The organism is Brevundimonas sp. UBA7838 (assembly GCF_002500885.1).
GTDB classification, from domain to species: Bacteria; Pseudomonadota; Alphaproteobacteria; order Caulobacterales; family Caulobacteraceae; genus Brevundimonas; species Brevundimonas vesicularis_C.
Map to the genome: position 1 here is coordinate 1 of NZ_DLTK01000127.1, position 112154 is coordinate 112154.

Genomic DNA, 112154 nt, shown 5'->3' on the forward strand with positions numbered 1-112154 from the left:
CGCGCCGCCGGCGTGCGCAGCGGCGCGCCCCAGACCTGTGACGGTGTGGACGCCATCCCGACCCAGGTCCTGGCCCAGCAGGCGACCTCGGCGCTGGTCGACGCCGGCTTCGTCGTCACCCGCGCCACAACCTTCCAGGTCGAAGCCGTGCACGCCGGCGCCTGGTTCGGCTTCGCCACCGACGCCGTCGTTCGCATCCGCCCCGGCCGCACCGACATTCGCGTCGCTGCTCGCAACAGCCGTCCCGACGGCGGCGCCACCTGCCGCCTCGCCGCCAAGATCACCCGAAACCTGGAGGCGGGACGCTAAGTCAGCCGGAACTGCGCCGACAGGCCGGGCGCCTCATCGCTGGTCGCCGCGCCGTCCTCGACCAGCTTGATCAGATGCGCCAGCACCGACAGCGAAGCGGCCGGCCACAGCCGCTGATCGACGGCGGCGTACAGAACCGGGACCATCTGCGCGATCGTGCGATCCCCCGCCTCCAGCCGTTGGAGAACTTGCGCCTCCCGCTTCAGCCGATGCGCGCGATAGGCTTCTAGAAACGGCCGCACCTGCGTCACCGGCGCCCCGTGCGTCGGCCACAACACATCGAAGTCGCGCGCGATCACCGCCTCCAGGCTGGCCATATACTGACGCATGTTCCCATCCGGTGGCGCCACGACCGTCGTCGACCAGCCCATGACATGGTCGCCGCAAAACAGGACGTTCTCCTCGCGCAGGACGAAGGCCATGTGATTTGACGCATGGCCGGGCGTGAACATCGCCTCGATCGTCCAGCCGTCGCCTTCGATGACCTCGCCGCCCGTCAGCACCACATCGGGCGCGAAGTCCGCATCCTCATCCTCGTCAAGCGCACCCGACGCATGCGTTTCCCGCATCGGAGGCCGGGCCGCCCAAATCCGTGCTCCGGTCGCCTCGGCGAACGGCCGGGCCAGAGGCGCATGATCCCGATGCGTATGCGTCACCAGCACATGGCTGACCCGCCGCCCCTCGACCGCCGCTATCAGCGCCGCCAGATGCGCATGATCCAGCGGCCCCGGATCGATCACCGCGATTTCGGCCGCTTGGTCAGGTCGGCCGACGATATAGGTCCCCGTCCCGGTGAAGGTGAAAGGCCCCGGATTGTCTGCAATCACCCGCTGGATCAACGGCGACAACTGATCGCACCGCCCATAGGCGAAATCGAACGTCCTCACGAACGGGATCATCGCGATCCCAGCGTTTGGCGCAGAGCTTGCGTTAACGTCTCGGTAATCATGCCTGGAGCGCCCACAATGGCCCGTTCGATCGCCAACGCTGTATCAAATCGGCTTCCGTTCGTCGCGGCGGCGATCCTATGTCTCGCCGCGGTGCAACTGATCGCCGCCTCCTGCACGCCGGAGCCCGCGCCCTATGCGACGCGGGTGATGATCCAACGCTAGAGGCCTACTCGCGGCGTACACGGAAGGGCGGATCGTTCGCCACCTTCATCATGTAGCTTCCCAACGCCGCCCTGCGCACAGTCACTGGATACTGCCGCTCAGCCGAAAAGAGCACGTCTACGCCGTCGGTCTTTCGCCACACGGAGCCGTCATTCAGCGTGATTGACCATTCCCCCCTGCCAAGGTTTCGGGCTGATGTCATCGTCGCCGAGATGGACTGCAACTCTTCCGACCGCCCTGACCCGCTGAAGGGGTTCAAGCCTGTGACGTTAAAACCGAACAACCGGCGTTGATTCTGCTCCACATCCTGCCGGCTGACGATCGCGACCTCGCCGGCGGCTGCCAATCGAGCTGCGGCGGCGTCGAAACACGCTAGCCGGGCGGCGTTGGCCTCAATCGTCGTGCATTGCGTGACGGCTCCGACCAGCTCGCTCCCCGACGAAGACAAATCTTGCTGCGCCAGAGCATGGTTTGACCAAAAAATAACCGATGCAACCGATAGAACGGTGATTTTCTTGGCGCTTACGACAGCTGAGAGGGTCATAATCTTCTTCATCTCATTAAGTTGGCGGCCAGTATATCACTAGAAATCAAGGTGTGTTCGATGTCGCGGTAGCGACTACGGTGTGTCGTCTTTGCGACAGGCGTGTCGCCAATGTGTTCAAGCGCCACCTTCTCGCTGGACTTGGCGCCTGCGTTGGTATGCTCTCGCGCCCAACCGATCGCATGATCGGCAAATGGCTAATGTATTGAGCAGTTCGTTTCTAACGAACTTGGCTCTTCTGGGAGAACAAGCCTTGAACACCAACAGATATCGTCGCGGCCTTCTGGCAACCACGATTATCGGCGGCGCCGCTTTGGCGATGGCCGCTACGCCCTCGTTCGCACAGTCGGCTGACGACCAAGCGACCGACGTCGGCGAGATCGTCGTCACGGGTTCGCGCATCGCCCGTCAGGACTATCGTTCGACCAGCCCGATCGTCACCGTCACCGCCCAAGACTTCCAGGCGACGGGTTCGGTCACGATCGACACCTTGATCAACGATCTGCCGCAATTCACCCCGTCGATCTCGTCGACCTCGAACAATCCGTCCAATGGCGGCCAGGCCAACATCAACCTGCGTAACCTCGGCTCGAACCGCACGCTGGTTCTGATGAACGGCCGTCGCGTCGTGCCGTCGAACTCGGACGGTTCGGTTGACGTCAACCTGATCCCGACTGCCCTGATCAAGAACATCGAAGTCATCTCGGGCGGCGCTTCGGCGGCCTATGGTTCGGACGCCCTGGCTGGCGTCGCAAACTTCATCCTCGACGAGAACTTCTCGGGCGTTCAGGTCGACGCCCAATACGGTGAAACCGATCGCAGCGACGGCAAGACCGAGAGCTATTCAGTCACCGTCGGCGGCAACTTCGACGATGACCGCGGCAACATGGTGCTGTCGCTCGGCCGTTCGACCCGCGACGTGATCTTCAACGCCGCGCGTGACTTCTCGGCGGTGTCCGGTCCGTCCGGCACTTCGCCCCTGGGTTCGACGATCTTCGATAGCAACAACCTGCCTAGCTTGGCTTTGGTCAGAGCCTATTTCAACAGCCCGGACCTGGTCGAAACGGGCGCGTTCGGTTTCAACGATGACAACACGCTGTTCTCGTACACCGGCAAGTTGAACGTCAAGAATCCGGCTGGAGCCGGCGCGGAGTACACGGCGCCCGGCGCCAACTATACGTTCAACACAGGCCCGCTGAACTATCTGCAACTGCCGCTTGACCGTTACAACGTCTACGGTGGCGGCCGTTACAAGATCAATGACAACGCCGAGGTCTATGCCAATGCGCTGTTCACCCAGTATGTCGCCGACACCGAACTGGCGGCTAGCCCTGCGGCCAGCGGCACCGGCTTCCGCGTCCCGGCGACTAATCCGTTCATCACGGCTGATCTCCGAACGTTTTTGAATTCCCGTGCCAATCCGAACGGCTCCTTCCTGCTGAACAAGCGCTTCACCGCGCTGGGCGGTCGCCACTCGACGGAAGAGTACAACATTTATCAGATCACCACGGGCGTCCGTGGTCAGGTTCCGCAAAGCACCTGGACGTACGACGTTTACGGTTCGTATGGCCGCGTTTCCAATACGACCACTCAAACCGGCAACGTGTCTCGCTCGTCGGTTCAGCGACTGCTGGACGCTGCGGACGGCGGTCGCAGCCTTTGCGCGGGCGGCTTCGATCCGTTTGGCGTGACGGACCTGTCGGCGGAGTGCATCAACTACATCGGTCGTTCGGCGCGTAACTCGACCGTGACCGAACAACGCGTCATTGAAGCGTCGCTGCAAGGCAAGGCGTTCGATCTGCCGGCCGGTGAAGTTCGTGTCGCCCTCGGCGCTCAGTATCGCCAAGACGACTTCGCCTTCGGCGCGGACTCCTCGCTCGCTCAACAAAACGCCGTCACGCCTCACTTGGGCGCAAATGGCCAGCCGGACGGCGGCAACGTCGGTGGTTCGGAAATCGCCGGCTTCAACCCGACGCCTTCCCTGAGCGGTGGTACGAACTCCAAGGAACTGTTCATCGAAGCGCTGGTCCCGCTGCTCTCGGATCTGCCTTTTGTCGAGCAACTGGATCTGAACCTCGGCTATCGTTACGCCGACTACAGCACCGCTGGCGGCACGCAGGCCTATCGTGCGGAGCTAGACTGGACTGTCGCTGGCGGCCTGCGCGCACGTGGCGGTTATAGCCGCTCGGTCCGTGCACCTTCGATCGGCGAACTGTTCGCCACCGCAAGCACGAACTTCCCGAGCATCGGCGCGCCGTCGGCGACGGGCACTGGCGGTGATCCCTGCGACATCCGCAGCAGCTTCCGCCAGGGGTCTAACGCCGCCGCCGTCCGTGCACTGTGCTTGGCGCAAGGCATTTCGGCTCAGGCGATCGATCGCTACACCTTCTCCAACAACCAGGTCGAAAGCCGCACCGGCGGTAACCCGAACCTGTTTGAAGAGACGTCGGACAGCTGGTCGGCCGGTCTGGTGTATCAATCGCAGTTCGCGTCGCCCTGGCTGTCGGGCTTCTCGGCCTCGATCGATTACTACAACATCGAAATCACCGATGCGATCGGATCGATTGCGGCCGACGACTCGCTGGCCGGCTGCTTCAACGTCACGGGCGAAAACCCCACCTTCAGCAACGCCAACAGCTATTGCCAACTGTTTAGCCGCGATCCGCTGTCCGGCAACATTGTCGGCGCGATTGAAAATCAGGCCAACCTTGGCATGATCAGAACGTCCGGCGTTGACTTCCAAGCCGACTGGGCCTTCAACATCGCCGACATCGGTGGCGGCGATTGGGGCCGTCTGAAGTTCAACACGGTCATCAGCTGGCTGGAGAACTACGAAGACAACGTCGTCGAAGGCGGCGCCTTCACGGACCGTACGGGCACGATCGACAGCTCGTTCGGCAATACCTTCCCGGAATGGAAGGCTTTGAGCTCGGTGACTTGGGCGAGCGGTCCGTTCTCGGTCGGCGCACGCTGGCGTCGGGTTGGCGAAATCACGGTGATCAACACCACCGAGGTTCTGCCTTCCATCGACTACTTCGATCTGAACGGTTCGTGGTCCATCAACGACACGGTGTCGCTGCGCGGCGGCGTGAACAACCTGACCGACGAACAGCCGAACGTCTTCGTTCCCGGCGTTCAGGCCAACACCGACCCGTCGACCTATGACGTGCTGGGTCGCCGCTACTACGTCGGTCTGACGGCCAAGTTCTAAGGCCGGTCAACGACACGAGACTGAGGCGGCGGAGCAACGCTCCGCCGCCTTTTTCGTTTAAGCGGCGCCGTAGAAAAACCATTCGGGTGGGCGAGCGTTACGGATCGTCGCCTGTTTGCGGCGCGCCCCTCCAAGGAAGATCATGCTGAAATTTGTCGTTCCCGGACTGTCGGTCCTGTCGCTGCTGGCTGCCGGCGCGGCGGTCGCTCAAACTCAGGATGGACCGATCGTGACGGGTAATCGCTCGGGCGAGACGGCCGATGCGTTGAAGACGCGCGAGGCCATCGCCTATGCACGGCCGTTGCCGCGGGGCGCGCCAAGCGCCGACTATCCGCTGGTGGCGTGGTGCGATGCGCTGGTGACCGGACATGCCGATCTGGGCGAGACGCTGACGTCGCGTGCGCCGGAGGATGTCGAGCTGGTGCGTCTGGGCCGTCTCGAAGCCCAGGATTTCCGTAGCGCCTTGGCTGCGGCCGCGCCGCGCCAATCGGCGGCTTCAAAGGCCGAGGCTGAGCAGGCCGTCGCCGCCGTCAAGGCGCAATGGGCCCCGCTGATGGCCAATCCCGATGCCGAGGCGCGCAGCCAGTCGTTCGGCCTGTTCTTCGGTCTGCCGGGCCGCTGCGAGCACGCCGCGCGCCGCCTGCGCGACAACATCACCACGCCGCCCGCCACGCTGGAGAGCGTTGGCATCAACTGATCGGTTCGGCGGTTACCGGATGACAGACGGCGGCTTGAGCCTGGCTCAAGCCGCCGTTTCGCGTTTGGCGGCGTAGGGATCGTAGTTGAGGATGGGCGCCAGCCAGCGCTCAGCCGTGGCGACCTCCCAGCCTTTGCGGCGGGCGTAGTCTTCGACCTGGTCTAGATCGATCTTGCCGACACCGAAATAGTGGCTGCCCGGATGGCCGAAATAGAGGCCCGAGACCGAGGCCGGCGGCGTCATGGCGAAGCTTTCGGTCAGGGCCATGCCGGCGTGGTCTTCGGCCTGCAGCAGGCGGAAGAGGGTGGCCTTTTCCGTGTGATCAGGCTGGGCCGGATAGCCCGGGGCAGGGCGGATACCCTGGTATTGTTCGGCGATCAGCGCATCGATGTCGGTCGTTTCCTCGGCGGCATAGCCCCACAGGGTGGTGCGAACTTCCTTGTGCAGTCGTTCGGCAAAGGCCTCGGCCAGGCGGTCGGCCAGGGCCGTGGCGAGGATGGCGGAATAGTCGTCGCCGGCGTCCTTGAACCGTTTGGCGATTTCCAGCTCGCCGTGACCGGCGGTAACGGCGAAGGCGCCGATGTAGTCGTCGCCGTCTTCGGCGATGAAGTCGGACAGGGCCAGGTTCGGCTTGCCGTTCGACTTCTTGATCTGCTGGCGCAGGGTGTGGAAGCGGGCGATCTCCGCGTCGCGGCCTTCGTCGGCGAAGACGATGACATCGTCGCCGTCGGCGCGGGCCGGCCAGAAGCCGACGACGCCTTTGGCCGTGAACCATTTCTCGTCGATGATCCGCTTCAGCATGACCTGCGCGTCGGCGAACAGGTCACGCGCGGCCTCGCCGACGATCTCGTCGTCCAAGATCAGCGGATAGCGGCCGATCAACTCCCAACTGGCGAAGAAGGGTGTCCAGTCGATGTGGTCGGCCAGATCCTGCAGATCCCAGGCGTCGAACGCCTTAACGCCGAGGAAAGACGGCTTGCCGGGCATGGGCTGGGCGGGGTCGATGCGGAAGCGATTCTCGCGCGCCTGAGCCAGGGTCGCTCGGGCCTTTACTTCTTGGCCGCGGGCGTATTGCTCGCGGATGCGGATGTATTCGTCGCGGGTGGCGGCCTCGTTCTTCGCGCGCTCGGTCTTGGACAGCAGCCCCGAAACGACGCTGACGGCGCGCGACGCGTCGACGACATAGGTGGTCGAGCCCCGGCGATAGGCGGGCTCGATCTTGACCGCCGTATGGGTGCGGCTGGTGGTAGCGCCCCCGATCAGCAAAGGGATGTCGAAGCCGCGCCGCTCCATCTCGGCGCCGACAAAGACCATTTCGTCCAGCGACGGGGTGATCAGACCGGACAGGCCGATGATGTCGACGTTGTGGGCCTTGGCCTCGTCCAGAATGCGGTCGGCCGGGACCATGACGCCGAGATCGATGACCTCGTAGTTGTTACATTGCAGCACGACGCCGACGATGTTCTTGCCGATGTCGTGGACGTCGCCCTTGACGGTGGCCATCAGGATGCGGCCCGCCTGTTCGCGGGGCTTGCCGGCCTTTTCGGCCTCCATGAAGGGTTCCAGCCAGGCGACGGCCTGTTTCATCACGCGGGCGGACTTCACCACCTGCGGCAGGAACATTTTGCCCGAGCCGAACAGGTCGCCGACCACGTTCATCCCATCCATCAGCGGGCCTTCGATCACGTGCAGCGGGCGCTCTGACGCCAGGCGCGCCTCTTCGGTGTCGGCCTCGATGAACTCGGTGATGCCGTTCACCAGGGCGTGTTCGATCCGCTTGCCGACCGGTTGGTCGCGCCATTTCAAATCGACGACGCGGGCCTGGCCCTTCTCGCCCTTGTAACGGGGCGCCATGTCGACCAGACGCTCGGTATTCGAGACATTGGTCCGCTGCGGCCGGTTCAGGATCACATCCTCGACCGCCTCGCGCAGTTCGGCGTCGATGTCGTCATAGACCGGCAGGTCGCCGGCGTTGACGATTCCCATGTCCATGCCGGCGTTGATGGCGTGGTACAGGAAGACGCTGTGGATCGCCCGGCGCACCGGCTCGTTGCCGCGGAAGCTGAACGAGACGTTCGACACCCCGCCCGAGACGCGGGCGTAGGGGAGGGTGCGTTTGATCGCCCGCGTCGCCTCGATGAAGTCGACGGCGTAGTTGTCGTGCTCCTCGATCCCTGTCGCCACGGCGAAGATGTTGGGGTCGAAGATGATGTCTTCAGGCGGGAAGCCGACCTCGTTGACCAAGATGTCATAGGCGCGGGTGCAAATCTCGATCTTGCGGGCGGCGGTGTCGGCCTGGCCGACCTCGTCGAACGCCATGACCACGACGGCGGCGCCGTAGCGCAGGCATTTGATCGCATGGTCGCGGAAAGCCTGTTCGCCTTCCTTCATGCTGATCGAGTTGACGATGGGCTTGCCCTGGACGCATTTCAGGCCCGCCTCGATCACCTCCCATTTGGAGCTGTCGATCATCACCGGCACGCGGGCGATGTCGGGCTCGGCCGCGATCAGATTCAGGAAGGTCCGCATGGCGACGACGCCGTCCAGCAGCCCTTCATCCATGTTGACGTCGATGATCTGGGCGCCGGCCTCGACCTGCTGGCGGGCGACGTCCAGCGCGGCCGAATAGTCGCCCTCGACCACCAGCTTGCGGAATTTGGCCGAGCCGGTAACGTTGGTCCGCTCGCCGACGTTGATGAAGGTGGGGCGCATCAGGTCGGCCAGTCCTTACTCAGTAGGCGGTGTCGTATTACGTACGCTTCGCGGTTGATCAGGTTTGCGATTAGTGAGACACCACTGGTCACAAATGCTGCCCGGCTCTTTGTCGCGTCCGACTCGTCGCTTTCGCTGATTTTCTCGGCCGCCATCGTTAGCTTTCGGCACAAGGCCATAACCTTGCTCTCTGAAAAGCTGCAATGAACTGTGTGAGCGAACTCGTTTCGGACCTTTCTTAAGGTCTCCATTTCTTCAAACTCTCGGGCGCTGATTAAAGCGAGCGCGCGAGCAGCGTTTGCTCGAGAAGCCATCGTCCCTAGCGGCGCGTTGAAGCCGCCTACTAGTCGCTTTGACTCTGCTCCATCCAACATGAAGGCTAGCAGGATGCGCTCTAGCAATAGATCTACGTGACTGCAGATAACCAGCGTGGCGCCTCTGGCGGATTCTTTGTTCAACGTCGGTAGGAGCTCAAAGAGCTCCGCCAAATGGGGGTGCGTTTCGTGGGGGCTGGTCACGCCACCATCTCGAATGGTTCGAGGCCGGACAGTCGCAAGGCCACCGGCCGTTCCGGGATGGCGCGCGGCTTAAGCGGCGCGACTTCTTCGGCGACGTGCCTGATGTGGTCCGGCGTCGTGCCGCAGCAGCCGCCGACGATGTTGACCAGACCGGATGCGGCCCATTCCTCGATGAAGTGGGCGGTTTCGTGCGGCTCCTCGTCGTACTGGCCCATGGCGTTGGGCAGGCCGGCGTTCGGGTAGGCGGCGACCAGAGTGTCGGCGACGCGGCTCAGCTCGGCGATGAAGGGTCGCATCAGGTCGGCGCCCAGGGCGCAGTTGAAGCCGACGGCGAACGGCTTGGCGTGGCGTACGCTGTTCCAGAAGGCCTCGGCCGTCTGGCCCGACAAGGTGCGGCCCGAGCGGTCGGTGATGGTGCCGCTGATCCAGATGGGCAGGGCGTCTAGCCCCTCGTCTTCCAGATCCTTGATCGCCTTGATCGCGGCCTTGCAGTTCAGCGTGTCGGTGATGGTTTCGATCAGATAGAGATCGACGCCGCCCTCGTTCAGCGCCTTTACCTGATGGCGATAGGCCTCATAGACCTGGTCGAAGGTCACGCTGCGGGCGCCGGGGTCGTTCACGTCGGACGACATCGACAGCATCTTGTTCAGCGGGCCGATGGAGCCGGCGGCGAAGCGCGGCTTGTGCGGCTCTTTCTCCGTCCAGAGGTCGGCCAAGGCGCGGGCCAGTTTCGCTCCTTCCAGATTGATGTCCCACACCGCCTGGGCGTCCAAGGCGTAGTCCTCTTGGGCGATGGTGGTGCCGGAGAAGGTGTTGGTCTCGGAGATGTCGGCGCCGGCGGCGAAATACTGGTCGTGCAGGTCGGCGATGACATCGGGCCGGGTGATGCAGAGGATGTCGTTGTTCCCCTTCATCTGGTGTTTCTCGTCATAGCCGTTGGCGGCGACGAAGCGGTCCGCACGAAAGTCGGCCTCGTCCAAGCCGCGACGCTGGATCATGACACCCCAACTGCCATCGAGGACCAGGATGCGTTCCTTGGCCGCCTGATGCAGGGCGGCGATGCGTTCTGCCCGAGTTAGAGAAGCGGTCATTGGTCTGCCGCCGTCTCGCGCACGCCCAGAACGCGACAGATCGCATAGACCAGGTCGGCGCGGTTCAGGGTGTAGAAGTGGAAATCCGAGAAACCCTCTTCCTGCAGGCGCGCGCAGGTCTCGGCGGCGACCGAGGCGGCCAGCAGTTTGCGGGTTTCGGGATCGTCGTCCAGGCCTTCGAAATGCGCCTTCAGCCAGTCGGGGATACTGGCGCCGCACGCGCCGCACATCCGCTGAAGACCAGCGAAGTTGGACACGGGCATGACGCCGGGGATCAGGGGGATGGTGACGCCCGCCGCCCGCACCCGGTCGCGGAACCGCAGGAAGGCGTCGATGTCGAAGAAGAACTGGCTAACGGCGCGGGTCGCTCCGGCGTCGACCTTGGCCTTCAGCACCTCGATGTCGTGATCGATGGAGGGGCTTTCGGGATGGCGTTCGGGATAGGCGCCGACCGTGACGTCGAAGCCGCCGATGCGGCTGATGGCGGCGGTCAGCTCGGTGGCGTTGGCATAGCCGTCGGCGCGCGGCTGATAGACGCCGCCGATGCCAGCCCCGCCAGGCGGATCGCCACGCAGGGCCACGATGTGGTCGACGCCGATAGTCTTATAGCCTTCGATGACCTCGTCGACTTCTTCCCGGCTGGCCTCGACGCAGGTCAGGTGGGCGGCGGGGCGGAGCGAAGTTTCCGTGATGATGCGCTGAACTGTGCGGTGGGTCCGCTCGCGTGTCGAACCGCCGGCGCCGTAGGTCACGGAGACGAAGGCGGGGTTCAGCGGCTCCAGACGGCGGATCGCCGTCCACAAATTGGCCTCGGCCTCATCGGTCTTGGGTGGAAAGAATTCGAACGAGACGCGCACGGCGTCGCGGTTCGATCCGGCGCGGGCTACGGGGCCGAGCGGCGACAGCAGCAGGGCGCGAGCGTCGGCCAAATTGAGGGAGGCGGAGAAGGCCATCAGGCGGTCTTTCTGTCCTGGACGCGGCGTTCCGCCGTCCAGATGGTCACGGTCAGGCCCTCGGCGTCGTGGGGCAGGGCGATGGGGGCCGATGGCGTCAGGCCGCCGTCAATGAGCCAGCCGTTGATCTCGCTGTCGGCGAAGCCCAGGCGACGATGCTGATGCGCCTCGCGCATATGTTCGAAGTCGTGCGGGGCGAAGTCGATGATAACCAGGCGGCCGCCCGGACTGACCAGGCGGGCGGCCTCGGCGACGGCGGCGGACGGATCGGACAGGTAGTGCAGCACCTGATGCACGATCACCAGATCGGCGCTGGCGGCGGGCAGACGGGTGGCGAAGATATCGCCGTGGCGCAGTTCGACCTGCTCCACACCCGCCTTGGTGACGTTGGTGCGGGCGATGTTCAGCATGTTCTGGCTGAGGTCCAGCCCGACCGACATCTTCGCCTTCTTGCCGAAAAGGGTCAGCATCCGGCCAGAACCCGTGCCCAAATCGACGACGCGTTCGAAGGGGCCGGGCCCCACAGCCTTTTCCAGCGCCGCCTCGACGGCGCTTTCGCTGACGTAGAGCGAACGCAGGCGGTCCCACTGGGGCGCGACCTGTTCAAAATAGCTGGCGGCGGCTTCCTCGCGGTCCTTGCGGACCTCGTCCAGACGGCGATGATCGGCCTCGCCGGCGTCTTCGGCCAGGATGTCCAGCACCGTGTCGATCAACCGGCGCGCCTGGGCGTCATGCGACAGGCGGTAATAGACGCGGGCGCCGTCGGGAAAGCGTTCGATCAGACCGGCGTCGGTCATCAGCTTCAGATGGCGTGATACGCGCGGCTGGCTTTGGTCCAGAATGCGCGACATCTCCATGACCGACAGCTCTTCGCCGGCCAGCAGCGACAGGACGCGCAAACGGGTGGGTTCGCCGGCGGCGCGGAGGGCTTCGACAGTTTGATCGGCGGACAAACTCATATGCTCATATAAAGATATCCTTATATGATTTGGCAAGTGAAATCGCTTTCTCGGAACGGGCCGACGGGAATGGTTCGTGCGTGCGTTAAAGCCCACAGACCCGTCTTGGAGTGATCTTATGCGTAGCCTGTTCATAGCCGCTCTTGCTGTCGCCGCCGCCAGTCCGGCGTTGGCCCAGAGCGACTTTCCCGAGACGCCCATGCCTCAAATGTCTGGACCTGAAATGTCAGGGCGGCCTATGGGCGGACAGATGCGGCCGCCGGAGCGCGAAAACCTGGCCCAGATGCAGGCGCGCATGACCCAGATGTTCAACCGCCTAGACGCCAATGAAGACGGCGTGGTCGACGCTAGCGAACTGGCCAATGCGCGAGGCGGTCGTATGCTGGCGCGCTTCGACGCCGATGCGGACGGACGCATTACTCGCGAAGAGTTCGACGTGGGCCTCGCCGCCGCCTTCAAAGCGATGGACAAGAACGGCGACGGCGTGGTGACGGCGGACGAGCGGCCGCAGCGTCCCCGCTGAAGTCAGACGACGGGCGTCTTCAGCGGCTCGCCTGCGAAATGCGCCTGCAGATTTTCGATGAGCAGCATCAGCATGCCCTGCACCCCGGCGGTCGTGGCCCCGGCGGTGTGGGGCGTCAGAATGACATTGGGCACGTCGGCCCAGCGCGCTGGGTCTGTCGGCTCTTCGATGAAGACATCCAGGGCGGCCTGACCCAACGTCCCTGACTTCAAGGCGGCGATCAGAGCGTCCTCGTCCACGACCTGACCGCGTGAGACGTTGACCAGCAGGCCGTCGGGGCCGAGCGCCTCGAGGATGTCCCGCGAGATCAGGCCGCGATTGGTCTCGTCCGCCTTGCAGGCGACGACGAGGATGTCGCTGGCCTTGGCGAGCGCCAGAAGGCTGTCGGCGCGTGGCCATTCGGCGTCGTGCGGCCGCGGCCCCCACCAACTGACCGCCATTCGGAAGGCCTCGGCGCGGTCGGCGACGGCCTTGCCGATGTGGCCCAAGCCGACGATGCCCAGCTTCTGGCCGGCAAGCGACGTCGTGATGGTGCGCGTCTCGAAGGTCCAGCCGCCGGCGCGGACCTGACGGTCGCCCGATGCGATCTGACGGCGTGCGGCCAGGATCAGACCCATGGCGTGATCGGCGACATCCTCGTGATTGACGCCGGGGGCGTGGGTGACGGGCAGACCGCGCTGGCGGCACCAGTCGATGTCGATCCCGTCATAGCCGGAGGTGAAACAGGCGATCAGGTCGAGATTGGGCAGACGTTCGATCAGCGCCTTGTCCAGGGCCGCCTCGCCGGCGACGACCATGACGCGGATGTCGTGGGCGGCCTCGATCGGCGGACCTTCCCAGAAGCGATAGACGTCGTAGGCGCTCTCCAGAAATCCCGAGAGCGGCGCAAGATGCCGCTGCATGATGAGAACGGCGGGGCGTTGGGTCATGCAGCGGCTCCTCTTGTCAGGTCAGGCGATCAGCGGCCGAACTTCTGGTGCTGGATGCGCTTGGGGATGATGCTGTCGGCGCCCAGGCGGCGCATCTTGTCCTGTTCGTAGGCTTCGAAGTTGCCCTCGAACCACTCCACGTGGCCGTCGCCCTCGAAGGCGAGGATGTGGGTGGCCAGGCGGTCAAGGAACCAGCGGTCGTGGGAGATGACCACGGCGCAGCCGGCGAACTCTTCCAGAGCCTCTTCGAGGTTCTGAAGGGTTTCGATGTCCAGGTCGTTGGTCGGTTCGTCGAGCAGGATCAGATTACCGCCCGAGGCCAGGGTCTTGGCCAGGTGGACGCGGTTGCGCTCACCGCCGGACAGCTGGCCGACCTTCTTCTGCTGGTCGCCGCCCTTGAAGTTGAAGCTGCCGACATAGGCGCGGGTGTTGATCTCGCGCTTGCCGACCATCATCACATCGGTGCCGCCCGAGATGGCCTGCCAGATGGTCTCGTCGGGCTTCAGGTCGTCGCGCGATTGGTCGACATAGGCCAGTTTGACGGTCTCGCCGACCTTGATCGTGCCGCCATCGGGCTGTTCCTGGCCGGTGATCAGCTTGAACATGGTCGACTTGCCGGCGCCGTTCGGGCCGATGACGCCGACGATGCCGTTGGGCGGCAGTTTGAAGGTCAGGTTGTCGAACAGCGTCTTGTCGCCATAGGTCTTTTGCAGACCCTCGACTTCCAGAACGACGTTGCCGAGGCGCGGGCCAGGCGGGATCTGGATGTGAGCGTGCGTCTGGGCGCCGCGCATCGATTCCTGTTCCTCGACCATCCGCTCATAGGCGGCCAGACGGGCCTTGGACTTGGCCTGACGGGCCTTGGCGCCCGAACGGACCCATTCCAGTTCGCGGGTGAGGGCGCGCTGGCGGGCTTCGGATTCCGATTGCTCCTGCACGACACGCTTTGTCTTGGCTTCCAGCCACGAGGAATAGTTGCCCTCGTGCGGGTGGCCCTTGCCGCGATCCAGCTCCAGCGTCCACTTCGTGACGAGGTCCAGGAAGTAGCGGTCGTGGGTCACAAGGATGACGCAGCCGGGGAAATTTTCCAGGTGGTGCTGCAGCCAGGCGACGGATTCGGCGTCCAGGTGGTTGGTCGGTTCGTCGAGCAGCAGCATGTCGGGCTTGGACAGCAGCAGGCGGGCCAAGGCCACGCGGCGCTTTTCACCGCCGGACAGATTGGTGACTTCCCAGTCGTCGGGCGGGCAGCGCAGGGCGCCCATGGCCTGGTCGATGCGGCTGTCGATGTCCCAGACGTCGCCGGCGTCGATCTTCTCCTGAAGGGAGGTCATCTCCTCCATCAGTTCGTCGGTGTAGTTTTCGCCCAGTTCGGCGGCGACTTCGTTGAAGCGGTTGACCCACTGCTTCTCTTCGCACCAGGCCTCGACGTTCTGGCGCACGTTCAGGGCCGGATCGAGCTGGGGCTCCTGTTCCAGATAGCCGCGCTTGATGCCATCGGCGGCGCGGGCCTCGCCGTTGAACTCGTTGTCCAGGCCGGCCATGATCTTCAGCAGGGTGGACTTACCCGAGCCGTTGACGCCGACGACGCCGATCTTGGCGTCGTTGTAGAAGCTGAGCCAGATGTTCTCGAAGATCTTTCGGCCGCCGGGGAAGGTCTTGGTCAGACCCTGCATCTGGAAAATATACTGCTGCGCCATGAGGTGCGTTGCGCCCTTCGGGTTCGTCTGAATGGGGAGTTGCGCCGGATGTAGCGATCCTGCGCGCGAAGGGCAAATATGGCGGGCAGGGGGCCGAACGGAACGGCTGTAAAGCTTGTCCGTTGATGACATCATACGCCTTGATCCAGCCCGAAACCGGGTGCGGAATGGCGTCGCTTTACGCTTGCCAGTCTCGGATGCCCCAGTCTCGGATGCCCATGAAGACCCGATCGATCGTGCTCGCCGCCGCCTTCGCCCTGTCGGCGTGCGGCAATCCCTCGAACTCCAAGGCGCAGGAGGGCGAGTTCGCCCAACCGACGCGCACCGCCCCGGCCGATGCGGCGGGGATGAAATCGAGCTTCGCGCCGGTGGTTCGATCGGCGGCGCCGGCCGTGGTCAATATTTCGGCGCGCAGCGTGCAGCGGGTGCAGGCCGATCCCTTCTTCCAATTCTTCGGCGGCGGCATTCCCCAGGCGCGGGTGGCGGAATCGGTCGGTTCTGGCGTCATCGTCCGCTCTGACGGGATCGTGGTGACCAACAACCACGTCATCGACGGCGCCCAGCAGATCAAGGTCGTGCTGAACGATCGGCGCGAGTTTCCGGCCACCGTCATTCTGGCCGACGAGCGCAGCGACATTGCGGTGCTGAGGTTGGAGAACGTCAGCGACCGCCTGCCGGTGCTGGCCATCGACGATCAGGAAGAGCAGCAGGTCGGCGATCTGGTTCTGGCCATCGGCAATCCGTTCGGCGTGGGGCAGACGGTGACGAACGGCATTATCTCGGCCCTGAACCGGACCGAGACCGGCATTTCCGACAGTGGGTCCTTCATCCAGACCGATGCGGCCATCAACCCCGGCAACTCGGGCGGGGCGCTGGTGGACATGGACGGCGACCTGATCGGCATCAACACCGCCATCTTCTCGCGCTCAGGCTCTTCGGCCGGGGTCGGGTTCGCAGTGCCGGCGGCCATGGTCAAGCGGGTCGTCGACAGCGCGCTGGGCGGCGCGACGGCTGTGGTTCGGCCGTGGCTGGGCGTGAAGGGCGATACGGTCACCGGCGACATCGCCGGCAGCTTGGGCCTGAGCCGACCGCAGGGGCTGGTCGTCACCGACGTCTACGCAAACGGTCCGGCCGCGCGCGCCGGCATTCGTCAGGGCGACGTCATCACCGCCGTCGATGGTCAGGAGATCAACGACCAGAACGGGCTGAACTACCGCGTCGGCTCGCGCAATCCGAACGATCAGGTGCAGGTGTCCATCCTGCGCGACGGTCGGGCGCAGACCCTGACGGCGCGGGTGCAAACTCTGCCGGGCGACGCTGATCCCAAGCAGGGGGTGACGATCCAGTCCGGCCCCTTCGCCGGCGCCGAGGTCGTGGCGCTTAGTCCCGCTCTGGCGGACCGGCTGGGCGGCGATCCGTTCGCGACGGGCGTTATCGTGACCGGCGTGTCCGGCCGCGGCTATGCGGCGCGTGCGGGATTCCGTCAGAACGATCTGATCGTCAGCATCAATGGCCGCGCCATCGGCTCGGCCCGCGATGTCGAGGCCGCCAGTTCCGGTCGCGGCCCGTGGGAGGTCGTGGTCAATCGCGGCGGCCGCCAGATCCGGGGCGTGCTGAGATAGGTCGTCAGGTCTTCGTCGGCCCGCCGATCGACCAGGTGTGGCCGAAGGGGTCGCGCAGGACGCCGTAGCGGTCGCCCCAGAACTGATCGGCCATGTCCAGCACAGGTTCCGCGCCGCCGACGATCATGGCGCGCGTCCACCAGGCGTCGGGATCGGAGACCTGAAGATGCAGGGTCACGCCGGCAGGGCGGACATCCTGCGAGCCGCCGTATTCCGGAAACTCGTCATTCAACATGACGCTGGCGCCGTTGATTCTCAGGTGGGCGTGCATCAGCCGCTCGCCGTCATCGGCGAGACGACGGTCCAACACCTCGGCCCCGAAGGCGATAATGTAGAAATCGATCGCCGCAGAGGCCCCGCGCGACGGGATTGTCAGATGCGGCGTCACGCCAGAAGTCGGACCCTGGTTCGGATTGGCGTCGGTCATGGGGCGGTCTCCGTGGCGGTTCGCCATACTAACGCGTGAAAAGCCTTTGGCGAACGCCTACATAGGTCGCACCCATGAGCGACCTGTTTGAAGCCTCCGGCATTCTGCCCCCCGACGCCCCTCTGGCCGACCGCCTGCGTCCGCGCACGCTGGACGAGGTGGTCGGGCAGGATCATCTGCTGGGGCCAGGCGGGCCGATCCGGCGCATGATTGAGGCCGGGCGGCTGGGCTCGATGATCCTGTGGGGACCGCCGGGGACGGGCAAAACCACGATCGCGCGCCTGCTGGCGCAGGCGGCCGGCTATGAATATCAGGCGATCAGCGCGGTGTTTTCGGGCGTCGCCGACCTGAAGAAGGCGTTCGAGGCGGCGCGGATGCGGCGTGCGGCGGGACAGAGCACCCTGCTGTTCGTCGATGAGATCCACCGCTTCAACCGCGCCCAGCAGGACGGTTTTTTGCCCTTCGTAGAGGCCGGGGTGGTGACCCTGGTCGGGGCCACGACGGAAAACCCCAGCTTCGAGCTGAACGGCGCCTTGCTGTCGCGCAGTCAGGTCTATGTGCTGAAGCGGCTGGACGATGCCGCATTGGATCAGCTGCTGAGCCGGGCCGAGACGCATATGGACCGGACCCTGCCGCTAACGCCGGAGGCCCGGCAGGCGATGCTGGCCCTGGCCGACGGCGACGGGCGCTATCTGCTGACCATGTCGGAGGTGCTGTTCGACCTGCCTGAGGGCGAAAAGCTGGACGTGCAGGGACTGGCGGGCGTGCTGCAACGCCGTGCGCCCGCCTACGACAAGTCGAGAGAAGAACACTATAACCTCATATCCGCCCTACATAAATCGGTTCGGGGCTCCGACCCTGACGCCGCGCTCTATTGGCTGGCGCGGATGCTGAACGGAGGCGAGGATCCGCTCTATCTGGCTCGGCGGATCGTGCGGATGGCGGTCGAGGACATCGGCGAGGCCGATCCGTTGTCGATCCTGGTCGCCAATGCAGCCAAGGACACCTACGACTTCCTGGGCAGTCCCGAGGGCGAACTGGCCCTGGCCCAGGCGGTGGTGCATCTGGCGACAGCGCCCAAGTCGGTGGGTGTCTATGGGGCGTTCAAGGCGGCAAAGAAGGCGGCCTATGAGACAGGGTCGCTTATGCCGCCCGCCCATATCCGCAACGCCCCGACCAAGCTGATGAAGTCGCTGGGGTACGGCAAGGGCTACAAGTATGACCCCGACACGCCCGAGGGCTTTTCGGGCGCGAACTTCTTCCCCGACGAGATGGAACGTCGCACCTTCTACAAGCCCAAAGGCGAAGGGCACGAGGAGAAGGTCAAGGCGCGTTTGGAGCGCTGGGCCGAGATGCGAGCAAGGCTGGCGGTGGACGCGTCCGGCGACTGACTGAACGCTGTTCATTGTTGCCAGTCGATAAGGCGGTTAGCGTTTCGGCCTGACATCCTGGGAGGGGACGATGATCGAGACGGTGAAAACGCCCTGGCATCTGTGGCTGGTGGGCGTGTTGTCTTTGTTGTGGAATGGGTTCGGTGCGTTTGACTTCATCCAGACCACGACGCGGGGCGAGGCCTATATGCGAGCGGCGGGTTTCGACGACGCCATGGTCGCCTATTACGAGGCCATGCCCGGCTGGATGTATGTGCCGTGGACGCTGGGGGTCTGGGGTGCGGTGATCGGTTCGGTGCTGCTGCTTTTGCGCCGGCGTTGGGCGGTTCCGGCCTTCGGTCTGTCGCTGCTGGGCGCGTTGATCAGCCTGATCTATGGCAAGTTGATCGATCCTCCGCCGCCGGCGCCGCCCGAACTGGCGGCCATGAGCTGGATGCCGATCGTCATCCTGCTGATTGCGGTTCTACTGTTTGGTTATGCGTTCAATATGCGCAAACGCGGCTTGCTGCGCTGATGGGCTGACGCAGGGCGCGCCGTCGCGTATGGACGCGCCGTGACCCGCGTTCCTGCCGATCTTTCATCCGATGATATCGCCGCCGTCCGGTCGTGGGTGATCCACGAGGATGCGCACGTCATCGCCTTCTCAAAGCCGCCGGGGCTGTCCAGCCAGGGCGGGCGGATCAAGGCGAATACGCTGGACGACCTGCTTTGGGCGTTCGCGCGGTCAAACGGCAAGCGGCCGGAGTTGGTGCATCGGCTGGATCGCGACACCTCGGGCGTGATCCTGGCGGCCAAGACCAAGCCGGCGGCCAGTTTTCTGGGCAAGGCGTTGCAGATGCGGCGTTTCAGAAAACAGTATCTGGCTCTGCTTTCGGCTGCGCCTGAGCCCAAGGCGGCGACCATCGACGCGCCGTTGCGCCGCGAGGAGATTGGGCGCGAGAGTTATATGCGGGTCGTCACCTTTGACGCGCCGGGCGCGCAAGGGTCGCAGAGCCGCTATCGGACCTTGGCCGCAGGACCTGAAGGGGCCGTGGTCGAGCTGGAGCCGCTGACCGGGCGGATGCACCAGCTGCGTGTCCACATGGCCCATATCGGTCGGCCGTTGATCGGAGACGTGCGCTACGGCGGCGCGCTGACCACGCCGGTCGGGCCGGCGCCGCGCCTGATGCTGCATGCCGCCAAACTGACCTTTCCGCATCCCGAGGGTGGGACGACCACGGTCGAAGCGCCGCCGCCCGAGGATTTCGCGACGCTGAGAACGGCGCTGGGTCTTTAGGGCGCGGGCGCTTCAGGGAACGCCGTGCGCGTTTTGGCGCTATGTCGTTGAAAGGATACCTCTGATGAAGCGTCTCGTCCTCGCCCTGACCGGTCTTTCCGCCTTGGCCCTGACCGCCTGCGCCAGCCTGGCGCCCTATGGCGCGCAGATGGGCCCGAACGGGCAGGGGTATTCCGAGCAGCGGATCGAATCCAACCGCTATCGTGTCACCTACAACGGCGTCGGCGCCGCGGGCCGTGTCGCTGATTGGGCGCTGGTGCGCGCTGCCGACCTGACCACCGAACAAGGCTACGACTGGTTTGAGGTAACGCAGAGCTGGACCGATGGTCGGCCGGGTGGCGCGGGCGGGGTCAGCCCAAGCGTCTCCATCGGCGGCGGCAGCAGCCGGTATGGCGGCTATTCAGCCTCGGGCGTCGGCGTGGGCGTGGGTCTGAACTTCAGCGGACCGCAGCCGACCTCGACGACGCTGGAAGTCGTTTTGGGACGCGGCCAGAAGCCGGATCGTCCGAACGCCTATGACGCGCGCGCGGTCCAGAGCTCCATCCCGCGCTGACCATCGCTTTCGGCGCGGGCGGCGTATATATCGCCGCACGATGACACGTTTTCTTCTCGTTGCGGCAGGTGGCGCCATCGGCTCCATGGCGCGCTATGGCCTTGGCCTCGCTGCCGGGCGGCTAGCACCCAATGCCGGTTGGCCCGTGGGCACCTTCGCCGCCAATGTCGCCGGGGGTCTGCTGATGGGTTTGCTCGTCGGCTGGCTGGCGTTCCGGGGCGGGGCGCAGCAGGAGATGGTGCGCCTGTTCGCCGCCGTCGGCGTGTTGGGCGGGTTCACGACTTTTTCGTCCTATTCGCTTGAAGCGGTGCAGATGATCGAGCGCCGCCAGATCGGCCTGGCCGCGGCCTATGTGATTGGCTCGGTGGTTCTGGCGATCGCGGCCCTGTTCGTCGGCCTGATGGTCGCCCGCCGCGCCTTTGGAGTTCCCGCTTGACCGATCAGCCGCCCGCAGCAGATGCGCCCAAACGCGAAGTCCTGACGATCTATGTCGCCGAGGACGAGGACGGCATCCGGCTGGACCGCTGGTTCCGCCGGCGCTGGCCGCACCTGTCCAACATCCAGGTGCAAAAAATGGCCCGCAGCGGTCAGATCCGGGTGGACGGCGCCCGCATCAAGCCCGAAGGCCGACTGACCGCCGGCGCCGCCGTGCGCGTGCCGCCGATCCCCGATGACACCTCTCGCCAAGCGGGGGACGCCCACACCTTGTCCGAAAGGGACATCGCCTTCGCCAAGTCGCTGGTGCTGTACGAAGACGACATGGTCATCGCCTTGAACAAGCCGCATGGCCTGGCGGTGCAGGGCGGGACCAAGACGAGCCGTCACGTCGATCGTCTGCTGTCGGCCTGGGGCGAGGGATTGGAGCGACCGCGCCTGGTCCACCGGCTGGACCGCGACACCTCGGGCGTCCTGCTGCTGGGCAAGGGGCCGGAGGCGGCCAAGCGACTGGCGGGCGCCTTTGCGCGGCGGCAGGCCAAGAAGACCTATTGGGCCATCGTCATCGGAAATCCGAAACCCTATTCGGGTCAGATCGACATGCCGCTGAAGAAGACCGGCATCAACGACTTCGAAATGATGCGACCGGCCGAGCGCAAGGACCCGCGCGCCGAACCGGCTGAAACGGCGTTCAGCACCATCAGCCGCGCCTCGCATCGGGCGTCATGGATGGCGCTGCGCCCCTTCACCGGCCGGACGCACCAGCTGCGCGCCCATATGGCGGGGATCGGCCACCCGATCCTGGGCGATCCGAAATACGGCGACGAGAAATCGCGCGAACTGTCGGGCCCGCTGAAGCTGCAACTGCACGCTCGCAGCATCGAACTGGATCACCCGCGCGGCGGCGTTCTCAAGGTCACCGCCCCTTTGAGTCCCGAGATGAAAGCCGGCTTCGCCCACTTCGGTTTCTCCGAGGACGAGGCCGAAGACGATCCCTTCCTGGGCGTGAAGCGAATCCGGTGACTGCTGAGGTCCAGGCGAGGGTCGAAGGGGCCAAGGCTCTGGCCGCCGCCGGGCGGATGAACGCGGCCTTGGCTATGCTGGCGCCGATAGCGCAGCAGGCCGATGCGCCGTGGCAGGCGCTGTCGGTCCAGGCCGATCTGATGAAGCGTGTGGGGCGTTTGGAAGAGAGTGCGGCGCTGTCGCAGCGACTCGTCGCAGTTCGGCCCCGCAGCGTGCCAGCGTGGCATAATCTGGCGTCCACCCTCGGCGATCTCGGGCGGGTGCCCGAGGCGGAAGTCGCGTGTCGCGCCGCCATGTCTATCGGCGGCGATGCGCCGGAAACCTGGCTGGTTTTGGCGCGGGCCTTGCAGGCGCAGAGTCGGTTCGACGAGGCCGAGGACGCCTATCGTAAGGCGCTGCTGCGGCGGCCCGGCTACGGCGATGCGCTGCGTGATCTGAGCCAGTTGATCTGGATGCGAGATGCCGATCTGGAAACCGCCTGCGCGCCGCTGGATGCCGCCATAGCCGTATCGCCAGCAACGCCTTTGCTGCGCCAGATCAAAGCGAAGCTGCTGGAATATGCAGGGGAGGGCGAGTGGGCCTATCACACCCTGGTCGCCGGACCGCTGGATGGGCCCGGGGAACTGGCGGCGGCGCAGGCGTGTCTGACGTGGGATCCCCTCGGGGCGCTGGACCATGCGAACCGGGCGGCGGCGCTGGCGGGCGGCGAGGTTCCGGCGATCATGGTGACCCAGGCCGAATGCCTGCTGGCGCTGGGTCAGGCCGAGGCGGCGCTGGTCACGATCGAGACGTTGCGGGGCCGCGAGCCGCTGAACCAGCATGTGCTGGCCTTTCAGGCGACGGCCTGGCGGATGCTCGGCGATGTGCGGTACGGCCGGCTTTACGACTACGACGCCTTCGTGCGGCCATATCGGCTGGAGGCGCCTGACGGGTGGGCGTCATTGGAGGCCTATCTGGTCGATCTGGCGAAGGCGCTGCACGACCTGCATACGCTAAAGAACCATCCGGTGGGCCAGTCGCTGCGCGGGGGATCGCAGACCAGCGCGTCCTTGGCGCAGAGCGAAAATCCGGCCATTCGCGCCTTCTTCCAGGCCATCGACAAGCCGATCCGCGACTATATGGCCGCGTTGGGTCAGGGCGACGATCCGCTGAGGGCCCGGAATACAGATGACTATCGCATCCAAGGCAGTTGGTCGGTGCGGTTGAAGCCGAACGGATTTCACGCCGACCATATCCATTCGAACGGCTGGCTGTCCGCGGCCTGCCATATCGAACTGCCGCCGGCGGTGCAGGGCGAGCGCCGCGAGGGCTGGTTGCGGTTCGGCGCGCCGCCCGGCCTGCCGAGCTTGGCGGCAGAACACTATGTGCAGCCCCGACCCGGCACGTTGGTGCTGTTTCCTTCCTATATGTGGCATGGCACCCAGCCGTTCGGCGGCGAGGCGTCGCGTCTGACGCTGGCGTTCGACGTCGTACCGGACTGATTCCAACGGACCTTCTGATGACCGATCACCCCCCCCCGCATCGCCCACGTTTCGTCGAGCAGTCGCCGGATCGCATCTCGCGCTTCTGGACCGAGGCGGAAGTCGGGCCGCATGCGGACGGGGGCTGGGCCGTACTGTTGGATGGGCGCGCGCCGAAAACACCGGACAAGGCGCCGTTGGTCTTGCCGACCCAGGCTTCGGCGCAGTTGGTCGCGGACGAATGGGCGGCGCAAGGGCAGTTTCTAGATCCGTCGACCATGCCGGCGACGCGCTTGGCCTCGACCGCGATCGACCGGATCGGGCAGGCGCGCGAGCCTGTCGCGGACGAGATTGCCGCCTATGCCGGATCGGACGTGGTCTGCTATCTGGCTGATCATCCGACGCCGCTGGTCGAACGGCAGGCGCGGGAGTGGGGGCCGTGGCGTGACTGGGCTGCGCGCGAGATGGGCGTGGCGCTGGAGCCGGTCGCCGGCATCGTGCATCGGCCGCAGTCGCCGGACGCCATCGCGCGGGTCAAGGCGCACGCCCTGTCGCTGGACGACTTCCGCCTGACGGGGCTGGCGACGGCTGTGCCGCTGCTGGGATCGGCGGTGCTGGCCCTGGCGGTTGAGCAGGGCGCGTTGGGTGGCGGGGCGGCGTTCGACCTGTCGCGAATCGACGAACTGTTCCAGGAAGAGCAGTGGGGCGTGGACGCCGAGGCCGCCGAACGCACCGAGGCGCGCCGTGCGGAGGCCCAACTGCTGGACCGGTGGTTCAGAGCGCTCGATTAAGGCGCTCGATTTAGGGCGCTGGCGGCGTCGTCGAGGCCGCGATCAGCATCGCACGTTCCTGATTGGTCAGGTGACGCCAGCGGCCCTCAGGCAGGTCGCCCAGCTCCAGCGGGCCGATGCGGATGCGATAGAGGTCCACGACCTCCAGACCGACCAGTTCGCACATGCGGCGGATCTGGCGATACTTGCCCTCCGTCAGTACGAAACGCAGGCTTTGCGGACCCGTCTGGGTGACGCGGGCGGGCTTCAGCGGCTTCTCGTTCAGCGACAGGCCGTGGCGCAGCTTGCCCAGCTTGCCTTCAGTGATCTGGCCTTCGACGACGACCAGATATTCCTTGTCAAGTTCGGACGCCGGGCCGATCACCGCCTTGGCGACGACGCCGTCCGACGACAGCAGCAACAGGCCGCGTGAATCCTCGTCCAGCCGGCCGATGGGGGGCAGGGAGGCGTCTCGCGCAGGCGTCTCGCCCTCGCCGATACGATTGGGCGTCTTCAGCAGTCGCACGGCTGGGATCTTGCCCGGATCGGGCTGGCCCGAGACGTAACCGACCGGCTTGTGCAGCACCAGGGTCATGCCCGTCGCCAAGGCCGCCTGGGCGGTGTCGTTCAGCGTCAGGGTTTCGCCGGGTTGTATCTTTCGGCCGGCGTCGCTGATCGTCTCGCCATCGATGGAGACCAGACCGTTGGCGATCAGGGTGTCTGCCTCGCGCCGCGAACAGACGCCGGTCTGGCCCAGCCACTTGTTCACGCGAACGGGTTCGTCGCCGTCATAGGTGCGGGTGAAGGCCATGCGATTCCGTCGTTCAGTCGATGCGGGTGTCTAGAGCCGGGCGGGATCGCGAGCAAGCAGGTCGCCGTTTTCAGGGTCATCAAAGCCAGTCTGTTCGAACTGGCAGGTTGATCCAGATGGGATCGCCACTATATCTGGCTGCAATCCACAAATGATCAAGAGTGCGGGACGACACGCGTCGGACCCGTCGATTTTCTTTTTTCTGGTCATCGGCGTGGGTGGTTCGACAGCGTCGCTTGTCGGATCTGTATCAGTATTGAAACATCTCAAGGAGACGTCTTGTTCGCTCAAAACAAATCTTCCGCAGGCCCCCGTCGCACCGGCTACAACCGTCCTGTTCCCACCCGTCTGCGTATGGGGCTGGTGATGCGGCGTGACATGGCGTTTGGCGAGTTAGGCGACGTGGAGGGCGCGTTGCGGGCCGAGGGCGTGGGCCTGGCCCCGATCTCGACGGGCGACGCCAGCCTGATTGCCGGCGGCGTGACCGTGCTGGCCACCGCAACGGCCAAGGACATCGCTGAAGGGCGTCTGAAGGGTCTGGTCGTGCCAGGGGGTTCGACGGACGAGGCGTCGCTGGCGGCCGTGCGGTCGCTGATCGACCTGGCGCGCGCCAACGGCCTGACGGTCATCGCCTTCGCCGACGGCGTTGCGCTGGTGGCCGAGAGCTTCGGCGTGCCCGCCAATGCCGAGGGCGCGGTGTTCAACGACGGGGGGGTGACCCTGCTGAACGAGCGGGCCGAGTTATCGAAGCTGGTCGGCGCGATCGTCTGATCAGACGGCGCGAAACAGCAGGATCAGGTTGTTCGCCGGCATCTGAACCCGCAGCGTGGCCGCAAGGCCATGCGAGCGGGCCAGGGCCTCGACCGCTTCGCGATCACGCAAGCCCCAGTCCACGTTTCGCGCCTTCAGGCTGGCGTCGAAGGCCGCGTTTGATTCCGCCAGCGGAACCTCGGCCTCACGGTACGGACCATAAAGCGCCAGCAGGCCGCCGGGGCGTCGCAGGACCCGACCGGCCAGATCCATCAGCCCCTCGGTCGCCGACCAGGGGCTGATGTGCGTCATGTTCGCGCAATACAGGGCGGCGAACGTGTCGGTCGGCCAAGTCATAGGATCGCCGGCGTCGAGGACCAACGGCGGGTTCAGGTTCGAAACAGCGAGTTGACGGGCCCAGGCGGCGATGCTTTCGCGGGCTTGGTCGCTGGGATCGCTGGGCGTCCAATCCAGATCCGGCATGGCGGCGGCGAAGGCGGCGGCGTGTTCGCCCGATCCGGACGCGATCTCAAGCACAGATCCACGCGCCGGCAGATGGGTGCGGAGCACGCGAAGAATCGCCTCGGCGTTTCGACGCGCGGCGGGCGAAGTGAGCGCGCCGTCAGGCAGAACAGTGAGCGAATCCAGCGTTTGCACAGGCTCTTCTACCGCTCTAGCGCCGTAACAGCATCTGCGATCTTTTGCCCACGACACCGGTGGACAGCGGCGCTTTCGTGCGCGGTTTGACGCGGCGGCAACGGTGGCGCATTTCGCTTGTAACAGTGCGTGATCGTTACATGTCGGGTCATGGCGGCGTCAGATCGCCGGGCTCTTTTTGCTCAGGAGACGTCCTTGTCCAATCCTTTAACGCCCGGCTTGCGCCCGGCGCCCACCGCCCATGCCGGGCTGATCGCCTGGGTCGAGCAGATCGCCGCCCTGACCAAGCCCGCCAAGGTCCATTGGTGCGACGGCTCAGAGGCCGAGAAAGCAGCCATCACCGGCGACCTGCTGGCCAAGGGCACGCTGAAGGCCCTGGATCAAACCAAACGGCCGGGCTGCTACTACGCCGCCTCCGATCCCCGCGACGTGGCGCGCGTCGAGAGCCGCACCTTCATCTGCTCGGATGACCAGGCTGACGCCGGACCGACTAACAACTGGGCCGATCCGATCGAGATGCGTGAGCGTCTGGATGGTCTGTTCGACGGCTGCATGGCCGGGCGGACGATGTATGTCGTCCCGTTCTGCATGGGCCCGCTAGGATCCGAGATCAGCGCCTTGGGCGTCGAAATCACCGACAGCGGCTATGTCGCCCTGTCCATGGGGGTGATGACCCGCATGGGTAAGCCGGCGCTGGATCAGTTGGGCGATAATGGCGTCTTCGTGCCGGCCGTCCACACGCTGGGCGCGCCGCTGGCCGATGGTCAGGCGGACGTGGCCTGGCCTTGCAACGACGACAAATGGATCGTGCATTTCCCCGAGACGCGGGAAATCTGGTCCTATGGCTCGGGCTATGGCGGCAACGCCCTGTTGGGCAAGAAATGCTACGCCCTGCGCATCGCCTCGATCATGGCTCGCGATGAGGGATGGCTGGCCGAACATATGCTGATCCTGAAGCTGACGGATCCGAAGGGCCGGGCGAAATACGTCGCAGCCGCCTTCCCCAGCGCATGCGGTAAGACCAACCTGGCCATGCTGCAGCCCAGCCTGCTGGGCTGGAAGGCCGAGACCATCGGCGACGACATCGCCTGGATGCGGTTCGGCGACGACGGGCGGCTGTATGCGGTCAATCCCGAGGCCGGATTCTTCGGCGTCGCGCCGGGCACCAGCCGCAACACCAATCATAATGCGCTGGAGACCTTGGCCTCCAACACCATCTTCACCAACACCGCCCTTACCAGCGATGGGGACGTGTGGTGGGAGGGTCTGACCAAGGAGACGCCCGAAGGCCTGATCGACTGGAAGGGACGTCCGCACGATCCCGCGTCCGGCGAACCCGCCGCCCATCCCAACGCCCGTTTCGCGGCGCCCGCCAGCCAATGCCCGGCCATCGCGCCGGAATGGGAAGATCTCAAGGGCGTGCCGATCGACGCGATCCTGTTCGGCGGCCGCCGCGCCAGCGCCGTGCCGCTGGTGACCGAAGCCTTCGATTGGGAGCACGGTGTCTTCATGGGCTCGACAGTAGCGTCCGAAGGCACCGCAGCGGCCGAGAACAAGGTGGGCGAACTGCGCCGCGATCCCTTCGCCATGCTGCCCTTCTGCGGCTACAACATGGGCGACTATTTCGCCCACTGGCTGAAGATGGGGCAAGGGCGAGACGCCTCGAAACTGCCACGCATCTTCTTCGTCAACTGGTTCAGAAAGGATCAGGACGGCCGCTTCGTCTGGCCCGGTTTCGGTGACAATGCGCGCGTGTTGAAGTGGATCAGCGAGCGGATCGACGGCGAGGCCGAGGCGGTCGATACGGCGGTCGGGCGCGTGCCGTCAGTCACGGCCTTGGACTTGTCAGGCCTGGACCTGACGCCGGCGCAATTGGCGACTCTGCTGGACGTCGATGCAGGCGTCTGGGCCGAAGAGGCGGCGCTGATCCCCGACTTCTATCGCCAGTTCGGCGATCGACTGCCGACCGCCCTGTGGGACCAGCACGCGGCCCTGGTCGCGCGTCTGGACGACGCCGGCGCGGCCTCGATGGCGGCGGAATAGGCGAAGGCCATCTTGCAATAGGAGCGTTGCGGGTCGATCAGACGGCCCGTGACGTCTTCCTCTCCTATCGTGATCGTCGGCGCCGGCGTGCTGGGCCTTTGCACGGCGTACGAGTTGCATCGGCGCGGCCGGGCGGTGTTGGTTGTCGATCCGGGCGGGGTGAACGCCTCAGCAGTGGCTGCGGGCATGATCGCCCCAGCGATGGAATCGGCCATCGGCGACGTGTCGGTTGATCGCGCGCGGCTGTTTAGGGCAGGCCGTGATTTGTGGCCCGCGTTCGCGACGGCGGCCGACATCGCTCTGGCGCATCGACCCGCCGAATGGCGAGGCGGCGATGTGCAGGCGATGGAGGCGCGGTTGCGCGCGCTGGGCTTCGACGCGCGGCGCGATGGCGCCGGCGTCACGACCGATGACGATCATCAGGTCGAGCCGACACAGGCTCTGGCGGCGCTGAAGCAGGCGCTAGGCGAGGCTGTCGTGGTGGGAACGGTGACGACGATAGCCCGCATCGATGGCGGCTGGCGACTCGAAGTCGCTGATCGGTGGTTGGATGCAGACGCGGTCGTGCTGGCCACCGGCGCCGGTGACGCCATGGCAGGTCTGCCCGAGACCGCGCGCCGTTTGATCGCAGATATTGAGCCGATCCGCGGACAGATCGGCGTGGCGGCCGGACATCTTGTCGATCATGTCGTGCGCGGGCCGGGCGCCTATGTCGCGCCAATGGCGTCTGGCGCGGTCATCGGAGCGACGATGGAGCCGGGGCGGCGGGATACGGCGCCGGACGCCGAGGCGTCCGAACGCCTGACCCAGGCGGCGTGGGCTGCGCTGGGTCGGTCGCCTGAGCCGCTGTCTATCGAATGGCGCGTCGGCATCCGCGGCGCAACGGCGGATGGTCTGCCGCTCGCGGGCGCGGCGCCTGGTGAAGAGGGTCTGTTTCTGGCCTTGGCTCCGCGTCGAAACGGCTGGCTGCTGGGGCCCTTGGTCGGCGCAGTGGTCGCCGATGCGATCGAGGGGCGGACGGCGTCGCCGCACGCCCGCGCCCTCGACCCTGGTCGGTTCTAGCCCTCCATCGCGAACCGGACGGTGAAGTTGACGGTCGCGCCGTCGACAGGCCGGCCGTCCACGGTGCGCGGGTTCATGCGGAACGACCGTGTCAGGCTCTGTGCGGCGCGGCCGAAGCCCTGGCCGCTCGGTGTCTCACCCACGACCCGGCAGCCGTTCAGGCCGCCGTCCGCATTGACCACGCAACTGAGCGTGGCTGAACCCGGCGTGCCGTTCTCTGCGGCGCGGGTCGGATAGGCGCGCGCCATCTGCGCCGCCGAAGGCCGGCTGGCCCAAGACGGATTGTTGATCACCGACGGCGGACGCGGCGGCGTCTCGACGGTTGCCGTGCCGCCCTCGACGCCGGTGGGGGCGGTGCTGACGATCACTTGTCCGGGCGGTGCCGTGTTGGACGAGTTCTCTGGCGGGGTGAGCGCGATTGTCGGCACATCGACAGGAACGGTCAGCGCTGGCTTGTGGATTGGCGTCGGCGGGGCGGCCGTAACCGTGGGTGGAAGCGGCTTGGGCTCCGGCAGCCTTTGGAAGACGATATCGATGGGATCATCGGGCGTCACTGGTGGCGTTAGCCCGCTCAGCTCGAACCGTTGATTATAAAGCGCCACCCCCGCAGCAACGTGCAGGACGACCGAGACGCCGATGGCGCCCAGCATCCAGCGCGGGATAGGTTTCTTGCGTTCCCCGAAGTCGATCGGGCTGATCAAGCCGGGACCACCGGCAGCACGGATCATCATAACGTCACTCCCTCGTTCACCGCCCCCGCAGCGCCCGTAACTGGAAGTTGAGCGCGCAGGTTATGGCGGCTTTACGGCGAAGTTTTCGTGTTCGACGAAGGTCGAGGCGTTAACGCGGCCGTTGAGAATTAAGAGTTGGTTAACTACGTTCGCCGACCCTTCGCAAATGGGTATCGGAGCGATTCCATCGACAGGCGGAGTGGAGGCGGCCATCCGGCGCGCGTCGAACGCCGTTGGCGTGGACTATGACTTCCTGGTCAAGACCGCGCGGCGCGAGAGCGCGATGAACCCGTCGGCCAAGGCCCCGACCTCGTCGGCCGCCGGCCTGTTTCAATTCATCGAACAAACCTGGCTGGGCACGGTCAAGCAACATGGGGCCCAGCACGGCTATGGCCAGTACGCCGACCTGATCCATCGCGGGTCGGACGGACGTTGGCGCGTCGAGGGTTCGGCGCGCAACGTGGTGCTGGACCTGCGGTTCGATCCCCATGCGGCCTCGACCATGGCCGCTGAGTTGACGGCGTCCAACGCCGCCTATCTGCGCGGACGCACAGGCAAGGAGCCGGGTGCGGGGGATCTGTATGCGGCTCATTTCCTGGGGCCCGCTGGGGCCGCCGGTTTGATGGAGGCGATGGATCGCAATCCGGGCGGCAGCGCCGCAGCACTGTTCCCGGACGCCGCGCGGGCCAATCGCAGCATCTTCTATCGCAATGGACGCGCCGCCACGGTCGCCGAGGTTCACGCCAATCTTCAGCGTACGGCCGGCGAGGGCGCACCCGCCGCCGGAGCCGGCGACACGAAATACGCCGTGCCGAATCTGAGCGACAAGGACCAGATGCTGGCCGCGCGCCTGGATCGGTTGAAGCAGGATCAAGGCCTGCTGGCGCTGCTGCTCGGTCAGGATGGATCATCCAGCAGCGGCTTCGGCGGCGCTTTCTCGCCGAATGGCAAGGAATCGACCTGAGTCGTTGCATTGCAACAGATGGTAAACTGCCCGTTAAGCATGGCAGTCTCATTCTGGGATCAACGTCCGATTCCATCACGAGCCGTCCATGACCGCCTTCCGCGCCCGCCTGACAGAAGTGGACGTTCGACGCCTGATCAAGGCGACGGACGACGATGAGCGGGCCGAGGCGGCGCACAAGCTGTGCCGCAACATGGAGCGCGCGGAACTGAATGAGGACGACCGGACGGCGGCGCAAAAAATCCTGCGTCTGCTGGCCAATGACGCCGCCGAACTGGTGCGACGCGCCATGGCTGTCACGCTGAAGGCGTCCGATCTGATTCCCAATGACGTGGCGCGCAAACTGGCCGGCGATCTGGACAGTATCGCCCTGCCGATCATCGCCTCGTCGCCGGCGTTCAGCGACGAGGATCTGATCGAGATCGTGCGCGCCGGATCGGTCGTGCGTCAGGTCGCCGTGGCGGGGCGGGCGCGGGTTTCGCGCGACGTCGCGACCGTGCTGGCGGCCGAAGGATGCGAGCAGTCGGTTCGCACCTTGGCGGCGAACGACAACGCCGACCTGTCCGAAGCCGCGCTGGCCACCGTTGTCGATCGTTTCGCCGAAGCGCCCGAAGTCCTGACCGCTGTGGCCTATCGCCAGGTCCTGCCGCTGCATGTGACCGAACGATTGATCCAACTGGCCAGCGAGGCGGTGCGCGAACATCTGATCAGCCATCACGCTGTGACGCCGGAAACCGCGATCCGTCTGGCCCAATACTCTCGTGAGCGGATGACGGTCGATCTGGTTGATCAGGCCAGCGTCAGCACCGATCTGGCGGCCTTCATGGCCCAACTGAACGCCCGTCGCGTGCTGACTGCATCGCTGCTGCTGCGCGGACTGGCGCGAGGTCAGATGGCGATGTTCGAATATGGGCTGGCCGAACTAGCCAACACGCCGCATCACCGCGCCTGGCTGATGGTGCATGACGCCGGTCCGTTGGGGCTGAAGGCCATCTATGATCGCGCGGGTTTGCCGCCGCGCCTGTTCCAAGCCTTCCGCGCGGGCGTCGACACCTGGCGTGCGCTGGCGGCGGAGGGGATCGATACGTCGAGCGCCTATTTCCGCGATCAGATGCTGGAGCGGTTCCTGACCCAGCGTCCGGCCGTGCTGCGCGACGATCTAGCCTATCTGATGGAGCGGCTGGATCAGTCGCCGTCGCTCAGCCTGGCCGCCGCCAACGCGGCCTGATCCTGAGAGCCTGATCCACGACATCGACGAGATCGCGAAGCGATCCGTCTCAACCGAGCAGGCTCAAAGAAAAAAGGCCCGCCGGAGACGATGGGCCTTTCGCAAACGGCTGGGGGGACGATCAGCCTGCGAGATGGTCTGCGACGCGCGCTTCCAGTGTCTCGGCCAAGGCGCGGCCGGTCGGATGTTCGTCGGTCTTGATCTGGTCGCGGACGACGGCGCGGATGGCGTCGATATGGGCGTCCAGGATGGCGATGGGCGCAGTCATGCGGCGATCGGCGTCGTCCAGCATCTTGCACAGCGAACCGGCGATGCGCGTCACCAGCGGATATTCATAGGTCGTGCCCAAGCCCTTCAGATCATGAGCCCGAAAATATAAAGCCTCGGCGGTGGCGGGGATGTAGCCCTGCTCACGGATGTCGGCCTGCGCCTTGTCCAGCTTTACGATCTCGTCGTTCAGCCACTGGCCGAACTGGGCCGACATGGCTTTCAGCGCCTCCTCAGCCTTGGCGATGGCGTCGGCGTTGATGCCGAAGCCGCCGCCGACCTTGAGCCGCAGCGAGTTGGTCGGAGGGGTGATCTGCGCCGGATTGCTCATGGCGGGCTCCATAGGACGTTCACACCAAGATACGGTAGCGGGCTTAAGAAGCCGTGACCGATCAGTTCGCGAACTGTTCGGCCATCACCCGCTCGTCGAACGACCGGCCCGCATCGAAAAGCATGGTCAGGGTGACATCACGACGCTCGCGCACCTCGACGCGGGCGACGCGGCGGACCTCGAAGTTGTCGGCGGTCGCCGAGACCGGGCGTTTGTCGGCCTCCAGAACCTCGAACCGCACCTTGGCGCCGTGCGACAACAGGGCGCCGCGCCAGCGACGGGGCCGGAAGGCGCTGATCGGCGTCAGGGCCAGGATACGGGCGTCCAATGGGATGATCGGGCCGTGAGCCGACAGGTTATAGGCGGTCGATCCTGCAGGCGTCGCCACGAGGCAGCCGTCGCAGGACAGTTCTTCCAGCCGCACGCGCTCGTCGACGGTGATCCGCAACTTGGCCGACTGGCGTGTCTGGCGCAGCAGCGACACCTCGTTGATGGCCAGGCCGGTGTGCACCTCGCCGCTTTCGGTCCAGGCGTCCATCTGAAGCGGGTGGATGACCGTCCTTTCAGCCGTCGCGATCCGCTCCAGCAGACCGTTGTCGTCGTAGTCGTTCATCAGAAAGCCGACCGACCCCCGGTTCATCCCGTACACCGGCGTGCGCTGGCGCAGGTTGCCGTGCAGGGTTTCCAGCATCTGCCCGTCGCCGCCCAGGGCCACGATCACATCGGCCTCGTCTTCGGGCACGGCGCCATAGCGGGCGATCAAGGCCTTGCGCGCCGCCTGGGCTTCGGGCCGGTCGCTGGCGACGAAGGCCAATCGGGGCGATGACGGCAGGGGAGGAGAGCTTGACTGAGTCACTTGGCGACGTGGCCCGAGCTTGCGCGCAGAGTCAAACGGTCGCGGGCTTGTGCATCATCTGATGGAAGGCGCGAGAGGCGGCGTGCGCGCTCATCGGCGTCGCCTTCCAGCCGCCGTCGGCAGGCATTCCGCCCGAAAGCTTGCGCACCTCGACCAGAAGGGAGGCGAAAACGGCTTTATCCACGCCCACCGCGATGCAGGCCAGGTAAAGCGGCTCGGCGGTCGGCGCGCGGATGGCGTGATGCACCTGAGCCTCGCTGAAGCCGCCCAGCACCGCCAACGTCTGTTCGAACAGTTCGAAACGCTGTTCTCGTAGCGCGCGGACCAGCAGACCGGGGCGCAGCTGGCCGGCGGCTTGAAGTTTTTCCACCAGTCGTCGTTCCGCGTCGATGCGTACGCGATCCTCGGGCATCCGGGCGGACATGGCGCGCCATTCCGGGCTGCCGGCAGCCTTCGCCGCCGCGTCCTGAACCGCCGCATTCAACTGGGCGTCGTCGATGCGGAAGCGTTCGCCGATCGACTGACGCAGAGCCTGGCCGACCCATTGATAAAGCTGCTGAGCCAGTTGTTCGTTCAGCCTGGGGTGACGCGTCAACGGCGCCCGCAGGCCCGCGATGCGGCGCGAATGATCAACCAGCTTGCGCATGGCGTCTTCGCCAATGTCGGCCGTACGGTTGGACGCCAGCGCCGTCATGGTGACGGGTTCGGCGCGATCGACGATCGTGTCCACGACCGGCCGCGCCAGCTGCGGGCGCCGGGCGACGGCGATCTGATGCTCCAGCGTCGCCTCGATCAGCAGGCGTATCAGGTCGGCGTTCTGAAGAAGCGGGCTGGAGGTGATGACCGGGCGGGCGATCTCGATCTCATCCAACGCCAGCATATTGACCAGCGCAGGCGGCGCCCAGTTGACGCCCGCGATCCGTTCGGACAGGGCCAGTCGAATATCCCGCTCGGCCTGGGCTGTCAGAGCGAGGAAAATGTCGCTGAGCAGCGGCGCGACCTTGGGTGGCGGCGGATTGGATTCACACAGCGAGGTGACCTTCAGCAGCAGGCGCTGACGGTCGTCGGCCGAACGGCTGCTGGCCAGCGCCAGAAGCTCAGACACAGTCCGGTCGTCCCAGGCGTCGCGGGGCGGCTCCAGTTGAACGACAGACAAGGCGGCTCCCCGAACCGGCGACGATGCTTAACCATATGCTTGCGTGATGAAGACCGGGTTAAGCAAGGCCGCCGCAGGGGGTGACGTCACGTCAACGGCGGCCTTGTCGGCTTGACGACGCGACCGCGCGGGGTGACGGTTTGTAAAAGCCCATCCAGAGGCAGGAGGAAATCATGGCGGACGGAACCAGTCCCTCGATCAAGTCGCGCGTGTCCGAAGCCGAATGGCAGGTCCGTGTCGAGCTGGCGGCCCTCTATCGGCTGGTCGCCTTGAACGGTTGGGACGACATGATCTTCACCCATATCTCGGCGCGCGTGCCCGGGCCGGAGCATCATTTCCTGATCAATCCGTACGGCTTCTACTTCGACGAGATTACGGCCTCGTCGCTGGTGAAGGTCGATCTGGAAGGGACCATCGTCCAGGACACGCCCTATTTCATCAATCCGGCGGGCTTCACCATCCACTCCGCCGTCCACGCCGCGCGCGAAGACGCCAAGTTCGTCATCCATCTGCATACAGTGAACGGCGTGGGCGTCGCCGCTCAGGCCGAAGGTTTGCTCCCCGTCAGTCAGAACGCCTGTTTACTACAGCATCAGGTTGCGTATCATGGATACGAGGGGTTGGCTCTGAACCATGACGAACGCGAACGTCTGGTCGCCGACCTGGGGGACAAACCGCTGATGCTGCTGCGAAACCACGGCACGCTGGCGGTCGGGGAAACGGCGGCTCAAGCATGGATCGGCATCTTCTTCCTGGAGAGGGCCTGCGCGCAGCAGGTTGCGGCGTTGTCTGGCGGGCGCGAGCACATCTTATTGGCGCCGGACGAAGCGCAGGCCGAGACCAAGGAGCAGGGGCGCGGCATTGGGTTCATCTCGTCGCTGGCCTGGCCGGGCGCTCTGCGACAGCTGGATCGAAAGTCGCCGGGCTACGACGCCTAGTTCCCGTCGTCGCCGGGGCGCTGGTCCTCGCGGCATTGACGCCGGCTGAAGTCGTCGCCGGCGCCTGGACCCAGCCGAAAGGCAAGGGCCAAGCCATCGTCAAATACGAGCGGCTGAGCGCCGACACAGGTTTCGACGCTGGTGGCGAGGAGCGTGATCTGCGCGGCCAGCGGCGCGACGCGACCTTGGGTCTGTTCGCCGAATACGGCGTGTCGGATCGGCTGACGCTGCAGCTCAAGGCGGACTGGCAGGACGGCGAGGACGCCTTCGTCGACTACAGCGGACGCGGCCCAATCGAAATCGGCGCGACTTGGCAGGTCTGGCGCGACGACCTGAACGCCGTCAGCCTTTACGGCGGCTATACCCAAGCCGGGGAGGGGCGCAACGCCGGCTATGCCGCGCCGGGCGTCGGCGATCACGATTGGGAGGCCCGCGTGTCGGTCGGCCGGTCCCTCGGCGAGATGGGCGAGCGCTGGGGAATGGACGGCGCATTCGTCGAGCTTCAGGCCGCACGCCGTCTGCGGGACGGCTTGCCGGATGAAACCCGCATCGACGCCACGGCGGGCACCCGGATCGGCGAGGATTGGATGATGCTGGGTCAGGCGTTCGGCGGCGCGGCCGACGGCGGCGCGCGCTGGCTTTCCGTGGAAGCCTCGGTGGTGCGTGATTTCGGCGCCTGGAGCTTGCAGGCCGGATGGAGACAAACCGTCGCAGGCCAGGAGATCCCCATCAGCCGCGGGCCCGTTCTTTCGATCTGGAGACGATTTTAGGCAAGATTTCCGCGACGGAAAATGTGATCCGGCACGTTACTGATACGTAACATTGCGCGCACTTCATTACCCGGTAATGCATGCGGCGTCCCCTGACCGAGAGACCCCCGCGTGATCAAACGTCACTTCTTCCTCGTCGCCGCCGCTGTCCTGCTTGCCCTGATGGTCGTTGCCGCCATCGTCAAAGTCTCCGCGGGAGATGAAAAGAAGGCGGCAGGGCCGGGCGGCGGTCGCGGACGCGGGGCGCAGCAGGTGTCCGAGGCCGTCGTGGCGCAGCGACCCTTCTCGGATCAAATTCGCGTCTTGGGCGTGGCGCGCGGCGAGCGGTCGGTGAACGTCACCTCTTCGACCACCGAACTGATCACCCGCGTCCTGTTCGCGGACGGCCAGTACGTCTCGGCCGGCGCGCCACTGGTCGAACTCCAAGCGCGTGAAGAAGACGCGGCCATTATCGAGGCTCGCGCCAACGTCAATCAGGCCCAGCGTGAATACGATCGCTACAAGGCCCTGGCCGACCGGGGCGTTGCGCCCCAGGTCATGCTGGAACAGGCCGAGACCGGGTTGGAAACCGCGCGGGCGTCGTTGCAGGCGGCCCAGGCGCGTCGGGGCGACCGGGTGATCCGGGCGCCATTCTCCGGGCGCGTCGGTCTGACGACGGTGACGCCCGGCACGCTGATCAACCCTGGCGCGGTGATCACGACGCTGGACGACACGTCGACGATCCGCGTCGATTTCCCCCTGCCTGAGCGCTATCTGAACCTGCTGCGTCCCGGCGCCCAGCTGACGGCGACGGCAGACGCCTATGGCGACGAGCCGTTCACTGGGCGGATCGCCCTGATCGACACGCGCGTCAACGAAACGACCCGCGCCGCAACCGCGCGCGCGGAGTTCCCCAACCCCGGCGGTCGCATCCGTCCCGGCATGTTGATGCGCGTGGCGGTCCAGCAGGGCCAGCGTCAGAGCGCCGCCGTGCCCGAGTCGGCCGTGCAATATGAAGGCGCCGGCGCCTTTGTCTATCGCATCGCGCCCGGCCAGAACGGCTCCACCGCGCAGCGGGTCGAGGTCGAGACCGGGGCCGTCGAGAACGGCTTTGTTGAAATCCTGTCCGGCATAGAGGCCGGCGACCGCATCGTCGGATCGGGCCTGAACCGTATTCAGCCGGGCGCACCGGTCAGCGTGGGCGGCCAGGGTCGCAAGTCGGGCGCCGCCAAATGATGCTGTCCGATGTTTCGGTCCGGCGGCCCGTCTTCGCGGCCGTCGCGGCCATCGTGCTGTGCGTCATCGGCGCGGCGGCCTTCTTCTTCCTGCCCGTACGTGAACTGCCCGACGTCGATCCGCCGATCGTCTCGGTCAACACCAGCTACGCCGGCGCCTCGGCCGAGGTGATCGAGAGCCGGATCACCGAGCCGGTGGAGCAGCAGATCGCCGGCATCCAGGGCGTCGAACGCATCAACTCGACCAGCCGCGACGGACGGTCCAACGTGAACATCGAGTTCTCGCTGGACCGCAATATCGACGACGCCGCCAACGATGTGCGCGACCGCGTCAGCCGCGTGGTCGGCCGCTTGCCCGATCAAGCAGACCCGCCCGAAGTGGCCAAGGCCGATTCCGACAGCCAGCCGATCATCATCGTCTTCCTGCGCTCGACTAGCATGAACCGGCTGCAGCTAACCGATTACGCTGACCGCTATCTGATCGACCGGATGGCGACGGTGCCCGGCGTGGCCCAGGTCAACATCTATGGCGAGCAGCGCTATTCGATGCGCATCTGGCTGGATTCCGCCGCCATGGCGGCGCGGGGCCTGACGGTCAACGACGTCGAGACGGCCCTGACGAACCAGAACGTCGAACTGCCCGCCGGCTCGCTGGAATCGACGGACAAGGATTACACCGTCCGCGTGGCGCGCACCTACGCCCTGCCGGAAGACTTCCGCCAACTGCCCATCGGCACGCGAGGCTCGGCCTCGGCCTCAGCGACGGTCGCCACAGGCACGGGCAGCGGATCGTCGGCTATCATCCAAGGGCAGCCGACCTATGTGACGCGCCTTGGCGACATCGCCCGCGTCGAGGAGGCGCCGGAAGAAGACCGGCGTCTGTTCCGCGGCAACGGGATGGATCAGATCGGCCTGGCCGTGACCCGTCAGGCGCAATCCAACGACCTCGCCATCTCGGACGGCGTCCACAAGATGATCGAGGAAATCCGGCCGACATTGCCGCCGGGCGTGACCATCGAGGTCGGATCCGACAACTCGGTCTTCACCTCGCACGCAATCGACGAGGTCTGGATTACCATCGGCATCTCCATGGCCCTGGTGGCCCTGGTGAACTTCATCTTCCTGGGCAGCCTGCGAGCCGCGCTGATCCCGTCCATCGTGGCGCCGATCTGTCTGCTGGCGACCTTCATCGTCCTGGCCCCGCTGGGTTTCTCGCTGAACCTTCTGACGCTGCTGGCCCTGGTGCTGGCCATCGGCCTCGTGGTCGATGACGCCATCGTGGTGGTTGAGAACATTCAGCGTCGTCTGGATCTGGGCGAGCCGCCTCTGGTCGCCGCCGAACGCGGTGCGCGCCAAGTCTTCTTCGCGGTCGTGGCCACCACCATTGTGCTGCTGTCGGTGTTTGCGCCACTGCTGTTCCTGCCGGGCTATGTCGGACGTCTGTTCGTCGAACTGGCTGCGGCGATCGCGGCGGCCGTCGCCTTTTCCGCCTTCCTGGCGCTCAGCCTGTCGCCGATGCTGGCCTCCAAGATCCTGCGACCCGCCCATGGCGGCGGCTGGGTGGCGCGCAAGGTCGACTGGGGTATGGACAGGCTGAAGTCGTCCTATGGCCGGTCGCTGGACATGCTGTTGGGCCGTCGCATCGCGGTGATCGGCGTCGGCGCCCTGATCCTGCTGGTCGCAGCGGGGGCGGGCGGCATCTTCCTGACTCTGCCCAACGAACTGGTGCCGGACGAGGATCGCGGCCGGGTCACGGTGCGCGTCGCCGGCCCCGAGGGCGCGGGCTTCGACTATACCCGCAAGATCATGCTGGGGCTGGAGCCTCTGCTGGCTGAATACAAGACGAGCGGCGAGGCCGACAGCTATCTGGTGTCCGCGCCCGGCTTCGGCGGCGGCAGCTTCAACTCCGGCAACGCCGTCCTCACGCTCGCCGACTGGTCCAAGCGCGACCGCTCGGCGGCCGAGATCGCTCAGGAACTGAACGGCAAGCTGCGAGGCCAGACGGGCGCCCAGGTCAACGCCTCGACCCCCGGCGCCTTCCAGCGGGGCGGCGGCAACTCCAACTCCATCGAGCTGATCGCGACCGGCAGCGACTATCAGCAGATCTACGCCTGGCTTCAGCCCATGCTGGCCGCCGCCCAGGCCAACCCCGGCTTCTCGCGTCCACGCTTGAACTATGAGCCGAACTCCCCGCGTCTGCTGGTCGATGTCGATCCGCAGAAAGCTGCCGCGCTGGGCGTTTCGTCCCAGTCGATCGGCCGCACGCTGGAGACCATGTTCGGCTCTCGCCGCGCCACGACATACATCAAGGGCGGTCAGGAATACGATGTCATCCTGCAGACTGAGCGCGACAATCGTCGTGAGGTCGCCGACCTAGAAGCCCTGTACGTCGCGACCGGGGGCGGCCAACTGGTGCCGCTGTCGGCCGTGGTCACGACCAAGACCAGCGGCGACACGCCGGACCGTCGCCGACTGGACCGACAGCGCGCGATCTCCCTGCAGGCCGACCTCAATCCCGGCACCACGATCGACGACGCGATCCAGTTCCTGAACGCCGAGGCGGCCAAGCAGCCGCAAGGCGCCGTCGTCACCCAGTGGGGCGGGGCGGCGCGCGACCAACAGGAGGCGGGCGGGGCCGTGTTCGCGGCCTTCGGCCTGGCGTTGTTGCTCGTCTTCCTGGTTCTGGCGGCACAGTTCGAAAGCTGGATCACGCCTGCGGTCATCATGCTGACGGTGCCGCTGGCGGCGGCGGGCGGGCTTTTCGGCTTGCTGATGGCGGGCTCCAGCCTGAACATTTACAGCCAGATCGGACTGATCATCCTGATCGGGGTGGCGGCCAAGAACGGCATTCTGATCGTCGAGTTCGCCAATCAGCTGCGCGACCAGGGCCGCTCGATCCGTGAGGCGATCATCGAGTCGTCGTCCTTGCGTCTGCGTCCGATCATCATGACCTCGATCGCAACCGCCTTCGGCGCACTACCGCTAGTGCTGTGGCAAGGCGCAGGCGCCGGCAGCCGTCAGACGATCGGCGTGGTGATCTTCACCGGCGCCATCTTCGCCACCGTCCTGACCCTGTTCGTGGTCCCGGTGATCTATGGCGTTCTGGCTCGCTTCACCAAGTCGCCGGAATGGACCGCCCGCAAGATCGAGGAGTGGGAAGCCCAGGAACTGCGCGAAGGCGGCCCCAAGGAACTGCCCGAGGCCTGACGGATCAGGAGGCGGGCGCCGGCTCTGGCTTGTAGCCCGTCTCCACCTTCAGGAAGGCGATCACGTCGCGGCGATCCGTGGCGTCGGGCAGGCCCGGGAAGGTCATCTTGTTGCCGGGCAGGAAGGTGCGCGGGTTTTCCAACCAGTGATCCAGCTTCTCGGCGTCCCAGGTGAAGGTCGCCGTGCGCATGGCGTTGGAATAGTTGTAGCGCGGACGATCGCCCGCCTTGCGGCCGAACACGCCATACAAATTCGGACCCGCCATGTCCGGGCCGCCTTCGCCGATGGTGTGGCAGGCGCGACAACGCGCAAACGCCCGACGCCCGTTCTCGAGATCGCCCGCATTGTAGGGGGCGGGCAGGGAGGCCAGCAGTGTCGCCTTCTCCGCATCCGTCAGCACGTGAACTGGCGCGGCAGGCGTGGTTGCGGACGGCTCTCCCTGGCCACAGGCGGCCAGGGTCAAAAGCGGGGCCAGAAGAAGTGGGGCGACGAGGGCGTGGCGTGTCATGGCGGCTTCCTGTTTGCCTTGTGATAGCGCAACGCACCGGCGCGGCAATTGGTCAAGCTGTCCTGCTGGACGTAGCCCCCTCGCACCTGATAATCAGTGTCAAAGAAACGCGGAGCCGTGGGGGAGCGGCCTCGCCCGTGCGAGCGTAGAATTGACCAACACCATCAAGTTGAGCCAGGCCCGACGCGGCGATCGCGGCGTCATCGTTCAGGTGGGCGCCCATTGTCACCATCAGGGCGAGGCGGTCGAACTGGAACGCCGTCTGCTGGAACTGGGCTTTGTCGAAGGCGCGCAGATCGAACTGCTGCACGAGGGTCTGTTCGGACGCGACCCCATCGCCATGAAGGTGGACGACATGCGCGTGGCCCTGCGTCGTCACGAGGCGGAAAGCCTGTCGATCCGGCTGGGCGCCGCCTGATGGACATTGCGCTGAAGACGGCTCGTGTCGCGCTGGTCGGCAATCCCAACAGCGGCAAGACCGCTCTGTTCAACGCCCTGACCGGCGCTCATCAGAAGGTCGCCAACTACGCGGGCGTGACGGTCGAACGTAAGGAAGGCCTGATCCGCGCCGCCTCGGGTCGCACGATGTCGGTGCTGGACCTGCCCGGCACCTATTCCCTGCGCGCGCGTAGCCCGGATGAGGAGGTCACGCGCGACGCCGTTCTGGGGCGATTGGTTGGCGAGACGCCGCCCGACGTGGTGGTCTGCGTCGCGGACGCCACCAATCTGCGTTTGGTCCTGCGCCTGATTCTGGAGCTGAAGGCCGTCGGTCGGCCGATGGTTCTGGCGCTGAACATGTATGACATCGCCCAGCGCCAGGGTCTGCGCATCGATCTGGAGCGACTGCGCGCTGAACTGGGCGTGCCGATCATCACCACCGTAGCCACGCGCAAGCGCGGCATCGACGATCTGGTCGCCGCCATCGAGGACCAAGCCGCCGTCGCCGCCGCGACCGAAAGCCAATGGCGCAGTCCGGACGCCGCCGAGCTACGAGCCGCCGCCCGCGAGGCCGAGCGGATCATGAAGGCCTGCGTCCGGCCGCCTGAACGGCCCGACACCCTTACCGGCAAGATCGACTCGGTGCTGCTGCATCCGGTCGGCGGGCTGCTGATCCTGTTCGCCCTGCTGTTCGTGATGTTCCAGGCCGTGTTCAGCTGGGCTGCGCCCTTAATGGACGGGATTGAGGCTGGCATTGCCTGGTTGGGCGGCTTGGTCGCCAACGTCCTGCCTGACGGTCTGCTGCAAAGCCTGATCGTTGACGGGATCATTTCCGGCGTCGGCAGCGTGCTGGTGTTCCTGCCGCAGATTCTGATCCTGTTCCTGTTCATCATCGCGCTGGAAGACTTCGGCTATATGGCCCGCGCGGCCTTCCTGATGGACAAGATCATGGGCGGGGCGGGGCTGCACGGCCGGGCCTTCATCCCGCTGCTGTCCAGTTTCGCCTGCGCCATTCCCGGCGTCATGGCGGCGCGGGTGATCGATTCGCGACGCGACCGCCTGACCACCATCCTGGTCGCCCCGCTGATGACCTGCTCAGCGCGCATCCCGGTCTATACGCTGATCATCGCCGCCTTCATTCCGAATGAGACGGTCTGGGGCTTCGCCAATCTGCAGGGCCTTGTGATGTTCGGCCTCTACGCCGCCGGCATCGTCAGCGCCCTGATCGTCTCCCTGCTGATCCGCAAAGTGTTCTGGCGAGGGGCGGTCGAGCCCTTCATGATGGAGCTTCCGGCCTACAAGACGCCGGACCTGCGCAGCGTCGGCTTCAATCTGTGGCTCCGGGCCAAGATCTTCCTGAACCGCGCGGGCCGCATCATCCTGCCGCTCGTGATCATCTTGTGGGTGCTGGCGACCTTCCCCTATCCGCCCGAGAACGCGACCCTGCCGGCCATCGACTATTCGTTCGCGGGCATGATCGGCCGCGCTCTGGAGCCGATCTTCGCGCCCATCGGCTTCAACTGGCAGATGGTGATCGCCCTGATCCCCGGCATGGCGGCGCGTGAGGTTGCAGTGGCGGCGCTTGGCACGACCTACGCCATCGCTGACGCCGAGAATGCGACGGGCCTTCTGGCCTCGACCCTGGCGTCGCACTGGTCGCTGGCGACAGCCTTGTCCTTCCTGGCCTGGTACATCTTCGCGCCCCAGTGCGTGGCGACATTGGGAGTCGTGCGGCGCGAGACCAACTCGCTGAAATGGACCTGGATCATGATCGGCTACATGTTCGGTCTGGCCTATCTGGCGTCGCTGGTGACCTATCATGTGGCGGTGGCGCTCGGAGGCGGCTAAGCCAGAAGGGTTCGCCGCCTTCGGGACGTCCTGATGAATCCTGTACTCGCCGCCGCCGTCATGGGCGGGCTGGGCCTGATCGTCGGCAGTTTCATCGCCGCCGTCAGCGTTCGCCTGCCGCGCGACGAGGACATCGTCGTCGCCCGCTCGCGATGCCGGGGCTGCGATCAGACACTACGCCCTTGGGAGCTTGTGCCGGTCTTCAGCTGGCTTGCCTTGCGCGGGCGGTGCGCGCGATGCCACACACGGATTTCGCCGCGTTATCCGCTGATCGAGTTAGCGTCGGCCGGCGTCGGCATCTGGGCCGGTGTGTGGGGCGCAACAGGCGCCGCCTCGGCATTCATGATCGCCGCCACGGCCGTTCTGGGTTGGCAGCTGTTGCTGATCGCCATCGTCGATGGTGAACACTTCTGGCTGCCGGACAGTCTGACCCTACCCTTGATCTCGACCGGCGTCACGGTCGCCCTGATTCTGGACTGGGGTCTCGGCTTTTCCCATCTGATTGGCGCGGTGGTGGGTTTTGGCGGACTTTGGCTGGTCGGCTGGCTGTACCAACTCGTCCGCAAGCGCCAGGGGCTCGGGGGAGGCGACCCCTTCCTGTTCGCGGGGGCAGGGGCCTGGGTCGGCTGGATGGGCCTGCCCAGCGTGCTGCTGTGGGCCTGCGCGGTCGGGCTCAGCCTAGTCTTCGGCATTCTGGTGGTCCGGCGCAGCGTCGGCGGATCGGAAAAGCTGCCGTTCGGCGTCTTCCTGGCCGTCGGGATCTGGATGACCTGGCTGTATGGGCCGTTGGGGCTCTAACGTCCGGTCGTCAGCTTCACGATGATGATGGCCGCCGTATCCAGGATGGCTTCGGGCGTATCGGCCCGCCGCAGCAGATCGAAACTGGCCGCCGTCGATTCGGCGATGGAGGCGATCTGATAGGACGCCAGCCGCGGATTATAGTCCTTGGGATGCAGACCGCTGGCGTGAGCCTGGGCCACACGCCGTTCGATCGACAGGTGCAGCCGGCGCAAACGGCGCACCCGGCTTTCGACGAAGGCGGCGTCGCCATTGTCGGCCAGCATGTGTTCGACGCGCAGCACCTGACCGTGGCTGCGCCAGATGGCCATCACGTCCAGAATGAAGGCGCGCGCGATGACGAAGGCCTTATCGCCCGGCCAGTCGGCCTGGAAATGCGCCGCCAGCCCCTGAAAATCCGTCGCGGCGACCTCGCACAACGCCAGAACAGGTTCTTCGACCGTCTTGAAATAGGTGTAGAAGTTGGAAGGCGATACGCCGGCGGCCGAGGCCAGATCGGCGACGCGGATTTCCCCGTAATGCCGCTCATTCAACAGGCGTTGGGTCGCGTCGAGGATCGCCTGGCGGGTTCTGCCGCCTCGCGCACCGATCTTGTGGCCCAGCTTGTTGGTTGTGTCGGCCATGTCCCCGATGGTCGAAAGGCGTGGTGCCGGCTGCAGGAATCGAACCCGCGACATCCAGTTTACAAAACTGGCGCTCTACCAACTGAGCTAAGCCGGCCCGAACGGGCGGTGAGCGGCCCTTATGTCCAGCCTCGCGCCCGGACGCAAGGCGCCAGCGCAGGCTTGCGGAGAATCCGACGTCTCACGCCGAAAACAAGCTGAGGTTCGACGATGGTAACCGGTGTCTTTTTGCGGCCCTTGTTGTAGGCTTGTTGGACCAGATCGAGAGGCGAACCAAGCCTCCGCCACGAGGCAATGAGGAACGCTATGGTTCATCCGCTCAAACTGAACCCGGACCGCCTGTTTCCGGCGGACGCCGACACCCGGGCGATCGCGCGTCGTCTGTATGGTGAGATCAAGGGGCTGCCGATCATCAGCCCGCATGGCCATACGGACCCGAGCTGGTTTGCCTTAAACGAACCCTTCGCCAATCCGGCCGAACTTCTGATCACGCCCGACCACTATGTCTTTCGCATGCTGCACTCGCAGGGCATGGCGATGGAGGACCTGGGCGTGCCGCGCGCCGATGGCGGGCCGGTCGAGACCGATCCGCGCAAGATCTGGCGGCGCTTCGCCGAGAACTACCACCTGTTTCGGGGGACGCCTTCGCGGATGTGGCACGACTGGGTCTATGCTGAGGCCTTCGGCATCGACGTGCGCCTGTCGGCCGAGACGGCGGATCATTATTACGACGTGATCGATGCGGCCCTGAAGACCGACGCCTTCAGGCCGCGCGCCCTGTTCGATCGCTACAATATCGAGGTCCTGACCACGACCGAGAGTCCGCTCGATACGCTAGAGCATCACAGGACCATTGCGGCCTCGGGCTGGAAGGGACGGGTGCTGACCGCCTATCGCCCGGATCCGGTTCTGGATCCCGACTATGAAGGCTTCCGCGACAATCTGAAAATCCTGGCCGAACAGACCGGCCGCGACACGCTAAGCTGGGACGGATACCTGCAGGCCCTACGCGATCGGCGTGCCTTCTTCATCGAAATGGGCGCCACCTCGACCGATCACGGCCACCCGACAGCCTTCACTGCCAATCTGCCCAAGGCCGAAGCCGAGGCCCTGTTCCGGCGTGTCTCGACCGCCCCTGCTAGCGCCGCCGATGCCGAGTTGTTCCGCGGCCAGATGCTGACTGAAATGGCCGCCATGTCGGTCGAGGACGGTCTGGTCTTGCAGTTGCACCCCGGCAGTTTCCGCAACCATTCCGCCACCGTTTTCAACCGTTTCGGCCGTGACAAGGGCTGCGATATCCCGACCCAGACCGACTACGTCCGCGCGCTGAAGCCGCTGCTGGATCGGTTCGGTTCGGACAGCCGTCTGTCTCTGATCCTGTTCACCCTGGACGAAACCACTTACAGCCGCGAACTCGCGCCGCTCGCCGGCCACTATCCGGCGTTGAAGCTGGGGCCGAGTTGGTGGTTCCACGACAGTCCCGAAGGGATGCGTCGCTTCCGCGAACAGGTGACCGAGACGGCCGGCTTCTACAATACGGTCGGCTTCAATGACGACACCCGCGCCTTCCTTTCCATTCCCGCCCGTCATGACGTGGCGCGGCGCATGGACTGCGGCTTCCTGGCCAAACTGGTCGTCGAGCACCGGATGGAGGAGGACGAGGCGCACGAACTGGCCCACGCCCTGACCTATGGCTTGGTCAAGGCGGCGTACAAGCTGTGAGCAGACTGAACCAAGCCGCTCTTAAGGGGCTGGCCGCCGATGTCGCCGTCCCCGGCTACGACCGCGCCCAGGTGAAGACCGGTATCGTCCATCTGGGCATCGGCGCCTTCCACCGCGCCCACCAGGCGGTCGTGTTCGACGATGCGATCAGGTCGGGCGATCCGCGCTGGGGTATGCTGGGCGCTTCGCTTCGGTCGCCCGGCGTACGCGATCAGCTGAATCCGCAGGATGGGCTGTATACCCTGGTCGTGCGTGATGGATCGGACGAGCATCTGCGGGTGATCGGCGCCTGCGCCGGCGTGATGGTCGGGCCGGATGACCCCGCCGCTTTGGTCGAAGCCATGGCTGACGCCGATGTCCATATCGTCACCCTGACTGTGACCGAGAAGGGCTATCGCCTCGATCCGGCGACCGGCGACCTGCTTTTGAGCGACGCTGATGTCTCGGCCGATCTGGTTGAGATCGCCGCGCCCCGTACCGCGCCTGGATTCATCGTCGCGGCGTTGCAGGCGCGAAGGGCGGCGGGGCGGAAGCCCTTCACCGTCATCAGTTGCGACAACCTTCCGCATAATGGCAAGCGGATCCGTGCCGGGGTCATCGCCATGGCGCGCCGGATCGATCCGTCGCTGGCGGACTGGATCGAAGCCGAGGGCGCCTTCCCCCAGACGATGATCGATCGGATTGTCCCGGCGACCACCTCCGACGACATCGTCCGCCTGACCGCGCGTCTCGGAGTCGAGGACCGGGGCATGGTCAAGGCCGAACCCTTCACCCAGTGGGTGATCGAGGACTGGTTCGCCGGCGAGCGGCCCGACTTCGCGTCTCTCGGGGTGCAACTGACCGACGCGGTCGAGCCGTGGGAGGACGCCAAGCTGCGCCTTCTGAACGGCGCCCACTCTGCGATCGCTTATCTGGGCGCCTTGTCGGGCTATGAACATGTCCACGAGGTTGTCGCGGCGCCGGCATTCCGCGCCTATGTCGAGGCTCTGTGGAACGAGGCCGAAACGACGCTGAACCCGCCGCCGGGTCTGGACATCCCCGCCTATCGCGAGGCGCTGATGGCCCGGTTCTCCAATGCGGCCCTGATGCATCGCACCCGCCAGATCGCCATGGACGGCTCGCAAAAGCTGCCTCAGCGCCTGCTGGCCGGCGCCGCCGAACGTCTGGCGGCCGGGCAGGACATTCCGGCCATGGCCTTGGGCATCGCCGCCTGGATGAAGTGGCAGTCGGGCGTAACCGAAACGGGCGAGCAGGTCGTCGTCGACGATCCTCTGGCGGCCAAGACCTGCGAACTGCTGGCCGGCGCCGACACTGATAAGGCGCGCGTTTCGGCCTTGCTGAGCCTGCCCGCCGTCTTCCCGCCCGCGCTGGCCGCTGACGACCGGTTCGCCGCAGCGGTCACGTCCGCCTATCTGTCGCTCAGCCAGAACGGCGCCGCCGAGGCCGCGCGTCTGGTCGCGGAGTAGTCCATGTCTCGCGTCCTGATCCTGAACCCCGCCGACGACGTCGCCATCGCCCTGGACGACCTCGCCATCGGTGATACGCCTGCTGGCCTGAACGCCCCGGCGCGCGCGGACATCGCCACCGGCCATAAGATCGCTCGCCACGCGGTGGACGAAGGCGGTCTGGTCCGCCGATATGGCCAGGTCATCGGACGCGCCAAAACCGCCATCGCCGCCGGCGATCACGTCCATGTTCACAATCTGGCCATGGCGGAAGACGGTCGCGAGGCTGAGGTCGGGGCCGACCTGCGTCCGCCCTCGCTGCTGTCTGGCGCGACGTTCAACGGCATCGTTCGCCCCGACGGCCGCGTCGGCACACGCAACTACATCGGCGTCCTGACCAGCGTGAACTGTTCGGCCACCGTGGCGCGCCGCATCGCCGACGCCTTCCCGGACTCCAGCCTGCCTGCGGGCGTCGATGGCGTGGTCGCATTCACCCATCAGGGAGGTTGCGGCGGCTCGTCACTCAGCAGCGACGTGACGCTGCTGCAGCGGACTTTAGCGGGCTATGCGAAGCATCCGAACTTTCATGCCATCCTGATCGTGGGTCTGGGCTGTGAGGCCAATCAGATTCCCGCTTGGCTGGCTAACGAAGGCCTTCAATCCGGCCCGCGGCTGCGCACCCTGACGATCCAGGAGGCGGGCGGCACGGCCCGGGCGATCGAGGCCGGGATCGACATCGTTCGCGACCTGGTCGCCGAGGCGGCGCAAGTCCAGCGCCAACCTGTTTCCGCATCTCACCTGACTGTCGGTCTGCAATGCGGGGGTTCGGACGGCTGGTCCGGCGTCACCGCCAATCCGGCCTTGGGCGCAGCTGTCGATCTGCTGGTTGCGCACGGCGGCTCGGCCATGCTGTCGGAAACGCCCGAGATCTGGGGGGCAGAACATCTGCTGCTTAGGCGTGCGGCGTCTCAGGATGTGGCGGACAAGCTAAACGCGCGTCTGGCGTGGTGGCGCGATTATGCGGATCGCCATCAGATGGAGCTGAACAACAATCCGTCGCCCGGCAATCTGAAGGGCGGCCTGACGACCATTCTTGAGAAATCGCTAGGTGCGGTGGCCAAGTCCGGTTCGAGCCCGCTGAACGACGTGATCGGATACGCCGAACCGCTTCAGGCCAAGGGCCTCAGCTTCATGGACAGCCCCGGTTACGACCCGTGCTCGGCCACGGGCCAGATCGCCTCGGGCGCCAATCTGATCGTCTTCACCACCGGCCGGGGCTCGGTCTTCGGCGCCAAGCCCGCCCCGTCGATCAAGGTCGCCTCCAACGCCAAACTGGCGAACTGGATGGACGAGGACATGGACATCGACGCCTCGTCCGTCCTGACGGGGACCAGCCTGGCCGAGATCGGCGAGGTCATCTTCCAGAAGATGCTCGATGTCGCGTCAGGCGAGCTGTCCAAATCCGAAGCCCTTGGCATCGGCGACAACGAGTTCGTGCCCTGGCAGGTGGGGGCGTATTTGTAGAGGCGGCGAGGGATCCGAAAACCTCAATCGCCGCCTTTTTCCTGGGGAAAAAAGAAGGCCCGGAGCTGTCCGCTCCGGGCCTTTAGTTTGTCACGCTGGAGGCGTCAGGGAGGGAAGCTCAATACTTCCAGCGCAATCCCACGGCGATCTCTCGGCCGGTGTGACGGTAGTCGGACACGCGGTTGGTCACATCGACATAACGGTCGGTGTAGGCGTCCGTCAGATTGATGCCTTCAAGCGAGAAGGTCAGGTTCGGCGTGAACTCGTAGGACATCGAGGCATCGACATTGGTGGTGTCGTTGACGCCTTCTTCGGAGTTGCCGTTCGCGCCTGGGAAGGACAGCAGATACTGGCTGCGGTGTGCGATCGAGACGCGGGCCTGGAACGGGCCATCCTCATAATACAGGGTCGCGTTGGCGGTGTTCTTCGACTGGCCCGTCAGGCGGTTTTTGCCGGCCGTGCCGTAGCTGACTTCGGAATCAACCCAGGTGACGTTCCCGGTGAAGCCGAAGTTGGACCAAAGACCGGGCAGGAAGGTGAAGGGTTGCTGATACTGGATTTCGATCCCTTTCAGCGCGCCGCCTTCGCCGTTCAGGCGGCGCGTGACCTGGAAGATGTCAGTCGGGCTGGCAGCGCCCTGAAGCAATTCGTTGGGCAGGCCCAGCTGGTTGTAGGGGATGCCGACTGTTTCGGATGTGATGAAGCTGTCGATGTCTTTGTAGAAGACGGCGGCGGCCAGAAGGCCCTCATTCTGGAAATACCACTCGACCGAGAAATCGTAGTTGGTGGCGCGGAACGGGTCGAGAAGCGGATTTCCGTAGGAGACTGTGCGGGTGGTCGGTGAGACGCTGCCGCCCGGGGTCAGATCGCCGAGGGTCGGACGGGACATCACCTTGGCGGCGCCCAGGCGAATCACGACGTCGTCACGCGGCTCCAGCGCCAGGTTGAAGGACGGCAAGACGTCGTCATAGTCGTTGTCGGTTGTCACGTAGTCATAGGTCGTGACCGGCGGCGTCCCGACTGCGATGGTTTGCCAGCCTTTGGCCGTGACCTCGGTCTGGGCGTAGCGGATGCCGGCATTGCCGCGCAGGACCATACCTCCGACAGTCGTGTTGAAGTCGGCTTGGAGGAAGACGCCTTTATCCGTTTCGTCCACTTCACGCTCGCTGCGATTAGGGACCAGGGGATCGTCATAGAAGCTGAGGAAGTCAGCAATCTTTGAAATGTCGGGAACGATGAAGCTGAGATCAGAGCCTGCGCCGGCGCTTACTCCATCCCCGATGCTGACGACGCGTCCGATGCCGTCGACCCCGGTCAGTCGATCGGCGCCGGTCGGAGACGTTTTGGTCCGCGTCAGGCCAAAGGTCTCGAACCCATAGGTGCGATACTCGCCGCCGATCTTGAAGGTCAGGGAGTCGGACCAGTCGTAGGCCAATGAGCCGGCGCCGACCTTGTTGTCAAAGTTGCCGCCGGCGTTGCTGCGCGTCGCATTGACCAGGGTGAAGCGTTGACCCGAAGTGACGTCAAAGCCGTAGTTGATGCGCGGCCGGCGATCGTCCTCACGGAAGTCGAAGGTGTAGCCGTTTACGCCCGCGGCCTCGAAGGCATAGGCGACATTGAGCGGCGTGCGGGCTTCGGATCGGTTGGCGCCGACCTTCAGATTGCCATGCAGGCGGTCGCTGAAATCGTGGCGGACGTTCAGAGAGGCTTGGTAGAAGTTGCTTTCGTTGCGAGTGAAGCCATTCTCGGCGCGCACCAGCATGTTGTCGAAGACGCCGTAGGACAGGATGTTCTTGTCGGCGTCGATCGCATAATCGCGCACGACGACGCTGTTGACGTTGGCGCGACTGAACGACCAGGCTTCGATGTTCGGGCTTTCCAGTTCCGAATTAAACCGCGACCACAGCACGTCCAGCACCGCCTCGGTGCGGTCGCTCGGCCGCCATTGCAGCGCGCCCGTCATGCCCAGGCGGTCTTCCTGAGTATTGCCCAAGGTGTAGCGCGGGATGCGGGGATAGAAGGCGTTCAGAACGGCGTCACGTTGCGCCGTCGTGGTGCAGGGAATGCAGCCGCCGAAGTTCTGGCCGCGCCCATAGGGGTTGCCAGCGGCGTTGACGTTTGACGGGTCGCCCTTTTGCCAACGCGTCGTGTTGAAGCTGCCCAGGATTGGCGACCGCTCGGAATAGGCGATTGACACCAGAGCGCCGAAAGTTCGGTCCTCGTTCGACCAGCTGAGCAGACCCGCGAGCCGCGGTACCGTCTTCTCAGACAGATCATTGTACGAGCCTTGGACAGACAGGGCGGAGTTCAGGCCGCTGCCGCCGAAGTCCAGGGGGCGACCCGTCTGCAGATCGACCGTGGCGCCCAGCGAGCCCTCTTCGATCTCGGCCGATTGCGTCTTGCGAACCTTGATGCTGTTGAACAGTTCGGACGCGAACATTGAGAAGTCGAAGCTGCGGTTGCGGTTGCCGCCAGACGCAGCCTGGGCTTCCAGGCCGTTGATGCGAGTGCGGGTGAAATCGGAACCCAAACCACGCACCGAGATGGTGGTGCCTTGGCCGTTCACGCGGTCGATGGTCACGCCGGGCAGGCGCTGGATCGCTTCGGCCAGGTTCTGATCGGGAAAGTCGGCCATGTCTTCAGCCAGGATGGCGTCCACCGCTCCGGCTTCGCGGCGCTTGATGTTCAGCGCCTGTTGCAGGCTGGACCGGAAGCCGGTGACGACGATTTCATCGACCACGGTTGCGTCCTGGGCGGCGTCTTGCGTGACGGGTTCTGAGGCAGGAACGGCCTGAGCCGCAGCCGCCGACGCACCCATCAGGGCCGCCAGGGATACGCCAACCGCGCACAGAGTCCGGGTGTTGGTCCGTCGCATTCGTTCTCTCCCCATCCCGGCGTCCATCTGGCACCGGTGTCATTTTGTGGCATGCTGTCGCGTATATTCGGATTAGCGACGTGTCGCTTATTGCAACAGCTTCCCGCATTTTGCAACAAGGTGATGTCAAGACCGAGAGATTCCGCCGAGAACGTCGATAAATCCTCGACATCTCAGGCGTTAGGGCTCGAGAAGCTGGCGATGTTGCTAAGCGCTACGATCGACTTCGACAGCATAGACGTGGTTGGCGCCGTGCATGTTCGACACGAAGACGATCCATTTTGCGTCCGGTGTGAAAGTCAGATTCGGCTCAAGCCTGTAGTCGTGGTTGGACAGATCCACGATCCGCTCGGAGCGCAGATATTCGACGAAGATCTGGTTGTCCTTGTCGCTGGACGGATCTTCATCGACGATCGGTTCGGGGCGCAACAGGACGAGCCATTTACCGTCGGGCGCATGAGCGACCATGTCGCCGTCACCGCCGTCGCCAGCAAACAAGCTACCGTCCGGCGAGACGTTGTAATGGACCGACCAGTCATTCTGTTCGACCCGACGATAGACCCGGCGGCCCGTTTCCAGATCGACCGAGGCAACCCAGAAAACCTGACCGCGCGGGGTTTGCAGGTCATAGAGCACCTGTTTGCCGTCCGGGCTGAACCATTCGTGGCCGAAGATCTCGAAGTTCATCGTCCGCTGATGGGTCTTTCTCAGGCCCGTGCCATCGGCGCGGATAGCCCACATTCGATCCACGCGGTGCCAAGGCCCTTCATGGCAAAAGATGATCTGCTGGGGGTCGGTGGGCGAGAACTGGGTGTGGCCGATCCATTCGTTGGTCTTGTGGATCACGCGTCGCTCGCCCGTGGTCAGGTCGATGACGAAGATCTCCATCGGATAGCGCGCGGCCCAGCGTTGAAGCATCCGCACGCCCTTGGCGCGGGCGAAGTTCAGCGGCTTTCCGTCCGGCCCATCAGCTTCGTATTCGGCCTGATCGAAGCGGCGGTTGCGCGGGTCGGGCACGGTCGGCTGGAGCGGTTGGCTGTCATAGGCCACAAAGCCCAGGAGCAGGCTCTCATCGGCATTGACCGAGTTGATTTGACCGTTCGGTATCCGGCCGATCTCGCGACGCTGCCTGGTGTCGACGTCGATGACGAATAGGGTCTTGGCGCGGTCCATCAACTGGCCTTCGCCAGGCGCGGTCACCGAATAATAGACGTTGCGCCCCTTGCGGCCCGTGAACATCAGGTCGGCGTCATGGTCGGGCACCAGAACCTCGACGGCCCAGGTCGCCAGATTGACGGTCGAGATGCCCTGAGGCGTCGAGATGACCATCAGGTCGGCCGCCCCAACCTTCTTGGGCAAGAACATGTTCTTGTAGAAATAGGGCTTTCCGCCCCCACCATCGGGCGAGACGCGGCGGATGCGATGGCCGGTCTTCGGATCGACCCACTCGGTCGGCACCGGGCCGTCCCAGCGCGGCCGCTCGACCGGCGTCTCTTGAGTCGAGGGCGGGGCGGTGTTGGGCGCGGGCCAGACGGGCGTCTGTCCCGGCGCTGGCGGGACGGCCGGCGTGGTCCGCGCCTGAGCGGTCGTCGTGGTGAAGGCGCCGACCGCGGGGGCGCTGAGCAGAGCCTTCAGGGCGGTGCGTCTCGAGGTCGTCATTGGGGCGGTCCTCTCGGTTTTCTTGATTACGGCGCGGGGGTCAGGCCTTCGACACGGACGGTCCAGCCTTCCTTCGGGAAGCCGGGCGCGTGGCCGCTGGACCCGTCCCAACCCGCCGCCATCAGACCGACGGCCATAAGCAGGGATCCGTTGGACGGGAAATAGGTCTCGGCTGCGCGGCGATAGCCCGGACCATCTGGATTGACCGCCATCGTCACGCCGCCGGCGCCGGCCGAGACGGGCACCAGTTCGTCGGCGTGTTCATCCAGGTGAACGCGAGGCGTCATGCCGGTGACGCCCCACTGATTGTTCTTCAGGTCGGCGAACAGCCAGTTCACCGCCTTCTCCGGTTCGCCAAGGCGAGCCGCCGTCATCGCCATCATCGGGAAGTCCCAGCCCCAGGTCTGGCGCACGTCCCAGTTCTGCTCCACAGCTTCAAACGTGCGGCGCATGGCGGTTGGATCGATCCGCGCGCCGGGAATGAAGCCATAGGCCATCAGGAAGGAGGGGTGGTCGCGGTTCTTGCACTGAGCCGCCGCTGCGTGTCGGCGACAGGCGTCGGACATGGCCGTCTCCCAAAAGTCCGGCACGCTCTCGACAGGCAGATACAGGCCGTCCCTCATCGGCGGCGGCGCGATCTTGGCTAGGGCCTGATCCCAGTCGGCGCGGCGGGCCTGACCCTTGCGTTCGCGCCACTGTTGCGCGGTTTGGAGGGCCCAGCGGAAATACTCGACTTCAAACGTCGGGTTCACCGTGGTCAGGGGATCATAATTTTCCTGCGCCGGGATCATCGGCGTGCCCAGGTTCAGCCGGCCGTCGTGTTCGATGGGCCAGGAGGCCAAAAGATCGGCCGTGGCTTCCACCACCTCGCCGTATCGATCCAGCACGGCCGGATCCTTCTCGGCCCGCCAGACCAGTTCGGCCAAAAGGATCGGATGCGGCTGCTGCCACATGATGAAGGGCGAGACGAGGCTGGGGCTGTTGCGGCCCTCGGGTCCGACCATCTTGGGCCACCAGGCGCCCTTGACGTGGTGACGGGCGGCCTCGGCGCGCGCGTTGTCCAGATTGCCGACATACCAGGGCAGACTGCGCTCCAGCATGTCGGCGTGACCCCACATCGCTTGCCAGCCGGAGTGCCAAGGATGCATTTCCAGATGGAACTTGCCGTACCAGCTGTTGGAGAACAGGCCCTCTTCCTGCGGAGGCAGTTCGCCGGTGCCGTTAACGGCCGACAGGTACTGAGACAGGACCACACGCCGCTCCAGCTCGGCTGCGCGCGGGTCGGTTGACCCCGAAAAATCGACGGCGCCGCCCTGGGTCCAGAAGGCGTTCCAGTGTGCGGCGGTCGCCTGGACGCCGGCGGAATAGGCGGGTGTCTTCTCGACGGGCTCCTGCTGATCGAAACGGACCATGACGGTCAGCCGGTCGCGACCGGAGGAGACGACACGGAAGGCGCCGGCGCCGCTCTGTTCGATCTTACCGGACGCGGTGATGCCGGAATAATAGGTGGTGTCGTCCAGGGTGCGGCGAATGCGGACGTCGCCCGTGTCGGAGGCGACGATGCTCAGGCTTTGCGTATCAGAGGCCTCGAACGTCGTCGGGTCGGGATTGATGGCGGGGTTCACGCCAGGATAGCGGACTTGGACGCCCAGACCCTGGGCGGCGACCAAGGGCGAGGCGATCTCGACCATCACCATGTCCAGCGTCGGGTGGACGCGGGTCACGACCTCGACCGGCTGGCCGTCATAGGTGAAACGGCTGGTCAGGGCGCCGGACCACAGGTCCAGCGTCTGGCGCGTGTCGGCGACCTTGGCGAAGTCCAGAGGCTTGCCATCTGCGAAGGTCAGGCCGATGCGGCTGAGCGAGAACCGATGCGGATTGGCCCGCAGCCAGGTGTAGGCGGGTTGGGTTTCCGCCACGTCCCAGGACTTCATCCAGGCATAGGGCTGCTCGCCCCGACCCGGCACGGGCACGTCGATCAGGCCATCCTGTTCGGTATAGCCGTTCGGATTGGGAAAGCTGTGCCAGGCCCACTGGGCCATGGTCAGCAGGGGCGACAGTTCCGAATACTGCTCCGGGAAGGTCTGGAGCCCGGTGATGTCGGCGGTGAAGCCCAGGTCGCCGTTACCCAGCATGATCGGGGCATGTCGGTCGATGGCGGTCAGGCTGACGTTGTGGCGCGTCACCAGGGCGTGCCGGTCTATCGGCGCGGCGGGCGCGACGGCGGCGGTAGGCGTCACCGTCTGGGCGCAGGCGGCCGTGGGGCCGGCGAGCAGGGTGAAGGCGAGGAGGGCGGTGCGCAGGCGCATCAGGCGGCGTCCTTCTTCAGTCCAAGGCCAGCGCCCCTCCAGCCGTACCAGGCGACGACGGCGAAGCAGACGGCGGGTAGCAGGAAGGCGACATTGGCGCCGTACAGGTCGGCGATCTTGCCCATGGGCCAGGGCAGCAGCACGCCGCCGCCGATGGCCATGACCATGAGAGACGAGGCCTTCTTGGTCCCCGCGCCCAGGCCGGTGGTGCCCAGGGCGAAGATGGTGGCGAACATGGTCGACATGAAGAAGAAGACGGCCAGCAGGGCGATGGGCGAGACCTTGTCGATGCCGGCGGCGACAATCAGTGTCAGCACGACATTGATGACGCCATAGGTCGTCAGAAGCACGCGTGGCTTGATCTTCAGCAGCAGGGCGGTGGCGAAGAAGCGTCCGACCAGATAGCCGATGGCCGCCAGCGACAGCATGAAGGCGCCTTGCTGCGAGGTCAGGCCCTGCCAGTTGTGGGTCACCAGATTGATGAAATAGGCGCCGATGCCGACTTGGGCGCCGATGTATAGGGCCTGGGTGATCACGCCGGCGATGAAGTGCGGCTGTCTGGACAGGGGCAGGGCAGGGGCGTCGCCCGCGACCGCGCCGCCATGGTCCGATAGGCCGGTCTCAGGCAGGCGGGCGCGCCAGACGGCGAGGGCGAACAGGACCACGCCCACGGCGATCAGGCCGTAGACGATCTGGATCGAGCGGGTCGCGCCGCCCAGGGCTTCTGTCGTCGTTGGGCTGAAGAAGACCGCGCCGCCGATCAGGGGGCCGAAGAAGACGCCCAGCGCGTTGAACGACTGGGCCAGGTTCAAGCGCTGTGACGCCTTGGCCGGATCGCCCAGGACGTTGACGTAGGTGTCCGCGCTGGTCTCGAGGATGCACAGACCGGCGGCAAGAACGAACATCGAGCCGACGAAGGGCAGGAAGGCGCCGGCGCCCGCCGCCGGGATGAACAAAAGGGCGCCGACGGCGGTGACCGCCAGGCCCGACACGATGCCGAACTTGTAGCCCCGCGCATGCAGCAGCATGCCTGCCGGAATCGACAGCAGCAGATAGGCTCCAAAATAGGCGATCTGCAGCCAGGCGCTGTCAGCCTGGCTGATGCTCAGCGTCTCCTGGAAATGCTTGTTCAGCACGTCCAGCAGGCCGTAGGCCAGGCCCCAGATCAGGAAGCAGGCGATGGCGAAGGCCAGCGGGCCCTTCAGCGACCCGGCGGGCTTGGCCAAGCCCCCGGGGGTGTGGGCGGCGTCGGTCTCGATGACCATGGGGATACTCTCCTGGTGTTCCTCGGGCCTCGCCGTCTTGATGCGGCTTCGGCGGATGGGTCAGATACGGTAGATCGCCTCGGCGTTGGCGGCGAACAGGCGGTCGCGTTCGTCGATCGAGAAGTCGGCCGTGATCGCGTTAAACGCGGAATAGAAGGCTTCGAAGGTTCCGTGGACGCTTTCGACGGGGAAGTCCGAGGCGAACATGGCGCGCTCGGTCCCGAAGGCCTCGATGCAGTCCACAACGATGGGACGGATGCTGTCGGGCGTCCAGGCGCGATCGGTGATGCCGAGACCCGAGATCTTGATCGAGACCTGCGGCTGAGCGGCCAGCAGGCGCAGACCTGTGCGCCACCGCTCCATCCCCGCCGCATCCCGGTCGGTCGGCAGGCCGGCGTGGTTGACGATGATCGGAATGTCGGGGTGGCGGGCGGCGATGATGGCGGCGGTCGCCATCTGCGACGGATAGAGCTGGAGGTCGAACGACAGCCCATAGTGCGCGAGCTTGGCGAAGCCCTCGACCCATTTCGGATCACGCAACAGATCGCGATCGGTATAGGTCTTCAACGGATCCTCGTGCCAGCAAACGATCTGGCGCACGCCGCGGACGTTCGGTCGGGCGGCGTGTGCTTCCAGCAGGGCGTCCAGGTCGGGATCCAGCATATCGGCGCCGGTGACGATGGCGTGCGGATAACCGGTGTCATCAGCGATCGACTGAAGCCAGTCGGTCTCGGCCAACTGCTGGCCCACAGGCTGGCCGGCCTCGACGTGAACGATCTTGTCCACGCGCCAGCCCGCCGTGTCCGCCAGATAGTCGTCCAGCAGATAGTTTGCGTTGGCGATGGGCGACATGTCTCCCGCCGGATTGTTCGGCAGGGGATCGTCCTGAAGCCAGCCATAGCGCGCACGCGACAGGTCCCACAGGTGGACGTGCCCGTCGACGATGCGAAGGTCCGAGGCCACGCGTGCGTCCTAATAGGTCGTTCTGCCGCCCGACGTGTCGAACGTCGAGGCGGTGGTGAAGCTGCATTCTTCGGAGGCCATGAAGCAGACCATGGAGGCGCTCTCCTCGACCTCACCCAGGCGTCCCATGGGGATTTTGGAGCGCATGTAGTCGACTTGGCTCTGGGGCAGTTGTTCCAGGATGGGGCTTTCGAAGGTGGCGGGGGTCAGGCTGTTGGCGACCACGCCCTTGCCGGCCAGTTCCTTCCCCAGCGACTTGGTGAAGCCGATCACGCCGGCCTTTGAGGCGGAATAGGCTGAGGCATTGGGATTGCCTTCCTTGCCCGCGACCGAGGCCACATTGACGATCCGGCCGTAACCGTTGGCCAGCATGAAGGGCACGATGGCGCGCGAGCAGTAGAAGACGCCGTTCAGATTGATGTCGACGACCCGCTTCCAACTGTCGATCGGGAATTCCTGCACCGGAACCGTCGCGCCGGTGATGCCTGCCGAGGCGACCAGGATGTCGATGCGGCCGTCCAGCGCCTGGGCCGAGGCGTCGGCCGCAGCAGCGACGGCGTCGGGGTCGGCGACGTCCAGTGCGATCACATGGACGGCCCCGACCTCAGCAGCGGCGGCCGTCAGCGCCTCGGCGTTGAGGTCCCACAGCACGACCTTGCCGCCCTCGACGACGATGCGGGCGGCGGCGGCCTTGCCCAGCCCCGAGGCGCCGCCGGTGACGACGGCTGTGCGGCCCGAAAAACGGTCCTTGTAGGCGCTCATCGGGCCCACTCCACGAAGGTCTGACCCTGTTCCCCCAGCTTCTGGATGCCCAGACGCACTGTGTCGCCAGCCTTGAGGTAGAGCGGCGGCTTCTGGCCCAGACCCACGCCGGGCGGGGTGCCGGTGGTGATCAGATCGCCGGGCTCCAGCGTCATGAACTCCGACAGATACGACACGATCTCGGCGACGCCGAAGATCATGGTTCTCGTATTGCCGGTCTGCATGCGCGTGCCGTTCAGGTCCAGCCACATGTCCAGATCCTGAACGTCGCCGACCTCGTCGATCGTGACCAGCCAGGGGCCGACGGGGCCGAAAGTGTCGCAGCCCTTGCCCTTGTCCCAGGTGCCGCCGCGCTCGGTCTGATAGGCGCGCTCGGACACATCGTTGATCAGCACATAGCCAGCGACGTGATCCAGCGCCTCGGCCTGGGTGACATAGGAGGCGGGCTTGCCGATGACGATGCCCAGTTCGACCTCCCAGTCGGTCTTTTCCGAGCCGCGCGGAATGACCACGTCATCGTTCGGCCCGTTCAGACAGGTAATGGCTTTGGTGAACAGCACCGGCTCTTGGGGGATCGGCAAATTGGATTCGGCTGCGTGGTCGGCGAAGTTCAGGCCGATGGCCAGGAATTTGCGCACGCCATTGATCGGCACGCCATAGCGAGGCTGGCCCTCGACCAAGGGCAGGGTGGTCGGATCGATGGCCTTCAGCGCCTCAAGTGCGGGGCCATACAGTTGGTCCGGTGTGATGTCGGCGATGTATCCCGACAGGTCGCGAATGCGCCCCTCGGCGTCCAGCGTGCCTGGCTTTTCCTGGCCCTTGGGGCCGTAACGCAGCAGTTTCATTCTGAAGTCTTTCGTCTTATCGCGCGTAGGGGCGATGCAGGGCGATGTCGCGGTTCAGCTCGACGCCGAAGCCCGGCGCCTCTGGAACCTTCAGGCGACCGTTCACGGGCACCGGCTCGCCGATCAGCTGGGGATGGAACATGGGCACGACTTCGTCGGCGCCGGGGGCCATCATCAGGAACTCCGCGAACGGGCTGTTATGACGCGTGACGACGAAGTGGTAGGAATAGACGGACGATCCGTGCGGGATCATCAGCACGCCCTTGGCGTCGGCCATGGCGGAAATCTTGATCAGTTCGGTCACGCCGCCGCACCAGCCCACGTCCGGCTGAATGATGTCGCAGCATTCCATCTCCAAGAGCATGCGGAAGCCCCAGCGGGTGGCCTCATGCTCGCCGGTCGTGACCAGCATCCCCTTGGGAGCATTCTTCTTCAGCGCCTGATAGCCCCAGTAGTCGTCGGGGCTGAGCGCCTCCTCGATCCACTTCAGACCCAGCTTGTGGGCCTCCTGAGCCAGCCGCGTGGCGTAGTTCAGGTCTAACGCCATCCAGCAGTCGAACATCAGCCAGAAGTCGTCGCCGCAGGCGTTGCGCATGGCCTCCAGCTCGGCCAGGTTCTTGTGCAAACCCTCCTCGCCCTCGGCCGGACCGTGGTGAAGGGGCATCTTGCCGCCGATGAAGCCCAATTCCTTGGCTTTGTCCGGACGCGCGCCGGTGGCGTAGAAGGTCAGCTCGTCACGCACGGCGCCGCCCAGCATGGCGAAGACCGGCTCCTGGCGCAGGCGGCCCAGCAGATCCCACAGCGCCAGATCGACGCCGGAGATGGCGTTCACCACCAGACCCTTGCGGCCATAGTACTGGGTTGAGAAATACATCTGGTCCCAGATCTTTTCGACCTCGGTCGGATCGCGGCCCTCCAGGAAGCGAGCCAGGTGTTTCTCGACGATATAGGCGGCGGGTTCGCCTCCGGTCGTGACCGCGAAGCCGACCACGCCGTTCTCGGCCTCGATCTCGACGACCAGGGTGCCCAGCACATTGATGCCGAAGCTTCGGCGGCTCTGGCGGTACTCGGGGTATTTCGCCATCGGCGTGGCGATATGGTCGTCGATCCAGTGACCGTCGCCCTGGTCGTGATAGTCGGCGCCGCCGCCGGCGCCATCGTTTTTAACGACGAAGGCGCGGACGTGTTTGATGCGGGGCAGGCGGCTCATCGCGTCATCACCAAGGCTTGGTGATTTGCTCCCATAATGCGGGATGTCACTGGCATTCCTCCGTGCATAGCGTCACAGTCATCCTCGTGTCACGGAGCGACTTGCGCGTTTTGCTACATTCTGAGAATGAGGATTACAAAATGGGACAAACGCCGTCAATCAAGACCGCACAGGTCGATGGGGATGAAGAGGTCGGCGCCAAGGCGTCCGGCAGCCAGACCCTGCTGCGTGGTCTGGACGTTATCGACGCCCTGATCGACGGCTCACTGCCGCTGGCCGAATTGTCCGAAAAGCTGGAGCTGACGCGCAGCACGACCCATCGTCTGGCCTCGGCCCTGGTCGAGCGGCGGTTGCTGTCCTTCCGCCCGCGCGAAGGCTATTCCCTCGGCCCCAAACTGCTGGAGCTGGGCCATGCCGCCAGCCAGCAGATGCATTTGCCGCGCGTGGCCCGGCCCTGGTTGGAACAACTGTCGGCTCAAACCGACGATACGGTCCACTTGGGCGTGCTGGAAGGCCGTCATGCGCTCTATCTGGACAAGGTCGCCGGCCGGCGTCGCATCAACATTGGCTCACGTCTTGGCGAGAGGCACCCCATCGCCTCGACCGGCCTGGGCAAGGCGCTGATCCTGGACAAGACCGAGGCGGACTGGATCGATTTCTACGCCGAGCCGGGCGCGACCTATGACTCATCCGCCCGCGCCGTCTGGCTGGAGCGGATGCATGGCTACGCCCAGAAGGGCTACGCCTTCGACCTGGAAGAGAACGAAGACCAGATCCGTTGCGTCGCCGCGCCGATCCGTTCGGTGAACGGCCAGATCGTCGCCGCGCTCAGCGTGTCTTCCGCTGCCCAATATATGTCCGACGCTCGGATGACCGAACTGACCAAGACCGTGACCGAGGCCGCCGACGCGATCAGCGCAGACCTGGGCTGGTCGCCCAAATCCTGAAACCGAACCGCCGCCGGAGCCCGCATGCTGCTTGAGAACAAGGTCGTCCTGATCACGGGCGCATCGCGGGGTATCGGACGGGCGACGGCGATCGAAGCTGCACGCCAGGGGGCGGATGTCGCCCTGAATACCTTCCGAGACGAGACGGCCGCCGCCGAGGTGGTCGCCGAGATCGAGGCGCTGGGCCGCCGGGCCATCGCCGTCGACGGCGATGTGGCCCAGCCCGAGAGCGCCGCAGCCTTCGTCGATGCCGCCGTTCAGGCGCTGGGCCGGGTGGACGTCTTCGTCTCCAACGCTGGCATCTGTCCGTTCCACGCCTTCCTCGACATGCCGGTCGAGACCCTGCGCCGGACGATGGAGGTCAATCTTCACGGCGCCTATTACATGGTGCAGGCGGCGGCCAATCAGATGGTCAAGCAGGGAGACGGCGGCGCTATTGTCGCCATCAGCTCGATCTCGGCGCTCGTCGGCGGTGAGATGCAGACCCATTACACGCCGACCAAGGCGGGGGTGCACAGCCTGATGCAGTCCTGCGCCGTCGCCCTGGGCCGTCACGGCATCCGCTGCAACTCCGTCCTGCCCGGCACCATCGCCACCGACATCAACAAGGACGACCTCGCCGACCCGCAGAAGCGCGAATTTATGGAGGGCCGCATTCCGCTGGGCCGTCTGGGCCGGCCGGAGGACATCGCCTCGGTCGTCGCCTTCCTGGCCTCGGACATGGCGTCCTATATGTCCGGCGCGGCCCTGTTGGTCGACGGCGGCGCCTTCGCCAACTTCCAGTAGGATGAGCGCGTGATCATTTCGTCGCCGAGCGATTATCGGGAAGCCGCGCGGCGCAAGCTGCCGCCCTTCTTGTTTCATTACATCGACGGCGGCGCCTATGCCGAGCAGACCCTGCGTCGCAACGTCGAGGACTGGCAGGCCATCGCCCTGCGCCAGCGCGTGCTGCAGGACATGACTAGCCTCAGCCTGGATACCCGGCTGTTCGACGAAACCCTGCGCCTGCCCATCATCTTGGCGCCCGTCGGCCTGACCGGCATGTATGCGCGCAGGGGCGAAGTGCAGGCGGCCAAGGCGGCGGCCTCGCGCGCCGTGCCCTTCACTCTGTCGACCGTCTCTGTCTGCCCGATCGAGGAGGTCGCGCCGGCCATCGACCGACCCATGTGGTTCCAGCTCTATGTGCTGCGTGACCGCGGCTTCATGAAGAATGCGCTGGAGCGCGCCAGGGCGGCGGGGGTGAAGACCCTGGTCTTCACCGTCGATATGCCGACGCCGGGCGCTCGCTATCGCGACGCCCATTCGGGCATGAGTGGGCCCAATGCCGAGATTCGCCGCATTGTTCAGGCGATGACCCATCCGGCCTGGGCCTGGGACGTCGGGGTGCGCGGCACGCCGCACGATTTGGGCAATGTCTCGGCCTATCTGGGCAAGCCGACGGGGCTCGCTGACTACATCGGTTGGCTGGCGAACAACTTCGATCCCTCGATCTCGTGGAAAGACCTGCAATGGATCCGCGATTTCTGGGACGGGCCGATGATCATCAAGGGCATCCTGGATCCGCAGGACGCCCGCGACGCCGTCAGCTTCGGCGCAGACGGCATCGTGGTGTCGAACCACGGCGGGCGTCAGTTGGACGGGGTGCTGTCGTCTGCCTGCGCTCTGCCCGCCATCGCCAACGCGGTGCAGGGCGAGCTGAAGATTCTGGTGGATTCCGGCATCCGCAACGGTCTGGACGTGGTCCGCGCCATCGCCCTGGGCGCCGACGCTGTCCTGCTGGGCCGGGCCTTCATCTACGCCCTGGCGGCGAAGGGCCAGGCGGGGGTCGAAAACCTGCTGGATCTGTTCGAAAAGGAAATACGCGTCGCCATGACCCTGACCGGGGCCAAGTCGATCGCGGGCATGACCCGCGAGATGCTGGCGATCTGACGCAGGATCAGTGCGTTATTCCCGCCACGAAAGCGGGGACAAAGCACATCTTCGCAAGTGCTAAGCCCCCAACGACTCGATCAGATCGCCCATGTTGCGGATGAAGACCGAGGTGGAGACGCCCTCCACCGGGAAGTCGGTATTGTAAGGCGAGGTGTCCCATAGGTCGCCGACGCGGGTCATCTGGTATTCGCCGCCTGTTACGGCGGTGGGGGAGGGGCCCTTGTACGGGTTTGACGTCGTGGTCAGCGGCGTGGGCCAATAGCCGCGCGCATTCAGCCCGGCCATGACTTCGGCCGCGCGACCGGCGTGAGGCGCGGTCGGGCGACGAGCATCGCTGGACATGTCCCACACGTCCACATCCTGAAGCGTGAAGTACTTGGGCAGATTTAGCGAGCCGGGGCGCGCCTTCAGCGGCGACCCGCGCGTGGCCTCATCGACCGGCATGGCCGACAGACGCGCGTACTCCGCGCGCAGGGCCGGGGTGTCCACATTGCGGAACGAACCGTAGTGGACGATCAGATTGGTGGGGTTGTCGTCGGCGTAGTACTGGCCGTTGGCGATGTTGGACCCGCGCCGGTGGATGTAGATCGGCGTGTTGGCGCCCTCCAGAATGAAGGTCGGGTGCGTGCGGCCCGGCGTTTTCAGCGGCGGCTTGGCCGCGACCTGATCCAGCCAGTCCATCGCCTCGGGCAGGCGGGCCAGATACTTGCGGTCGCCCGTCAGGCGATAGAAGCCCATCATCGACTTGATGTTAGTGCCGGTCGTGTGGGTGACGAAGGCTTGCGGCTCGATCGTCCGGGCGCCCGCCGGCTTCAGCGTGTCGGGAAAGTGTTGCAGGCCCCAGGCCGGTTGCGGCTGCGGCTGCTGGGTCTTCACGAAGATGTCCATGCCGCGATTGATGGCGTCCAGGATCCTCGCATCGCCCCGGCCGTTTCGCGCTAGGCCGTGATAGGCGTAGATCAGGAACTCCAGGTTCTCGCCGGCCACGTCGTCGTTGAAGGTGATGTAGGGCGTGTAGTCGGCATGGCCGTGCAGGCCGCCGTTCTCGACGAACGGATAGCGCTGGGGCCAGCCGCCGTTCTCGTACTGGCTTTCCAGCACGAAGGTGATCGCCTTGTTCAGCGGCGCCAGATATTTGCGATCCTTTTTCTCAAGGTAGATCCGCAGCAACAGTTGCGACGCCTCGGCTGTCCCCGCGTCGTCGAACGTCGCGTTGCCGTAGTAGTGGTGGAATTCCTCCAACCGCCAGGCGTTGGCGGCGACCGTGCCGTACCACTGCTTCAGCGACTCCTCGCCGGCGGTGTCGATCACATAGTTCCAACCGCCCAGAGCGTGCTGGCCCTTGATCAGAGCGTCTGCAGCCTTCTTGGCCGCTTCATAGTAAAATTCGTCGCCGGTGGCATGATAGGCGTCCAGGAACAGGTGGCCCACGGTCGCGGTGCCCGGGGGCTGGACCCAGATCATCGTCGGGTTGGCCTCAAGCTCGCCCCAACGGCGCGAAAAGTCAGGCAGATATTGCCAAACGTATCCGCCCTCGACGGCGGCCTCTTCGCTCATGAACCGAGCGGCGCGCTTCATGGTGTCCAGAATGGCGGCGCGCTCTGGCGACGCCTGGGCTAGGACGGGCCCCGAAGCGGCGACGAAGGTGGCGGCGGCGCCTGCGGCCAGCAAGGCGCGGCGGTTCATGGACGTGACGGACATGGAAACTCCTGGTGTGACCTCTCTCGCACGGTTTCTTCTGACCGTTTCGAAGCATCACTGAAGCATGATTGACACCGGTTTCCTAGCCCTATGGCGCGATTGAAAAAGGCCGCATGGACTTCTCCATGCGGCCTCCAACCAATCTCAATGTTCGGAGCCTTAGCGGCGGATATCGAAGCCACCGTCGCCCATGGCGGCGCGCACCTCGTCGGCGGTGACCAGGTTGAAGTCGCCGGGCACGGAATGTTTCAAGCCGGCGGCGGCGAGGCCGAAGTCGAGGGTCTCCTGATCCGACCAGCCGCTCCACAGGCCAAACAGCACGCCGGAGGCGAAGGCGTCGCCGCCGCCCACCCGGTCTACTACACCAGCCATGTGAATGGCCTCGGCTTTGGATTCGATCACGTCGTCGCCATTGCGCGTCAGCATGACGGCCGACAAGGCCTGGTCGGCGACGCTATCCTGAACGCGCAGGGTGCAGGCGATGCGTTGCAGGCGAGGGAAGGCAGCGAAGGCGGCCTTGGCGGCTTCACGACGACGCACAGCCGGGTCGGGGCTGACGAATGTCGTCTTCAGCACCAGGGCGAAGTCGCGGTCGTCAGCGAAGGCGACCGTGGCGCCCGCCAGCATCTTGCCCAGCGTGGCCGGGGGATCGCCATCCCATTGTTCCCACATCTTGCCGCGGAAGTTGCCGTCGTAGCTGACCTTGACGCCCTTGCGGACGGCGGCCTCGATGATGGCGACGGCGGCGGCCGAGCCGTTCGGCCCGGTCGCCGGTGTCACGCCCGAGGCGTGCAGCCATTCGACGCCATCCAGAAGTTGGTCCCAGTCGAAGGCCGTATCGACATATTCGACAAAGGCCGATCCGGCGCGGTCATAGAGGACTTCCGACGGACGACGAACAGCGCCCGGCGTCAGGAAATACAGACCCATGCGGCCGGGTTTGAAGACGACCTGAGAGGTGTCGACCCCGTGCTTGCGCACCTCGTCACGCACGCCGCGGCCCAGCGCATTGTCGGCCAGAACCGTCGCCATGCCGGTCGGCGCGCCGAAGCGAGCCAGCGACACGGCGACATTGGCCTCGGCGCCGGCCGGACGCACGGTCAGGGCAGGCGATTGCATCAGCAGCTCGTTGGCGTTGGGCGAAAACCGCAGCAGCATCTCGCCGAAGCAGAGAATGCGGCGGGAAGATGCAGCCTGGGTCATGATCGCAACGCTAGCCCCGGATCAGCGCGCCTGCCAGCCGCCGTCGACCGGCAGGATGGCGCCCTGGACGTAGTCGGAGGCCCGGCTGGCCAGGAAGACGGCCGCACCGCCCAAGTCCGACGGCTCGCCCCAGCGCCCGGCCGGGATGCGGCCCAGGATTTCGGCAGAACGCACCGGGTCCTCGCGCAGAGCCTGGGTGTTGGCGGTGGCGAAATAGCCGGGGGCGATGGCGTTGGCGGTGATGCGGTGCGGCGCCCATTCATTAGCCATCAGCTTGGTCAGGCCGGCGACGCCCGATTTGGACGCGGTGTAGGACGGCACGCGGATGCCGCCCTGGAAGGAGAGCATAGAGGCGATGTTGATGATCTTGCCGCCGTCGCCCTGTTTGATGAACAAACGAGCGACCGCCTGGCTCATGAAGAAGACGGTCTTCAGATTGATGTTCATCACCAGGTCCCAGTCGGCCTCGGTGAAGTCCACGGCGTCGGCGCGACGGATCAGGCCGGCGTTGTTCACTAGGATATCGATCCGGCCCATGGCGGCCAGAGCTTCGTGAACCACGCGCTCGACCGGCTCGATCGAGGTCAGGTCGGCGCTGATCGCGTGGGCGCGACGGCCCATCGCCTGGACCTTAGCGACCGTGTCGTCGGACTCCGACAGGGCGACCGAGACGATGTCGGCGCCGGCTTCGGCCAAAGCGAGGGCGATGCCTTGGCCCAGGCCCACGTTGCCGCCGGTGACCAGGGCGACCTTGCCGGTCAGGTCGAACGGATTGCTCATATTTTTCTTCCTCTTGTCCTGATTACTTCAACTGGCAAATGTCGAGCTTGTACATGTCGGTGTAGTCGAGGTTCTCGCCGCCCATGCCCCAGATGAAGGTGTAGTTCGAAGTGCCTGCGCCAGTATGGATCGACCACGGCGGGCAGATCACCGCCTCACCGTCGGCGATGACGATATGGCGTGACTTGTCTGGTTCGCCCATGAAGTGGAAGACGCGGTCGTCTTCGCCCAGGCCGAAATAGAGGTAGGCTTCCGAACGGCGGTCGTGAATGTGCGGCGGCATGGTGTTCCACACCGAGCCCGACTTGAGCACCGTCACGCCCAACAGCAACTGGCAAGACCTCACCTTGGCGGGAACGATGTACTGATAGATGGTCCGTTCGTTGGAGGTCTCCAGCGACCCCATTTCCAGCGGCACAGCCTCCTCGATCGAAATCTTGGTTAAGTCGTAGCGGGCGTGGGCCGGCGTGGCGACCAGATAGAATTTCGCGGCCTCGGCGGGGTTATTCGAGGCGAAGCTGACGTCGCTTGATCCGATCGGCACATACAGGCCGTCACGGAAGCCTAGTTCGATAGTCTCGCCATCCACCGTGATCGAACCGGCGCCGCCGATATTGACCACGCCCAGTTCACGGGCCTGCAGGAACGGCGCGCCGGCCAAAGAGGGTGGCTCCGATTGGGTGGGCAGGCTCAGGGCGGTCTCAGCCGGGGTCGCGCCGCCGATGACCATGCGCTCGTGGTGGGAATAGTTCAGGCTGATCCTGCCTGAAACGAACAGATCCTGAATCAGATAACGATCGCGCAGCTGTTGGTTCGAGGCCCCGTCCATCATGTCGGGATGGGTGGCCTGATAGACTTTGTCGTACATGGGGTCGTACATGCCGGTCTCCCTGGGAACTCGCAGCGCGAGCCACCGAGACGGATCTTGCGCCCGTCCTTCTGTGGACTAGGTAACCGGTGTCATATAAGGATGCAATCGATTAGACCAACGCCGCTCACATATGTCGGCATCGCTTCGCCACCGTCTTGAGGATTCCCCCATGAAGATCGCTCTCATCATCGAAAACAGCCAGGCCGCCAAAAGCGAGACGGTGCATTCCGCTCTAACCGCTGTCGCCGAACCGCTAGGCCATGAAGTTTTCCACTATGGAATGTACGCGGCCGACGATAAGGCCTCGCTGACCTACGTCATGAACGGCGTGCTGACGGGCATTCTGTTGAACTCCGGCGCGGCCGATTTCGTCGTCACCGGCTGCGGAACCGGCATGGGCTCGATGCTGGCCTGCAACAGCATGCCAGGCGTCTTCTGCGGTTTGGTGATCGACCCGACCGACGCCTTCCTGTTCGGCCAGATCAACGACGGCAACGCCATCTCGATGCCCTATGCCAAGGGCTTCGGCTGGGCTGCGGAACTGAATCTGCAGGATGTCTATCGCAAGCTGTTCGAAGGCGAGCGCGGCCTGGGCTATCCCAAGGAACGGGCCGAGATCATGCGCACGAATCGCGGCGTGCTCAGCGACCTGAAGGCGGTGACCTGCCACGACATGCTGACGGTTCTGAAGACGATGGATCAGGACCTGCTGAAGGCTGCCATCGCCGGCGAGAAGTTCCAGGACTACTTCTTCGCCAATGCCACCGACGAAGGTATTCGCGATTATCTGAAGGGCGTTCTCGCCGCCAAGCCTGCGCTCGAAACAGCCTGAGGCAGACAGGTCGGCGCGCGATCACGCGCGCCGACCCAACTCAGACTGCCGGGATTGCCGACTTGCGCACCACCAGAGCCGGTCGAACTTCGGGCTGATTCATCTTGGTCGCATCGACGCCCCGCATCGGCGCTAGCAGCTTTTCGGCCGCCATCCGTCCCATGTCTCGGATCGGCAAGCGCACCGACGTCAGGTTGGGCCAAACCCGCGCCGCCATCGGCAAATCATCGAAGCCGACGACGGACAGGTCGCGCGGCAGCTCAAGGCCGCGATCTCGCGCCGCCTGCATCACCCCAATGGCCATGTCGTCGTTGAGGGTGAAGATCGCGGTCGGCGGCGTTTCCAGCGCCAAGAGGGCGTGGCCCGCCTCCACGCCTGATTCGAACGTATAGGCGCCCGTGAAATCGTAAGCCGGGTCCAGCGGGATCCCGCGCTCGGCCAGAGCGTCCAGGAATCCCTTGCCCCGCACGGCCGACGAGCGGAACAGGTCCGGCCCGCGCACCAGACCGATTCTTCTGTGTCCCAGGTCGGCCAGGTGCGTCGCCGCCTCAGCCGCGCCGATCCAGTCATTGGTGACCACCATCGCCTGAGGTTCATCCAAGGCCACCGAGGCGATGCGGACATAGGGGCAGTCGAGATCGCGCAGCAGGTCGATGACCTGTTCATCCTCGGACACCGAAGGCGGCATGATGACGCCGTACAGACGTTGGCGCTCGACGAAGCCCCTGATGTCTTCCAGCAGGGTAGGGGAGTTGCGATTGCAAGGATGGACGACCAGTTCCAGGCCGGACCCCTTCAGCGCATCCAGCACGCCTTGCTGCATGTTCACGACATAGGTCGGGCTCGGGTTGTCGTAGATCAGACCGACCAGGAACGAACGCCTGAAAGCCAAGCCGCGCGCCTGTGGATCAGGCGTGAAACCCAGAGCCTTGATGACGGCGTTGACCTTTTCGCGCGTGTCTTCCTTGACGAACGGCGACTGATTGATGACTCGCGAGACGGTCTTTTTGGAGACCTGCGCCTCACGGGCGACATCGTTGATGGTTGCCCGCTTGCCCGGCTTGCCGGATCGCGGATCGTCTTGAGCCAAGGTTCGGCTCCTTCCCTATGTGCAGCTTGAAGGCATAGCCGCGACTCGCGGCCGACGCCATGGGGCTCAGCTAAAGCGCATTGACACCGGTTTCCTTCGTCGCTCTTATCGGAGCCTATTCACGAGGCGACCCCTTTGACTTCGACCCCCTCACTTGCGAGCCAGGACGACGCGCTGTCGGCTGACCCGGCGGCGATCGCACAACAGTTCGTCGCCGCGCGTCTGGCGGCGCGCAACACGCCAGACTATCCCGGCGTGATTCCCCAGAGCATGGCCGAATCCTACGCGATTCAGGACGTCGCGATCGGTCTGTTTCCCGATAAAGTCGTGGGCTGGAAGGTGGGCGGCGTCCCGTCGGAGCAGCAGCCCAAGCTGGGGATTCATCGTCTGGCTGGCGCGATCTTCGCGCGCAACGTCTGGCCTGCGCCCGGCGATACGGTCGTTCCCTTGCCCGAAATCGAGGGTGGGTTTGCAGCGGTGGAAGCCGAGTTCATTGCTCGGACCGGCGCCGACGCCGATCCCGCCAAGACCAATTGGACCATCGAAGAAGCAATGGGCGTCGTGGACAAGGTTTTCATCGGCGTCGAATTGGCCGGCAGCCCGCTTTCGACGATCAACGATCTGGGATCAGCCGTGGTCGCCTCTGATTTCGGCAACAATGGCGGACTGATGATCGGTCCCGAGGTCGAGAACTGGCGTGAGCGTCTGGACGGCATCGAGGTCGAGACGGTGATCAATGGCGCCAGCGTCGGCACGGGCGGAGCGCAGTCCCTCGCAGGCGGCGCGATGGAATCCGTGCGGTTTCTGCTGGAACATTGCGCGCGCTGGGGCCGTCCATTGAAGGCGGGCACGCTGGTTTCGACCGGCGCTGTCACCGGCGTCCACCGTGTCCACGCGGGCGACGAGGCCGTGTGCATCTTCAAGGGTATCGCAGAACTTCACTGTTCGGTCGTCAGGGCCGAAGCCCAGTAACATCATCGGACGCCCACCCCGCCGCCGTTCAGGGACGGAAAAGAGTAGGGACGCGTCGAGGAATATTCAGGAACGGGTTTTCATAACCATGTCAGACGCCTCCGTCGCGCCGCCGATCCAGATCAAGGCGCCATCTCCCGGCAAGTATCGCTGGATCATCATGTGGTTGCTGTTCGCAGCCATGGTCATCAACTACGTCGATCGTCAGATGATCGGCTTCCTCAAGCCGACCTTGTCGGCCGAGTTCGGTTGGTCCGAAACGGACTATGCCGACATCGTCTTCTGGTTCCAGGCGTCCTATGCAGTGGCCTACCTGTTGTGGGGCCGGATCATGGACAAGATCGGCGCGCGCTGGGGGCTGGGGATCGCTTTCGGTATCTGGCAGATCGGTCACATCATGCACGGTGCGGCGCGTGACCTGTCGCACTTCATGATGGCGCGGATGGTGCTGGGCGTCGGCGAAGCCGGCGGCTTCCCTGGCGGGATCAAGGCGGTGGCGGAGTGGTTCCCGAAAAAGGAACGCGCCTTCGCTACCGGCCTGTTCAACGCCGGCACCAATATCGGCGCCATCGTCACCCCCCTGATCGTTCCGGGCCTCGTGCTGGCGTTCGGCTGGCAGATGGCCTTTGTCATCACCGGGGCCTTGGGCCTGATCTGGCTGCCGATCTGGCTGCTGGTGTATCGCCGCCCGCGCGAGCAGAAGAAGCTGTCCGCGACGGAGCTGGCCTATATCGAACAGGATCCGGCCGACGTTGTCGAAAAGGTCAAATGGACCAAACTGCTGACGGTCAAGGAAACCTGGGCCTATGCTCTGGGCAAGTTCCTGATCGATCCGATCTGGTGGATGTTCCTGTTCTGGCTGCCGGACTTCCTGGGCAAGACCTATGGGCTGGATCTGAAGACCTTCGGCCCGCCGCTGGTCGCCATCTATCTCCTGTCCGACATCGGCTCGGTTGGCGGGGGCTGGCTGTCGTCGCGCTTCATGCACAGGGGCATGAGCATCAACAAGGCCCGCAAGATCACCATGTTGATCTGCGCCCTGTGCGCCGTGCCGGTGGCCTTCGCGGCCGAGGCGTCAAACCTTTGGCTCGCGGTCGGCATCATCGGACTGGCGACGGCCGCGCACCAGGGCTTTTCGGCCAATCTCTATGCGCTGCCGGGCGATGTCTTCCCCCGCTCGGCGGTGGGGTCGGTCGTCGGCATCGGCGGCATGCTGGGCGCCATCGGCGGCATGGCCATGGCCAAATACGCCGGCTACGTCCTGGAGAAGATCGGCACCTATACGCCCATCTTCATCGTGGCGGCCTCGGCCTATCTGATCGCGCTTCTGGTCATTCACCTGATCACGCCGAAATACGAACTGGCCAAGGTCTGACGAACGACTGAGTGGCTCAGCGCCGCGACGTCATCAAGGATTGCGGCCGGGCGAGCGATCGTCCGGCCGTCGTCTTTTCAGGAAGAGAGAACTGTGATGGATGTGGAACGCAGGACGCTTTTAGGTCTGGCGATGGGGGCCGTAGTCGGCGCATCCGGGGCGAGGGCGCAGACAGTGGAGGATGGCGGCCGCGCCGGTCCGGCCGACCCAACCGAGATCATCCGCCTATGGCCCGACGGCGCCCCGGGCGGGCAGGGCGTGACCGTCACGCCGGTCGTGCCAGAGCGGTCGACCGATCCCGCCTTCCACGACCGTTACGCCCAGTATACGACCGATCCGATCCTGACCGTCTTTCGCCCCGAGCGGCCGAACGGTTCGGCGATGCTTCTTATCCCCGGCGGCGGCTATCGCTGGGCTGTGCTGGACAAGGAAGGGTATGACGTCGCGCGCGTCTTCGCCGCCAGCGGCACGACCTGTTTCGTCCTGCGCTATCGCCTGCCGGCTGACGGCTGGGCGGCCGGAGCCGACGCACCCCTGCAGGACGCCCAGCGTGCGATCCGGCTGATCCGCAGCCGCGCCGCCGACTTTGGCTTCGATCCGCAAAAGATCGCCGTGCTGGGCGCCTCGGCTGGCGGCCATCTGGCGGGGCTGGCCAGCGCCCGGACGGACGCGACCTATGAACCGGTCGATGCCGCCGATAGCGCACCCCTGCGACTCGATCTGACCGTTCTGATGTATCCGGTCGCGACCATGGCGGACCCGTACGTCCACGCCGGATCGCGGACGCACCTGCTGGGCGAGACGCCGTCGGCCGAGCGGATCGCAGCCTATTCTCTGGAGCAGATGGAGTGGCGGAATGCGTCGCCCGTCTTCCTGCTGCACGCCATGGACGACGCGTCCGTGCCGGTGGAGAACAGCCTGCAACTGCTGACCGCGCTCAAAGCCGCCTCTGTCCGGACCGAGGCGCATCTGTTCCAGGAAGGCGGCCACGGTTTCGGCGTCCGTCTGATCCAGGGCAAGCCCGCGCAGGTCTGGCCCGATCTGGTGCGCGCCTGGGCCGCCCGGCTGGATTTTCCGCTCTAGGTTCCCGGCTGGATATAGGGAATGGCCGAGAAGAAGGCCCGCTCGTCCCCGCGCGGATCGTCGACCATGCGCGGCTGGATATCCATCAACATCGTCTGTCGGCGAGGCAGCTCATAGCGGTCCCAGCGCGGCAGTCCGGCATGGTTGGGATCGCCGTCGCGAGCTAGGGCGATGAAGGCGTCGCTCATCCGGTCCGACATGATTTGCGCGCCCGGCCCGCGCGTCCGCGAGCCGGGCGCCTCGACATTGTCGAACACCAGCGGGATGTCGGCGGTATGGAAGGCGCCCTTGCGACCCGAGGCCAACTCTCCAGGGAAGTTGAGTTGATAGACCCAGGCGGGTGCGCCAGCCTTGGCCCGTTCTTCGGCCTCGATCACCGCGCCGCGCCAGGACCGCCCCGCTGTCGTCGCGGCGATCAGCACCTGGTCGGGCGACCACTCAGGATGCATGGCGCGATAGCCGGCGATCACAGCTTCGGGCGTGATGTCGATACGCATGACGCCGGGCGACAGCCGCGCCGCCAGGGTCTCCCACGTCAGCCCGACATTCTTGGGATCGTTGCCCATGAAGCCCAGGGTCTCTTCGCGCGTGTTGCCGATGATCATGGGGATCGACCGGCCCAGCGGCGCCGCGTCGGGATAGAAGGGGTGGCGGGGAAGGGTGCGGAAATCCAGCACCGGCCCGAAATACAGGCCGCCGAAGCCCAGAATCGGGTCCTCGGCGCTCTGCGCTTCGAGCAGCCGCTCGACCGGCATCGTCGCCGCTTCGGCCGCCCGATCCGGCGTCAGGCCCAGAGCCTTCAGCCATGTCGTGGCTCGCGTCGTGGCGTTGATTGGCCCGGACGCCGTCACCTGCTGACCACTCATGGTCGCGGCGCGATGGAACAGACCTTGCGCCGCCGGCGTCGCCATCAGGGTGGCGATCTTGGCGCCCCCGCCGGACTGACCGAACAGCATCACCCTCGACGGATCGCCGCCGAACGCCGCAATGTTGTCTCGTACCCACTGCAGCGCCAGGACCAGATCCAGCTGGCCGACGTTGCCCGAATCTTCGAACCCCGGCGCCAGTCGCGCCAGATAGGCATAGCCGAAGACATTCAGCCGGTGGTTCAGCGTCACCACCACGACATCGCCGCGCGCCGCCAGACGCGTGCCGTCATACAGCGGGTCCGATCCCGAACCGCTCGAATAGGCGCCGCCGTGGATATAGACCATCACCGGTCGCCGACCCGCGTCGGTGCCTGGCGTCCAGACGTTCAGGAACAGGCAATCTTCGCTTTGACTCGGCTCATCGCCGCGCTGCGGACTGGCCGCGCCGTAACGTGTTGCACGAACCGGGTCGCGCCAAGGCGTCGGCTTTTCTGGCGGTTGGAACCGCCGCGTCGGCGCTCCATATCGCACGCCCTTGAAGACGCTGATCCCCTCCTGTCGCAGACCGATGACCGGTCCGGCGGTTGTCATCACGCGATTTGGCGCCGTTGCCGCAAGAACGCCGGAGGGCGCCGAAAGCAGACCCGCGGTCGCCATGCTGCTCAGTAGCGCCTTACGTCGCGTGATCATCGATCGTCGCCCATCTGATATCCAACGAGAGCGACTCTGACACCGGTATCATGATCATTCAATGCGCAATGCTTGAGAGTCCAAGATGCAGGCGCAGAAACCCGACGGCAAAGGCCGAAGCCTCGTTTCGATAATGTTGGAACTTGGCCTAGGCCTTCGTCAGGCCGGTGGCGGAGAGGGTGGGATTCGAACCCACGGTACCCTTCCAGGCACGCCGCATTTCGAGTGCGGTACATTCGACCACTCTGCCACCTCTCCGCGGCGCCGATATCGCTTGGTCGAGCGAGGGGCTTCTCTAGTCGTAGCCGCAGCGCTTCGCAACCCGTCTGTGAAAGAAATCCGACGCTATCTTTGCGCGGGCAAAGACAGGCCCGGCGCGGCGCCGGTCTGGGCGTCCACGCCCTTGAATCGAAACAGTTCAGCGGGTCGACCGCCCGTGGTGGAAGAGAGTTGTCCGGTGGGTTCGACCAGCCCAGTGCGCTCCACGCCGCGACGGAAATTCTGCTTGTGCAGGCGAAGGCCCGACACGGCCTCGGCGCCCGCCTGGAGTTGGGAAAGGGTGAAGACGCCGGGGGTCAGATCGAACAGAACGGGGCGGTATTTCAGCTTGCTGCGCAGACGGCCGAGCGCAGTCGCCAGGATGCGCCGGTGATCCGAGGACATGATGCGGCCCGGCATGGGCTGCGTGGGTGACAGATCGGCGTCGCGCCACGCCTCGGCGACCAGGCGCGCCTCATAGAGCAGTTCATAGCGCTCCAGCACCCGCTCCTCGTTCCAGCGGTGATCGGCCGTCAGGGCGAACAGGGCGCGGGCGCGGGCCAGGCGATGCTCGTCGCCATCTGCCCAGGCGTGCAGGCCTTCCGTGATTCGCGCATCGTGACCGCCGCGCCGGTCTTCCCAGGGAAAGAACTCGAACACGGCGTCCCAGCGGGCGTCATGGGTCTGGCCTTCCGCGGCGTCGGGCGTCAGGGCCAGATAGCCGACGGAGACCTCTCTGTGACGGCCAGGGCCGGGCGTCGCGCGGGGCGAGGCGCGGCCCGCGTCGCCGAAGGTGTAGAGCTGTTCGACAAACCCGAGCCGAAACCCGGTCTGGTCCGTCACGAAGTCTCGCAAAGCGCGTTCGAAGGTGCGGTCACGCACGGGATCGAACGGTCCGAAGGGCAGGGCGCGCGAACCGTCCTCGGTCGGGGTCGTCAGGACGACGGCCTGCCGATCTTTCAGGGTCATCACGACCGCCGACAGGCCGATGCGAACGCCGTCCTCCGCCCCCTGGGTCATTGCGCTATTCCGTGTGCCAGGCGTCGTCGGCGGGGATCAGGCCGACGGCGCCCGCCAGGACTCGATAGCGTTCCAGATAGCGGGCCTGGGCGACCGGCGCGGGTTGGGGTTCGATCGTCAGGCTGTAGCCCTCGGGCGGACTGCCGAAGAAGCCCAGCGATTCCTTTTCGGTGAAACCGGCCAACTGCGTCGCCTCGAAGAAGGCGCAGGCCTTATCGGCCTTCTTGATCAGGGTCTTGATCGTCTGCGGCGTTTTGGGCGGCAGGCCGTAGCGCAGATGGATCGCGGCTTCCAGCTTGGCCTCGAAGTCCTTGTAACCGGCTCCGAGCGCCGCTTTGAACGGCGAGATCATGTCGCCGATGACGTATTCCGAAGCGTCATGCAGCAGGGCGGCCAGACGCCATTTCGGATCCAGGCCGGGCTTTATGTGGGCGGCGATTTCTTCAACCACACACGAATGCTGGGCGACCGAGAAGGCGTGCTCGCCGATGGTCTGACCGTTCCAGCGCGCGACGCGCGCTAGGCCGTGGGCGATGTCCTCGATCTCGATGTCGAACGGCGACGGGTCCAGCAGATCCAGGCGGCGACCGGACAGCATGCGCTGCCAGGCGCGGGGGGCGTTCTTCTTGTTGGGGCGCTCGGCCAAATCGCGTGTCCTGATCGCTTGTCGGCTGGTCAGGTGACGCAAAGACACGCCGGGATCAAGCGGGAGGGACCAGACGGCGAAGGAAATCGCCGCGTCAGCGTCCGACGTTCAGCGTAACCAGTTCCTTGGCGTCGTCGAAAATGCCGTCGTTTCGGCGATCCTTGGACCTGACCACGGCGATGACGATCGGGCCGCCGCTGGGGCCGCGCGCCTCGAAGCCGACCTGGCGCCAGCCCGCATCGCCGGGCTGATCGTCAGCCAGGATATAGGTCATGCGCGTCGCCGCGCCCGGCGCACGGGTGCGCACGCGCGTGGAGTTGTCGTTGGCGTCCACGCTGACCGTCGAGGTTTCGGTGCGGACGTTCTGTCCGTCCTTGGACTGTATGTTGATGCCGCCGATGCGGACGCTGGCGTTATCGCCCTGGGTCTCGATCTTCAGGCCCGGCAGTCGGACCGAGGCGTCTTCGCCGCGCGTCTTGATGTCAACCCCAGGCGCCTGGACGGAAGTCGTATCGCCTGCCTCGATCGATGGCGGAGGCGGCGGCGCATCGCCTGCGCCCGGGGCCAAGCGCGCGACCGTATGGGGCAGATCGGCGCTGGCGCGCGCTTCGAAGTCCCGCAGGACGTCATCGACGGAGCGACCGTCCAGCTTGACCAGATGCAGCACGACGTCGGCGCCCTTGGGGCCGCCATAGACGCAGTTTGCGCCGCCCGCCGCCGCCAGGCCCTTTCGCGTCAGCACGCCAAGATTGTCCGGGCATTGCAGAGCGTCGATCACCTTCAACACGCCTGCGCCCTGATCGTCGCTGGACGAGGTAGTGGTGATGCGGACCGAGTTGTCGCCGTCGCAGGCGGCCAGGCTGGCGCTGAGGGCTAGATAAAGCAGGACATGACGCATGGTCGAACCTCTCTTGGCCCGCATTCTGCGCACTGCGGCCGCGTGATCCAGTGAAATCGCGGTAATCACCGAGTCAGCCGCCGGGGCGCGAGCCTTCGCGGCGGTTCAGGAAGGCCAGGCGTTCGAACAGATGCACGTCCTGCTCGTTCTTCAGCAGCGCGCCATGCAGCGGCGGGATAAGCTTGTTTGGCGTCTTCTCACGCAGGGTTTCGGCGTCGATATCCCCGACCAGCAGCAGCTTCAGCCAATCGAGAAGCTCCGAGGTTGACGGCTTCTTCTTCAGGCCCGGCGTGTCGCGGATTTCGTAGAAGGTCTTCAGCGCCTCGGACACCAGGCGCGGTTTGATGCCGGGGAAGTGCACATCGACGATGGCCGACAGGGTCTCGGCTTCGGGAAAGCGAATGAAGTGGAAGAAGCAGCGCCGCAGGAAGGCGTCGGGCAGCTCTTTTTCATTGTTGGAGGTGATGATGACGATGGGGCGCACTTCGGCGCGGATCGTCTCGTCCGTTTCCTGGACGTAGAACTCCATCCGGTCGAGTTCCTGCAGCAGGTCGTTTGGAAACTCGATGTCGGCCTTGTCGATCTCGTCGATCAGCAGGACGGGACGGGCAGGGGCGGTGAACGCTTCCCACAACTTGCCCTTCTTCAGGTAGTTGCGGACGTCATGGACGCGTTCCTCGCCCAACTGGCTGTCGCGCAACCGGCTGACCGCGTCATACTCGTACAGGCCGTTGTGGGCCTTGGTGGTGGATTTGACGTGCCAGGTGATCAGAGGCGCGTCAAAGGCCTTGGCGATCTCATAGGCCAAGACCGTCTTGCCTGTGCCGGGCTCGCCCTTGATCAGCAGGGGACGCTCTAACGCGACCGCGGCGTTCACCGCGACCTTGAGGTCGCTCGTCGCGATATAACGGTCCGTGCCTTCGAAACGGCTCATAGAAAAACCCACTCCGTGTTTCCACGAAGTGGGTTAGCGGATCGCCTGCGTCGTGAACAGCGATCAGGTGATGCGCTTCGCCGAGACCGGATCACTGGCGGGGAAGGTTTCTTCCAGACCCTCATCCACGAGCGCCTCCTGGCGGCTTTCGGACTTTTCGATCTTGTCGAGCTGGTCCGGCACACCGTCCTGCGAGGTCGTGCGCTTGGCGTGCGGGGCGTCGGTGGACGCGTCGTGACGGGCTTTATCGTCGGTCATGTCATTGTCTCCTTATCGCGCCGGAGCGTCTTGATCGCCGTCCGGGCCGTATCCCAAGTCCGTAATGTCGTCGTCCGAGAGCCTTTTGGCTTCCCAGTGGGCGGCGCTGGCCTGTGCGCCGCGTTCGTTTTCCATCAGGCCGGAATAGACGAGCTCGATTTCATCCGGCGCTGACGCCGGCCCGCCTTCGGAATCGATCTGATCGCGGTTTTCGCCATCGACGCCCAATAGGGCGTCGGCTTCGCGTTCGATGCCGTCGAGCGCTAACGGGTCATCGAGATCGACCTCGGCGTCCTCGTCGAACTCCTCTTCGTCGGCGTCGCCATCCGCCTGGGTCACGTCCAGCACCTGGTCGGCTTCATCCAGCAGAAATTCGCCGTCGCCCTCGTCGTCCAGATGGGTTTCGTCGAACGTCTCAGACTGTTCCTGATCGTCCTGATAGTCGTTGTCCGGCATGGTCGTCTCCTCTTCGACAAGCCAACGCAACGGCGACGATACGCGTTCCAGCGGATCGATCTCACAAGGGATGGTTAACTGATGCCGGGGTAGGGTCTGATTCACTCGAAGCTGTCGTGCGCGACCGGCTCGACCACGACTGGAGTACGGTCCTCAATGGCCTTGAAGCTGTCGCTGAAACCCGGCGAGAAGTTTGTTCTGAATGGCGCGGTGGTCCAGAACGGCGATCGTCGCGGCGTGCTGATCCTCCAAAACCGCGCCAGCGTCCTGCGCGAGAAGGACATCATGCAGGCCGAGGACGTCACCACGCCCGCACGCCGCATCTATTTCCCGATCATGATGATGTATCTGGACGAGAGTTCGGCGTCGAAGTTCTTCGACGAACTCGCTCTGCGGATCACCGAATTCATGGGCGCGACGCAGAACCCGGACATCCTGGCCGAATGCGTCTCGGCTTCGCGTCATGTGCTGGCGCGCGAATACTACAAGGCCCTGATGTCGGCGCGTAAGATTGTCGAGTATGAAGAGAGAGTGCTGAATGTCGCTTCAGGCCTACACAGCGGCGACAGCGAGGGCTGAGAGCCCGCGCGACCTGGAGTACCGTCTGTTCGGTCAGGTCACGCGCGCTCTGGTTCACGCCTCGACCGTCGACGAATCCGACATCGCCACCCGTATCGACGCGCTGGACTGGAACCGGCGCCTCTGGTCGACGCTGGCCGGCGAGTGCAGCGATGCAGGCAACGCCCTGGGCGCTCCGATGCGCGCGCAGATCATTTCACTGAGCTTGTTCATCAATCGCCATTCCTCGGCGATCATGCGGGGCGAAGAGAGCTTTCAGGATCTGATCGATATCAATCGCATGATCATGCAGGGCCTGTCCGGCGGGGCGTCGCCGACGCAGTAAACCGGCACGCGTTCACGAAAGCGCGAAGCCCATTGGCGCAAGGCGTTGAGCAGTCTTATGTTTCGCCTCCCTGTTCAACAGTCGAAAGGAGGTGATCCAGTGTCTCATTGTCATCAATCGCGAGCGGCGACCGCGACCCTGGTCCTCGGAGAGGGCCTGGTCTGAGCCTTTCAGACTGAGTTGCGGCCGGACCGTTCGCGGTCAGGCAATGAAGGGTCGTCGGGGAAACCCGGCGGCCCTTTTTGTCGCCGTCAGTGCAGCAGTTTGGCGAACCAGCCGGTCACGTGCTGGGCCACCTCAACTACCGTCGCCCAGATCAGGAACAGATAAAGAGCGCTGGCTGCGGTGGCGACGACGCCGAGCAGGATGGCGACCCCGTCGCGCTGCATCATGCCCAGGGCGAACAGAACCAGAGCGATACCGGGCAGGGCGTCTCCAAACGGAATGGGCAAGGCCATGATCAGGGCCAGCACGACGCAGACTAGGCCGGTGAAGGTGTCGGCGACATCGCCGGTCAGCAGCGGCAGGCGTGGACGGGTCAAGCGTTCGATGGCGCGGACCATCTTCAGAACACTCACGCCGTTCGGCCGTCTGCGAACGGCGCGCCTCACGCCGTCGGAAAAGATGTAACGGCACCCGGCGATCCGCACCTTCGCCGACAGCACCCAGCGACGCAGCCAGGCCGGGGCTGCGAACGGCGTGGCGATCAAGGATGTGTAGGCGGCGCGGGATACGGAGGCCTTCAACATCCAGCGCGGCAGCCAGACGCTCTGTCTTTGGAAGGCCAGTTCCAGAGACATCAGGATGATCGGCACGGCGAAGACCGCCTTGCCGCCGGGCGGCCAAGGCAAAAGCGCCAACAGCGACAGGATCAGGATCATGGCCCCGAAGCCGCGCTCGCCGAACGAAGCGACCAGTTCGGCCATGGTCAGCTTGGGTTCGGGGGCGTGGCCGAGGTATTCAAGGACGTCGGAAAACCGCCGCAGGTCGTCATTCGGAGGCGGTTGGGCGGGCATCAGGCGGGGCGCTCGGCTGGAGATTGCGCCCATCTAGGCGGTCGGCGCGTGGATCGCCACTTACAGAACGGACAGGCGATCAGATAAATCGACTGTGTCTCAGTCCTGCACGTGCTCGGGTTTGCCCTTGCGCTTGGTCTCGGCCAGGTCTTCCAGCTGCTTTTCCGTCATGGACTCGACCATGGACTTGGACGCGCCCTTCAGCTTCGACTTCGGCGTGTCTCCACGCTTAGCCGATAGGGCGGCGCCGGCGGCCTTTTGCTGAGCGGCGGATTTTGCGGGCATGGTCTGTCTCCTTGTTCGGAGACAAGCCGTCAGCCGCCCAGCAGTTCCCGTCCAATCAGGAAGCGGCGGATCTCGTTGGTGCCGGCGCCGATGTCATAAAGTTTGGCGTCGCGGACCAGGCGTTCGACCGGCCATTCCTTGGTGTAGCCGGCGCCGCCCAGGGCCTGAACGGCCTCCATCGTGACCTTCACCGCATTTTCGGACGCCAGCAGGATCGCACCCGCCGCGTCGTAGCGCGTTGTCAGGCCGGCGTCGCAGGCACGGGCGACCGAATAGACATAGGCGCGGGCGCTGTTCAGGGCGACATACATGTCGGCGATCTTGCCCTGCATCAGCTGGAACGAGCCGATCGGCTTTCCGAACTGTTTGCGGTCGCGGACGTAGGGCAGGACCACGTCCAGCGCGGCCTGCATGATGCCGAGCGGGCCAGCGGCCAGAACGGCGCGCTCATAGTCCAGGCCGCTCATCAGCACGCCGGCGCCGCCGCCCAACGGACCCATGATGTTGTCTTCCGGCACTTCGCAATCTTCGAAAACCAGTTCGGCGGTGTCCGAGCCGCGCATGCCCATCTTGTCCAGCTTCTTGCTGACGCTGAAACCCTTCATGCCCTTTTCGATCAGGAAGGCGGTGCAACCCTTTGATCCAGCGTCCGGATCGGTCTTGGCATAGACGACGAGGGTGTCGGCGTGGGGCGCGTTGGTGATCCAGAACTTGGTGCCGTTCAGGATGTAGCGATCGCCCTTCTTTTCAGCGCGGGTGCGCATCGACATGACGTCGGAACCTGATCCGGCCTCGGACATGGCCAGCGAGCCGACATGTTCGCCGCTGATCAGCTTGGGCAGATATTTCTGCTTCTGCTCGGCCGTGCCCCAGCGCCGGATCTGATTGACGCACAGGTTGGAGTGGGCGCCGTAGCTCAGGCCGATCGAGGCCGAGGCGCGCGACACTTCCTCCATCGCCACGACATGTTCGAGATAGCCCAGGCCAAGGCCGCCGAACTCTTCCTCGACGGTGATTCCGTGCAGGCCCAGTTCGCCCATCTCGGGCCAGAGCTCGCGTTTGAACTCGTTCTTTTCGTCGATCTCGGCGGCCAGCGGCGCCAGGCGATCAGCGGCCCAGCGGGCGGTGGTGTCGCGGATGGCGTCGGCGTTATCGCCAAGGCCGAATTCCATGGATTGGGGCGCGAAGGGAATGCTCATGCGCTAGGGCGTAGCATCGCGCACGGCCTTTCGCCAAGCGCTGTCAGACGCGGTCAGCCCGTCCCCAGCGCCGATAGCAGTTGTAGCCCGACACCCCCAGGCAGGCGGCGGCGACCAGGATCAGGACCCAGGCGACCGTGGCGGTGTCGCTGCTGTTCGATATCGACGCGCGGCGAAAGGCGGCTATGGCGACGCCGAGGCACAGGGCGCCCAGGCCGCCCATGATGACGAAGGTCAAGGTTTCCCCCAGGCCCGAACGCCGCTTGGCCCGAGCGCGGGCCACGACCTCGCGCGTGCTCAGCACGTCTTCGCTGGCTGCCGCATCACCCTCGATGGCCGGTGCGGCGGCGCTGTCGCCGGACGCGGCTTCGGCCAGTCCCGGCGCGGTCAGGACCACGCTGGTTTTCTGCGCACCCGCGAAGCCCGACGGCGTCTCCGGCTGTTGGGTCTCGACCGGCGCGTGGATGTCGTTCGCGGCGATGATCGGCGCAGCGACGGACACGGTCTCCGATTGCCCTGTCAGCGGCACGACGTCCGGGACCGGGCCGACAGCCGTCGCGGCATAGACGGCGTGGGGCTGAGGCGCGGTGGTCGCTTGAGCCAGCGGTACGTCGATCTGAGCCGGGAAGGGGGCGACGGCTTCATCCAGGGCGCCGTCGACGGCGGGCAGGGTCGGCTCATCCGTCTCGAAAGGAGACGGCAGGGGCGCGGCCAGGAGATCCGCCAGGGTGACCGGCGCGCCGGGCGCGGCATTGAACAGCGCGTGTTCAGCCGAGCGCCGGCGGGTTGGCGTCTCTGCGGCGGCTTCATCGGCCCATGCGCTCATGGAGGCGGACGCCTGACGCGCAGACCCCGCGTTCAACTGTTCGACCACATCGGAGGCGGCGAACCTGTCCGCGCCGATGGAAAAGGCGAAACTGGCCAGGGCGTCGAACTGATGTTGGTTCAGCGGCGCGCGGACATGATCGATCACAGCCTTCACGACCGGGATCAGGTCGTATTGCATCAGCAGTTCGGCCTCGGCCTCGGACACTCTCGCGCCCTCGCGAGCCGACCGGGTGTGGCCATAGCCGATGACCCAGCGACCGTCGCTGCGTTGCATGGCCCGAGGCCGGAAGCCTTCGAAACTCTTGATCAGCAGGACGCCCTCTCGGGACACCTTGCTGGGTTTGGGGAGGACGTCAGACACAGTTGACCCAATTGGAAACAGGCGCGCGGCGCTCGCACCGCTCCTAGCAAGGGCCGCGCCGGATCGTCCGCGTGGTGTCTAGAGCAGCACCAGTGTGGCCAGACCAAGGAAGATCAGGAAGCCGAAGAAGTCCGTGGTCGCTGTGACGAACACGGCCGAGGACACGGCCGGGTCGAACTTGAGCTTGGAGAGGGTCAGGGGCGTCAGGACGCCGATCGACGCGGCGACCAGCAGGTTCAGGATCATGGCCGCGCCGATCACCAGGCCGATCTTCCAGTCTTCGTCCCGGAACCAGAAGCCGGCCGCGATGCCGATCAGGGGCGCCAGGATCAGGCCGTTGGCCAGGCCCACCACCATCTCGCGCCAGAAGGTGCGCGGGGCGTTCGAACTGTTCAGCTCGCGCGTCGCCAGGGCGCGCACGGTCACGGTCAGGGCCTGGGTGCCCGCATTGCCGCCGATGGCCGAGACGATCGGCATCAGGACGGCAAGAGCGACGATCTGCTGGATGGTGGCCTCGAACAGGCCGATGACGCTGGCGCCCAAGGCCGCCGTCGCCAGATTGATCGCCAGCCAGGGCACGCGACCGCGCACGATCTCGGGCACAGACGAACCGCGGTCCTCGTCGGCGACACCGGCCAGACGCAGGATGTCCTCGCGGTTCTCTTCCTGAATGATGTTGACGATGTCATCGACGGTGATCTGGCCGACCAGCCGACCGGCCGCGTCCACGACGGGCGCCGAGATCAGGTGGTATTTCTCGAAGATGTAGGCGACTTCTTCCTGATCCTGATCGACGGCGATCTCGTTGATCGGCTCCATCAGATCGGTCAGGGCGATGGTGCGGGCGGCGCGCAGCAGGCCGCTGATCGGCACGCCGCCGACCGGGCGGTTCAGCGGATCGACAACATAGATGTCGAAGAACAGCTCGGGCAGGTCGTCGCCCTGTTTGCGGATGTGGTCGATAGTGTCGCCCACGCTCCAGAACTGGGGCGCGGCCATCACCTCGCGCTGCATCAGGCGGCCGGCGGATTCTTCCGCATAGCCCAGGCTGCTTTCGATGGCGGCGCGATCGACTTCGGGCATGGCGGCCAGAACGCGTTCGCGCTGGTCGTCCTCCAGGTCTTCGACGACGGCTGCGGCGTCGTCGGAATCCAGTTCCTGCAGCGCCTCGGCCAGGGTGCCGTGCGGCACGCGCTCCAGCACCTCCTCGCGGATATTGTCGTCCAACTCGGGCAGGGTTTCGGCCAGAAGCTCGGGCGGCAACCACAGGACCACGACGGCGCGGTGTTCCGCCGTCAGAAAGCCCATCAGGTCGGCGACGTCGGCCGGGTGCAGGTCTTCCAGCAGCGAGCGCAGCCGCATCCCGTCGCCGTCGTCGGCGGCGTCCACGACTTTCTCGACGAATTGAGGGGTGAGGACATAGTCCTCGTCCAGGGCGGCGTGGTCTTCGTTATCGAGCGTCTCGTCTGGAGCAAAGGCGGTGTCCGTGGTGCTCACGTGGTCGCCTCCCTTGGTAGAATGTCCAGCCGTACTTAGCCGATGAATCGCCCTGTTTAGCCAGATGGTGCGGTCGAGAAGACTCGAACTTCCACGGGTTGCCCCACAGCGACCTCAACGCTGCGCGTCTACCAATTCCGCCACGACCGCTCGCATCGGAGCGGCGGCGAATAGACGAAGCCGTTGGAAAAGGAAAGGGCGAAATGAGCGACGCAAAAGACGTCGCGGATCAAAGTCTCAGGCCGACCCGGCCATGAAGTCGTACACGTCCGCCTGGCGGGTGACGGTGATGGCGATACGGTCGTCTCGGATCTCGATTTCGCCGCGCGCGACAGGATAGTTGTTGGCCAGGATCCAGACCTCGTCGCCCTCTGCAGCGTCCAGGGGAATCACCGCGCCGCGACCCATGCGCAGCAGTTGCGACATCGGCAGCACCGAGCGACCCAGAACCACGGAGATTTCGACATCGACGGCGTTAATCTGGGTCACGTAAAGCTCTCTTCACTAGAGGGCCGTCTCTTGCAGAAACGCCCTGGCGACCACATTGAAGCGTCATGCTTGCTGAGCCGTTAAGCCCGTCCCTTCAGAAACTGCGTCTCGACGATGACCGACCGGTCGAATGGGCCGTGTCGAAAGGCTACGTCGACTATGCGGCCGCAGAGGCCTTCATGGAGGCGCGCGTCGCGGCCATTGCAGCCGGCGAAGCGAATGAGATGGTCTGGTTGCTGGAGCATCCGCCGCTCTACACCGCCGGCGTCTCGGCCAAGGACGACGACCTTCTGGATGCCGGCCGGTTTCCGGTGCATCGCACAGGGCGGGGCGGGCAGTTCACCTATCACGGGCCGGGACAGCGCGTGGCCTATGTGATGCTGGACCTGAACCGGCGCGGCAAGGACGTCCGGTGTTTCGTGCGCGGGCTTGAGCTGTGGCTGATCGGCGCCCTGGATACGTTCGGCGTGAAGGCCGACATCCGGCCGGGCCGCGTGGGCGTGTGGGTCGAGCGCAAGGGGGCGGGCTGGTCGCGTGAAGACAAGATCGCCGCCATCGGCGTCAAGGTCCGCAAATGGGTCAGCTTCCACGGCATCAGCCTGAACGTGGAGCCGGATCTTGATCATTTCGGCGGCATCGTCCCGTGCGGCATTCAGGAACACGGCGTCACCAGCCTGGTCGATCTCGGCGTTCTGGCGACGATGGACGAGGCGGACGAGGCCTTGAGGCGCAGCTTCGATCGGATCTTCGGCGCAGCGGTCGAGGCGTCGGCGCCGCTTTGATGCGCGCCGCATCGCCGCAGCCCATGTGACAATCGGGCGAAATCCCGCGCGGCGGGGTTGGCAAGCGCTGGACGCATGGGGTTTAACCTTTCCCACGAGCTTGAAATCAAAGGCCGCAGGAAACCCCATGAACCGAATGATCGCCGCCGCTTCGGCCGCCGTTCTGTCGCTGACCGTCGCCGCCGGCGCCGCTGTCGCACAGGATTTTCGCGCTCTGGCGCAACAGGACCTTCAGGCCGCGCATGACGCCCTGGCCGCCAACCACCCCGCCGCCGTGATTCCCGGCGCGCCCAGCGAAGCGTTTCGCAGCTGGATCGATGCCGGCCTGACCGATGCGCAAGGCAAGGTTGGCCGCGTGAACAGCGGCGACAGCCACGCCTATCTGATGCGCTACTACGCCAACGGCTTCCGCGATTCGAACATCGCGATTCGCCCGACTTATGAAGGCCTCGGCCCCTTCTTCGCGACCAGCTGGCCGGGCGTGACCACGGCGTGGCGCAACGGCGAATATGTCGTTTCCTATGTGAAGCCCGGCGTTCGCAACGTGCCGCCGCTCGGCGCGACCCTGGTCAAATGCGGCGACAAGACCGCCGCGCAGTTGGCCGAAGAGCGGCTGGACCGCTGGGAAGGCGACCTCACGACGGAAGCCGGACGTGTCCGCACCGCCCCCTATCTGCTGTGGAACCGCAATAACCCGTTCACCGGCGGCGTGCCCTCGCTGTGCACCTTCAAGGTCGGGCGTCGCGATCGTGACTTCCAGATGCAGCCTCAGCCGGCTGACGCCGCCAGCCTGGAAGCCGCCTATCGCGCCACCGTCTATACGCCGGGCGCCAATCCGTTGTCGGTCGAGACGGTCGATGGCCGTCCGTGGATCAACGTTCACACTCTGGCTGACGACGCCGGATGGGACGCCTTCTACGCCGCTGTCGAAGCCCAACTGCCCGCTATTCGAGGCGCGCAGGGGCTGGTCATCGATCTGCGCGGCGCAAACGGCGCTTCGCTGAACGCGACGGGCAAGGGCTATGGCCTGGCCAACCGCATCTGGACGCCGGAGTTCACCGTCAGCCGTCAGCCTGAAGCCGGCTCAATCACCTACCGCGCCACGACCGCAAACCGTCAGTGGTTCGCCGACACCCTGGCCCGCATGCAGGCCGACCCGCGCTTCGTCGCCGAATCCGGCCCGGTGATCGAACAGACCCAGGCCATCGTCGCCGCCTTCGATTCGGCCCTGGCCGCCAATCAGCCGACATTCACCATGCCGGGCCGTCCTTCGGTGGCTGACACGGGCGTAGCAAACCCTGTGGCGGGTCCGGTCGTGGTCCTGGTCGACAGCGGCTGCACCAGCGGGTGCCTGGATACGCTGGACCTGCTGACGCGCCTGCCGAACGTGCGCCTGGCCGGATCGGTAACCGCTGAGGACTCGATCTTTATCGAGCCGACCGTTCTGCGCCTGCCGTCGAACTATGCCGAGCTGACCTATGGTCATAAGGCCTGGACCACGCGCCAACGCGGCAACGATGCGCCCTTCACCCCGGCGCAAGGCCTTGCCTATACCGGATCGGCGACGGACGAGGCGGCCGTGCGCGCCTGGGTCGGGACGCTGTTCCAATAAGTAAGGACAGGTCGGTCGAATGAACGAGGGGCGGGCAGGGGTGGAACCCTTGGCCCGCCCTTCTTATTTGCAGTCCATGACCGATCTCGCCCAAACCTCCGAATCCCTCCGTTCGCCGTCGGGCTATGACCTGACCCCGCCGAACGCCGAAGAACGCGCCCGGCTCGAAGCCGATCTGAACCCCGAGGAAAAGCGCGTCTTGCTCTCCCATGGCACTGAGGCGCCCTTCTGCGGCACTCTGCTGGGCGAGAAGCGGGCCGGCGTCTTCTGCTGCCGCGAGTGCGGCTTGCCGCTGTTCAAGAGCGGAACCAAGTTCGAAAGCGGCACCGGCTGGCCCAGCTTCACCCAGCCGGTCGATGAAGCGCACGTCCACGCGATCCGCGACACCAGCTACGGCATGATCCGGATCGAGACCCAATGCGCCCGCTGCGGCAGCCATCAGGGTCACGTCTTCCCAGACGGTCCACCGCCCACCGGAAACCGCTATTGCATCAACTCGGTCGCGCTCAGTTTCGTACCCGAGGGCGAGGCTCTGCCGGACCCCCTCGACCGCGGCGACGGCATCGCCTGACCTTGGTCTCAATCGCTGTGCTAGGATGATATCGAACGGAGGTGGCCTATGCTGATCGCAAGTCTCTTGGCGGGTGTTGCGCTGGCGGCGTCGGACGGTGATCCGGACGGCGTGGTGACCACGGCGCCGACAAACGCGCCCACCTTGGCTCAGGCCTTGGCGGCAGCGCCTGAGGCGTCGCTGACAGCGCCGACGGCCCAAGACGCCGCCCCGCACGGCATGACCACCGAACAACAGATCCAGAACTGGATCAGCTCGCGCACGCCGGGCGCAACCTTCGACGAAAGCGCAGAACCGGGCGCCCCGGCCGAGCGTAAGATGCATGGCATGGTCGAGGCCGGAATCGGCACCGGCGGCTATCGCAGCTATGGCGCGGCCGTTTCCTTGCCGGTCGGCGAGAACGGTCGCCTGGACCTCGCCTACCGCGAAGGCCGCAACGAGCCTTGGGGATACGGCTACGGCGGCTATGGTCTGCGCGGGCCGGGCTTTTACTCGCCCTATGGCGGCGGCTGGCGCGGTCGAGGCTATGGGGCCGACACCACGACCAAGTCGATGTCGATGGGGTTCAGCTGGAGCAAGGACGGCGATGCGGATGACCGCGATCCCTATCGCCGCGGGTTGTACGGCTACGACTGAAGGCTTTTCCGTCCGATCTGGAAAATCAAAAAGGCCCGGCGAAAGCCGGGCCTTTTCAAGTCTCAGATGGTGCCGCCGGGGGGAATCGAACCCACGACCTCAGCCTTACCAAGGATGCGCTCTACCACTGAGCTACGGCGGCCCCGACTGAGGAAGCGGCCGTATAGCCAAACCCTTCCGGGGAGGGAAGCGGCTTTTTGACGATCTGAAAGAAAGTTTGGACATGGCCCGTGATCACGGCATCATCGCGCCATGACTCGCACGCCGCATGACGCCGATACGCCCTCCGCCGCCGCACAGGCGACGCCGATCGTCGAATCGGGTCCTGATTTCGAGAAAGCGCGGGCCAAGGCGGAAAAGGCCATGCGGCTGGCCTCGGCGCTCCGGGCCAATCTGCGGCGGCGCAAGGCGCCGGCGCGGACGCCGGCTGCGCCACGCGACAGCAACTGAAAGTCATCGGCTCGCGATCACCCAGCCCTTTGGCAAGCGCCCGCCGGCTTGCTAGAGAACCTTCCCCCCGAGGCGTTGGCCTCGGGCGCGCTTAAGGACGTCATGGACAGCATCGCCATTCAGGGCGGCGCCCAGCTTTTCGGGGACATTCCCGTCAGCGGCGCCAAGAACTCCGCCATCAAGCTGATGGCCGCCTCGATCCTGACGGATCAGCCCTTGTTGCTGACCAATATGCCGCGCCTGGCCGACACCCGGTTCCTGGGTCAGTTGCTGCGCCAGTTCGGCATCGAAGTGACCGAGCGGGACGGGGCGGACGGGCAGGAGAGCCTGTTTCACGCCAAGGATCTGACCTCGACCTTTGCCCCCTACGATCTGGTGCGCCAGATGCGGGCCTCGTTCAATGTGCTGGGGCCTTTGCTGGCGCGCACCGGCGAGGCCAAGGTCTCGCTGCCCGGCGGCTGCACCATCGGCGCGCGTCCGGTCGATCTTCACCTGCAGGCGCTGACGGCGCTGGGCGCCGAGATCGAACTGGACGAGGGCTATGTCACCGCCCGCGCGCCCAAGGGCCTGAAGGGCGCCGAGATCGAGTTTCCCTTCGTTTCGGTCGGCGCCACCGAACACGCGCTTCTGGCCGCCGTACTGGCTGAAGGCACGACCGTCTTGCGTCGTGCGGCGCGCGAACCCGAGATCGGCGATCTGGCCTACTGTCTGACGGCCATGGGCGCCAGGATCGAGGGAATCGACACCGACGTCCTGACCATCACCGGCGTCTCGTCGCTGAACGGGACGACCTGGTCGGTGATTCCCGACCGAATCGAGATGGGCTCCTACGCGGTCGCCGCCGCCATGGCCGGCGGCGAGGTGCGCCTGACCAAGGCGCGGGCCGAATTGATTGGTTCGCTGACCGACAAGATGGTCGAGGCGGGCGTTGAGGTGTCGCCGACCGCCGACGGCGTGCTTATCAAGCGCGACCCGAAGCAGCGACTGAAGGCTGTGGATGTCGAGACGGCCATCTATCCGGGCTTCGCCACCGATCTTCAGGCCCAGTTCATGGCGCTGATGACGACGGCGGAGGGCGTCAGCACGGTTCGCGAGACGATCTTCGAAAACCGCTTCATGCATGTGCCGGAGTTGGCGCGACTGGGCGCCGACATTTCGGTTCATGCCGGAGAGGCGCACGTCACCGGTGTCGAGGTTCTGCACGGCGCCCAGGTGATGGCGACGGATCTCCGGGCCTCGATGTGCCTGGTCATCGCGGGCCTTGTCGCGGAGGGCGAAACGACGGTCGGACGGGTCTATCATCTGGATCGCGGTTTCGAGCGTTTGGAAGAAAAGCTCGGCGCGTGCGGAGCCGACATCCGCCGCATAAAGGGAACAGGTGATGAGCACTGAGATCGACGGCGTCATCCCCGAAGCCAAGGCGCCGGTCGAACCGCTGCGTCTGCTGGCCGAGGACGCCGACGATCTTCAGATCATCTCCGCCGCGCTTCAGGACGCGATCCTGCGCCCCGTCGACATCGTCTGGGAAAAGGCCGCCCGAACCCTGACCATCGCCTTCAGCCGCTTCTGCTGGGAGTGCGGCGGGACGCGCGTGATGTGCGCCATGCAGTTCGGCGACGTTCTGGCGGTCAAGAGCCGTCGGCTGTCGCGCAGTCCCGACGCCTCGCTCGAACTGCTCGCGCTCGACTTCATTCCGACCGAGGACCTGAGCGGGCGCGTCATCCTGATGTTCGCCGGCGGCGGTGATCTGCGAATCGACGTGGAATGTCTGGACGCCGTGGTCACGGACATTTCCGACCGCTGGCCCGCACGGATCGCGCCGACCCATCTGGACACGCCCGAACTGGACGAAGGGACTGCGGCATGAGCGCCGATCATAAGCTGGCCTCGGTCGAACTGGACGCCGCGACCCTGCCGGCGGCGACGGCCGAGATCGAGCACGAGCGTCGCGTCGCCATCTTTGATCTGGTCGAGAAGAACAGCTTTGAGCCTGTCGGCGCCGAGGGCGGACCCTACAGGCTGAAGCTGTCGCTTCAGGACAATCGTCTGGTGTTCGACATCGACGGCGAGAACTTCACGCGCACCTACGCCATCAGCCTGACGCCGCTGAAGGGCGTGATCAAAGACTATCTGATGATCTGCGACAGCTACTATGAGGCTCTGCGCGGATCCTCGGCCAGCCAGATCGAATCGGTCGACATGGGCCGGCGCGGCCTTCACAACGAAGGGGCCGAGCAGCTGAAGACGCGGTTGGACGGCAAGATCGTGGTCGATCACGAGACGTCGCGGCGCCTGTTTACGTTGCTCTGCGCCCTCTACCGTCGCGGCTGACCTCGACTATCTCTGTGTTTTCGGGCATTAGGCCCGTCCATTCCGCCCCTCGCGCCCGCCCGGCGTGGGGTCGAACGCATATTCAACGGGCGTGAGAGGCCGCATGGCTAAGGAAGAACTGCTCGAGTTTCCCGGCACCGTCAGCGAACTGCTGCCGAACGCCACCTTCCGCGTGACGCTCGAGAACGACCACGAGATCATCGCCCACACCGCCGGCAAGATGCGCAAGAACCGCATCCGCGTCCTGGCCGGCGACAAGGTGCTGGTCGAAATGACCCCCTACGACCTGACCAAGGGTCGCATCACCTATCGCTTCAAGTAAGTGGCTGCGGGTCGCCCCGAACTGGTGCTGGCTTCGGCCAGCCCGCGCCGCATCGAACTGCTGGCGCAGGTCGGGATCACGCCCGACCATATCGATCCCGCCGACATCGACGAAACGCCTCTGAAGGGCGAGACTTCGCCGCGCCTGGCCGAACGGCTCGCTACCTCGAAAGCCCAGGTCGTCGCAGAACGCCGTCCCGACGCGGTCGTCATCGCCGCCGACACGGTGGTCGCTGTCGGGCGTCGTTTTCTGGAAAAGGCGGCGGACGAGGCCGAGGCGACACGTTTTCTGAAACTGCTGTCCGGCCGCAATCACCGCGTCTTCACCGGCGTCGCCGTCTGGCGCGACGGAAAGATATCGTCCCGCGTCAACGAAACCCGCGTGACCTTCAAACCCTTGTCCGACCATGAGATCGCCGCCTACGTCGCCACGGGCGACTGGCGCGGCAAGGCCGGGGGCTATGGCATCCAGGGCCCGGCGGCCGCCTTCATCCAGCGCATTGTCGGCAGCCATCCGTCCGTGATGGGCCTGCCCGTCTATGAGGCCGTCCAGCTCTTGCACGGCGTCGGCTGGCGTTCATGAGCGGCGCAGTCGAGGTCTTCCTCGACGAGACGCCTGGTGAGACGCGTGGCGCGATCATGCGCGACGGCCGCTATACTCATCTTCTGATCCACCGCGAGGATGATGCGGCGCAGACCCGGCTCGGCGCCCGCTCGGTGGGGCGTGTCATCGAGGTGAACCCCGGCTTGCGCGGAGCCTTCGTCGATATCGCCGCACCGGCCGCCGCCTTTCTGCCCTTCCCGAGAAACGACCGAATTACTCAAGGCCAACGGCTGGAAGTCGTCGTCACCGCCGAACCTCGTGCCGGGAAAGGGGCGGTGGTTCGCCGTCTGGGGGCGGGGGAGGGGACGCCTCGCCTGATCCAGCCCGCACCCAGCATCGCCGAACAGTTGCGCGACCTCGCGCCCGGCGCGGAATCAGTCACCGGCATCGCCGCCATCGACGCCGTGGTCGAGGCGGAGGAGGAGGCTCTGGTTCAATCGATCGTTTTCGCCTCGCACGGGATCAATCTCGCCGTAGAGCGCACCCGCGCCCTGGTGGCTGTGGACATCGACTTCGCGGCGACGCCCGGTCGTGATCCGAACCAGGCAAGGGCGGCTGCGAATCGCGAGGGGTTGAAGCAGGCGGCGCGGCTGATCGGCCTGCGGAACTGGGGTGGCCTGGTCGTCATCGACATGGTCGGGGACGGTCAGGACGCCGAGGCGCAGTCCAAGGTCGCGCGGGCCGCGTTCAGCCACGAACACCAGGCCGTCTTCGGACCCGTCAGTCGATTCGGCCTGTTGCAGATGTCGCTTCCCTGGCGTCGCACGCCGATCGAGGAGATTCTGCTCGACGCTGGCCGACGCCCCTCGGTCCAGACGCGGGCCATATCTGTCGTACGCGCTTTGCGGCGACAGCTTCTGGCCGATACCTTATCGCCACGCATCACCGCGCGTTGCGCGCCCGAAGAAGCCCTGATCGCCGATCCACTGGCGTCCTATCTGGGACCGCGAGCGGTGATCCAGGCCGATGCCGCGATCCCGCCGGGACGCGGACGAATAGAAGAGGGTTGAGCCGTGGCTTCCTGTCCTATCTGCCGCAAGGCCGACGCCGATCCCAAGTACAAGCCCTTCTGCTCACGCCGCTGTTCCGACGTCGATCTTCAGCGCTGGTTCACCGGCGCCTATGCCATTCCGGTCGCCCTGGACGAGGGTGCGCAAGATGATGACGAAAAGGACGGATTGGGCGCTGGACAGGCGGAAAAGCCTCCCCTATAGAGCCGCCTCTCGCGACGCCGCGTCGGCGCCTGGATAGCTCAGCTGGTAGAGCAGCGGATTGAAAATCCGCGTGTCGGTGGTTCGAACCCGCCTCCAGGCACCATCTTTTCTTACACCGTGAAAATCGATTGTTTCGGGCGCATGATACTGCGCTGCGGCCTTTGCGCCGCCCTTGGTTTAAGCCGGCTTGCAGCGATCAGCCCTACAATTCGCCATATCGGGAAATGATCGCGCTCAGGATGGCCGTTTTGAACAAACTTGCTTCATCTGACGCCAGATCATCATCAAAATGTCGCGCCGCTGCACTCTAATGCGCCGGTTGGTGGAACTTTTCTCCATGTCTCTCGACGGGTTAAAAGCCCCTCTTGTCCCTTGACGCTCCGGTAAGGGTTCGTCAAAGGGTTGAGGCGCCTTCGCAAGAAGACGTTAATGCGGATCGCCGGAGACGTGTCTCCGAAGGTTCGACCAGCGGAGACGAGGCGGGCGACCGGTTCGATCTCCACCGAAGATTTCAGCGGGCTCTGATCCTCGAAAGGACGGGCGCGTTGAAGGAAACATTTCAGGTTGGGGGGCGGTCGCTGACTATGGCCGCACCTTTGGTTCCACGAGTCAGACCAAGCAGGAACTGGCGAATTATGCTGAACAGCAAAAAGACGAATATCCTTCTCGCCATGGCCGGCGCCGCCGCGCTGATGGCGAGCTCGCCGGTCCTGGCCCAGGCCCCGGCCGAGCCCACCCCGGCCGCCTCGACTGCGGCTCCCGCAGCCGCCGCTCCCGCTGCCGGCGAAGCTGATCCCGCAACGGTGAACGACGCCGTCGGCGGCGGTCACGGCGACATCACCCCGATCTCCATGTTCATGGAAGCCACGGTCGTCGTTAAGGTCGTGATGGCCGGCCTGCTGCTGGCCTCGATCCTGTCGTGGACCCTGCTGCTCATCAAGCTGTTCGAGTTCGGCGCTCTGAACCGTAAGACCGACAACTTCCTCGAGAACTTCCGCGGCGCCCGCACCATCGCTGACATGCGCGCTGTCTCGACTCAGGAAGAGTTCGACGGCAACCCGCTGGCCGACATGGCCGCCGCCGCCACCGAGGAAATCGAACTGTCGCGTCAATCGGGTCTGTCGGTCACCGGCGATCACCTCGACTCGGCCATGGCCCGCGCTCAGTCGGCTGTCGCCGCCGTGCAATCCGGTCTGGCCCTGCGCCTGTCGGGCGGCCAGCAGTTCCTGGCGTCGGTCGGCTCGATCGGTCCGTTCGTCGGTCTGTTCGGCACCGTTTACGGCATCATGAACTCCTTCATCGGTATCGCCCAGTCGAACACGACCAACCTGGCCGTCGTGGCTCCGGGTATCGCTGAGGCTCTGCTAGCCACCGGTATCGGTCTGTTCGCCGCTATCCCGGCCGTTGTGTTCTACAACTACTTCAACACCCGCATCGCTGCTTACGGCACGCGCGCCGACGGCTTCGCCGCTGAGCTGCTGAACGGCATCTCACGTCAGCTCGACAAGGGGGCGTAAGACGGATGGCCGCCAAGATTAAATCGGGCGGCGCTGGCAACCTGCCTCAGGCCAACAGTGATATCAACGTTACGCCTTTCGTTGATATCATGCTGGTTCTGCTCATCATCTTCATGGTGGCGGCTCCGCTAGCCTCCGTGTCGGTGCCTGTTGAGTTGCCAATCGCCGTCGCCAAGGCGGCCCCGAACCCGCCCAAGCCGGTCTATATTTCGATCCAGAATGACGGCGACGTCTATGTGGGCGATTTCCGGACCGACGTCGGAGCCCTGGGTGAAGATCTGAAAAAACAGATCGGATCCCGGAACCCGGCCGATGAGCGGATCTTCATTCGGGGCGACCAGAACACCCGTTACGGCGACTTTATGCAGGTCATGAATGCGCTGCAGGATAACGGCTTCTATAGCGTTGCGCTGGTCGGCGAAGACCAGGCGACGAGTTAGGATGCGGAGATAGTATGACAGACGTCGAATATCATCGCAGTCGCTACGACGTACCCAAGAAGAAGGGCTTCATGGGGGTGTCCTACCCCGTGCTGATCGTCTGCCTGATGGTGGTCAGCATCTTGTTTGCGTTGCTGATCTTCTTTGTTCAGCAGTCCAAGTTCAAGCTGAAGGAGTTCAACTACGTCGACGAGTCCGTCGAGGTCGAGTTGGTCGAGCCGGTTCCGCCGCCTCCGCCGCCTCCGCCCCCGCCGCCTCCGCCGACGGATACGCCTCCGCCGCCGAAGCTTCAGGTGCGCGTGCCGGCTCCGGTCCCGAACATCGTTCCCCCTCCGCCGGTCAACATCACGCCGACGAAGAAGGAAGATCGGGTTGAGTACACGGGTCCGCCCGTCAATATTCCTGGACCTCCGCCTCCGCCCGCACCCCCGGCTCCGCCGCGTCCGTCGACGATCACGAACGTTCAGTGGTCGCGCCAACCGCGCCCGACAGCTGATGACTTCCCGGCGCGTGCGCTGGAGCGTGAAATCAGCGGTTCGGCTACAGTCGAGTGCACGGCGCGCTCCAACGGATCTCCGGCGAACTGCCGCGTGGTGTCCGAAGAGCCTGCCGGAATGGGCTTCGGCCGCGCCGCCATTCGGGTGGTTCAGCGTGGACAACTGTCTCCGCGGACCGTCGATGGCGCCGCTCAAGACGCGACCTTCCGCGTCCGGGTGCCCTTCACCCTCGGGTGATCGTCACGGCAACAGACAAGACGCCTCGGAGACCAATCTCCGGGGCGTTTTTGTTTGGGCTGTCACCTGCGAAATCTCCTGACGAAATATGAGGAAGGCGCTTGATCGCCTGCCGCAGGCCCGGTAGAGAACGCGCCTCGCGATGAGCGGGCCGCCTTAGCTCAGTTGGTTAGAGCGCCGGTTTGTGGAACCGGAGGTCCTCAGTTCAAGCCTGAGAGGCGGTACCATCGCAAAGCACGGCCGGGCTTGCAGCCCGCCGTCGCCGCGACCATCTCCTGATCGTCGGCCATCCTATCTGTTTTTAGGCCGATCCCCACATCGACAGGAGAAGGCCCCCATGAAGACGCGCAAGCTGGGTGCGAACGGCCCCGAGGTTTCGGCCATTGGCCTAGGCTGCATGGGCATGAGCGCCTTCTATGGCGGCTCCGACGAGGCTCAGTCCATCTCCGTCATCCATCGCGCGCTCGATCTGGGAATCACCCTGTTCGACACCGCCGAAATGTACGGCCCTCATACGAACGAGGTGCTGGTCGGCAAGGCGCTGAAGGACCGGCGCGACCAGGCCTTCATCGCCACCAAATTCGGCATCAACTACAATGCCGACCGCACCAGGCTGATGACCGACGGCAGCCCGGCCAACGTTCGTCACGCCATCGAAGGCAGCCTGCGACGCCTCGGCGTCGATCACGTCGATCTCTACTATCTGCACCGCGTCGATCCGGACACGCCGATCGAGGACACGGTCGGGGCGATGGCGGAACTGGTCAAGGAGGGCAAGGTCCGCTACTTGGGTCTGTCCGAGGCCGCGCCCGACACCCTGCGCAAGGCGCATGCGACCCATCCGATCACGGCCCTGCAAACGGAATATTCGCTGTGGAGCCGCGAGCCCGAAGACGAACTGTTCGCAGTCGTGCGCGAACTGGGCATCGGTTTCGTGCCCTACAGCCCGCTGGGCCGCGGTTTCCTGTCGGGCGACATCAAATCGATTGATGACCTGGATGCAGACGACTTCCGCCGCACCAATCCGCGCTTCATGGGTGAGAACTTCCAGAAGAACCTGGATCTGGTTGACGCCGTGAAGGTCATTGCGTCGGACAAGGGCATAACCGCCGCTCAATTGGCGCTGGCCTGGGTGCTGTCGCAGGGCGAGGATCTGATCCCGATCCCGGGCACGCGCCGTATGGCGACCCTGGAGCAGAATGCGGCGGCCGTGGACGTCGTGCTGACGCCTGAGGATCTCGCACGGATCGAGGCCGTCTTCCCGAAGGGCGCAGCGACAGGGCACCGCTACGCCGAGGCGGCGCGGGCGGCGCTGAACCGTTAATCTAAGGCAGACATGAAAAAGGCCCGGTCGGATCGCTCCGGCCGGGCCTTTCATATGTGGGGCGTCCCTGAGCCTACTGGATGCGGGTCCAGGTCTGGGTCTTGCAGAGCGGAGCCACGATGCATCCGCGCAGACGCAGGCTGTTGTCGTTCGTCATGGTGATGGTGCCGCGATAGGTGCCGCCGTCGGCCGGGTTATAGACCGAGCCGTTGCGCCATTCCGTCGGACCGCCGGTGAAGCCCGTAAGCATGGGCAGATTGCGCAAGGTGCGGTTCCGCAGCGAGGCGTCGCGATTGTTGGCATCGCGCGCATTCGCGTCCCGGCGAATGTGGTCCGAGGTCACCAGCGTGCCGCACAGCGCTTGGCCGCAGCGCGCGATCCGCACCTGACCGCCATTCGTCGGCGTCTGCCACAGGCCGGTCGGGTCGCCCGCCAGGGCCGGAGAGGCGAGGGCGCCCGCCAGGGCCGCCGCGGCCAGCATGATCTTGATCTTCATAGTCGTTCCCTTTCGTCGGGTCGGTCGCGCCGCCCGTTGAAGCGGACGTTGATCGCGGTTTCGGTTGAAAACAAGGCCAAAACCCCAGCGATCACCAACGAAAACCGACCCTTAGGTCAACTTCGGCCGCCGATCAGGGCCAGCCATTCGTCCTCGGTCAGCACCTGGACGCCATGTTTTTCGGCGTCCCTGAGCTTGGAGCCGGCTCCAGGGCCGGCGACGAGATAGTCGGTCTTTTTCGACACCGAACCCGAGACCTTGGCGCCCAGGCTTTCAGCGCGGGCCTTGGCCTCGTCGCGGGTGAAGCGCTCCAGGGCGCCGGTGAAGACGACGGTCTTGCCGGCGACCGCCGTGTCGGACTTGGGGCGTTCGGCGTCGAGGATCTGGGTCAGTTCGGCTTCCAGAGCCTCCACGACCCTTAGATTGTGCGGCTCGTGGAAGAAGTGGGCCAAGGCCTCCGCCGCGACGGGGCCGACCCCGGTGACGCCCGCGATCTGGTTCAGGATTTCGGACGGGCCGTCCTCGCGCGCGACTCGGGCCAGTTCGACCAGGCCGGACCAGTCCTGAACCATCGTCGCCAAAGACCGGCGGGCAGGGGCGGCCATGCCGGGAAAGGCCTGGCTGATCTTCATGTCCATCGTCGCCTCGGGCCAGGGATCGACGGCGGGGGGCGCGGTCTCGGCCATCAGGGTCAGGACGCGGGGCGATATGGCGTGGGCGGCGGACAGTCCGGTCCAGGCTTCGGACGGCACGCCCGAGGCGGCCTGGAGGCAGGCGGCCTTCAGCGCGGGCCAGCTCTCGAAAGCGCGGGCCAGCACGATGGAGGTCTGTTCGCCGATGTCGCGGATTCCCAGACCGAACAGGAACCGGTCCAGCGAGATGACGCGGCGGGCGTCGATGCCGGCGACCAGGTTGCGGATGCTGGTCTCGCCATAACCGTCGTCGCGCTCCAGCTCCTTCAGCCGCGCCTCGTCGCGCGCCAGTCTGAAGATGTCGGCCGGCTCCTTGATCCAGCCGCGCGCATGGAAGGCGACCAACTGCTTTTCGCCCAATCCCTCTATGTCGAAGGCGCGGCGGCCGACGAAATGCTTCAGCCGTTCGACGATCTGGGCGTCGCAGATCAGGCCGCCGGTGCAGCGGCGCTTGACCTCGTCGCCCTCGCGCACGGCTTCCGAGCCGCAGACGGGGCAGTGTTCAGGGAAGGTATAGGGGACGGCGTCGGCCGGACGTAACTCCGGGACCACGCCCAAGATCTGGGGGATGACGTCGCCGGCGCGCTGCAGGCGGACCGTGTCGCCGATGCGGACATCCAGACGTTCGATCTCGTCTTCATTGTGCAGGGTGGCGTTGCGGACCACGACGCCGCCGACGGTGACGGGGTGGAGCCGGGCGACGGGGGTCAGGGAGCCGGTGCGGCCGACCTGGATGTCGATCCCCTCAAGCACAGTGGTCGCCTGCTGCGCCGGGAATTTGTGGGCGATGGCCCAGCGGGGGCTGCGGGCGACGAAGCCCAGGCGGCGTTGCCAGTCGATGCGATCCACCTTGTAGACCACGCCGTCGATGTCATAGCCCAGGGTCGCGCGGTCGCGTTCCAGTTCGCGATAGACGGCAATCAGCCCCTCCGCCCCCTCGACCCGGCGCGAGCGGGCGTTGACGGGGAAGCCCCAGGCCTTGAGCTTTTGCAGGGCCTCCCACTGGGTCTCGGCGAAGTCGCTGGAGTGTTCGCCCCAGGCGTAGGCGAAGAAGTTCAGCGGACGTTTGGCGGTGATCCGGGCGTCCTTCTGGCGAAGGGAGCCGGCGGCGAAGTTGCGGGGGTTGGCGTAGGTGCGGCGGCCTTCCGCTTCGGCGGCGGCGTTGAAGGCGGCAAAGGCGTCGTTTGGCGCATAGACCTCGCCCCGGATCTCGATCCGGTCGGGCCAGTCGTCGCCGGCCAGGATCTGCTGCACATCCGCGATGGTGTTCAGATTGGCTGTGACGTCCTCGCCCGCGCGGCCGTCGCCGCGCGTGGCGCCGATCTTCAGCTTGCCGTCGACATAAAGAAGGTTGGCGGACAGGCCGTCGATCTTGGGCTCGGCGACGAAGGCGATGGGTTCGTCGGCCGGCAGTTTTAGAAAACGGGCGATCCGGGCCACGAAGTCGCGCACCTCGCCCTCGTCGAAGGCGTTGTCTAGCGACAGCATGGGCACGCCGTGGCGCACCTCGGCGAACTGGGTTGAGGCGGCGGCGCCGACCTTGTTCGACGGCGAGTCAGAGCGGACCAAATCGGGGAAGGCGGTTTCGATCGCCAGGTTGCGCGCACGCAGGGCGTCGTAGTCGGCGTCGGAAATCTCGGGCGTCGCCTCGTTGTACAGCGCGTCGTGTCGGGCCATTTCGGCGGCCAGCCAGGCCAGGGCCTCGGCGGCCGTCTCGGCGGTGAGGTCTTCGACGGGGACTTCGAGAGGAATCGCGTTGGCCATGGCCGTCGTCATATCATCTGACGCGCCGCCCGTGCATCGCGCAAAGCCGATGATGACAGAACCGTAGGCTGACGCGCTGTCCGCTCTTCGCTAGGTTCGCGCGTCCCTATCGGAGCCTGTATGACTCGTTCGACCCTCTGCCTTTGCGTCGCCGGCGCCCTAATCGTCAGCGGTTGCGCCGCCGTTCCCGCGACGGCGCCGATTGCGCCGAGCGCCGTCGCGACCGGTACGAGCCAACTGCTGGAGGACGTGCGCATCCTGTCGGCCGACGACATGCAGGGCCGCGACACGGGCTCAGAAGGCGGCGAGCGCGCGCGCGCCTACATCGTCTCGCGATTGGAGGCCATGGGCGTTCACCCGCCGCCGTTCGGGCGTTTGCAGCGGTTCGAGACACCGGGCCGCACGCGCGAGGGCGTGAAGACCTTCAGCGGCGTCAACATCGTCGGCCTGATCCCCGGAACCCGCGTCGCCGACCGCTATATCGTTGTGACGGCCCACTACGACCATGTCGGCGTCAATGACGGTCAGATCTTCCACGGCGCGGACGACAACGCCTCGGGCGTGGCGACGATGCTGGAGCTGGCGGCCAGGCTGAAGGCCCAGCCGCCGGAACACAGCGTGTTGATCGTTGCGCTGGACGGAGAGGAGCGGGGGCTGCTGGGCGCTCGCGAGTTCGTCAAGGCGCCGCCGGTGCCCCTCTCGTCACTCAGCCTGAACCTGAATTTCGACATGACGGCGCGGGCGGAAACGGATGGCCATCTGTGGGTCACCGGGACCTATCAGCACCCCAATCTGCGCCTCGTGCTTGAGGGCGTGGCGCCGAACGGGGGCGTGTCCTTCGCCTTTGGCAAGGACACCCCGCAGGATACGGGCGAGAACAACTGGGTCGACGCCTCCGATCATGGCGCCTTCCACGAGGCGGGCGTCCCCTTCCTGTACATGGGCGTCGATTATCATCCCGATTATCATCGACCGAGCGACACCTTCGACCGGATCACGCCGTCGGTCTTCACCAGCGCGACCGAAATCGCCATCGCCGGGTTCCGCGCTTTGGACCAGGCGCTTGATCGATGAAGTCCTCATGGGTGGTCGTAGCGGTCGCCGGCTTTTTGAGCCTGGCGGCATGCGAGCGGCGCGACGCTGCGACACCGACTTCGACGCCGGAACCGACGTTCCAGCATCGTCTGAGCGGCGATATCTCGGGCGACTATCGTCCGACAGGTGAGGGAGCGATACAGGCCGTGGCTTCGCTGTTCATCGGACAGGATGAGGCCTTCGCCGCCTGGGAAGCCGGCTCCCAAGCTTCCCCGCCGCTGATCCTGTCGCTGACCGGGCCGCAAGGCGAGGCAAGGATTCTGCCAGACGCCTATGTCGTCACCGACGATCGGATCCAAATGCGCGGCTCCGCGCCCGGCTTGGGCCCGGTGGAGTTGTCGGCGCGGATTGATCAGGGCGCATTGGCGACGGCGCGCAGGAATCTTGGTGATCAGACGCCTGTCGTTACCGGGACGGTTTCGGTCTACGGTCGTCCCACGCCTTTCACGCTGAGTTGGTGGGGCGGAGACTGATCTGAGCAATCTGTGTTGGCGACGCGCCAAGATTGCCAACCGCGCAATCCCAAGTCATGGTGACGCTTGGGGGCGCTGAATGTCGATATCGGAATTGGCCGGGTGCGATGTGACGTCGACACGCGGCGTCGGTGCGTCTCGGCGCCGTGTTCGTCTCGACCCGACCCGCGCCATGGATCTCGTCTTCGCCCTGATGGGCCTGCTTCTGACCTGGCCGCTCTTCGTTTTCATTGCCCTGGGCGTCAGGGCGCAGGACGGAGGGTCCGCGATCTTTCGCCAGCAGCGGATCGGGCGCGACGGCCGACTATTCGACTGTCTCAAGTTTCGCTCCATGAGGATGGGTGCTGACCAAGCCTTGCCGTCAGCCTCTGACCCGGAATGGCAGGCCATGCGAAAGCTGACACACGATCCGCGCGTCACGTCGTTGGGCCGCCTGTTGCGACGGTTCAGCCTGGATGAACTGCCGCAACTGATCAATGTGTTGAGGGGCGAGATGTCGCTGGTCGGTCCCCGACCGATCGTGATCGATGAGGCTGCACGATATGGCCGGCGACTGGCCGACTACTGCGCGGTCCGGCCGGGGCTGACGGGGCTGTGGCAGGTCTCGGGCCGAAACGCCGTGCCCTATCCGCGCCGTGTCGCGATGGATGTCTGGCTGGTCAGAAACCGCACCGTCGGCGTCTATCTGGCGATCCTGGCGCGCACGATCCCGGCGGTGCTGAGCCGCCGGGGCGTGTCCTAGGGAAGACGCTCCTCAAAGCCCTCGTCAGTGCCGATGATGGCGAGGTCAGCGAGATCCAGGAACAGGCCGTGCTCCACCACGCCGGTGATCAGTTTCAGATCGTCGGCCAAGCGCACGGGATCGTGGATCGCCTTGCAGCCCGCGTCATAGATCAGATTGCCGCCGTCTGTGCGGACCAGGCCGCGATCCGCCTGCCGCACGCGCGCCGGCTGGTTGATGTCGTGGTCGATCAGCACATCGGCGATGCGGTTGGCTGTCGTCTTGTGACCGAAGGCGACGACCTCGATCGGCAGGGGGAAGGTTCCCAGCAAAGGCACCACCTTGGCCGCGTCGGCGATGACGATGCAGCGGGCCGAAGCCTCCCACACCAGCTTCTCGCGCAGCAGGGCCGCACCGCCCCCCTTGATCAGCGCCAGGCCTGGCCCGATCTCGTCGGCGCCGTCCACGGTCAGGTCGATGCGCGGCGTGTCCTCCAGCGTCGACAACGTCAGCCCGAGTTCGCGCGCGAGATCTGCAGTCTTCTCCGATGTCGGCACGCAGCGCAGGTCGGGCAGGTTGCGCGCCGCCAGCGCCTTGACGAAACAGGCGGCCGTCGAGCCGGTGCCAAGGCCGACGATCATGCCCGCCTCGACGTGGGCGGCGGCGGCCTGGCCGGCGTTCTTCTTCTGGAGGTCGCTCATTTGGATTTCGCAGCCTTTTTCGCCTTGGCTTCGACACGGAAAGCCGCGGCCGCTTCGGGTTTGACAGTCTGGCGCGCGCGGCCGAAGGCCATGGCCTCGGCGGGCACGTCCTCGGTGATGACGGAGCCGGAGGCGATCAGGGCGCCGTCGCCGATCACCACCGGGGCCACCAGGCTGGAGTTCGATCCGACGAAGGCGCCGGCGCCGACCTGGGTCTGCGCCTTGTTGAAGCCGTCGTAGTTGCAGAAGATCGTCCCTGCGCCGACGTTGGCGCCGGCGCCGACCGACCCGTCGCCCAAATAGGCCAGGTGATTGGCCTTGGCGCCTTCGGCCATCTTCACGTTCTTGACCTCGACGAAGTTGCCGACCTTGACCCCGGTCGCCAGGTCCGCGCCGGGACGCAGGCGCGCGTAAGGACCGACCTCGGCGCCGACCGCGACCCGCGCGCCCTCGATATGGCTGAAGCTGCGAATGCGCGCGCCGCCCTCGATGACCGCACCAGGGCCGAAGACCACGAAGGGTTCGACGACGGTCCCGCCGCCGATCTGGGTGTCCCAGGCGAAATGGACGGTTTCGGGCGCCGCCATCGTCACGCCGGCCGCCAGGAAGGTGTCGCGTTGCACGGTCTGGAACAGGGCCTCGGCCTGAGCCAGTTCGGCCTGGGAGTTGACGCCCATCACCGCGTCCTCTGCGGCGAAGACGGCGCGGGTCGGGTGGCCGCCCTTCCGCGCCAGAGCGACGACATCCGTCAGATAGTATTCGCCCTTGGCGTTTTCGTTCTTCACCTCGGCCAGCAGCGAGAAAAGCAAGGCCGCGGGCGCGGCCATGACGCCGGAGTTGCAGGCGGTGATGGCGAGAACGTCTGGCGACGCCTCCTTGGCCTCGGTGATGGCGGTCAGGGTGTCGCCTTCAACGATCAGACGGCCGTAGGCGCCCGGATCGCGAGCCTCGAACCCGATGACGGTGACGCCGTCGGCATTGAAGACGGGCTCGATGTCGGCGGCCTTTAGCAACGGCACGTCGCCATAGGTGACGACCACCTCGCCGTCGAAGCCGGCCAGCGCCTGTTCGGCGGCGCGCACGGCGTGGCCGGTGCCCAGCGGCGGGTCCTGGACCGCAATGGCGGCCTCGCCCAGCCGTTTGACCACATGGGCCCGGACGTCCGGCGAGTGATTGCCGACCACGACGACGATGCGTTCGCACCCCAGGCCTTCCGCCGCATCGATGGCGTGGTCCAGCATGGCGCGGTGGGCGACGGGGTGCAGCACCTTGGGCAGAGGCGACTTCATCCGCGTGCCCTGGCCGGCGGCGAGAATGATGGCGGCGCGGGCGCGCGTCTGGCTGGTCATGAATCGTCTCGCAGTCTAGTCGTCCTGTGATCTAGCCCATCATGCGGGCCAGCGGGAGATGTGGATGAGCGATCGCGACCTGGAAGGCTGGACTATCGCCTTCGACCTGGATGGCACGCTGGTCGATTCCGCCCCGGACCTGATCGGCACGCTGAACCGGATGCTGGTCGAGGAGGGGCTGCCGCCCGTGCCAATGGAGTCCGCCTCGACCCTGATCGGATCGGGCGCGCGGGCGCTGCTGGTGCACGGCTTCGAAGCCGCCGGCGCGCCGGTCGAGCGGGCCAAGTCGGACGAACTGTTCGAGCGGTTCCTGGTCGATTACGCCGCCCATATCGCCGACGGCTCGCAGCCCTTCGAGGGTGTGGTCGAGACGCTGGAGCGGCTCAGCGAGCGGGGCGCAGTTCTGGTCGTGGCCACCAACAAGCGTTCGGACCTGTCTGAGCTGTTGTTGGGCAAGCTGGACCTGACCCGACATTTCGCCGCCATCGTCGGCCCGGATCGGGTCAGCGCGCGCAAGCCCTCGGGCGCCCATCTGAAGGAGGCTGTTGTGATCGCGGGCGGCGATCCCGAACGAGCCATCATGGTGGGAGACGCCGCGCCAGACGCGGATGCCGCCAAGGACGCCGGCATGCCCTGCATTCTGACGACCTTCGGCTTTACGCCGACGCCCGTCGAAGATCTGGACGGGGACGTGCTGATCGAAATTTTCGAAGACGTCGAAGAGGCGATCGACGGCATCCTCTCCGACTTCTACGTGAGGCGGGCGTTGAAATTCTGAAGCCAGCCGACAGGAAATCTGTCGGCTGAATGATCGCTGCTGCGGTTGCGGATCGGCATGGCGATGGACAGATTGGCGCACCCCTGTTGAAAGTGCCGTCATGCTCGCTCGCTTTTTCAAGATTCCGCTATGGCAGCGGACCGCCGCCGGCTTCATCCTCGGCATCATCGCCGGGCTGATCCTGCGAGAGCGGGCCGAAACCTGGCTTCAGCCGATCGGCGACGTCTATCTGAACCTGATCCGCATGGTGGTGGCGCCGCTGGTGCTGTTCACCATCGCCAGCTCCATCGCCAAGCTGGGGGAAGGGGCGGGGGCCGTGCGGCTGGGGGTGCGGACCATCCTCTGGTTCGCCGTCACGTCGCTGCTGGCGGTGCTGGTCGGTTTCGCCTTCGGTCACATCATCAATCCCGGCGTCGGCCTGTCCAACCTGCCGCTGGGCGAGGTCAAGGAACGGGTGATCCCGACGCCGCTGGAAGTCTTGATCGGCGTCGTGCCGACCAATCCGTTCGCCGCCCTGGCCGAAGGCAAGGTGCTTCAGATCATCTTCTTCTCGGCCCTGGTCGGCATGGCCCTGGTGGCGCTGGGCGACCGAGCGCAGGGCGTTCGGCGTCTGGTGGATGAGGGCGCGGCCATCATTTTCCGCATCACCCGCTGGGTGATCCAGCTGACGCCTATCGGCGTGTTCGGCCTGATCGGATCGGTGGTCGGCGGCTACGGCTGGGAGGCGCTGCTGCCCCTGGTGAAGTTCATCCTGGCCATCTACGCCGCCTGCCTGTTCCACATCCTGATCGTCTATTCGGGCCTGCTGAAGGTTCACGGGCTGAAGGTGACCAGCTTCTTCCGCGGCGCCTTCGCGGCCCAGCAGACCGCATTTGCGACCTCATCCTCGCTGGGGACGTTGCCGATCACCCTTCGCCAGACTGTCGAACGTTTGGGCGTGCCCCAGGCCTACGCCGCCTTCGCCGTGCCCTTGGGCGCCAATGTTAAGATGGACGGGTGCGGGGCCATCTATCCGGCCATCGCCTCGATCTTCATCGCCCAGTATTTCAAGATCGATCTGACGCTGACGCAGTACATCCTGATCGGCCTGACGGCGGTGCTGGGGTCGCTGGGGACCGCAGGCGTGCCGGGGACCAGCATCGTCATGCTGACCCTGACCCTGTCGACCGCCGGCCTGCCGCTGGAAGGCATCGGCTATATCGTCGCCATCGACCGGATCATCGACATGATGCGCACCGCGACCAACGTCACCGGACAGATGCTGGTGCCGGTGCTGGTCGCCAAGGAAGAGGGCATCCTGAACCAGGACATCTACAACGGTCACGTCGCCTGGCTGCCGGGCGACCCGGAAGCCGATACGCCCGAAGGCGTTCGCGCCGCCGGAATCTGAAACAGGCGCTTGCGCGGGGCCGGCGACCGGGCTATGTCGCCGCCTCCGCAAGGCAAGGACGCGTAGCTCAGCGGGAGAGCACCTCGTTCACACCGAGGGGGTCACAGGTTCAATCCCTGTCGCGTCCACCATCTCCAATCCAATTTGATCCTGGCCTTGCGTCGCCCAGTCCTTGGGCCACTCGCCCGTGACGGAACGGTAGGCGAGTGCCAATGCGCCGATCAGTCCGGCGGACACGCCCGCGGTCGGTGCCGCGATATAGGTCTTCATATCCAGACCCCGCAGGCTCGCGTCATAGCCGCCAAGCTGTCTCACCAGAGCCTGTCTGACCAGATCGTACATGTGCGGCTGCATTACGCCGCCGCCGATGATGATTCGCTCCGGCCGCAGCGTGTAGGTCAGGTTGGTGCATAGACCGGCGATATACTCCGCCGCCATCGTCCAGGCCGGATGATCGTGAGAAAACGTCTCGGCCGCCGCGCCCCAGCGCGCTTGCAGCGCCGGCCCGCTCGCCAGGCCTTCCAGGCAGTCGCCGTGGAAGGGACAGACGCCCGAGAAGGTCTCGTCGCCCTTGGTGCGGGGCAGCCGGCTATGACCGGCTTCGGGATGGTTCGCACCGCCATGCGGCGCGCCCCCGATCATCACCCCAACCCCCACGCCCGTGCCGACCGTGACGTAGCAGAAGCTCTCCAGTCCTTGCCCGCTGCCGAAGAGGCGTTCGCCCACGGCCGCGCCGTTCACATCGGTGTCCAGCGTCGTTGGAACATCGAGGAAACGGCCCAGACGGGCCAACAGGTTGACGCCGCTCCAGCCGGGCTTGGGCGTACTGGTGATGGCGCCGAAATCCGGCGCGTCGGGCTTCAACGACAAAGGGCCGAAACTGACGATCGCCAGTGCAGAAAGCCGGCCGTGCCTCGACTGGGCGTCGACGAAGAAGGCCGCGACCGCATCCAGCGTCTCGTCGGGCGACGTCGTGGGTATACGGATCTGGTCGATGATCACGCCGTCGGCGGCGGCGACGCCGCAGATGAACTTGGTGCCGCCGGCTTCGACACCGCCAAAGAGGATGGGTTGGGTCGACATGGGCGCCTGCCTGCTGGGTGCGACGAAGGTTCGCGGGACTGAACATCGAATGGGGCCAAGCGTTCAAAGCCCATGACCCTTCTAGCCCGCCTGTTCATCGCCTTCGACGCCGCCGCCAAGATTCTGACGCGCAAGGAGAGGCTGCTGTGAGCCGCTTTTGCATGGTGCTGGATTTGGCGATTGCGTCCGGCCCCATGCATCGCCACCTTCACCGCAAGATCAAGATTTGAGACGAGGACGCCGATGGCTCGCAAACCCAACTACAGCTTTGAGCGTCAGGAACGTGAGCGCGCCGCAGCGCTGAAGGCGGCCGAGAAGGCGGCGGCGAAGGCCGAACGCAAGGCTGAAGCTGCGGCGGAAAAGTCGCCTTCTTCGGAAGACTGACATTTCGCGGCAAAATCCTCCTGGCTTTTCGTTGTTTGAATAGGCGCGAAGTCCTATTCTTGCGCGATGACACGCTGGACCCCCGAAAGCTGGAGAACCAAGACCGCCCTGCATATGCCGGCGGACTATCCGGATCCCGCCGCCCTCGCTCGGGTGGAAGACGAGTTGCGCGCCTTGCCGCCGCTGGTCTTCGCCGGCGAAGCGCGGCGCCTGACGTCGAAGCTGGCGCAGGTTGAGCGGGGTGACGCCTTCCTGCTTCAGGGCGGCGACTGCGCCGAGAGCTTCAAGGAGTTCTCGACAGACAATATCCGCGACACCTTCCGCCTGATCCTGCAGATGGCGGTCGTCCTGACGTTCGCTGGGCGCAAACCGGTGGTGAAGGTAGGGCGGATCGCCGGCCAGTTCGCCAAGCCCCGCTCGTCGCCGCTGGAGGAGATCGACGGCGTCGAACTGCCCAGCTATCGCGGCGACATCATCAACGGCATGGGCTTCACGCCAGAGGAGCGCGCGCCCGATCCGCAGCGTCTGATCCGCGCCTATAACCAGTCGGCCTCGACCCTGAACCTGCTGCGCGCCTTCGCCGGCGGCGGCTATGCCGACCTGTACAACATCCATCGCTGGACCCTGGGCTTCGCCGGAGACAACGCCGCCGGCGCCCAGTACCGCGAGCTGGCCGACAAGATCACCGAGGCCCTGGCCTTCATGGAGGCGGTCGGCGTCACGCCCGAGACTCATCCGGACCTCAGCCGGGTCGAGGTCTTCACCAGCCACGAGGCCCTGCTGCTGAACGTCGAAAGCGCCCTGACGCGTCTGGACGGCGGTTCGGGTGAATGGTTCGACACCTCGGCCCACATGCTGTGGATCGGCGAGCGCACGCGTCAGCTGGACGGCGCCCACGTCGAGTTCATGAAGGGGATCAAGAACCCCATCGGCGTGAAGTGCGGGCCGACCATGACCGCCGACGACCTGCTGCCGCTGATCGACGCCCTGAACCCGGACAATGTCTCCGGTCGTCTGACGCTGATCGGACGCTTCGGTCACGACAAGGTGGGCGAGCGCCTGCCCAAGCTGATGCGCGAAGTGAAGGCCTCGGGCCGCAAGGTGATCTGGTCCATCGACCCGATGCACGGCAATACGCTGAAGGCCGGCAACGGCTACAAGACCCGGCCATTCGACCGCATCTTGGGCGAAGTCCGGACCTTCATCGATGTGGCGGAAGCGGAAGGGGTTCACCCCGGCGGCGTCCATCTGGAAATGACCGGCCAGAACGTCACCGAATGCATCGGCGGCGCCCAGGCGGTTACCGA

109 protein-coding genes and 7 tRNA genes (1 of these 116 running past the window's edge) are annotated in these 112154 nt (G+C 65.4%); 64 read left to right on the forward strand and 52 right to left on the reverse strand.

Translation table 11 applies throughout. The features are described from left to right. A partial coding sequence (locus B3T77_RS12150) for a DUF1499 domain-containing protein (protein WP_292079891.1) occupies positions 1-309 on the forward strand: 309 nt, incomplete at its 5' end. Here the strand turns inward: B3T77_RS12150 and B3T77_RS12155 are convergent. After that, complete coding sequence (locus tag B3T77_RS12155) at positions 306-1208, reverse strand: MBL fold metallo-hydrolase (protein ID WP_292079892.1); 903 nt, start codon at positions 1206-1208, stop codon at positions 306-308. The genes B3T77_RS12150 and B3T77_RS12155 overlap by 4 nt on opposite strands. A gap of 66 nt (positions 1209-1274) precedes the next feature. Here B3T77_RS12155 and B3T77_RS12160 point away from each other — a divergent pair, with 66 nt between their 5' ends. Further along, positions 1275-1421: a hypothetical protein gene (locus B3T77_RS12160; RefSeq protein WP_292079893.1), complete on the forward strand. Its 147-nt coding sequence runs from the start codon at positions 1275-1277 to the stop codon at positions 1419-1421. Between the two features lie 4 nt (positions 1422-1425). On the opposite strand, the gene B3T77_RS12165 is transcribed toward B3T77_RS12160, so the two are convergent. After that, a complete protein-coding gene (locus B3T77_RS12165) occupies positions 1426-1977 on the reverse strand; it encodes a hypothetical protein (protein WP_292079894.1) in 552 nt (183 codons plus the stop codon). A 241-nt stretch (positions 1978-2218) separates the two neighbouring features. Between B3T77_RS12165 and B3T77_RS12170 the strand changes: the two genes are divergently transcribed. Together B3T77_RS12170 and B3T77_RS12175 are read left to right on the forward strand one after the other, a co-directional pair. Next, positions 2219-5176, forward strand: a complete 2958-nt coding sequence (locus tag B3T77_RS12170) for a TonB-dependent receptor domain-containing protein (protein WP_312184704.1) — start codon at positions 2219-2221, stop codon at positions 5174-5176. Positions 5177-5318: 142 nt separating this feature from the next. Beyond that, the gene (locus B3T77_RS12175) at positions 5319-5873 is read left to right on the forward strand and encodes a hypothetical protein (protein WP_055808523.1); all 555 of its coding nucleotides are present in this window, start codon (positions 5319-5321) and stop codon (positions 5871-5873) included. Between the two features lie 45 nt (positions 5874-5918). Here the strand turns inward: B3T77_RS12175 and metH are convergent, their stop codons facing one another. From metH to B3T77_RS12195, 4 genes are all read right to left on the reverse strand, one after another. Continuing rightward, positions 5919-8585: a methionine synthase gene (gene metH, locus B3T77_RS12180; protein WP_409514538.1), complete on the reverse strand. Its 2667-nt coding sequence runs from the start codon at positions 8583-8585 to the stop codon at positions 5919-5921. 514 nt (positions 8586-9099) lie between these two features. Then, a complete protein-coding gene (locus B3T77_RS12185; RefSeq protein WP_292079895.1) occupies positions 9100-10194 on the reverse strand; it encodes a homocysteine S-methyltransferase family protein in 1095 nt (364 codons plus the stop codon). Beyond that, positions 10191-11147 (reverse strand): methylenetetrahydrofolate reductase [NAD(P)H], encoded by a 957-nt coding sequence (metF, locus tag B3T77_RS12190; RefSeq protein ID WP_292079896.1) that lies wholly within the window; start codon positions 11145-11147, stop codon positions 10191-10193. Before metF ends, B3T77_RS12185 begins: the two co-directional genes overlap by 4 nt. After that, complete coding sequence (locus B3T77_RS12195; RefSeq protein WP_055808527.1) at positions 11147-12106, reverse strand: ArsR/SmtB family transcription factor; 960 nt, start codon at positions 12104-12106, stop codon at positions 11147-11149. The genes metF and B3T77_RS12195 overlap by 1 nt, the downstream gene beginning before the upstream one ends. Before the next feature lie 118 nt (positions 12107-12224). Here B3T77_RS12195 and B3T77_RS12200 point away from each other — a divergent pair, with 118 nt between their 5' ends. After that, positions 12225-12629: an EF-hand domain-containing protein gene (locus B3T77_RS12200; RefSeq protein WP_066551861.1), complete on the forward strand. Its 405-nt coding sequence runs from the start codon at positions 12225-12227 to the stop codon at positions 12627-12629. Between the two features lie 2 nt (positions 12630-12631). On the opposite strand, the gene B3T77_RS12205 is transcribed toward B3T77_RS12200, so the two are convergent. Both B3T77_RS12205 and ettA read right to left on the reverse strand, forming a co-directional pair. Beyond that, the gene (locus B3T77_RS12205; protein WP_292079897.1) at positions 12632-13558 is read right to left on the reverse strand and encodes a 2-hydroxyacid dehydrogenase; all 927 of its coding nucleotides are present in this window, start codon (positions 13556-13558) and stop codon (positions 12632-12634) included. Between the two features lie 29 nt (positions 13559-13587). Continuing rightward, positions 13588-15255, reverse strand: coding sequence for an energy-dependent translational throttle protein EttA (gene ettA, locus B3T77_RS12210; RefSeq protein WP_055755177.1), 1668 nt, complete (start codon positions 15253-15255; stop codon positions 13588-13590). A gap of 218 nt (positions 15256-15473) precedes the next feature. Here ettA and B3T77_RS12215 point away from each other — a divergent pair, with 218 nt between their 5' ends. Continuing rightward, entirely contained in the window at positions 15474-16877 is a 1404-nt protein-coding gene (locus B3T77_RS12215) for a Do family serine endopeptidase (protein WP_026108432.1), read from the forward strand. Between the two features lie 4 nt (positions 16878-16881). On the opposite strand, the gene B3T77_RS12220 is transcribed toward B3T77_RS12215, so the two are convergent. Beyond that, positions 16882-17304, reverse strand: coding sequence for a VOC family protein (locus tag B3T77_RS12220; RefSeq protein WP_292079898.1), 423 nt, complete (start codon positions 17302-17304; stop codon positions 16882-16884). A 74-nt stretch (positions 17305-17378) separates the two neighbouring features. Between B3T77_RS12220 and B3T77_RS12225 the strand changes: the two genes are divergently transcribed. The 8 genes from B3T77_RS12225 (at position 17379) to B3T77_RS12260 (ending at position 24233) form a co-directional block, all read left to right on the forward strand. Next, positions 17379-18695: a replication-associated recombination protein A gene (locus tag B3T77_RS12225; RefSeq protein ID WP_292079899.1), complete on the forward strand. Its 1317-nt coding sequence runs from the start codon at positions 17379-17381 to the stop codon at positions 18693-18695. A gap of 70 nt (positions 18696-18765) precedes the next feature. Further along, positions 18766-19209, forward strand: coding sequence for a hypothetical protein (locus tag B3T77_RS12230; RefSeq protein WP_292079901.1), 444 nt, complete (start codon positions 18766-18768; stop codon positions 19207-19209). Positions 19210-19248: 39 nt separating this feature from the next. Then, positions 19249-19971 carry an RluA family pseudouridine synthase gene (locus B3T77_RS12235; protein WP_292079902.1) on the forward strand — a complete coding sequence of 241 codons (723 nt, stop codon included), beginning with the start codon at positions 19249-19251 and terminating at the stop codon, positions 19969-19971. A 64-nt stretch (positions 19972-20035) separates the two neighbouring features. After that, the gene (locus B3T77_RS12240; protein ID WP_292079903.1) at positions 20036-20524 is read left to right on the forward strand and encodes a CC0125/CC1285 family lipoprotein; all 489 of its coding nucleotides are present in this window, start codon (positions 20036-20038) and stop codon (positions 20522-20524) included. Positions 20525-20564: 40 nt separating this feature from the next. Continuing rightward, positions 20565-20960 (forward strand): fluoride efflux transporter CrcB, encoded by a 396-nt coding sequence (crcB, locus tag B3T77_RS12245; protein WP_039247210.1) that lies wholly within the window; start codon positions 20565-20567, stop codon positions 20958-20960. Further along, the gene (locus B3T77_RS12250; RefSeq protein ID WP_045811444.1) at positions 20957-21982 is read left to right on the forward strand and encodes an RluA family pseudouridine synthase; all 1026 of its coding nucleotides are present in this window, start codon (positions 20957-20959) and stop codon (positions 21980-21982) included. Before crcB ends, B3T77_RS12250 begins: the two co-directional genes overlap by 4 nt. Next, the gene (locus tag B3T77_RS12255) at positions 21979-23463 is read left to right on the forward strand and encodes a putative 2OG-Fe(II) oxygenase (protein WP_292079905.1); all 1485 of its coding nucleotides are present in this window, start codon (positions 21979-21981) and stop codon (positions 23461-23463) included. The genes B3T77_RS12250 and B3T77_RS12255 overlap by 4 nt, the downstream gene beginning before the upstream one ends. A 17-nt stretch (positions 23464-23480) precedes the next feature. Beyond that, the gene (locus B3T77_RS12260; protein WP_292079907.1) at positions 23481-24233 is read left to right on the forward strand and encodes an ATP12 family chaperone protein; all 753 of its coding nucleotides are present in this window, start codon (positions 23481-23483) and stop codon (positions 24231-24233) included. A 10-nt stretch (positions 24234-24243) separates the two neighbouring features. On the opposite strand, the gene B3T77_RS12265 is transcribed toward B3T77_RS12260, so the two are convergent. After that, positions 24244-25023 carry a pseudouridine synthase gene (locus tag B3T77_RS12265; RefSeq protein ID WP_292079908.1) on the reverse strand — a complete coding sequence of 260 codons (780 nt, stop codon included), beginning with the start codon at positions 25021-25023 and terminating at the stop codon, positions 24244-24246. A gap of 279 nt (positions 25024-25302) precedes the next feature. On the opposite strand from B3T77_RS12265, the gene B3T77_RS12270 reads away from it, so the two are divergent. Further along, positions 25303-25794 (forward strand): hypothetical protein, encoded by a 492-nt coding sequence (locus B3T77_RS12270; RefSeq protein ID WP_292079909.1) that lies wholly within the window; start codon positions 25303-25305, stop codon positions 25792-25794. On the opposite strand, the gene B3T77_RS12275 is transcribed toward B3T77_RS12270, so the two are convergent. Next, entirely contained in the window at positions 25795-26430 is a 636-nt protein-coding gene (locus tag B3T77_RS12275) for a DUF938 domain-containing protein (RefSeq protein ID WP_292079910.1), read from the reverse strand. Positions 26431-26625: 195 nt separating this feature from the next. Between B3T77_RS12275 and B3T77_RS12280 the strand changes: the two genes are divergently transcribed. Both B3T77_RS12280 and B3T77_RS12285 read left to right on the forward strand, forming a co-directional pair. Further along, entirely contained in the window at positions 26626-28473 is a 1848-nt protein-coding gene (locus B3T77_RS12280; protein ID WP_292079911.1) for a phosphoenolpyruvate carboxykinase (GTP), read from the forward strand. A gap of 48 nt (positions 28474-28521) precedes the next feature. Continuing rightward, a complete protein-coding gene (locus tag B3T77_RS12285) occupies positions 28522-29535 on the forward strand; it encodes an NAD(P)/FAD-dependent oxidoreductase (RefSeq protein ID WP_292079912.1) in 1014 nt (337 codons plus the stop codon). On the opposite strand, the gene B3T77_RS12290 is transcribed toward B3T77_RS12285, so the two are convergent. Beyond that, entirely contained in the window at positions 29532-30266 is a 735-nt protein-coding gene (locus tag B3T77_RS12290; RefSeq protein WP_292079913.1) for a TonB family protein, read from the reverse strand. The two genes, B3T77_RS12285 and B3T77_RS12290, sit on opposite strands and share 4 nt — an antisense overlap. A 166-nt stretch (positions 30267-30432) precedes the next feature. Between B3T77_RS12290 and B3T77_RS12295 the strand changes: the two genes are divergently transcribed. Beyond that, positions 30433-31230 (forward strand): transglycosylase SLT domain-containing protein, encoded by a 798-nt coding sequence (locus B3T77_RS12295; protein ID WP_292079914.1) that lies wholly within the window; start codon positions 30433-30435, stop codon positions 31228-31230. Between the two features lie 88 nt (positions 31231-31318). Next, entirely contained in the window at positions 31319-32458 is a 1140-nt protein-coding gene (locus B3T77_RS12300; RefSeq protein ID WP_292079915.1) for a DUF2336 domain-containing protein, read from the forward strand. Between the two features lie 121 nt (positions 32459-32579). On the opposite strand, the gene B3T77_RS12305 is transcribed toward B3T77_RS12300, so the two are convergent. The 3 genes from B3T77_RS12305 to B3T77_RS12315 form a co-directional block, all read right to left on the reverse strand. Continuing rightward, the gene (locus B3T77_RS12305; protein ID WP_292079917.1) at positions 32580-33056 is read right to left on the reverse strand and encodes an Hpt domain-containing protein; all 477 of its coding nucleotides are present in this window, start codon (positions 33054-33056) and stop codon (positions 32580-32582) included. A 61-nt stretch (positions 33057-33117) separates the two neighbouring features. Beyond that, a complete protein-coding gene (locus B3T77_RS12310; RefSeq protein ID WP_156146818.1) occupies positions 33118-33870 on the reverse strand; it encodes an NAD kinase in 753 nt (250 codons plus the stop codon). A 73-nt stretch (positions 33871-33943) separates the two neighbouring features. Next, positions 33944-35068 carry a DUF2336 domain-containing protein gene (locus B3T77_RS12315; RefSeq protein WP_292079918.1) on the reverse strand — a complete coding sequence of 375 codons (1125 nt, stop codon included), beginning with the start codon at positions 35066-35068 and terminating at the stop codon, positions 33944-33946. Positions 35069-35241: 173 nt separating this feature from the next. Between B3T77_RS12315 and B3T77_RS12320 the strand changes: the two genes are divergently transcribed. The 4 genes from B3T77_RS12320 to B3T77_RS12335 all read left to right on the forward strand — a co-directional run bounded on the left by B3T77_RS12320 (position 35242) and on the right by B3T77_RS12335 (position 41197). After that, the gene (locus B3T77_RS12320; protein WP_292079919.1) at positions 35242-36006 is read left to right on the forward strand and encodes a class II aldolase/adducin family protein; all 765 of its coding nucleotides are present in this window, start codon (positions 35242-35244) and stop codon (positions 36004-36006) included. Between the two features lie 35 nt (positions 36007-36041). After that, positions 36042-36776, forward strand: a complete 735-nt coding sequence (locus B3T77_RS12325; protein ID WP_292079920.1) for a hypothetical protein — start codon at positions 36042-36044, stop codon at positions 36774-36776. Between the two features lie 111 nt (positions 36777-36887). Continuing rightward, a complete protein-coding gene (locus B3T77_RS12330; RefSeq protein ID WP_055754844.1) occupies positions 36888-37991 on the forward strand; it encodes an efflux RND transporter periplasmic adaptor subunit in 1104 nt (367 codons plus the stop codon). Continuing rightward, positions 37991-41197, forward strand: coding sequence for an efflux RND transporter permease subunit (locus tag B3T77_RS12335; protein WP_055754845.1), 3207 nt, complete (start codon positions 37991-37993; stop codon positions 41195-41197). Before B3T77_RS12330 ends, B3T77_RS12335 begins: the two co-directional genes overlap by 1 nt. A 4-nt stretch (positions 41198-41201) precedes the next feature. Here the strand turns inward: B3T77_RS12335 and B3T77_RS12340 are convergent, their stop codons facing one another. Beyond that, the gene (locus tag B3T77_RS12340; RefSeq protein ID WP_292079921.1) at positions 41202-41705 is read right to left on the reverse strand and encodes a c-type cytochrome; all 504 of its coding nucleotides are present in this window, start codon (positions 41703-41705) and stop codon (positions 41202-41204) included. A gap of 151 nt (positions 41706-41856) precedes the next feature. On the opposite strand from B3T77_RS12340, the gene B3T77_RS12345 reads away from it, so the two are divergent. Genes B3T77_RS12345 through B3T77_RS12355 form a run of 3 tightly spaced genes read left to right on the forward strand, consistent with a single transcriptional unit; the run spans position 41857 to position 44789 of the window. Continuing rightward, positions 41857-42123 (forward strand): FeoA family protein, encoded by a 267-nt coding sequence (locus B3T77_RS12345; RefSeq protein ID WP_292079922.1) that lies wholly within the window; start codon positions 41857-41859, stop codon positions 42121-42123. Next, complete coding sequence (feoB, locus tag B3T77_RS12350; protein WP_292079923.1) at positions 42123-43991, forward strand: ferrous iron transporter B; 1869 nt, start codon at positions 42123-42125, stop codon at positions 43989-43991. Before B3T77_RS12345 ends, feoB begins: the two co-directional genes overlap by 1 nt. Positions 43992-44024: 33 nt before the next feature. Next, the gene (locus tag B3T77_RS12355) at positions 44025-44789 is read left to right on the forward strand and encodes a prepilin peptidase (protein WP_292079925.1); all 765 of its coding nucleotides are present in this window, start codon (positions 44025-44027) and stop codon (positions 44787-44789) included. On the opposite strand, the gene B3T77_RS12360 is transcribed toward B3T77_RS12355, so the two are convergent. Both B3T77_RS12360 and B3T77_RS12365 read right to left on the reverse strand, forming a co-directional pair. After that, positions 44786-45412, reverse strand: coding sequence for a TetR/AcrR family transcriptional regulator (locus B3T77_RS12360; protein ID WP_271041388.1), 627 nt, complete (start codon positions 45410-45412; stop codon positions 44786-44788). The genes B3T77_RS12355 and B3T77_RS12360 overlap by 4 nt on opposite strands. A 21-nt stretch (positions 45413-45433) precedes the next feature. Next, positions 45434-45509 (reverse strand) — tRNA-Thr (locus B3T77_RS12365). A 209-nt stretch (positions 45510-45718) separates the two neighbouring features. Between B3T77_RS12365 and uxaC the strand changes: the two genes are divergently transcribed. The 3 genes from uxaC to B3T77_RS12380 are packed head-to-tail and all read left to right on the forward strand — an operon-like array spanning position 45719 to position 50103. Continuing rightward, entirely contained in the window at positions 45719-47134 is a 1416-nt protein-coding gene (gene uxaC / locus B3T77_RS12370) for a glucuronate isomerase (RefSeq protein ID WP_292079930.1), read from the forward strand. Further along, positions 47131-48600 carry a mannitol dehydrogenase family protein gene (locus B3T77_RS12375; protein ID WP_292079932.1) on the forward strand — a complete coding sequence of 490 codons (1470 nt, stop codon included), beginning with the start codon at positions 47131-47133 and terminating at the stop codon, positions 48598-48600. The genes uxaC and B3T77_RS12375 overlap by 4 nt, the downstream gene beginning before the upstream one ends. Before the next feature lie 3 nt (positions 48601-48603). Continuing rightward, positions 48604-50103, forward strand: coding sequence for a UxaA family hydrolase (locus B3T77_RS12380; protein ID WP_292079934.1), 1500 nt, complete (start codon positions 48604-48606; stop codon positions 50101-50103). 118 nt (positions 50104-50221) lie between these two features. Here B3T77_RS12380 and B3T77_RS12385 read toward each other — a convergent pair whose 3' ends face one another. The 8 genes from B3T77_RS12385 to rhmD form a co-directional block, all read right to left on the reverse strand. Continuing rightward, the gene (locus tag B3T77_RS12385) at positions 50222-52978 is read right to left on the reverse strand and encodes a TonB-dependent receptor (protein WP_292079936.1); all 2757 of its coding nucleotides are present in this window, start codon (positions 52976-52978) and stop codon (positions 50222-50224) included. 207 nt (positions 52979-53185) lie between these two features. After that, positions 53186-54637 carry an oligogalacturonate lyase family protein gene (locus tag B3T77_RS12390; protein WP_292079937.1) on the reverse strand — a complete coding sequence of 484 codons (1452 nt, stop codon included), beginning with the start codon at positions 54635-54637 and terminating at the stop codon, positions 53186-53188. A 26-nt stretch (positions 54638-54663) separates the two neighbouring features. Next, on the reverse strand, positions 54664-56946 hold the full coding sequence (locus B3T77_RS12395; RefSeq protein ID WP_292079939.1) for a hypothetical protein: 2283 nt from the start codon (positions 56944-56946) through the stop codon (positions 54664-54666). Next, positions 56946-58211, reverse strand: coding sequence for an MFS transporter (locus B3T77_RS12400; RefSeq protein WP_292079941.1), 1266 nt, complete (start codon positions 58209-58211; stop codon positions 56946-56948). Before B3T77_RS12400 ends, B3T77_RS12395 begins: the two co-directional genes overlap by 1 nt. Before the next feature lie 60 nt (positions 58212-58271). Then, the gene (locus B3T77_RS12405; protein ID WP_292079945.1) at positions 58272-59174 is read right to left on the reverse strand and encodes an amidohydrolase family protein; all 903 of its coding nucleotides are present in this window, start codon (positions 59172-59174) and stop codon (positions 58272-58274) included. A 9-nt stretch (positions 59175-59183) separates the two neighbouring features. Beyond that, positions 59184-59936, reverse strand: a complete 753-nt coding sequence (locus B3T77_RS12410) for an SDR family NAD(P)-dependent oxidoreductase (protein WP_292079946.1) — start codon at positions 59934-59936, stop codon at positions 59184-59186. Continuing rightward, entirely contained in the window at positions 59933-60781 is an 849-nt protein-coding gene (locus B3T77_RS12415) for a fumarylacetoacetate hydrolase family protein (protein WP_292079948.1), read from the reverse strand. The genes B3T77_RS12410 and B3T77_RS12415 overlap by 4 nt, the downstream gene beginning before the upstream one ends. Positions 60782-60797: 16 nt before the next feature. Beyond that, a complete protein-coding gene (rhmD, locus tag B3T77_RS12420; RefSeq protein WP_292079949.1) occupies positions 60798-61991 on the reverse strand; it encodes an L-rhamnonate dehydratase in 1194 nt (397 codons plus the stop codon). Positions 61992-62131: 140 nt separating this feature from the next. Here rhmD and B3T77_RS12425 point away from each other — a divergent pair, with 140 nt between their 5' ends. From B3T77_RS12425 to lldD, 3 genes are read left to right on the forward strand one after another with little or no spacing between them, the layout of a single operon-like run. After that, the gene (locus tag B3T77_RS12425) at positions 62132-62938 is read left to right on the forward strand and encodes an IclR family transcriptional regulator (RefSeq protein ID WP_292079950.1); all 807 of its coding nucleotides are present in this window, start codon (positions 62132-62134) and stop codon (positions 62936-62938) included. Positions 62939-62962: 24 nt separating this feature from the next. Continuing rightward, a complete protein-coding gene (locus B3T77_RS12430; protein WP_292079952.1) occupies positions 62963-63724 on the forward strand; it encodes an SDR family NAD(P)-dependent oxidoreductase in 762 nt (253 codons plus the stop codon). Between the two features lie 9 nt (positions 63725-63733). Next, positions 63734-64867 carry an FMN-dependent L-lactate dehydrogenase LldD gene (gene lldD, locus B3T77_RS12435; protein ID WP_292079953.1) on the forward strand — a complete coding sequence of 378 codons (1134 nt, stop codon included), beginning with the start codon at positions 63734-63736 and terminating at the stop codon, positions 64865-64867. Between the two features lie 60 nt (positions 64868-64927). Here the strand turns inward: lldD and B3T77_RS12440 are convergent, their stop codons facing one another. The 4 genes from B3T77_RS12440 to kduI form a co-directional block, all read right to left on the reverse strand. Next, complete coding sequence (locus B3T77_RS12440) at positions 64928-66571, reverse strand: pectate lyase (protein WP_292079955.1); 1644 nt, start codon at positions 66569-66571, stop codon at positions 64928-64930. A 159-nt stretch (positions 66572-66730) separates the two neighbouring features. After that, positions 66731-67774: a sugar kinase gene (locus B3T77_RS12445; protein WP_292079956.1), complete on the reverse strand. Its 1044-nt coding sequence runs from the start codon at positions 67772-67774 to the stop codon at positions 66731-66733. A 21-nt stretch (positions 67775-67795) separates the two neighbouring features. Beyond that, complete coding sequence (gene kduD / locus B3T77_RS12450; protein ID WP_292079959.1) at positions 67796-68554, reverse strand: 2-dehydro-3-deoxy-D-gluconate 5-dehydrogenase KduD; 759 nt, start codon at positions 68552-68554, stop codon at positions 67796-67798. 22 nt (positions 68555-68576) lie between these two features. Further along, positions 68577-69422, reverse strand: a complete 846-nt coding sequence (kduI, locus tag B3T77_RS12455; protein ID WP_292080038.1) for a 5-dehydro-4-deoxy-D-glucuronate isomerase — start codon at positions 69420-69422, stop codon at positions 68577-68579. 172 nt (positions 69423-69594) lie between these two features. Here kduI and B3T77_RS12460 point away from each other — a divergent pair, with 172 nt between their 5' ends. After that, positions 69595-70257 (forward strand): RpiB/LacA/LacB family sugar-phosphate isomerase, encoded by a 663-nt coding sequence (locus B3T77_RS12460; protein WP_292079960.1) that lies wholly within the window; start codon positions 69595-69597, stop codon positions 70255-70257. Positions 70258-70297: 40 nt separating this feature from the next. Here the strand turns inward: B3T77_RS12460 and B3T77_RS12465 are convergent, their stop codons facing one another. Further along, positions 70298-71347, reverse strand: a complete 1050-nt coding sequence (locus tag B3T77_RS12465; protein WP_292079962.1) for a LacI family DNA-binding transcriptional regulator — start codon at positions 71345-71347, stop codon at positions 70298-70300. A gap of 135 nt (positions 71348-71482) precedes the next feature. Here B3T77_RS12465 and B3T77_RS12470 point away from each other — a divergent pair, with 135 nt between their 5' ends. The 3 genes from B3T77_RS12470 (at position 71483) to B3T77_RS12480 (ending at position 74777) form a co-directional block, all read left to right on the forward strand. Then, positions 71483-72319: a 2-keto-4-pentenoate hydratase gene (locus B3T77_RS12470; protein WP_292079964.1), complete on the forward strand. Its 837-nt coding sequence runs from the start codon at positions 71483-71485 to the stop codon at positions 72317-72319. 88 nt (positions 72320-72407) lie between these two features. Then, positions 72408-73694, forward strand: coding sequence for an MFS transporter (locus B3T77_RS12475; RefSeq protein ID WP_184278537.1), 1287 nt, complete (start codon positions 72408-72410; stop codon positions 73692-73694). Positions 73695-73826: 132 nt separating this feature from the next. Further along, positions 73827-74777 carry an alpha/beta hydrolase gene (locus B3T77_RS12480; protein ID WP_292079967.1) on the forward strand — a complete coding sequence of 317 codons (951 nt, stop codon included), beginning with the start codon at positions 73827-73829 and terminating at the stop codon, positions 74775-74777. On the opposite strand, the gene B3T77_RS12485 is transcribed toward B3T77_RS12480, so the two are convergent. The 8 genes from B3T77_RS12485 to B3T77_RS12520 all read right to left on the reverse strand — a co-directional run bounded on the left by B3T77_RS12485 (position 74774) and on the right by B3T77_RS12520 (position 80806). Then, positions 74774-76336, reverse strand: a complete 1563-nt coding sequence (locus tag B3T77_RS12485; RefSeq protein ID WP_271041367.1) for a carboxylesterase/lipase family protein — start codon at positions 76334-76336, stop codon at positions 74774-74776. The genes B3T77_RS12480 and B3T77_RS12485 overlap by 4 nt on opposite strands. Positions 76337-76504: 168 nt before the next feature. Continuing rightward, positions 76505-76594: transfer RNA gene (locus B3T77_RS12490), tRNA-Ser, on the reverse strand. Positions 76595-76681: 87 nt separating this feature from the next. Beyond that, on the reverse strand, positions 76682-77614 hold the full coding sequence (locus B3T77_RS12495) for an NUDIX hydrolase (protein ID WP_292079969.1): 933 nt from the start codon (positions 77612-77614) through the stop codon (positions 76682-76684). A 4-nt stretch (positions 77615-77618) separates the two neighbouring features. Then, positions 77619-78260: a YfbR-like 5'-deoxynucleotidase gene (locus B3T77_RS12500; protein WP_088582949.1), complete on the reverse strand. Its 642-nt coding sequence runs from the start codon at positions 78258-78260 to the stop codon at positions 77619-77621. 94 nt (positions 78261-78354) lie between these two features. Continuing rightward, on the reverse strand, positions 78355-79158 hold the full coding sequence (locus B3T77_RS12505) for a methyltransferase type 11 (RefSeq protein ID WP_066551818.1): 804 nt from the start codon (positions 79156-79158) through the stop codon (positions 78355-78357). Positions 79159-79231: 73 nt separating this feature from the next. Next, a complete protein-coding gene (locus B3T77_RS12510) occupies positions 79232-80092 on the reverse strand; it encodes an AAA family ATPase (protein WP_292079971.1) in 861 nt (286 codons plus the stop codon). A gap of 63 nt (positions 80093-80155) precedes the next feature. Further along, the gene (locus tag B3T77_RS12515) at positions 80156-80350 is read right to left on the reverse strand and encodes a hypothetical protein (protein WP_066551817.1); all 195 of its coding nucleotides are present in this window, start codon (positions 80348-80350) and stop codon (positions 80156-80158) included. 12 nt (positions 80351-80362) lie between these two features. After that, the gene (locus B3T77_RS12520; protein WP_292079975.1) at positions 80363-80806 is read right to left on the reverse strand and encodes a hypothetical protein; all 444 of its coding nucleotides are present in this window, start codon (positions 80804-80806) and stop codon (positions 80363-80365) included. A 156-nt stretch (positions 80807-80962) separates the two neighbouring features. Between B3T77_RS12520 and flbT the strand changes: the two genes are divergently transcribed. Further along, positions 80963-81385, forward strand: a complete 423-nt coding sequence (gene flbT / locus B3T77_RS12525; RefSeq protein ID WP_045811316.1) for a flagellar biosynthesis repressor FlbT — start codon at positions 80963-80965, stop codon at positions 81383-81385. Continuing rightward, the gene (gene flaF / locus B3T77_RS12530; RefSeq protein ID WP_055808591.1) at positions 81345-81710 is read left to right on the forward strand and encodes a flagellar biosynthesis regulator FlaF; all 366 of its coding nucleotides are present in this window, start codon (positions 81345-81347) and stop codon (positions 81708-81710) included. The genes flbT and flaF overlap by 41 nt, the downstream gene beginning before the upstream one ends. Before the next feature lie 251 nt (positions 81711-81961). On the opposite strand, the gene B3T77_RS12535 is transcribed toward flaF, so the two are convergent. From B3T77_RS12535 to B3T77_RS12565, 7 genes are all read right to left on the reverse strand, one after another. Next, positions 81962-82726, reverse strand: coding sequence for an exopolysaccharide biosynthesis protein (locus tag B3T77_RS12535; protein ID WP_292079978.1), 765 nt, complete (start codon positions 82724-82726; stop codon positions 81962-81964). Between the two features lie 99 nt (positions 82727-82825). Continuing rightward, positions 82826-83011 (reverse strand): DUF3008 family protein, encoded by a 186-nt coding sequence (locus B3T77_RS12540; protein WP_039247297.1) that lies wholly within the window; start codon positions 83009-83011, stop codon positions 82826-82828. Positions 83012-83040: 29 nt separating this feature from the next. Next, a complete protein-coding gene (locus B3T77_RS12545) occupies positions 83041-84210 on the reverse strand; it encodes an isovaleryl-CoA dehydrogenase (protein WP_271041363.1) in 1170 nt (389 codons plus the stop codon). Positions 84211-84253: 43 nt separating this feature from the next. Then, positions 84254-85399, reverse strand: a complete 1146-nt coding sequence (locus tag B3T77_RS12550) for a glycoside hydrolase family protein (protein ID WP_292079981.1) — start codon at positions 85397-85399, stop codon at positions 84254-84256. A gap of 78 nt (positions 85400-85477) precedes the next feature. Beyond that, entirely contained in the window at positions 85478-86896 is a 1419-nt protein-coding gene (mgtE, locus tag B3T77_RS12555) for a magnesium transporter (RefSeq protein ID WP_091747315.1), read from the reverse strand. Positions 86897-86961: 65 nt separating this feature from the next. Continuing rightward, positions 86962-87046: transfer RNA gene (locus B3T77_RS12560), tRNA-Leu, on the reverse strand. 87 nt (positions 87047-87133) lie between these two features. Further along, on the reverse strand, positions 87134-87385 hold the full coding sequence (locus B3T77_RS12565) for a FliM/FliN family flagellar motor switch protein (protein ID WP_017505209.1): 252 nt from the start codon (positions 87383-87385) through the stop codon (positions 87134-87136). Between the two features lie 65 nt (positions 87386-87450). On the opposite strand from B3T77_RS12565, the gene lipB reads away from it, so the two are divergent. The 4 genes from lipB to B3T77_RS12585 all read left to right on the forward strand — a co-directional run bounded on the left by lipB (position 87451) and on the right by B3T77_RS12585 (position 90986). Then, entirely contained in the window at positions 87451-88167 is a 717-nt protein-coding gene (gene lipB / locus B3T77_RS12570) for a lipoyl(octanoyl) transferase LipB (RefSeq protein ID WP_292079984.1), read from the forward strand. A gap of 127 nt (positions 88168-88294) precedes the next feature. Beyond that, positions 88295-89779, forward strand: coding sequence for a hypothetical protein (locus B3T77_RS12575; protein WP_292079986.1), 1485 nt, complete (start codon positions 88295-88297; stop codon positions 89777-89779). A gap of 76 nt (positions 89780-89855) precedes the next feature. Then, positions 89856-90350: a peptide-methionine (R)-S-oxide reductase MsrB gene (msrB, locus tag B3T77_RS12580; protein ID WP_292079988.1), complete on the forward strand. Its 495-nt coding sequence runs from the start codon at positions 89856-89858 to the stop codon at positions 90348-90350. Positions 90351-90398: 48 nt separating this feature from the next. Next, the gene (locus B3T77_RS12585) at positions 90399-90986 is read left to right on the forward strand and encodes a hypothetical protein (protein WP_292079990.1); all 588 of its coding nucleotides are present in this window, start codon (positions 90399-90401) and stop codon (positions 90984-90986) included. A gap of 67 nt (positions 90987-91053) precedes the next feature. On the opposite strand, the gene B3T77_RS12590 is transcribed toward B3T77_RS12585, so the two are convergent. After that, positions 91054-91128, reverse strand: a tRNA-Thr gene (locus B3T77_RS12590). Between the two features lie 110 nt (positions 91129-91238). Between B3T77_RS12590 and B3T77_RS12595 the strand changes: the two genes are divergently transcribed. The 14 genes from B3T77_RS12595 (at position 91239) to B3T77_RS12660 (ending at position 99921) form a co-directional block, all read left to right on the forward strand. After that, positions 91239-91436 (forward strand): hypothetical protein, encoded by a 198-nt coding sequence (locus tag B3T77_RS12595; RefSeq protein WP_017505204.1) that lies wholly within the window; start codon positions 91239-91241, stop codon positions 91434-91436. Positions 91437-91538: 102 nt separating this feature from the next. Then, on the forward strand, positions 91539-92828 hold the full coding sequence (gene murA, locus B3T77_RS12600) for a UDP-N-acetylglucosamine 1-carboxyvinyltransferase (RefSeq protein ID WP_292079992.1): 1290 nt from the start codon (positions 91539-91541) through the stop codon (positions 92826-92828). Continuing rightward, on the forward strand, positions 92818-93303 hold the full coding sequence (locus B3T77_RS12605; protein WP_066551770.1) for a DUF2948 family protein: 486 nt from the start codon (positions 92818-92820) through the stop codon (positions 93301-93303). The genes murA and B3T77_RS12605 overlap by 11 nt, the downstream gene beginning before the upstream one ends. Then, on the forward strand, positions 93300-93767 hold the full coding sequence (locus B3T77_RS12610) for a UPF0262 family protein (RefSeq protein WP_017505201.1): 468 nt from the start codon (positions 93300-93302) through the stop codon (positions 93765-93767). The genes B3T77_RS12605 and B3T77_RS12610 overlap by 4 nt, the downstream gene beginning before the upstream one ends. Positions 93768-93870: 103 nt before the next feature. Continuing rightward, positions 93871-94089 (forward strand): translation initiation factor IF-1, encoded by a 219-nt coding sequence (gene infA / locus B3T77_RS12615; protein WP_008261544.1) that lies wholly within the window; start codon positions 93871-93873, stop codon positions 94087-94089. Continuing rightward, a complete protein-coding gene (locus B3T77_RS12620) occupies positions 94090-94671 on the forward strand; it encodes a Maf family protein (protein WP_165116325.1) in 582 nt (193 codons plus the stop codon). Further along, positions 94668-95702 (forward strand): ribonuclease E/G, encoded by a 1035-nt coding sequence (locus B3T77_RS12625; RefSeq protein WP_292079996.1) that lies wholly within the window; start codon positions 94668-94670, stop codon positions 95700-95702. The genes B3T77_RS12620 and B3T77_RS12625 overlap by 4 nt, the downstream gene beginning before the upstream one ends. 3 nt (positions 95703-95705) lie before the next feature. Next, the gene (locus B3T77_RS12630; protein WP_137721478.1) at positions 95706-95906 is read left to right on the forward strand and encodes a DNA gyrase inhibitor YacG; all 201 of its coding nucleotides are present in this window, start codon (positions 95706-95708) and stop codon (positions 95904-95906) included. 27 nt (positions 95907-95933) lie between these two features. Beyond that, positions 95934-96009, forward strand: a tRNA-Phe gene (locus B3T77_RS12635). Between the two features lie 532 nt (positions 96010-96541). Continuing rightward, a complete protein-coding gene (locus B3T77_RS12640; protein WP_017505197.1) occupies positions 96542-97423 on the forward strand; it encodes a MotA/TolQ/ExbB proton channel family protein in 882 nt (293 codons plus the stop codon). 5 nt (positions 97424-97428) lie between these two features. Beyond that, on the forward strand, positions 97429-97863 hold the full coding sequence (locus tag B3T77_RS12645) for an ExbD/TolR family protein (protein ID WP_017505196.1): 435 nt from the start codon (positions 97429-97431) through the stop codon (positions 97861-97863). A 14-nt stretch (positions 97864-97877) separates the two neighbouring features. Further along, on the forward strand, positions 97878-98597 hold the full coding sequence (locus B3T77_RS12650; protein WP_017505195.1) for an energy transducer TonB: 720 nt from the start codon (positions 97878-97880) through the stop codon (positions 98595-98597). A gap of 150 nt (positions 98598-98747) precedes the next feature. Next, positions 98748-98824 (forward strand) — tRNA-His (locus B3T77_RS12655). Positions 98825-98934: 110 nt separating this feature from the next. Further along, a complete protein-coding gene (locus B3T77_RS12660; RefSeq protein ID WP_292080005.1) occupies positions 98935-99921 on the forward strand; it encodes an aldo/keto reductase in 987 nt (328 codons plus the stop codon). A gap of 73 nt (positions 99922-99994) precedes the next feature. Here the strand turns inward: B3T77_RS12660 and B3T77_RS12665 are convergent, their stop codons facing one another. Both B3T77_RS12665 and ligA read right to left on the reverse strand, forming a co-directional pair. Next, entirely contained in the window at positions 99995-100417 is a 423-nt protein-coding gene (locus B3T77_RS12665; RefSeq protein ID WP_091747281.1) for a DUF2147 domain-containing protein, read from the reverse strand. Positions 100418-100533: 116 nt separating this feature from the next. After that, positions 100534-102873 (reverse strand): NAD-dependent DNA ligase LigA, encoded by a 2340-nt coding sequence (gene ligA, locus B3T77_RS12670; protein ID WP_292080007.1) that lies wholly within the window; start codon positions 102871-102873, stop codon positions 100534-100536. A gap of 120 nt (positions 102874-102993) precedes the next feature. Here ligA and B3T77_RS12675 point away from each other — a divergent pair, with 120 nt between their 5' ends. From B3T77_RS12675 to B3T77_RS12685, 3 genes are all read left to right on the forward strand, one after another. Further along, positions 102994-103947: a M28 family peptidase gene (locus B3T77_RS12675; RefSeq protein ID WP_292080009.1), complete on the forward strand. Its 954-nt coding sequence runs from the start codon at positions 102994-102996 to the stop codon at positions 103945-103947. Beyond that, the gene (locus B3T77_RS12680; RefSeq protein ID WP_292080010.1) at positions 103944-104441 is read left to right on the forward strand and encodes a hypothetical protein; all 498 of its coding nucleotides are present in this window, start codon (positions 103944-103946) and stop codon (positions 104439-104441) included. Before B3T77_RS12675 ends, B3T77_RS12680 begins: the two co-directional genes overlap by 4 nt. A 172-nt stretch (positions 104442-104613) precedes the next feature. Continuing rightward, entirely contained in the window at positions 104614-105183 is a 570-nt protein-coding gene (locus tag B3T77_RS12685; protein WP_292080013.1) for a sugar transferase, read from the forward strand. Here B3T77_RS12685 and rpiA read toward each other — a convergent pair. After that, entirely contained in the window at positions 105180-105863 is a 684-nt protein-coding gene (gene rpiA, locus B3T77_RS12690) for a ribose-5-phosphate isomerase RpiA (protein WP_292080014.1), read from the reverse strand. The two genes, B3T77_RS12685 and rpiA, sit on opposite strands and share 4 nt — an antisense overlap. Next, positions 105860-107212: a bifunctional UDP-N-acetylglucosamine diphosphorylase/glucosamine-1-phosphate N-acetyltransferase GlmU gene (gene glmU, locus B3T77_RS12695; RefSeq protein ID WP_292080017.1), complete on the reverse strand. Its 1353-nt coding sequence runs from the start codon at positions 107210-107212 to the stop codon at positions 105860-105862. Before glmU ends, rpiA begins: the two co-directional genes overlap by 4 nt. A 64-nt stretch (positions 107213-107276) precedes the next feature. Here glmU and B3T77_RS12700 point away from each other — a divergent pair, with 64 nt between their 5' ends. From B3T77_RS12700 to B3T77_RS12710, 3 genes are all read left to right on the forward strand, one after another. Next, positions 107277-107990 carry an HAD-IA family hydrolase gene (locus B3T77_RS12700; RefSeq protein ID WP_292080018.1) on the forward strand — a complete coding sequence of 238 codons (714 nt, stop codon included), beginning with the start codon at positions 107277-107279 and terminating at the stop codon, positions 107988-107990. Between the two features lie 100 nt (positions 107991-108090). Then, positions 108091-109380 (forward strand): dicarboxylate/amino acid:cation symporter, encoded by a 1290-nt coding sequence (locus B3T77_RS12705; RefSeq protein WP_292080020.1) that lies wholly within the window; start codon positions 108091-108093, stop codon positions 109378-109380. 56 nt (positions 109381-109436) lie between these two features. After that, positions 109437-109511, forward strand: a tRNA-Val gene (locus B3T77_RS12710). Here B3T77_RS12710 and B3T77_RS12715 read toward each other — a convergent pair. Next, positions 109468-110463 carry an ROK family protein gene (locus B3T77_RS12715; protein WP_292080040.1) on the reverse strand — a complete coding sequence of 332 codons (996 nt, stop codon included), beginning with the start codon at positions 110461-110463 and terminating at the stop codon, positions 109468-109470. The two genes, B3T77_RS12710 and B3T77_RS12715, sit on opposite strands and share 44 nt — an antisense overlap. A 243-nt stretch (positions 110464-110706) precedes the next feature. On the opposite strand from B3T77_RS12715, the gene B3T77_RS12720 reads away from it, so the two are divergent. Together B3T77_RS12720 and B3T77_RS12725 are read left to right on the forward strand one after the other, a co-directional pair. After that, positions 110707-110847, forward strand: a complete 141-nt coding sequence (locus B3T77_RS12720) for a hypothetical protein (protein WP_165116349.1) — start codon at positions 110707-110709, stop codon at positions 110845-110847. A gap of 66 nt (positions 110848-110913) precedes the next feature. After that, positions 110914-112154, forward strand: the 5' portion of a protein-coding gene (locus B3T77_RS12725; RefSeq protein ID WP_153925671.1) for a class II 3-deoxy-7-phosphoheptulonate synthase. The gene runs 130 nt beyond the window's last position; only the first 1241 of its 1371 coding nucleotides appear in the window; it begins with the start codon at positions 110914-110916; the stop codon falls past the right edge of the window.

Excerpts from the sequence above, each read along its gene's own strand:
- B3T77_RS12650 (WP_017505195.1), top strand. The coding sequence starts at position 97,878 with ATGACAGACGTCGAATATCATCGCAGTCGCTACGACGTACCCAAGAAG.
- B3T77_RS12595 (WP_017505204.1), top strand. The coding sequence starts at position 91,239 with ATGACTCGCACGCCGCATGACGCCGATACGCCCTCCGCCGCCGCACAG.
- B3T77_RS12515 (WP_066551817.1), bottom strand. The coding sequence starts at position 80,350 with ATGACCGACGATAAAGCCCGTCACGACGCGTCCACCGACGCCCCGCAC.
- crcB (WP_039247210.1), top strand. The coding sequence starts at position 20,565 with ATGACACGTTTTCTTCTCGTTGCGGCAGGTGGCGCCATCGGCTCCATG.
- B3T77_RS12320 (WP_292079919.1), top strand. The coding sequence starts at position 35,242 with ATGGCGGACGGAACCAGTCCCTCGATCAAGTCGCGCGTGTCCGAAGCC.
- B3T77_RS12335 (WP_055754845.1), top strand. The coding sequence starts at position 37,991 with ATGCTGTCCGATGTTTCGGTCCGGCGGCCCGTCTTCGCGGCCGTCGCG.
- B3T77_RS12685 (WP_292080013.1), top strand. The coding sequence starts at position 104,614 with ATGGATCTCGTCTTCGCCCTGATGGGCCTGCTTCTGACCTGGCCGCTC.
- B3T77_RS12200 (WP_066551861.1), top strand. The coding sequence starts at position 12,225 with ATGCGTAGCCTGTTCATAGCCGCTCTTGCTGTCGCCGCCGCCAGTCCG.
- B3T77_RS12475 (WP_184278537.1), top strand. The coding sequence starts at position 72,408 with ATGTCAGACGCCTCCGTCGCGCCGCCGATCCAGATCAAGGCGCCATCT.
- B3T77_RS12660 (WP_292080005.1), top strand. The coding sequence starts at position 98,935 with ATGAAGACGCGCAAGCTGGGTGCGAACGGCCCCGAGGTTTCGGCCATT.
- B3T77_RS12545 (WP_271041363.1), bottom strand. The coding sequence starts at position 84,210 with ATGAGCATTCCCTTCGCGCCCCAATCCATGGAATTCGGCCTTGGCGAT.
- B3T77_RS12485 (WP_271041367.1), bottom strand. The coding sequence starts at position 76,336 with ATGATCACGCGACGTAAGGCGCTACTGAGCAGCATGGCGACCGCGGGT.
- B3T77_RS12700 (WP_292080018.1), top strand. The coding sequence starts at position 107,277 with ATGAGCGATCGCGACCTGGAAGGCTGGACTATCGCCTTCGACCTGGAT.
- murA (WP_292079992.1), top strand. The coding sequence starts at position 91,539 with ATGGACAGCATCGCCATTCAGGGCGGCGCCCAGCTTTTCGGGGACATT.
- rhmD (WP_292079949.1), bottom strand. The coding sequence starts at position 61,991 with ATGAGCCGCCTGCCCCGCATCAAACACGTCCGCGCCTTCGTCGTTAAA.
- B3T77_RS12185 (WP_292079895.1), bottom strand. The coding sequence starts at position 10,194 with ATGACCGCTTCTCTAACTCGGGCAGAACGCATCGCCGCCCTGCATCAG.
- B3T77_RS12520 (WP_292079975.1), bottom strand. The coding sequence starts at position 80,806 with ATGCCGGACAACGACTATCAGGACGATCAGGAACAGTCTGAGACGTTC.
- kduD (WP_292079959.1), bottom strand. The coding sequence starts at position 68,554 with ATGAGCAATCCGTTCGACCTGACCGGCAAGGTCGCCCTGGTCACCGGC.
- B3T77_RS12505 (WP_066551818.1), bottom strand. The coding sequence starts at position 79,158 with ATGCGTCATGTCCTGCTTTATCTAGCCCTCAGCGCCAGCCTGGCCGCC.
- ettA (WP_055755177.1), bottom strand. The coding sequence starts at position 15,255 with ATGGCGCAGCAGTATATTTTCCAGATGCAGGGTCTGACCAAGACCTTC.
- B3T77_RS12165 (WP_292079894.1), bottom strand. The coding sequence starts at position 1,977 with ATGAAGAAGATTATGACCCTCTCAGCTGTCGTAAGCGCCAAGAAAATC.
- B3T77_RS12705 (WP_292080020.1), top strand. The coding sequence starts at position 108,091 with ATGCTCGCTCGCTTTTTCAAGATTCCGCTATGGCAGCGGACCGCCGCC.
- B3T77_RS12575 (WP_292079986.1), top strand. The coding sequence starts at position 88,295 with ATGAACCGAATGATCGCCGCCGCTTCGGCCGCCGTTCTGTCGCTGACC.
- metF (WP_292079896.1), bottom strand. The coding sequence starts at position 11,147 with ATGGCCTTCTCCGCCTCCCTCAATTTGGCCGACGCTCGCGCCCTGCTG.
- B3T77_RS12610 (WP_017505201.1), top strand. The coding sequence starts at position 93,300 with ATGAGCGCCGATCATAAGCTGGCCTCGGTCGAACTGGACGCCGCGACC.
- B3T77_RS12380 (WP_292079934.1), top strand. The coding sequence starts at position 48,604 with ATGTCTCGCGTCCTGATCCTGAACCCCGCCGACGACGTCGCCATCGCC.
- B3T77_RS12340 (WP_292079921.1), bottom strand. The coding sequence starts at position 41,705 with ATGACACGCCACGCCCTCGTCGCCCCACTTCTTCTGGCCCCGCTTTTG.
- flbT (WP_045811316.1), top strand. The coding sequence starts at position 80,963 with ATGGCCTTGAAGCTGTCGCTGAAACCCGGCGAGAAGTTTGTTCTGAAT.
- B3T77_RS12415 (WP_292079948.1), bottom strand. The coding sequence starts at position 60,781 with ATGAAACTGCTGCGTTACGGCCCCAAGGGCCAGGAAAAGCCAGGCACG.
- rpiA (WP_292080014.1), bottom strand. The coding sequence starts at position 105,863 with ATGAGCGACCTCCAGAAGAAGAACGCCGGCCAGGCCGCCGCCGCCCAC.
- B3T77_RS12445 (WP_292079956.1), bottom strand. The coding sequence starts at position 67,774 with ATGACCCAGGCTGCATCTTCCCGCCGCATTCTCTGCTTCGGCGAGATG.
- metH (WP_409514538.1), bottom strand. The coding sequence starts at position 8,585 with ATGCGCCCCACCTTCATCAACGTCGGCGAGCGGACCAACGTTACCGGC.
- B3T77_RS12640 (WP_017505197.1), top strand. The coding sequence starts at position 96,542 with ATGCTGAACAGCAAAAAGACGAATATCCTTCTCGCCATGGCCGGCGCC.
- B3T77_RS12625 (WP_292079996.1), top strand. The coding sequence starts at position 94,668 with ATGAGCGGCGCAGTCGAGGTCTTCCTCGACGAGACGCCTGGTGAGACG.
- B3T77_RS12720 (WP_165116349.1), top strand. The coding sequence starts at position 110,707 with ATGGCTCGCAAACCCAACTACAGCTTTGAGCGTCAGGAACGTGAGCGC.
- B3T77_RS12495 (WP_292079969.1), bottom strand. The coding sequence starts at position 77,614 with ATGACCCAGGGGGCGGAGGACGGCGTTCGCATCGGCCTGTCGGCGGTC.
- B3T77_RS12225 (WP_292079899.1), top strand. The coding sequence starts at position 17,379 with ATGAGCGACCTGTTTGAAGCCTCCGGCATTCTGCCCCCCGACGCCCCT.
- kduI (WP_292080038.1), bottom strand. The coding sequence starts at position 69,422 with ATGTACGACAAAGTCTATCAGGCCACCCATCCCGACATGATGGACGGG.
- B3T77_RS12390 (WP_292079937.1), bottom strand. The coding sequence starts at position 54,637 with ATGACGACCTCGAGACGCACCGCCCTGAAGGCTCTGCTCAGCGCCCCC.
- B3T77_RS12300 (WP_292079915.1), top strand. The coding sequence starts at position 31,319 with ATGACCGCCTTCCGCGCCCGCCTGACAGAAGTGGACGTTCGACGCCTG.
- B3T77_RS12230 (WP_292079901.1), top strand. The coding sequence starts at position 18,766 with ATGATCGAGACGGTGAAAACGCCCTGGCATCTGTGGCTGGTGGGCGTG.
- B3T77_RS12290 (WP_292079913.1), bottom strand. The coding sequence starts at position 30,266 with ATGATGATCCGTGCTGCCGGTGGTCCCGGCTTGATCAGCCCGATCGAC.
- B3T77_RS12480 (WP_292079967.1), top strand. The coding sequence starts at position 73,827 with ATGGGGGCCGTAGTCGGCGCATCCGGGGCGAGGGCGCAGACAGTGGAG.
- B3T77_RS12265 (WP_292079908.1), bottom strand. The coding sequence starts at position 25,023 with ATGGCCTTCACCCGCACCTATGACGGCGACGAACCCGTTCGCGTGAAC.
- B3T77_RS12440 (WP_292079955.1), bottom strand. The coding sequence starts at position 66,571 with ATGTCCGTCACGTCCATGAACCGCCGCGCCTTGCTGGCCGCAGGCGCC.
- B3T77_RS12160 (WP_292079893.1), top strand. The coding sequence starts at position 1,275 with ATGGCCCGTTCGATCGCCAACGCTGTATCAAATCGGCTTCCGTTCGTC.
- ligA (WP_292080007.1), bottom strand. The coding sequence starts at position 102,873 with ATGGCCAACGCGATTCCTCTCGAAGTCCCCGTCGAAGACCTCACCGCC.
- B3T77_RS12535 (WP_292079978.1), bottom strand. The coding sequence starts at position 82,726 with ATGCCCGCCCAACCGCCTCCGAATGACGACCTGCGGCGGTTTTCCGAC.
- B3T77_RS12665 (WP_091747281.1), bottom strand. The coding sequence starts at position 100,417 with ATGAAGATCAAGATCATGCTGGCCGCGGCGGCCCTGGCGGGCGCCCTC.
- B3T77_RS12540 (WP_039247297.1), bottom strand. The coding sequence starts at position 83,011 with ATGCCCGCAAAATCCGCCGCTCAGCAAAAGGCCGCCGGCGCCGCCCTA.
- B3T77_RS12155 (WP_292079892.1), bottom strand. The coding sequence starts at position 1,208 with ATGATCCCGTTCGTGAGGACGTTCGATTTCGCCTATGGGCGGTGCGAT.
- uxaC (WP_292079930.1), top strand. The coding sequence starts at position 45,719 with ATGGTTCATCCGCTCAAACTGAACCCGGACCGCCTGTTTCCGGCGGAC.
- B3T77_RS12195 (WP_055808527.1), bottom strand. The coding sequence starts at position 12,106 with ATGAGTTTGTCCGCCGATCAAACTGTCGAAGCCCTCCGCGCCGCCGGC.
- B3T77_RS12220 (WP_292079898.1), bottom strand. The coding sequence starts at position 17,304 with ATGACCGACGCCAATCCGAACCAGGGTCCGACTTCTGGCGTGACGCCG.
- flaF (WP_055808591.1), top strand. The coding sequence starts at position 81,345 with ATGTCGCTTCAGGCCTACACAGCGGCGACAGCGAGGGCTGAGAGCCCG.
- B3T77_RS12205 (WP_292079897.1), bottom strand. The coding sequence starts at position 13,558 with ATGACCCAACGCCCCGCCGTTCTCATCATGCAGCGGCATCTTGCGCCG.
- B3T77_RS12675 (WP_292080009.1), top strand. The coding sequence starts at position 102,994 with ATGACTCGTTCGACCCTCTGCCTTTGCGTCGCCGGCGCCCTAATCGTC.
- B3T77_RS12355 (WP_292079925.1), top strand. The coding sequence starts at position 44,025 with ATGAATCCTGTACTCGCCGCCGCCGTCATGGGCGGGCTGGGCCTGATC.
- B3T77_RS12645 (WP_017505196.1), top strand. The coding sequence starts at position 97,429 with ATGGCCGCCAAGATTAAATCGGGCGGCGCTGGCAACCTGCCTCAGGCC.
- infA (WP_008261544.1), top strand. The coding sequence starts at position 93,871 with ATGGCTAAGGAAGAACTGCTCGAGTTTCCCGGCACCGTCAGCGAACTG.
- B3T77_RS12240 (WP_292079903.1), top strand. The coding sequence starts at position 20,036 with ATGAAGCGTCTCGTCCTCGCCCTGACCGGTCTTTCCGCCTTGGCCCTG.
- B3T77_RS12510 (WP_292079971.1), bottom strand. The coding sequence starts at position 80,092 with ATGAGCCGTTTCGAAGGCACGGACCGTTATATCGCGACGAGCGACCTC.
- B3T77_RS12715 (WP_292080040.1), bottom strand. The coding sequence starts at position 110,463 with ATGTCGACCCAACCCATCCTCTTTGGCGGTGTCGAAGCCGGCGGCACC.
- B3T77_RS12385 (WP_292079936.1), bottom strand. The coding sequence starts at position 52,978 with ATGCGACGGACCAACACCCGGACTCTGTGCGCGGTTGGCGTATCCCTG.
- glmU (WP_292080017.1), bottom strand. The coding sequence starts at position 107,212 with ATGACCAGCCAGACGCGCGCCCGCGCCGCCATCATTCTCGCCGCCGGC.
- lipB (WP_292079984.1), top strand. The coding sequence starts at position 87,451 with ATGCTTGCTGAGCCGTTAAGCCCGTCCCTTCAGAAACTGCGTCTCGAC.
- msrB (WP_292079988.1), top strand. The coding sequence starts at position 89,856 with ATGACCGATCTCGCCCAAACCTCCGAATCCCTCCGTTCGCCGTCGGGC.
- B3T77_RS12215 (WP_026108432.1), top strand. The coding sequence starts at position 15,474 with ATGAAGACCCGATCGATCGTGCTCGCCGCCGCCTTCGCCCTGTCGGCG.
- B3T77_RS12410 (WP_292079946.1), bottom strand. The coding sequence starts at position 59,936 with ATGAGCGCCTACAAGGACCGTTTTTCGGGCCGCACAGCCGTCGTCACC.
- B3T77_RS12395 (WP_292079939.1), bottom strand. The coding sequence starts at position 56,946 with ATGCGCCTGCGCACCGCCCTCCTCGCCTTCACCCTGCTCGCCGGCCCC.
- B3T77_RS12605 (WP_066551770.1), top strand. The coding sequence starts at position 92,818 with ATGAGCACTGAGATCGACGGCGTCATCCCCGAAGCCAAGGCGCCGGTC.
- B3T77_RS12430 (WP_292079952.1), top strand. The coding sequence starts at position 62,963 with ATGCTGCTTGAGAACAAGGTCGTCCTGATCACGGGCGCATCGCGGGGT.
- B3T77_RS12680 (WP_292080010.1), top strand. The coding sequence starts at position 103,944 with ATGAAGTCCTCATGGGTGGTCGTAGCGGTCGCCGGCTTTTTGAGCCTG.
- B3T77_RS12460 (WP_292079960.1), top strand. The coding sequence starts at position 69,595 with ATGAAGATCGCTCTCATCATCGAAAACAGCCAGGCCGCCAAAAGCGAG.
- B3T77_RS12585 (WP_292079990.1), top strand. The coding sequence starts at position 90,399 with ATGCTGATCGCAAGTCTCTTGGCGGGTGTTGCGCTGGCGGCGTCGGAC.
- B3T77_RS12400 (WP_292079941.1), bottom strand. The coding sequence starts at position 58,211 with ATGGTCATCGAGACCGACGCCGCCCACACCCCCGGGGGCTTGGCCAAG.
- B3T77_RS12260 (WP_292079907.1), top strand. The coding sequence starts at position 23,481 with ATGACCGATCACCCCCCCCCGCATCGCCCACGTTTCGTCGAGCAGTCG.
- B3T77_RS12305 (WP_292079917.1), bottom strand. The coding sequence starts at position 33,056 with ATGAGCAATCCGGCGCAGATCACCCCTCCGACCAACTCGCTGCGGCTC.
- B3T77_RS12360 (WP_271041388.1), bottom strand. The coding sequence starts at position 45,412 with ATGGCCGACACAACCAACAAGCTGGGCCACAAGATCGGTGCGCGAGGC.
- B3T77_RS12425 (WP_292079950.1), top strand. The coding sequence starts at position 62,132 with ATGGGACAAACGCCGTCAATCAAGACCGCACAGGTCGATGGGGATGAA.
- feoB (WP_292079923.1), top strand. The coding sequence starts at position 42,123 with ATGGACATTGCGCTGAAGACGGCTCGTGTCGCGCTGGTCGGCAATCCC.
- B3T77_RS12175 (WP_055808523.1), top strand. The coding sequence starts at position 5,319 with ATGCTGAAATTTGTCGTTCCCGGACTGTCGGTCCTGTCGCTGCTGGCT.
- B3T77_RS12295 (WP_292079914.1), top strand. The coding sequence starts at position 30,433 with ATGGGTATCGGAGCGATTCCATCGACAGGCGGAGTGGAGGCGGCCATC.